Source organism: Streptomyces sp. NPDC088354, from assembly GCF_044753585.1.
Classification (GTDB): Bacteria; Actinomycetota; Actinomycetes; order Streptomycetales; family Streptomycetaceae; genus Actinacidiphila.
The window spans coordinates 1-111975 of the sequence record NZ_JBIVNJ010000026.1; the positions used below are offsets into that span (position 1 = coordinate 1).

At 69.8% G+C, this 111975-nt stretch carries 92 protein-coding genes and 9 pseudogenes; 64 read left to right on the plus strand and 37 right to left on the minus strand.

Going from position 1 to position 111975, the window contains the following annotated elements:
- Window positions 1-245 precede the first annotated feature (245 nt).
- Both ACIP98_RS29270 and ACIP98_RS29275 read right to left on the minus strand, forming a co-directional pair.
- On the minus strand, window positions 246-428 hold the full coding sequence (locus ACIP98_RS29270) for a hypothetical protein (protein ID WP_401978816.1): 183 nt from the start codon (window positions 426-428) through the stop codon (window positions 246-248).
- A gap of 524 nt (window positions 429-952) precedes the next feature.
- On the minus strand, window positions 953-1684 hold the full coding sequence (locus tag ACIP98_RS29275) for an alpha/beta fold hydrolase (protein ID WP_401978818.1): 732 nt from the start codon (window positions 1682-1684) through the stop codon (window positions 953-955).
- Window positions 1685-1844: 160 nt separating this feature from the next.
- On the opposite strand from ACIP98_RS29275, the gene ACIP98_RS29280 reads away from it, so the two are divergent.
- Window positions 1845-2240, plus strand: coding sequence for a winged helix-turn-helix transcriptional regulator (locus ACIP98_RS29280; protein ID WP_401978819.1), 396 nt, complete (start codon window positions 1845-1847; stop codon window positions 2238-2240).
- Window positions 2241-2358: 118 nt separating this feature from the next.
- Here ACIP98_RS29280 and ACIP98_RS29285 read toward each other — a convergent pair whose 3' ends face one another.
- Window positions 2359-3000, minus strand: a complete 642-nt coding sequence (locus tag ACIP98_RS29285) for a TetR/AcrR family transcriptional regulator (protein WP_401978821.1) — start codon at window positions 2998-3000, stop codon at window positions 2359-2361.
- A 162-nt stretch (window positions 3001-3162) separates the two neighbouring features.
- On the opposite strand from ACIP98_RS29285, the gene ACIP98_RS29290 reads away from it, so the two are divergent.
- Window positions 3163-4125 carry a zinc-dependent alcohol dehydrogenase family protein gene (locus ACIP98_RS29290; protein WP_401978822.1) on the plus strand — a complete coding sequence of 321 codons (963 nt, stop codon included), beginning with the start codon at window positions 3163-3165 and terminating at the stop codon, window positions 4123-4125.
- 157 nt (window positions 4126-4282) lie between these two features.
- Here ACIP98_RS29290 and ACIP98_RS29295 read toward each other — a convergent pair whose 3' ends face one another.
- Window positions 4283-4843: a helix-turn-helix domain-containing protein gene (locus ACIP98_RS29295; protein ID WP_319660946.1), complete on the minus strand. Its 561-nt coding sequence runs from the start codon at window positions 4841-4843 to the stop codon at window positions 4283-4285.
- A 99-nt stretch (window positions 4844-4942) separates the two neighbouring features.
- Between ACIP98_RS29295 and ACIP98_RS29300 the strand changes: the two genes are divergently transcribed.
- On the plus strand, window positions 4943-5851 hold the full coding sequence (locus tag ACIP98_RS29300; RefSeq protein ID WP_319660945.1) for an NmrA/HSCARG family protein: 909 nt from the start codon (window positions 4943-4945) through the stop codon (window positions 5849-5851).
- A 683-nt stretch (window positions 5852-6534) separates the two neighbouring features.
- Here the strand turns inward: ACIP98_RS29300 and tatA are convergent.
- On the minus strand, window positions 6535-6759 hold the full coding sequence (gene tatA / locus ACIP98_RS29305) for a Sec-independent protein translocase subunit TatA (protein WP_401978908.1): 225 nt from the start codon (window positions 6757-6759) through the stop codon (window positions 6535-6537).
- A 106-nt stretch (window positions 6760-6865) separates the two neighbouring features.
- Here tatA and ACIP98_RS29310 point away from each other — a divergent pair.
- A pseudogene (locus tag ACIP98_RS29310) lies at window positions 6866-7074 on the plus strand (hypothetical protein); the annotation flags it as partial.
- A 194-nt stretch (window positions 7075-7268) separates the two neighbouring features.
- On the opposite strand, the gene ACIP98_RS29315 reads toward ACIP98_RS29310, so the two are convergent.
- Both ACIP98_RS29315 and ACIP98_RS29320 read right to left on the minus strand, forming a co-directional pair.
- On the minus strand, window positions 7269-7928 hold the full coding sequence (locus ACIP98_RS29315; protein ID WP_401978823.1) for a response regulator: 660 nt from the start codon (window positions 7926-7928) through the stop codon (window positions 7269-7271).
- 2 nt (window positions 7929-7930) lie between these two features.
- Window positions 7931-8885 (minus strand): annotated as a pseudogene (locus ACIP98_RS29320) (sensor histidine kinase).
- Between the two features lie 272 nt (window positions 8886-9157).
- Here ACIP98_RS29320 and ACIP98_RS29325 point away from each other — a divergent pair.
- On the plus strand, window positions 9158-9442 hold the full coding sequence (locus tag ACIP98_RS29325) for a DUF3040 domain-containing protein (RefSeq protein ID WP_401978825.1): 285 nt from the start codon (window positions 9158-9160) through the stop codon (window positions 9440-9442).
- A 156-nt stretch (window positions 9443-9598) separates the two neighbouring features.
- On the opposite strand, the gene ACIP98_RS29330 is transcribed toward ACIP98_RS29325, so the two are convergent.
- Complete coding sequence (locus ACIP98_RS29330; protein WP_401978827.1) at window positions 9599-10207, minus strand: DUF308 domain-containing protein; 609 nt, start codon at window positions 10205-10207, stop codon at window positions 9599-9601.
- A 209-nt stretch (window positions 10208-10416) separates the two neighbouring features.
- On the opposite strand from ACIP98_RS29330, the gene ACIP98_RS29335 reads away from it, so the two are divergent.
- The gene (locus ACIP98_RS29335; RefSeq protein WP_401978828.1) at window positions 10417-11601 is read left to right on the plus strand and encodes a sensor histidine kinase; all 1185 of its coding nucleotides are present in this window, start codon (window positions 10417-10419) and stop codon (window positions 11599-11601) included.
- A complete protein-coding gene (locus tag ACIP98_RS29340) occupies window positions 11598-12257 on the plus strand; it encodes a response regulator transcription factor (protein ID WP_319660939.1) in 660 nt (219 codons plus the stop codon). Before ACIP98_RS29335 ends, ACIP98_RS29340 begins: the two co-directional genes overlap by 4 nt.
- A gap of 266 nt (window positions 12258-12523) precedes the next feature.
- On the opposite strand, the gene ACIP98_RS29345 is transcribed toward ACIP98_RS29340, so the two are convergent.
- Both ACIP98_RS29345 and ACIP98_RS29350 read right to left on the minus strand, forming a co-directional pair.
- Window positions 12524-14023 carry an MFS transporter gene (locus ACIP98_RS29345; RefSeq protein WP_401978830.1) on the minus strand — a complete coding sequence of 500 codons (1500 nt, stop codon included), beginning with the start codon at window positions 14021-14023 and terminating at the stop codon, window positions 12524-12526.
- Between the two features lie 164 nt (window positions 14024-14187).
- Window positions 14188-14700, minus strand: a complete 513-nt coding sequence (locus ACIP98_RS29350) for a hemerythrin domain-containing protein (protein WP_319660937.1) — start codon at window positions 14698-14700, stop codon at window positions 14188-14190.
- A 179-nt stretch (window positions 14701-14879) separates the two neighbouring features.
- Here ACIP98_RS29350 and ACIP98_RS29355 point away from each other — a divergent pair, with 179 nt between their 5' ends.
- The gene (locus ACIP98_RS29355; RefSeq protein ID WP_319660936.1) at window positions 14880-15350 is read left to right on the plus strand and encodes a MarR family winged helix-turn-helix transcriptional regulator; all 471 of its coding nucleotides are present in this window, start codon (window positions 14880-14882) and stop codon (window positions 15348-15350) included.
- 544 nt (window positions 15351-15894) lie between these two features.
- On the opposite strand, the gene ACIP98_RS29360 is transcribed toward ACIP98_RS29355, so the two are convergent.
- Window positions 15895-16476: a TetR/AcrR family transcriptional regulator gene (locus ACIP98_RS29360; protein WP_401978832.1), complete on the minus strand. Its 582-nt coding sequence runs from the start codon at window positions 16474-16476 to the stop codon at window positions 15895-15897.
- Window positions 16477-16667: 191 nt separating this feature from the next.
- Between ACIP98_RS29360 and ACIP98_RS29365 the strand changes: the two genes are divergently transcribed.
- The 7 genes from ACIP98_RS29365 to ACIP98_RS29395 all read left to right on the plus strand — a co-directional run bounded on the left by ACIP98_RS29365 (window position 16668) and on the right by ACIP98_RS29395 (window position 27891).
- Window positions 16668-17282: a nuclear transport factor 2 family protein gene (locus ACIP98_RS29365; RefSeq protein ID WP_401978833.1), complete on the plus strand. Its 615-nt coding sequence runs from the start codon at window positions 16668-16670 to the stop codon at window positions 17280-17282.
- Between the two features lie 79 nt (window positions 17283-17361).
- Complete coding sequence (locus ACIP98_RS29370; protein ID WP_319660933.1) at window positions 17362-18465, plus strand: Gfo/Idh/MocA family oxidoreductase; 1104 nt, start codon at window positions 17362-17364, stop codon at window positions 18463-18465.
- A gap of 97 nt (window positions 18466-18562) precedes the next feature.
- On the plus strand, window positions 18563-19507 hold the full coding sequence (locus ACIP98_RS29375) for an NADP-dependent oxidoreductase (RefSeq protein WP_401978834.1): 945 nt from the start codon (window positions 18563-18565) through the stop codon (window positions 19505-19507).
- Between the two features lie 647 nt (window positions 19508-20154).
- Entirely contained in the window at window positions 20155-22224 is a 2070-nt protein-coding gene (locus ACIP98_RS29380) for a SpoIIE family protein phosphatase (RefSeq protein WP_401978836.1), read from the plus strand.
- Between the two features lie 503 nt (window positions 22225-22727).
- On the plus strand, window positions 22728-23498 hold the full coding sequence (locus ACIP98_RS29385; RefSeq protein WP_319660930.1) for an IclR family transcriptional regulator C-terminal domain-containing protein: 771 nt from the start codon (window positions 22728-22730) through the stop codon (window positions 23496-23498).
- A 584-nt stretch (window positions 23499-24082) separates the two neighbouring features.
- Window positions 24083-26869 carry an ATP-binding protein gene (locus tag ACIP98_RS29390; protein ID WP_401978837.1) on the plus strand — a complete coding sequence of 929 codons (2787 nt, stop codon included), beginning with the start codon at window positions 24083-24085 and terminating at the stop codon, window positions 26867-26869.
- A 362-nt stretch (window positions 26870-27231) separates the two neighbouring features.
- Window positions 27232-27891 (plus strand): hemerythrin domain-containing protein, encoded by a 660-nt coding sequence (locus ACIP98_RS29395; protein WP_401978838.1) that lies wholly within the window; start codon window positions 27232-27234, stop codon window positions 27889-27891.
- Between the two features lie 206 nt (window positions 27892-28097).
- On the opposite strand, the gene ACIP98_RS29400 is transcribed toward ACIP98_RS29395, so the two are convergent.
- Window positions 28098-28250 (minus strand): winged helix-turn-helix domain-containing protein, encoded by a 153-nt coding sequence (locus ACIP98_RS29400; protein ID WP_401978839.1) that lies wholly within the window; start codon window positions 28248-28250, stop codon window positions 28098-28100.
- 471 nt (window positions 28251-28721) lie between these two features.
- Here ACIP98_RS29400 and ACIP98_RS29405 point away from each other — a divergent pair.
- Window positions 28722-29144, plus strand: a pseudogene (locus tag ACIP98_RS29405) (LysR substrate-binding domain-containing protein); the annotation flags it as partial.
- 95 nt (window positions 29145-29239) lie between these two features.
- Here the strand turns inward: ACIP98_RS29405 and ACIP98_RS29410 are convergent.
- Entirely contained in the window at window positions 29240-30808 is a 1569-nt protein-coding gene (locus ACIP98_RS29410) for a PLP-dependent aminotransferase family protein (RefSeq protein ID WP_401978841.1), read from the minus strand.
- A gap of 21 nt (window positions 30809-30829) precedes the next feature.
- On the opposite strand from ACIP98_RS29410, the gene ACIP98_RS29415 reads away from it, so the two are divergent.
- From ACIP98_RS29415 to ACIP98_RS29435, 5 genes are all read left to right on the plus strand, one after another.
- On the plus strand, window positions 30830-31756 hold the full coding sequence (locus ACIP98_RS29415; protein WP_319660925.1) for an EamA family transporter: 927 nt from the start codon (window positions 30830-30832) through the stop codon (window positions 31754-31756).
- A gap of 82 nt (window positions 31757-31838) precedes the next feature.
- Complete coding sequence (locus tag ACIP98_RS29420) at window positions 31839-32081, plus strand: hypothetical protein (protein ID WP_401978843.1); 243 nt, start codon at window positions 31839-31841, stop codon at window positions 32079-32081.
- A 105-nt stretch (window positions 32082-32186) separates the two neighbouring features.
- Window positions 32187-32507: an alpha/beta fold hydrolase gene (locus ACIP98_RS29425; protein WP_401978844.1), complete on the plus strand. Its 321-nt coding sequence runs from the start codon at window positions 32187-32189 to the stop codon at window positions 32505-32507.
- Complete coding sequence (locus ACIP98_RS29430; RefSeq protein WP_401978846.1) at window positions 32507-32791, plus strand: hypothetical protein; 285 nt, start codon at window positions 32507-32509, stop codon at window positions 32789-32791. The genes ACIP98_RS29425 and ACIP98_RS29430 overlap by 1 nt, the downstream gene beginning before the upstream one ends.
- A 232-nt stretch (window positions 32792-33023) precedes the next feature.
- Window positions 33024-34019 carry a hypothetical protein gene (locus ACIP98_RS29435; RefSeq protein WP_401978847.1) on the plus strand — a complete coding sequence of 332 codons (996 nt, stop codon included), beginning with the start codon at window positions 33024-33026 and terminating at the stop codon, window positions 34017-34019.
- Between the two features lie 302 nt (window positions 34020-34321).
- Here ACIP98_RS29435 and ACIP98_RS29440 read toward each other — a convergent pair whose 3' ends face one another.
- A complete protein-coding gene (locus tag ACIP98_RS29440) occupies window positions 34322-34942 on the minus strand; it encodes a TetR/AcrR family transcriptional regulator (RefSeq protein ID WP_401978849.1) in 621 nt (206 codons plus the stop codon).
- 100 nt (window positions 34943-35042) lie between these two features.
- Between ACIP98_RS29440 and ACIP98_RS29445 the strand changes: the two genes are divergently transcribed.
- The gene (locus ACIP98_RS29445; protein ID WP_319660921.1) at window positions 35043-36212 is read left to right on the plus strand and encodes an alpha/beta fold hydrolase; all 1170 of its coding nucleotides are present in this window, start codon (window positions 35043-35045) and stop codon (window positions 36210-36212) included.
- A 270-nt stretch (window positions 36213-36482) separates the two neighbouring features.
- On the opposite strand, the gene ACIP98_RS29450 is transcribed toward ACIP98_RS29445, so the two are convergent.
- Window positions 36483-37211, minus strand: coding sequence for an SDR family oxidoreductase (locus ACIP98_RS29450; protein ID WP_401978851.1), 729 nt, complete (start codon window positions 37209-37211; stop codon window positions 36483-36485).
- A 76-nt stretch (window positions 37212-37287) separates the two neighbouring features.
- Here ACIP98_RS29450 and ACIP98_RS29455 point away from each other — a divergent pair, with 76 nt between their 5' ends.
- On the plus strand, window positions 37288-37665 hold the full coding sequence (locus tag ACIP98_RS29455) for a MerR family transcriptional regulator (protein ID WP_401978853.1): 378 nt from the start codon (window positions 37288-37290) through the stop codon (window positions 37663-37665).
- Between the two features lie 193 nt (window positions 37666-37858).
- On the opposite strand, the gene ACIP98_RS29460 is transcribed toward ACIP98_RS29455, so the two are convergent.
- Window positions 37859-39652: a PucR family transcriptional regulator gene (locus tag ACIP98_RS29460; RefSeq protein ID WP_401978855.1), complete on the minus strand. Its 1794-nt coding sequence runs from the start codon at window positions 39650-39652 to the stop codon at window positions 37859-37861.
- Window positions 39653-40101: 449 nt separating this feature from the next.
- Between ACIP98_RS29460 and dnaK the strand changes: the two genes are divergently transcribed.
- From dnaK to ACIP98_RS29520, 12 genes are all read left to right on the plus strand, one after another.
- Window positions 40102-41994 (plus strand): molecular chaperone DnaK, encoded by a 1893-nt coding sequence (dnaK, locus tag ACIP98_RS29465; RefSeq protein ID WP_401978857.1) that lies wholly within the window; start codon window positions 40102-40104, stop codon window positions 41992-41994.
- Window positions 41995-42002: 8 nt separating this feature from the next.
- Window positions 42003-42614: a nucleotide exchange factor GrpE gene (locus ACIP98_RS29470; protein WP_401978859.1), complete on the plus strand. Its 612-nt coding sequence runs from the start codon at window positions 42003-42005 to the stop codon at window positions 42612-42614.
- Window positions 42615-42620: 6 nt separating this feature from the next.
- On the plus strand, window positions 42621-43574 hold the full coding sequence (locus ACIP98_RS29475; protein ID WP_319660915.1) for a J domain-containing protein: 954 nt from the start codon (window positions 42621-42623) through the stop codon (window positions 43572-43574).
- Complete coding sequence (locus tag ACIP98_RS29480; RefSeq protein ID WP_319660914.1) at window positions 43571-43978, plus strand: chaperone modulator CbpM; 408 nt, start codon at window positions 43571-43573, stop codon at window positions 43976-43978. The genes ACIP98_RS29475 and ACIP98_RS29480 overlap by 4 nt, the downstream gene beginning before the upstream one ends.
- The gene (gene clpB, locus ACIP98_RS29485; protein ID WP_319660913.1) at window positions 43969-46608 is read left to right on the plus strand and encodes an ATP-dependent chaperone ClpB; all 2640 of its coding nucleotides are present in this window, start codon (window positions 43969-43971) and stop codon (window positions 46606-46608) included. Before ACIP98_RS29480 ends, clpB begins: the two co-directional genes overlap by 10 nt.
- A complete protein-coding gene (gene trxA / locus ACIP98_RS29490; RefSeq protein ID WP_401978860.1) occupies window positions 46605-47054 on the plus strand; it encodes a thioredoxin in 450 nt (149 codons plus the stop codon). The genes clpB and trxA overlap by 4 nt, the downstream gene beginning before the upstream one ends.
- A gap of 281 nt (window positions 47055-47335) precedes the next feature.
- Complete coding sequence (locus ACIP98_RS29495; protein ID WP_389255999.1) at window positions 47336-47785, plus strand: DUF1931 family protein; 450 nt, start codon at window positions 47336-47338, stop codon at window positions 47783-47785.
- A 298-nt stretch (window positions 47786-48083) separates the two neighbouring features.
- Entirely contained in the window at window positions 48084-48347 is a 264-nt protein-coding gene (locus ACIP98_RS29500; protein ID WP_319660910.1) for a UBP-type zinc finger domain-containing protein, read from the plus strand.
- Window positions 48347-50092 (plus strand): FAD-dependent oxidoreductase, encoded by a 1746-nt coding sequence (locus ACIP98_RS29505; RefSeq protein WP_401978862.1) that lies wholly within the window; start codon window positions 48347-48349, stop codon window positions 50090-50092. The genes ACIP98_RS29500 and ACIP98_RS29505 overlap by 1 nt, the downstream gene beginning before the upstream one ends.
- A 256-nt stretch (window positions 50093-50348) precedes the next feature.
- Window positions 50349-51470 carry a hypothetical protein gene (locus tag ACIP98_RS29510; RefSeq protein WP_319660908.1) on the plus strand — a complete coding sequence of 374 codons (1122 nt, stop codon included), beginning with the start codon at window positions 50349-50351 and terminating at the stop codon, window positions 51468-51470.
- Window positions 51471-51783: 313 nt separating this feature from the next.
- The gene (locus tag ACIP98_RS29515; protein WP_401978863.1) at window positions 51784-52959 is read left to right on the plus strand and encodes a glutathione-independent formaldehyde dehydrogenase; all 1176 of its coding nucleotides are present in this window, start codon (window positions 51784-51786) and stop codon (window positions 52957-52959) included.
- A 309-nt stretch (window positions 52960-53268) separates the two neighbouring features.
- The gene (locus ACIP98_RS29520) at window positions 53269-55446 is read left to right on the plus strand and encodes an FUSC family protein (RefSeq protein ID WP_401978864.1); all 2178 of its coding nucleotides are present in this window, start codon (window positions 53269-53271) and stop codon (window positions 55444-55446) included.
- Here ACIP98_RS29520 and ACIP98_RS29525 read toward each other — a convergent pair.
- Window positions 55420-55959: a phosphate-starvation-inducible PsiE family protein gene (locus tag ACIP98_RS29525; RefSeq protein ID WP_319660905.1), complete on the minus strand. Its 540-nt coding sequence runs from the start codon at window positions 55957-55959 to the stop codon at window positions 55420-55422. The genes ACIP98_RS29520 and ACIP98_RS29525 overlap by 27 nt on opposite strands.
- Window positions 55960-56224: 265 nt before the next feature.
- Window positions 56225-56659 carry an STAS domain-containing protein gene (locus ACIP98_RS29530; RefSeq protein ID WP_319660903.1) on the minus strand — a complete coding sequence of 145 codons (435 nt, stop codon included), beginning with the start codon at window positions 56657-56659 and terminating at the stop codon, window positions 56225-56227.
- 116 nt (window positions 56660-56775) lie between these two features.
- Here ACIP98_RS29530 and ACIP98_RS29535 point away from each other — a divergent pair, with 116 nt between their 5' ends.
- Window positions 56776-57087, plus strand: coding sequence for a MarR family transcriptional regulator (locus ACIP98_RS29535; RefSeq protein WP_319660902.1), 312 nt, complete (start codon window positions 56776-56778; stop codon window positions 57085-57087).
- Window positions 57088-57199: 112 nt separating this feature from the next.
- On the opposite strand, the pseudogene ACIP98_RS29540 reads toward ACIP98_RS29535, so the two are convergent.
- A pseudogene (locus tag ACIP98_RS29540) lies at window positions 57200-57529 on the minus strand (transcriptional regulator); the annotation flags it as partial.
- 13 nt (window positions 57530-57542) lie between these two features.
- On the opposite strand from ACIP98_RS29540, the pseudogene ACIP98_RS29545 reads away from it, so the two are divergent.
- From ACIP98_RS29545 to ACIP98_RS29580, 8 genes and pseudogenes are all read left to right on the plus strand, one after another.
- Window positions 57543-57797 (plus strand): annotated as a pseudogene (locus ACIP98_RS29545) (IS30 family transposase); the annotation flags it as partial.
- A 7-nt stretch (window positions 57798-57804) separates the two neighbouring features.
- Window positions 57805-58110: pseudogene (locus ACIP98_RS29550) on the plus strand (integrase core domain-containing protein); the annotation flags it as partial.
- A 1128-nt stretch (window positions 58111-59238) separates the two neighbouring features.
- Window positions 59239-60231, plus strand: a complete 993-nt coding sequence (locus ACIP98_RS29555; RefSeq protein WP_401978866.1) for a ribosome-inactivating family protein — start codon at window positions 59239-59241, stop codon at window positions 60229-60231.
- A 195-nt stretch (window positions 60232-60426) separates the two neighbouring features.
- Window positions 60427-60915 (plus strand): annotated as a pseudogene (locus tag ACIP98_RS29560) (transposase); the annotation flags it as partial.
- Window positions 60916-61273: 358 nt separating this feature from the next.
- Entirely contained in the window at window positions 61274-63586 is a 2313-nt protein-coding gene (locus tag ACIP98_RS29565) for a xanthine dehydrogenase family protein molybdopterin-binding subunit (RefSeq protein ID WP_319660900.1), read from the plus strand.
- A complete protein-coding gene (locus tag ACIP98_RS29570) occupies window positions 63583-64515 on the plus strand; it encodes an FAD binding domain-containing protein (protein ID WP_401978868.1) in 933 nt (310 codons plus the stop codon). The genes ACIP98_RS29565 and ACIP98_RS29570 overlap by 4 nt, the downstream gene beginning before the upstream one ends.
- Window positions 64512-64994, plus strand: coding sequence for a (2Fe-2S)-binding protein (locus ACIP98_RS29575; RefSeq protein WP_401978870.1), 483 nt, complete (start codon window positions 64512-64514; stop codon window positions 64992-64994). The genes ACIP98_RS29570 and ACIP98_RS29575 overlap by 4 nt, the downstream gene beginning before the upstream one ends.
- Before the next feature lie 37 nt (window positions 64995-65031).
- Window positions 65032-66021, plus strand: coding sequence for an amidohydrolase family protein (locus ACIP98_RS29580; protein WP_401978871.1), 990 nt, complete (start codon window positions 65032-65034; stop codon window positions 66019-66021).
- A gap of 410 nt (window positions 66022-66431) precedes the next feature.
- Here the strand turns inward: ACIP98_RS29580 and ACIP98_RS29585 are convergent, their stop codons facing one another.
- On the minus strand, window positions 66432-66617 hold the full coding sequence (locus ACIP98_RS29585) for a CsbD family protein (RefSeq protein WP_319660896.1): 186 nt from the start codon (window positions 66615-66617) through the stop codon (window positions 66432-66434).
- Between the two features lie 172 nt (window positions 66618-66789).
- On the opposite strand from ACIP98_RS29585, the gene ACIP98_RS29590 reads away from it, so the two are divergent.
- Together ACIP98_RS29590 and ACIP98_RS29595 are read left to right on the plus strand one after the other, a co-directional pair.
- Complete coding sequence (locus tag ACIP98_RS29590; RefSeq protein ID WP_401978909.1) at window positions 66790-66981, plus strand: DUF5670 family protein; 192 nt, start codon at window positions 66790-66792, stop codon at window positions 66979-66981.
- A gap of 362 nt (window positions 66982-67343) precedes the next feature.
- Window positions 67344-67817, plus strand: a complete 474-nt coding sequence (locus tag ACIP98_RS29595; protein ID WP_319660895.1) for a hemerythrin domain-containing protein — start codon at window positions 67344-67346, stop codon at window positions 67815-67817.
- 403 nt (window positions 67818-68220) lie between these two features.
- Here ACIP98_RS29595 and ACIP98_RS29600 read toward each other — a convergent pair whose 3' ends face one another.
- Window positions 68221-69393 carry a PP2C family protein-serine/threonine phosphatase gene (locus tag ACIP98_RS29600; protein WP_401978873.1) on the minus strand — a complete coding sequence of 391 codons (1173 nt, stop codon included), beginning with the start codon at window positions 69391-69393 and terminating at the stop codon, window positions 68221-68223.
- Window positions 69394-69463: 70 nt separating this feature from the next.
- Here ACIP98_RS29600 and ACIP98_RS29605 point away from each other — a divergent pair.
- The 6 genes and pseudogenes from ACIP98_RS29605 to ACIP98_RS29630 all read left to right on the plus strand — a co-directional run bounded on the left by ACIP98_RS29605 (window position 69464) and on the right by ACIP98_RS29630 (window position 75840).
- Window positions 69464-69983 (plus strand): annotated as a pseudogene (locus tag ACIP98_RS29605) (hemerythrin domain-containing protein).
- Between the two features lie 954 nt (window positions 69984-70937).
- Window positions 70938-71876 (plus strand): SRPBCC family protein, encoded by a 939-nt coding sequence (locus ACIP98_RS29610; RefSeq protein WP_319660892.1) that lies wholly within the window; start codon window positions 70938-70940, stop codon window positions 71874-71876.
- A complete protein-coding gene (locus ACIP98_RS29615; RefSeq protein WP_401978875.1) occupies window positions 71873-73048 on the plus strand; it encodes a zinc-dependent alcohol dehydrogenase in 1176 nt (391 codons plus the stop codon). The genes ACIP98_RS29610 and ACIP98_RS29615 overlap by 4 nt, the downstream gene beginning before the upstream one ends.
- Before the next feature lie 518 nt (window positions 73049-73566).
- Window positions 73567-73824, plus strand: coding sequence for a DUF6479 family protein (locus ACIP98_RS29620; protein WP_319660890.1), 258 nt, complete (start codon window positions 73567-73569; stop codon window positions 73822-73824).
- 64 nt (window positions 73825-73888) lie between these two features.
- Window positions 73889-74290, plus strand: coding sequence for a catalase-related domain-containing protein (locus ACIP98_RS29625; protein ID WP_401978877.1), 402 nt, complete (start codon window positions 73889-73891; stop codon window positions 74288-74290).
- Window positions 74185-75840, plus strand: a complete 1656-nt coding sequence (locus ACIP98_RS29630; protein ID WP_401978878.1) for an ISL3 family transposase — start codon at window positions 74185-74187, stop codon at window positions 75838-75840. The genes ACIP98_RS29625 and ACIP98_RS29630 overlap by 106 nt, the downstream gene beginning before the upstream one ends.
- Window positions 75841-75899: 59 nt before the next feature.
- On the opposite strand, the gene ACIP98_RS29635 is transcribed toward ACIP98_RS29630, so the two are convergent.
- Complete coding sequence (locus ACIP98_RS29635) at window positions 75900-76466, minus strand: hypothetical protein (RefSeq protein ID WP_401978879.1); 567 nt, start codon at window positions 76464-76466, stop codon at window positions 75900-75902.
- Between the two features lie 250 nt (window positions 76467-76716).
- Here ACIP98_RS29635 and ACIP98_RS29640 point away from each other — a divergent pair, with 250 nt between their 5' ends.
- Window positions 76717-77238, plus strand: a complete 522-nt coding sequence (locus ACIP98_RS29640; protein ID WP_319660889.1) for a hypothetical protein — start codon at window positions 76717-76719, stop codon at window positions 77236-77238.
- A gap of 69 nt (window positions 77239-77307) precedes the next feature.
- Here ACIP98_RS29640 and ACIP98_RS29645 read toward each other — a convergent pair whose 3' ends face one another.
- The 5 genes from ACIP98_RS29645 to ACIP98_RS29665 form a co-directional block, all read right to left on the minus strand.
- Window positions 77308-77532: an ATP-binding protein gene (locus ACIP98_RS29645; RefSeq protein WP_319660888.1), complete on the minus strand. Its 225-nt coding sequence runs from the start codon at window positions 77530-77532 to the stop codon at window positions 77308-77310.
- An 842-nt stretch (window positions 77533-78374) separates the two neighbouring features.
- Window positions 78375-79340, minus strand: coding sequence for an LLM class F420-dependent oxidoreductase (locus ACIP98_RS29650; RefSeq protein WP_401978910.1), 966 nt, complete (start codon window positions 79338-79340; stop codon window positions 78375-78377).
- Between the two features lie 324 nt (window positions 79341-79664).
- Complete coding sequence (locus tag ACIP98_RS29655) at window positions 79665-80042, minus strand: DUF2267 domain-containing protein (protein ID WP_401978881.1); 378 nt, start codon at window positions 80040-80042, stop codon at window positions 79665-79667.
- A gap of 84 nt (window positions 80043-80126) precedes the next feature.
- Window positions 80127-80516 carry a DUF2267 domain-containing protein gene (locus ACIP98_RS29660; protein WP_401978882.1) on the minus strand — a complete coding sequence of 130 codons (390 nt, stop codon included), beginning with the start codon at window positions 80514-80516 and terminating at the stop codon, window positions 80127-80129.
- Between the two features lie 114 nt (window positions 80517-80630).
- Window positions 80631-81065 carry an Hsp20/alpha crystallin family protein gene (locus ACIP98_RS29665; RefSeq protein WP_401978884.1) on the minus strand — a complete coding sequence of 145 codons (435 nt, stop codon included), beginning with the start codon at window positions 81063-81065 and terminating at the stop codon, window positions 80631-80633.
- 127 nt (window positions 81066-81192) lie between these two features.
- On the opposite strand from ACIP98_RS29665, the gene ACIP98_RS29670 reads away from it, so the two are divergent.
- Window positions 81193-81873: an HSP18 transcriptional regulator gene (locus tag ACIP98_RS29670; RefSeq protein WP_401978885.1), complete on the plus strand. Its 681-nt coding sequence runs from the start codon at window positions 81193-81195 to the stop codon at window positions 81871-81873.
- Between the two features lie 109 nt (window positions 81874-81982).
- Here the strand turns inward: ACIP98_RS29670 and ACIP98_RS29675 are convergent, their stop codons facing one another.
- Window positions 81983-82474 (minus strand): SPW repeat protein, encoded by a 492-nt coding sequence (locus ACIP98_RS29675; RefSeq protein WP_319660882.1) that lies wholly within the window; start codon window positions 82472-82474, stop codon window positions 81983-81985.
- A gap of 1217 nt (window positions 82475-83691) precedes the next feature.
- On the opposite strand from ACIP98_RS29675, the gene ACIP98_RS29680 reads away from it, so the two are divergent.
- The 3 genes from ACIP98_RS29680 to ACIP98_RS29690 all read left to right on the plus strand — a co-directional run bounded on the left by ACIP98_RS29680 (window position 83692) and on the right by ACIP98_RS29690 (window position 86501).
- Window positions 83692-84123, plus strand: a complete 432-nt coding sequence (locus ACIP98_RS29680; protein ID WP_319660880.1) for a response regulator — start codon at window positions 83692-83694, stop codon at window positions 84121-84123.
- A 219-nt stretch (window positions 84124-84342) separates the two neighbouring features.
- Window positions 84343-85188, plus strand: a complete 846-nt coding sequence (locus ACIP98_RS29685) for an RNA polymerase sigma factor SigF (protein ID WP_401978887.1) — start codon at window positions 84343-84345, stop codon at window positions 85186-85188.
- Window positions 85189-85286: 98 nt separating this feature from the next.
- Complete coding sequence (locus ACIP98_RS29690; RefSeq protein WP_401978889.1) at window positions 85287-86501, plus strand: phosphatidylserine/phosphatidylglycerophosphate/cardiolipin synthase family protein; 1215 nt, start codon at window positions 85287-85289, stop codon at window positions 86499-86501.
- Between the two features lie 605 nt (window positions 86502-87106).
- Here the strand turns inward: ACIP98_RS29690 and ACIP98_RS29695 are convergent.
- The 6 genes from ACIP98_RS29695 to ACIP98_RS29720 all read right to left on the minus strand — a co-directional run bounded on the left by ACIP98_RS29695 (window position 87107) and on the right by ACIP98_RS29720 (window position 92391).
- On the minus strand, window positions 87107-87274 hold the full coding sequence (locus tag ACIP98_RS29695) for a hydrophobic protein (RefSeq protein ID WP_319660878.1): 168 nt from the start codon (window positions 87272-87274) through the stop codon (window positions 87107-87109).
- 113 nt (window positions 87275-87387) lie between these two features.
- Entirely contained in the window at window positions 87388-88002 is a 615-nt protein-coding gene (locus tag ACIP98_RS29700; RefSeq protein WP_401978891.1) for a hypothetical protein, read from the minus strand.
- A 502-nt stretch (window positions 88003-88504) separates the two neighbouring features.
- Window positions 88505-89371 carry an alpha/beta fold hydrolase gene (locus ACIP98_RS29705; protein ID WP_401978893.1) on the minus strand — a complete coding sequence of 289 codons (867 nt, stop codon included), beginning with the start codon at window positions 89369-89371 and terminating at the stop codon, window positions 88505-88507.
- A 567-nt stretch (window positions 89372-89938) separates the two neighbouring features.
- A complete protein-coding gene (locus tag ACIP98_RS29710; protein WP_401978895.1) occupies window positions 89939-90847 on the minus strand; it encodes a LysR family transcriptional regulator in 909 nt (302 codons plus the stop codon).
- Window positions 90848-91064: 217 nt separating this feature from the next.
- Complete coding sequence (locus tag ACIP98_RS29715; RefSeq protein ID WP_401978897.1) at window positions 91065-91571, minus strand: nuclear transport factor 2 family protein; 507 nt, start codon at window positions 91569-91571, stop codon at window positions 91065-91067.
- An 82-nt stretch (window positions 91572-91653) separates the two neighbouring features.
- Entirely contained in the window at window positions 91654-92391 is a 738-nt protein-coding gene (locus ACIP98_RS29720; RefSeq protein WP_319660872.1) for an SDR family oxidoreductase, read from the minus strand.
- A 1328-nt stretch (window positions 92392-93719) separates the two neighbouring features.
- Between ACIP98_RS29720 and ACIP98_RS29725 the strand changes: the two genes are divergently transcribed.
- The 4 genes from ACIP98_RS29725 (at window position 93720) to ACIP98_RS29740 (ending at window position 97971) form a co-directional block, all read left to right on the plus strand.
- A complete protein-coding gene (locus ACIP98_RS29725) occupies window positions 93720-94649 on the plus strand; it encodes an SDR family NAD(P)-dependent oxidoreductase (protein ID WP_401978898.1) in 930 nt (309 codons plus the stop codon).
- 296 nt (window positions 94650-94945) lie between these two features.
- A complete protein-coding gene (locus ACIP98_RS29730; protein WP_319660870.1) occupies window positions 94946-95815 on the plus strand; it encodes an NAD(P)-dependent oxidoreductase in 870 nt (289 codons plus the stop codon).
- Window positions 95816-96309: 494 nt separating this feature from the next.
- Complete coding sequence (locus tag ACIP98_RS29735; protein WP_401978900.1) at window positions 96310-97143, plus strand: helix-turn-helix transcriptional regulator; 834 nt, start codon at window positions 96310-96312, stop codon at window positions 97141-97143.
- A 231-nt stretch (window positions 97144-97374) separates the two neighbouring features.
- Window positions 97375-97971, plus strand: coding sequence for a cation transporter (locus ACIP98_RS29740; protein WP_401978901.1), 597 nt, complete (start codon window positions 97375-97377; stop codon window positions 97969-97971).
- 1478 nt (window positions 97972-99449) lie between these two features.
- Here the strand turns inward: ACIP98_RS29740 and ACIP98_RS29745 are convergent.
- Together ACIP98_RS29745 and ACIP98_RS29750 are read right to left on the minus strand one after the other, a co-directional pair.
- The gene (locus ACIP98_RS29745) at window positions 99450-100913 is read right to left on the minus strand and encodes an amidase family protein (protein WP_401978903.1); all 1464 of its coding nucleotides are present in this window, start codon (window positions 100911-100913) and stop codon (window positions 99450-99452) included.
- Window positions 100914-101123: 210 nt separating this feature from the next.
- Window positions 101124-101285 (minus strand): hypothetical protein, encoded by a 162-nt coding sequence (locus ACIP98_RS29750; RefSeq protein ID WP_401978911.1) that lies wholly within the window; start codon window positions 101283-101285, stop codon window positions 101124-101126.
- On the opposite strand from ACIP98_RS29750, the pseudogene ACIP98_RS29755 reads away from it, so the two are divergent.
- Window positions 101286-101461 (plus strand): annotated as a pseudogene (locus ACIP98_RS29755) (cardiolipin synthase B); the annotation flags it as partial.
- 1835 nt (window positions 101462-103296) lie between these two features.
- Here the strand turns inward: ACIP98_RS29755 and ACIP98_RS29760 are convergent.
- The gene (locus ACIP98_RS29760) at window positions 103297-106890 is read right to left on the minus strand and encodes a S8 family serine peptidase (RefSeq protein WP_401978905.1); all 3594 of its coding nucleotides are present in this window, start codon (window positions 106888-106890) and stop codon (window positions 103297-103299) included.
- Between the two features lie 1454 nt (window positions 106891-108344).
- Here ACIP98_RS29760 and ACIP98_RS29765 point away from each other — a divergent pair.
- Both ACIP98_RS29765 and ACIP98_RS29770 read left to right on the plus strand, forming a co-directional pair.
- Window positions 108345-109886: an alkaline phosphatase D family protein gene (locus ACIP98_RS29765; RefSeq protein WP_401978906.1), complete on the plus strand. Its 1542-nt coding sequence runs from the start codon at window positions 108345-108347 to the stop codon at window positions 109884-109886.
- The gene (locus ACIP98_RS29770) at window positions 109879-111141 is read left to right on the plus strand and encodes a hypothetical protein (RefSeq protein WP_401978907.1); all 1263 of its coding nucleotides are present in this window, start codon (window positions 109879-109881) and stop codon (window positions 111139-111141) included. Before ACIP98_RS29765 ends, ACIP98_RS29770 begins: the two co-directional genes overlap by 8 nt.
- Window positions 111142-111975: the final 834 nt, after the last annotated feature.

A 111975-nucleotide genomic window follows, 5' to 3' on the forward strand; every position in this document is an offset into this window, starting at 1 on the left:
CCACCTCGGTCACCGTCTACCTGCACGGCTGGTACGCGCAGCCCGCCTACCTGGCCGACGACGTGAGCCTGCTGGGGGCACCCGGTTCGGGCACGGCCCCCCCCCCCCCCCCCCCCCCCCCCCCCCCCCCCCCCCCCCCCCCCCCCCGCCCGCGGCCCCCCCCCCCCCCCCGCGGGGCCCCCCCCCCCCCGCCCCCCGTCCCGGTGGGTCGTCGCCCTTCGTTTGCTGCGCTGCAGTCGGCTACCTCACAGGGTGCAGCCGGGTCCGGTGAGGGGACGGGGACAGAGGTTGAGGCCGGGGCCGCCGTTGCTGGTGTTGGTGCCGGGGCCTCCGTCCAGGACGTCGAATCCGTCGCCGCCGAAGAGGGCGTCGTTGCCGTTGCCGCCGAGTCCGAGGACCACGTCGTCACCGGGAGTGCCGATGAGCACGGTGGCGCGGTCGTTTCCGGTGATGGTCGCGGTGGGGTTGCCGGTGCCGCCGGTCGTCCGCAGGGGGAGAGCAGGGGGTGTTCTGGGTGGCGTCGGGCAGCGGGCCGGTCGTGGTGAAGGTCAGGTCCGGGAGCTGGTGACTGATCGTCACTTGGCCGTCCACGTCGGAAGTGCCCACGGGCGAGGAGCTGAACGGGGTGCCGGCGCCGGTCGGGGAGGCAGAGCTGCTTCCGCCGCCGCCACCGCCCTGCCCCTCCGGTGTGCACGTGATCCGGCGCCGCACGAGAGCACGTCCGTTGGAGCGGTTCAACTGGTGGTGACTGGGCGGGATCGGCCCCGACGGCGCGGGGAGGGGTGCGGTTCGACCGGGAGTGCTGTCGCGCCGTCACGTGTGAATCCCGGCCCGCAGATGAAAACAACGATCCACGGCTGTCGCCGCTTTCGGTGTGTGTCCCGCTCGTCCCGCGCAAGATGTCGTCAGCGACCCCTTACTCGGGCTCGCGGGGGCCATCACGGTCCGGGTGCTACCAAAGGGCGCATTCAAGCAGCAGTTCGCTCAGGGCCGCGGGCATGGTGATCATGCAGTCGTGTCCCGTCGGCAGTTCCCGTATTCGCGCCGGGGAGCCGTTGGGCTGCGTCGCGGGGACGGGCCGCCGCACGATGCCCTCCGGTTCCGCGCCGACGCAGTGGATGTGCGTGCGCGGAACCGAGTCCGCGGCGGGGTTGTCGAGCCGGACCGGTTGCTGCAGGCAGCGCACCGGCTGGTCGGAGAGCGTCGCACGCAGCCAGGCGACGTCCGCCGGGTCGGTGACCCCGAACAGACCGAGAGGCGCAGGCATCTCGGGCAACGGCGGGATGCGCCAGCCGGTGTCGGACCGGGCGGCCAGATCGATCAGGTTCTGGGTCATGGGCTGCACGTCGACGGCGTTCTCGCCGTGTTCCGGGACCATGGCGTCCAGGTACACCAGGTGGGCGATCCGTTCCGGGACCTCGTTGGCCACGGACGAGACGACCAGCCCCGCGTAGCTGTGGCCCACGAGCACCACCTCGGTCAGCTCCTCCTCGTGGATGAGCTTCAGGATGTCCTCGACGTGCGTGTCGAGACCGACATCGGGCGCGAGCAGGTGTGCCTTGTCGCCGTAGCCGGTCAGCGAGGGCGCGAACACCCGGTGTCCGGCGGACTCCAGGAGCGGGGCCACCCGCTCCCAGCACCGGCCGCTGTGCCAGGCACCGTGAACCAGCAGAAAAGTTGACATGGAGGGGGACGTTCTTCCTCTTCGGGGGGTGGAGAGCGCGGGAACATCACGGTTCCTGTCCGTGCCTCGGTACTCTTCAGGAACCGGCATCATCGTGCTGCACCTGCCGCGCCCCGATCAATACGGCACATTGAGGTGCCCCGGTTCTGTGGAGGTAACCATGAGCGGCCCAGCAGGCGGCGAGTCGCAGCCGGCACGGCCGGCGGACCCGTGCCAGGCGCGTGAAGTGCTCGGCATCGTCGGCGACAAGTGGTCGCTGCTGATCGTGCGCAACCTCAGCCAGGGGCCGCGCCGTTTCACCGAACTCAAGCGGGCCGTCGACGGGATCAGTCAGCGCATGCTCACCGTCACTCTGCGCGGCCTGGAACGCGACGGGATCCTCACCCGGACCGTCCGCAACGTCATGCCGCCGCACGTCAGTTACGAACTCACTCCGATGGGCAGGACCCTGCGCGAAGCCACCGCACCCCTGCTGGAGTGGAGCATCACGCACCTGACGCACATCGATGCCGCCCGCGCCGTGTACGACGCCCGCCACGACACCCCGTCCACCTGACCCGCGCTCGGGCTGCACTCACCGGCCGGCAGGTACGGCGCACTGGGCACGGCCGGCCCTTGGGATCCCGAGGTCGGCGAGGAGCCGGCCGGCGCGGAGGCACCGGGGGTTGCCGGGTTCACGTCGTGCTGGGTGAGTGCGCGTGCCGCAGACGTGGTGCCGGCGGCAGGGCGTGGGCGCTCCCGTCCTCGGGGGCGCGGAACGCCTCGATCACGTAGGCGGCGAAGCGGCGGGAGGCGATGAGCCGGGCCGGAAGGGGCGCGTGCTGGAGGCCCCGGTGGGCAGTCAGCATGAGGATCAGGTCGTCGACGACGAAGCCGGCGCGGAGCCGGCCGGTCTCATGGGCACGGCGGGCCAGTTCGGCGACCGCGCGCACGGTTCGCTCGCGGTCGGCGGTGAAGTCCATGGTCTCGGGGAAGGCCGTCATGAAGGCGTCGGCGAATCCGCGGCTGTGTGCGTGGAGTTCGCAGATCCGCTGGATCATGCTCTGGAATCCGTGCCACGCGTCCGCGTCCGTGAGCGCGTCGCGGACGGCGGCGTGACAGGCTCGGCGCTGCTCGGTGAAGGTCTGCGCGATCAGTGCCTGCTTGGTCGGGAAGTGCCGGTACAGCGTGGCGGGGGCGAGGCCCGCGTGCCGGGCGATGTCGCGCATGGGTGCGCTCAGGCCCTCCTCGCCGAAGACCGCGCGGGCGGCGTCCAGGATGCGGGACCGGTTGTCGCGGGCGTCGGAGCGCACGGTCTGAGGCACATGGCTGGTCATCGTCTCTCACTTCGGCCAGGCGGACGGGGGCGTCCGTTACGTTCCGATGGCGGTGTCGCCGCCCCGGCCCGGCAATCCGGCGGTGGCCCCGGCGGCGGGACCGCTTCGATACCCACGGTCGCAGCAGTCATGTGCGTCCGTCCACCGACCCGAGGAGCAGAGATGAAAGCCGTCGTCATCAGGACGTTCGGAAACCCTGATGGCCTGGAGGTCATCGACATGCCCGTACCGGTTCCTGCTCCGGGGCAGGTGCGGATCGCCACCGAGGCGATCGGAGTGGGCGGCGTGGACGCGGTGATCCGCCGGGGAACGCTCGCCGCCCACGGCTTCCGGGCGGGCCATCTCCTCGGCAGCGAGGTCGCGGGAGGCGTCACCGCGGTGGGAGAGGGCGTGGACGCGTCGTGGATCGGGCGGCGAGTATGGGCGTTCACCGGCCTGTCCGGTGGGTACGCCGAGCAAGCGGTCGCCTCGGTCGATGATGTGCTGCCGCTGCCCCAAGGCCTGACCGGCGCCGATGCGGTCGCTCTCGGCGGCTCCGGCGTGGTCGCCCACTTCGCCCTGGAGCGGGCCCGGTTCGCGCCCGGGGAGGCGGTGCTCGTGCGCGGTGCGGCGGGCAGCATCGGGATCACGGCGGTCCAGCTCGCAGCCAGGGACGGCGCCGGCTCGGTGGCGGTCACCACCTCATCGGCCGAGCGCGGTGCCCGACTGAGGGAACTGGGCGCCACGCACGTCCTGAACCGCTCCGGCGAGGGCGGCCAGGACACGCCGGCGGGCTTCGACGTGGTGATCGATGTCGTGGGCGGTCCCCAGCTTCCCCTCTTCCTGGACAGGTTGAACGCCAACGGACGGTACGTGGCCGTCGGTGTGGTCGGTGGGCAGCCGCCCGCGGACTTCGGCATGCGGCTGATGGATGCCTTCCGCAGATCACTGTCGTTCGCGACCTTCAGCTCCGACACCGTGCCCGGCGCCGACCGGCAGGCCGTACGGGCGTCCCAGTTCGCCGATGCCGCGCTCGGGGACCTGCGCACGTTCGTGCACGAGGTGCTGCCGCTCGACCAGGCGGCGCTGGCCCACCGCACGATGGACGCTGGAGAGGTGTTCGGGAGGATCGTGCTGGTGCCCTGATCGCTTACAGGTGCCTGGCAACGGAACAGGGGAACTCGGGCGTGAAGGGGGTGTTCCGCCGCGTCGTCCGGAGCCGCCCCGCGAGTCTCCGGAGACCGTCCGACGGAGCTGCGGCTCTGCGCCGGGGAATGCCGCCACCGCGGGTTCGCCGGCCTTCTCACCCCTGCGGGCTGATCCCCCGTACCGTCAGGGCGAGCAGCCGGTTCGCCTCGGTGGCGGGGTCCGGATGATGCTCCGTGGCGAGTGCGAGGCCCGTGACCAGTGAGACCAGGTCGGCGGTGGTCACCTCCGGTGCCACCGCTCCGGCCCGTGCGGCACGGCGCAGCAGTGGATCGACCGCGCTGCCCAGGCGTACCGCGCAGGTATTGACGTGGTCCGCGTCGTCCGTCCCGTCCTGGACCAGCGCATCGGCCATGCCGCGCGCGGTGGTTGCGTACGTGGTGAGCGCGCCCAGCCAGTCCAGCAGCGCGGCGCGTGGGTCGTCCGCGTCGGCGAGATCGACGGCACGGGCGCAGAGGGCGTCGATCCGGTGGCTGAACACGGCATCCAGCAGGGCCCGGCGGCTGGGGAAGTGGCGGCGCACGGTGGCCGATCCGACTCCGGCCGTGCGGGCGATCTGCTCCAGGGAGGCGTCGGCGCCGTGCGCCGCGACCTCCTCCTCCGCCACGGCGAGGATCCGTGCGTAATTGCGCCTGGCGTCAGCGCGCTGGACCGTCATGGCGTCTCCGTGCTTGCTAAGTGGCGGGGTCCTCCGTATCGTACGCGAAATAAATGGCGGGCCCCGCCGTTTATTTCGGGACGCGATCCGAGGAGCAGCATGACCACCCACTCCGCCCCTGTTCTGGTCGTCGGTGCCACCGGTCGGCAAGGTGGTGCCACCACCCGGGCCCTGCGCAGGGCGGGGATCCCCGTTCGGGCGCTGGTCCGCGACCCCTCGACCGCCCGGGCCAAGGCCGTCGAGGCGCTCGGCGTCGAACTGGTCACCGGCGACCTCGACGACCGCGGCTCCGTGAGCCGGGCCGCCGCGGGAGCGCGCGCCGTCTTCTCCGTTCAGATGCCCGACATGGACGGCCGCGGTTTCGAAGGCGAGGTCGCGCAGGCCGGCAACCTGATCGACGGCGCGCGGGCAGCCGGGGTCCCGCAGTTCGTGCACACCTCCGTCTCCGGTGCGGGGCAGCACGTCAGCTGGGTCAAGGGTCGTTGGGCCTGGATGGAGCCGTACTACACCGCCAAGGCCGGGATCCAGGACCGGGTCCGCGAGGCCGGCTTCGCACACTGGACGCTCATCAAGCCGGGCTTCTTCATGGAGAACTTCCTCCCCAGCGCGCAGATCATGTTCCCCCGCGGCGTCGACGGCGGCCTGGTGAGCCTGCTGAAGCCCGCGACCCGGCTGTCCCTGATCGCAGTCGACGACATCGGCACGGCAGCCGCCGCGGCCATCGCCGCGCCGGAGCGATTCGACAGGGTGGAGCTCGAACTGGCCGGCGACTTCCTGACCATGACGGACATCGCCGGGATCCTCTCCCGGACGCTGGGCACCGAGCTGACCGCACCCGACATGACGGCAGACGAGGCGACCGCCGCCGGGATGCCCGGGATGGGCTTCGCACAGGCCCACATCAACGAGGAATCCCAGCCCGCCCGGCCCGAGTTCGCGCAGGACCTGGGTCTGCCCCTCACCACCTTCGAGACCTGGGCACGAGACCACCTCGGGGACACCGGGTGACGCCGATCCGCGCTGCGAGCCTGCCGGGTCAGGCCGAGGGCGTCGGCTCCCTGTTGCCAGGCCGACCCGAAGCGCCGATCCTGGCCCGCCGCCGTATGGGCGGCATCCCCGGCGACCCGCTCCCGTACCGTGCAGGCGTTCGACAGCACCGGGCGACCTGGATCGGCGGCCGCACCGTCCGGCCCCCGTCCTGACTTCCGCGGTCCAGCGCCGCGTGACCCGCGCCCGCCGTCTACCGCCCCGTCATCGACCGCCGTCATGCGCGGGGATGCGCAGCACCGACACTGAGGACCTCCGTGCCGAACGCGCCCGCCGTGTTGTCCTGCCCCGATGCCCGCCCCGCCCGGCTGATACCCGTGTTCGGGTTCGGCGTGATCCGGTGGCGCACCGCTCAGCCGCGGTTACCGTGCGTCAGGGACGGCCGCGAGGGACAAGGCGCTTCGCCGAAGGCTGTGGGTGGCAGTGCCAGATGTGCGTGAAGTACGGGCTGCCGTACGGCCGACGGTTGGGCTGGACTCCGTCGCGTGTCGCGCCTCTGTGCCCGACGGGCGAGGTGAAAGCGCCAGGGTGTGTGCGTGCCTTGGACGCCCCGCTCGGGACCCTGTCAGCAACGCGAGGTGCCGGGCGTCGCCGCTTCCGCGGTGAACGCCGGCCTCACGGACACGTCCGGCGCAGGGGCCAGTTCAGCTTTGGGCAGTGCGGCCCGCAGTCGCGGACGGCGTCGCGGGGTTTGTCGTCCGGGCCCCGACCGTCTCGTCGTCCTTCATCGCCCGGGCCTCGCTCTTGAGGATGCGCATCGACTTGCCCAGGGCACGAGCCGTGTCCGGAAGCTTCTTCGAGCCGAACACCAGGATCGCGACCACCACGACCAGCAAAAGGTGCCAGGGCTCCAGTCCGTTCCTCAACATCGCTGCCACCGCTCTCACGCTCGAGAGGCGGTCCGCCGCCTCGTACAGGATTGCTCGCTTGCGCAAGTATGCGACCAGCATTGCCCGCGGACAACGGCGGCCCGCCGTCCAGGCGGCCTGCGCGGCCCATGCCTTCCGCCTGGACCGCGCATCCCCGCGCTGCCTGCTCTGGCTGCCGCCCAGCAGATCCCCTACCGGCAGCCGATGTACCTCGTGCTGCGGCAGTCCTGGATCACCGCACTCAGCGGCGGCCTCCTGCGCCGCCAGCAACTGCGCCGCACCGGCGCCGTGGAATCGCCCCTGGTCACCGTCTGAGCAGGCACCGCACCCGTCCAGCGTGCGGCCGGGGCAGGTGCCCGGCACCGGTCGGTGTTCGTCGATCGGAGACTGCCCGCCACGTGGATTCACCTGCGGCACGGTCCGCCGCACTCGGTGCCGGGGCCGCTGTTCGATGTCGAGGGCTCCACCGTCCCTGGGCGATGGGGGAGTTCCGCGCCCTTTCACGCGGCCTACGGCTGGATGAGTCCGGCACGGATGGCGTAGCGGGTGAGTTCGAGGCGGTCCTTCAGGCCGAGTTCCTGCAGCAGGTTGTAACGGTGGCGTTCGACGGTCTTGACGCTGATGACGAGCAGGTCGGCGATCTGCTGGGAGGTGTGGCCTTCGGCGATGAGTTTGAGGATTTCCTCCTCGCGGTCGGTGATGGCCCGCTCGGGCGGGGGTTCACCGTGCCGGGCTCGTTCGAGGTGGTTGCGGATGAGGGCGTTGACGGCGCCCGGGTAGAGGAAGGGTTCGCCGCGCATGGTGGCCCGGCAGGCTTCGATGAGGTCGCGGTCGGCGACGGATTTCAGGACGTAGCCGGAGGCGCCGGCCGCAAGGGCTTCGAAGAAGTACTGCTCGTTGTCGTACATCGTCAGCATCAGGAGGCGGATGTCGGGCCGGGTGCGGGAGATTTCGCGGGCGGCCTGGAGGCCCGTCATACGGGGCATCGCGATGTCGAGGATGGCAAGGTCGGGGTCGTGGGCGCGGACGGCTTCGAGGGCTTCGGCGCCGTTGCCGGCTTCGGCGACGACCGTCAGGTCGGGCTCGGCGTCGAGGATGAGGCGTACCCCGCGGCGGACCGGTCGGTGGTCGTCGGCGAGGAGGATGCGGGTCTCGGTGGCCTCGGGCATGGTCAGCTTCCTCCGTGTCGGAGGGGAACGACCAGACGCACCTCGGTGCCCCCGTCGGGACCGGTGCCCAGGGTGAGGTCGCCGCCCACGAGGAGGGCGCGTTCCCGCATGCCGCTGATGCCGGCTCCTTCGGGCTCACCACGGATGCCGTGACCGTTGTCGCGGACACTCAGCTCCGTACCGGCGGGGGTGTGCTTGAGGGTGAGGTCGACGCGGCACGCGCCTGAGTGGCGTGCGGCGTTGGTCAGGCTTTGCTGGGCGACGCGGTAGAGGACGAGTTCGGTGTCCCTGTTCAGGGTCGGCAGGTTGGTGTCGATGTCGTGGCGCACGGCCTGGGCGGGGCCGGTGAACTCGCCGGTGAGGGCCTTGAGCGCGCTGGCCAGTCCGAGTTCCTCGAGGACGCCGGGACGCAGCCGGCGGGCGATGCGGCGGATTTCGTCGAGACCGGCGCGGGTGGTGTCCTGGACCTGGCGGAGTTCGTCGCGCAGGGCCGGTGGTGCCTGGTCGGCGACGCGTTTGAGTTCGAGCAGGACGGCAGTGAGGGTCTGGCCCACCTCGTCGTGGAGTTCCTGGGCGCTCCGCCCGCGTTCGGCCTCCTGAGCGGACAGGGCGCGAGCGGCGCTGGTGGCGCGCTCTGCCTCCAGCCGGTCGAGCATGGCGTTGAAGGCCGTGATCAGCTCGGCCACCTCGCCCTGACCGCCGACCGCCGACCGCCGGGCGTACGCCCGGCCGCAGCAGATCGGTGGTGGTCATGGCCCGCGTGACGCGTTGCAGCGGGGCGAGTCCGACGCGCAGCAGCATGCCATTGGCGATCAGCATCGCGGCCAGTCCGGCGGTGAGGACGGCGGCCTCGGTGAGCAGGACGGGCGTGGAGACGGTCACCGGTCCCAGCAGCAAGGCGGTCGCCGCGGTCAGCACGACGGCGTTGAGCAGGAAGATCCGCCAGAACAGGGGCATGACACCGCCTCTTCTCCCGTCACCGCGCCGGCGGCCGTGTCCGGCCGGGGTTCCCCGGTGGGGGGCGGCTGCCGACGAGGGGGTATTCGGGCTCTCAAGGTCAGCCTGCCGGGTCGGGCGTGGGGATGTCCATCGGTGCCGGCACCCACCCGCCGACCGGATGTGGGTGTCGGGCACCCGCACACATGGGTGTCGGACCCGATGGTGACGTCGCACGGCTGTGTGTGACGGTGGCATGGACCCCCGAGGTGCTGCCCCCGGAAGGAGTGGTCATGACACAGCCCGAGACCGACCCGCTGCACGCCCTCGATGCGCAGACACGGCGAAGCGACCCTCAGTTCGCCCGGGGCCTGCGAACGGGGCGCCCGCGCCGGCCGCGCGAGTACCGGTGCCGCCGCGGCCCCGCCTGGACGCTGTTCGCGCTCTCCGTGGCCATGCTGATCGTCGGCATGACCCTTCCCCAGGGGCTGCTTCTCGCGTCGGGCCTGGTCGGCGCCGGCTTAGCGACGTATCTGGTCACCTCGCCACACGACCCGGACCGCCCCGACCTCCCGTGACACGCCCCAGGGCGCCCCCTCCCGGCAACGATCACGGGTGGTACCGCTGCTGCGGCCACCAGGAGCCCGCCGCCCCGGCGCGGGCGAAGCGGTTGCCGGCGCCGGTCCGACACCTCGATACGCCTCTGGGAGAGGTGGTGGCCGCTTCGGCGGTGGTCAGCGCTTCCCGCGTCGGCTGCGGATGCCGAGGGCGATGACGGAGACAAGGAACCAGAAGGCACCGAAGGCCGAGTATCCGGCGACGGTGGACAGGCTGCTCGTCGCCGAGGCGGACGTGGCAGCGATGGTGGCGCCGGCGAGTACGGACTGTCCACCGCTGATCACCATGGGCCACTGGGCGCCGACGGTGCGCCGGCGGCGGATCGCCACGACGAGCTGGATGGCTCCGGAAAGGAGGGCCCAGACGCCGAACACGAGAAGGGCCGCGCCGATGGTGGAGAACACGGCGATGATCATTACGGCGGTGGTGGCCAGGCCGAGACCCAGGTTGACGGTACTGACGCGGTTCGCGGAGCCGGTGCCGGCCAGACGACGTTCGAGGAGTGTGGCGGCGGCGTCCCACAGGGGATAGACGACGAGCAGCGCGGCCGCGATCCCTGTGGGGCTGTCCGCCGACACGAGCGAGCCGGAGGTCGTGAGGACGAGTACCACCCAGATCAGGGAGAAGACGACCCGGATCAGGTGGAGCGATCGGAGCCCGGAAGGCGTCGTCGCGCCCGTGGCCGAAGTGGTGGAAGCGGTGGAAGTTGCGGTGGTCTGAGTCATCGGGTGTCCCGGGGTGATCGCGACGGTGTGAGGCGGTCGCCTCGATGACGAGTCTCAGCGGCCTCGGCTGGCGCCGCGTACTTCGAACGAAGTAGTTCTGCCGTCCGCTTCGACGGCCTGTGCTCCGCCGTCCCGATCGACCGGAGCAGCCGCGCGGTCTACTTCGTTCGAAGTACACGACCGCCGCACACGTGAACGAGAATCGGCTCATGGGCAAGGCGCAGAACACTCAGGACGGGCTCGCGGCACCGCTGTGGGTCCGCCGCCCCGAGGTGCTGCACCGAGTCGCCTACGCGCTGGCGGCTCTGGTGTTCACCGGTCAGATCGTGGCGGTGATCCTGCGAGGTTCGGACTGGCCGACGGCCCTGTCCGTGCTCCTCGCCGGCATCGGCGTCGCCCTCTCGTGGTGGCGGCCGTGGGCGGGACTGGTCGTGACGAGCGCGGCGTCCTTCGCCGTCACAGCGGTGGGCGACGACCCCCTGTCGGTGTGGATGATGGCAGTGCTCGTGCTGTTCTCGGTCACCCTCAGGGGAAAGCAGCCGCTGGCCGGAACCGCCATCGTGGCGGCGTTCTTCCTCGGGGCGTTCATGACGCTCGGAGGATTCCGCGGCGGCGCGGTCGTGGGAGCCGCCGCCGTCTTCTCGGCTGTGGCAGGAGGTGCGACGGGGGCCGCGCTCCGCATCCATCGCGACCACTGGTGGACCCTGGCGGAACGGGCCGAAAGCGCCATCGCCACCCGCGAGATCGAGGCCACCCGACGCGTGACCGAGGAACGGCTCCGCATCGCCCGGGACCTCCACGACGTCATCGGCCACCAGGTCGCGATGCTGAGCCTGCACCTCGGTGCGGCGGAAATCGGACTGCCCGAAGACGCCGAGTCCTCCCGGCAGGCCCTCGTCTCGGCGAGGTCCAGCGCCCGCACCGTCGTCGTCGAAACGCAGCGCATCCTCGCGCTCCTCCGGCTCGGGGACGACGTCTCCGACGACGAGGCACTCCGGCCGACCCCGGCGCTCAGCGGCCTGGAAGGACTCATCGCCTCTTTCGAGAGCATCGGCCTCGACATCCGGCCCTCCATCGACATCCCCGCCGGCTTCGTGGAGCCCAGCGTCGGCGTGACCGTCTACCGGGTCGTTCAGGAAGCGCTCACGAACGCCTACCGGCACGGAGAGGGGACGGCGTCGGTGGATGTGCGCGAGCACGAGGGCAGGATCTGCGTCACCGTGGAGAACCGCGTCGGTTCCTCACCCCGCGGCTCCGACTCGGGCAGTGGGCTCGGACTCGTGGGGATGCGCGAACGCGTCGAGTCCTCCAGCGGGCGGCTGACGATCGACAGCCACGACGGGCGATTCCGGGTCCACGCGGAGTTCAGCCCCCTGGGAGCCGTCGTCCGATGACGCGGATTCTGATCGTCGACGACCAGGACGACATCAGGGCCGGGATCCGGGCGATGCTCCGGCTCGACCCGGGTCTCGTCGTCGTGGGTGATCTCTCCGACGGGCTCCAGGCCGTCCCCTTCCTCCGGGAGCACCCCGTCGACCTGGTCCTGATGGACATCCGGATGCCCGGCATCGACGGTGTCGAAGCCACCCGCCGGATCCGCGCGGAGCATCCACCCGAAAAGACGCGGGTGATCGTGCTGACCACCTTCGACCAGGACGACATCGTTCTCGCCGCCCTGCGCGCGGGCGCCAACGGATTCCTGAGCAAGACCGTGAGCCCCGCTGAACTCGTCGCCGGAATCACCGAGGTCGTGGGCGGCGGCGGTGCGCTGTCGGCCGCCGCGACGGCCGCGCTCATCGGTCACATGACCGACAGGCCGCCCCCGGTCATCGACCAGGAGCTGCTGCGACGCTTCGGCGCTCTGACACCCAGGGAGCGGGACGTGGTCGTTCTCGTCGCGAGCGGTCTCGGCAACGACGAGATCGCGGCCCAGATGTCCGTGTCGCCGTTCACCGTGAAGACGCACGCGGTGCGGGCCATGACGAAGGTCGGCGCACGTGATCGGGCGCAGCTCGTCTCGTTCGCCTTCCGGGCCGGCCTCTACCCCTGAGCCGGGCGGGTCATCAGCCGGCCGGCCGACGTCCCCGACCGGCGGCCAGCGACGCGGCCGCTCCGTGGGACCAGGTCCGACGGATGAGGGCGGGGACGACGCGGCACGCCCCTGCGGTCCGGGGGCGTGCCTTTGCGGTTCTGCGGTCGCCACTGATGTCCTTCACGTCGATCCGGGGGTCCAGAACTTCTGCTGCTGGGGGCAGGAGTACCAGTCGCCCCGGCGTGATGGCGTGTCCGGTACTGGGACCACGGACGGTGAGGTGGTCAGCCGGCGGCAGACGGGACCCTCTCCCGCGCTACTTCGGCACCGTCTGTGTTTCCGGCTCCGGGCTCCTGGCCGAAGTCGCGCTTGCGCAGGCCGAATGCGGCGATGAGGACGCTGACGGCGAGAATGGCGGCCGCCACGGTGAATCCGCGCTGGAATCCTTCGACCAGGGCGGACGACCGCTCGGCAGCAGTGGGCCGGTCGCCGGCGCCGGAGAGCAGGTGGGTGGTGTGGCTGGTGGCCAGGGTGCTGATGACCGCAAGACCCAGGGCCGCTCCGAGCTGCTGCGAGGTGTTGATGACTCCGGAGGCCAGGCCGCTTTCCTCGGCGGCGACGCCGGTGGTGGCGACAATGAAGACCGGGGTGAACACCAGCCCCGCGCCGATGGCGGTGAGGAGGAGGCCGGGCAGGACGTCGGTGGCGTAGGCGCCGTGGACCGGGAGCCGGAGGTAGGTCAGCAGTCCGGCGGCGACGAACAGGAGGCCGGTCACGAGCAGCAGTCGCGGTCCCGTTCTGCCGATCAGCTTCTGTCCGAGGGTGCCGGCGGCCGCCATGGCGACGGGCCAGGGCAGGAAGGCCAGGCCGATCTTGATGGGGCTGTAGCCGAGGTTCGCGGCGAGGTAGAGCGTCGGGAAGAACATCATCACGAAGAGGCCGCCGGAGAAGGTGAGCATGGTGGCGTTGCCGACGGAGATCGTGCGCTTGGTGAAGATGCCGAGGCGGATCAGCGGGTGGCTGGTGCGCAGCTCGATCACGACGAAGGCGGTGAGCAGTGCGACGGCGACCGCGACCAGCCATATGAATCGGGCCGATCCCCATCCCCAGCTCTGGGCGTTGACGATCGCGTAGACAAGGACGGTCAGGCCGCCGGTCACACTGACGGCACCCGGCAGGTCCATGTGGCGCAGACTTCCCTGTGCGGCCCGTGTGTTGGGGATGGTGCGCAGTGCTCCGACGATGCCGACGAGGCCGATCGGGATGTTGACCAGGAAGATCCACCGCCAGGACGCGTAGTCGGTGAGCACACCGCCGAAGAGCATGCCGGCGGCGGAGCCGCCGGCGGTCACGGCGGTGAAGAGGCCGAGCGCCTTGACTCGTTCTGCGGTGTTCGGGAACGTCACGATGATGATCGACAGGACCGCCGGGGAGACCAGGGCGGCGCCGAATCCCTGGACTCCGCGGCCGGCGACCAGCATGGAGGTGTCGTTGGCGAGGCCGTTGACCAGTGAGGCCCCAGTGAACAGAGCCAGTCCGGACAGGAAGAGGCGCTGTCGTCCGAAGAGGTCTCCGGCGCGGCCGCCAAGGAGCAGGAAGCCGCCAAAGAACAGCACGTATGCGTTGATGACCCATTGCAGGTCGAGTTGGGTCGCGAAGCCCAGGTCCGTCTGGATCGAGGGCAGAGCCACGGTCACGATCGTCGCGTCGAGGGTCACCATGAACTGGGCGATCAAGGTGAGCGCCAGGATGATCCAGCGTTTGCTGTCGTTCGGCCGGGTCACGGCGGGAGCGTCTGCGGTGTGCGCAGTCACGTCATTTCTCCATTGTTGAGGGAACGCGTGCCGAGGGTTCCGGTACGCGAGGACGCCGGGACGGCGTCGACGGCTGGGCGGGCCCGGCTGCCTACGGTGACGAAGCGGTCGCGGTGGGCGCAGGCCGGCTGCCGTCAGGGGTAAGGAATTCCCTGCCACTGGCTCAGCAGCGGGGCGAGCGAGGTCTCCTCGTAGGCGAGGTGCGCCAGCAGGAATTCCGAGAGCCTGTCGAGGGCATCGGCGAGACGGGTGCGTTCCTCGGCCGTCTCGCCTCCGTGCGTCAGCGCGTGGGCGGCCGCCTCCACGGCGTCGGCCAGGCCGGAGACGCTTCGGTGGTCGGCCTCCAGCTTGTCGACGACCGGGTTCATGCCCGGCGCCCGGCTGCGAACCGCCGGGAACAGGCTCGCGCTCTCCAGGGCGTGGTGGCGGTGGACGAAGGTGCAGGCCTGCAGGCAGTTCACCTTCAGCTGGAACAGCGGCCCCCGCGTCCGCAGGTCGTGCACGCGTGCCTGCACCTCCGCGGCCGGGGCGCCCGCGGACACGTCCGCGGCCAGTTCCCTGCACGCGCGCAGGTCACGACGGAGATGCTCGTGGACCCACTTCAGCTCGGAGAGCACGGTGTGCTCGGGGTCTGCGATCCGGGGCATGGACCTCCACCTTTCACCGTCCTGAGAGCACTGCGCTCGACAAAAGATCCCGAGGAGATCTTATGTAAGACAGATCGTCTGTCAAGCAGAAGATATGTCTTGCCGAGGTGAACTACAGTGGTCCCGTGATTTCACTGGGCAGCGGCGGTGCAACGGGGCCGGGAGCCGAGGCTCCCCGCTTGGAGGAGGACTTCGGACTGGCCGTCGGCGTGGTGTTCCGCGCCTACGCGAAGGCGGTCGAGGCCGCCGCGGCCGAAGTCCCCGGGGGCTCGCGCGGGTATCTGGTGCTCATGGCCGCCGTGCGGGGCGAGGCCAACGGCCAGCGGCTGCTGGCCGAACGTCTCGGCGTCGATCGGACCGTCATGACCTATCTCCTGGACGACATGGAACGGGCCGACCTGGTCGAGCGCAGGCCGGACCCCGCCGACCGTAGGAGTCGGCGCATTGTCGCCACCGAGCACGGTGCCCGGCGATGGGAGGAGCTGCGCGGTCGGGTTCGCGGGGTCGAGGATCAGCTTCTCGGCGTCTTGCCGGAGGGGGTGCGCGACCAGTTCCGCGCGATGCTGTGCGCGGTCGCGAGTCATGTGAACGCGGAGGATCCGGTCGCCCACGCCTGCCAGGTGGCCGCGGAGCTCAACATCTCCCAGTAGCCGGTCACCTCGTCGCGACGCGGTCGCCGGCGTGCCACAGCCTGGGTAGGCGGTGACGCCTGCTGTCCGCCACGGCTGCTTGGCCGGCACCTGCAGGATGTCTGGGGCCGGTGAGGCGGCTCCGGACGGCACGCCAAGCGGTCATCAGGACTCCCGACCGGCGGATCCACCTCACGACCGCGCCGAGGGCGGGGTGGGACGCGTCCCGCTGTCATCTCCCACTGTCGTGTGACTGCGTGTCTTGTGAGCGACTCGCCGGGAGACGCGGGACTATGACCGTGGACTTCGGCAGCGCAGTGCGTCGTTGATGCGGCACGGTACCTCCGGAGACGGCCGGGCTGCCTGAAGGAGGGCACCGGCGTACCGCGGGGCTGCGCCGCCATGGCCTGGCACAACTGGCGGGGATTTTCGTGGACTACGGGACCCGGCTGGATGTTCCGTCCGGGAAGGTCGTGGTCGTTGACGCGCGTTCGGTGGGCACCTCGGTGGAGTCCTGCCCGTCGACGGGGTGCAGGACGCGGCGGACGCCGCGTCGGTCACCGTTTCAGTCGAGTGCGGCGAGGGCGGCCTCCGCGGCCGCCATCAGCGAGGCCCGGTCCGGATTGACGGCGCCCATCACCTTCAATCCCTGCATCGTCACCATGAGGAACCTGGCCAGGTCGCGGGGGTCGCGGGCGCTGGGCAGTTGACTGCTTTCCTGTGCCTCCGCGATGACGTCGCGGAGGGCGTCCTCGATGGAGGACGTCGTTGCGCGCACGTGTGCGGCCACCCTGGCGTCGTGGGCGACCCGCTCGGTGGTGGCGCCGACGATCAGACAGGACTGCCGGCTGCCGTCGCGCACGACCCCGTCCACGGTCGCCACCAAGACCTCGCGCAGGAGTTCACGGGCGGGCGCGCCGCCGCGCAACAGGTCGACCAGGGGTACGGCGTAGCACTCGCGGTACCGGTCCATGGCCGCGAGGTAGAGGCCCTCCTTGCTGCCGAAGGCGGCATAGAGCGAGCCCCGGCCCACGCCGGTGGCGTCCACCAGGTCCTGCACCGATGTGCCCTCGTAGCCCTTCCGGCGGAAAGCCCTCATCGCCGCGTCCACGGCCGTCTCGGTGTCGAACTCCCTCACGCGTGCCATGGTCGCGATCATACACCCGACGGGAACGAGCGGTACAGATTTCTTCGCGGGCGCCCCGGGGTGCCGGGAAGAATATTTTGACCTTTCGTTCCACATAGAGTTCACTGCCCTCAGGCGGCACATCGCCTTGCGCCTCACGGCGCACCCCGTCGCGGTCCCCCGTGGGCCGCGGAACCCGCAAGGAGCAGACCATGACCGCACAGACACCGCCCACCCGATCCCCGTGGCGCTCCCGCGTCGCCGGCGCGGCAGCAGTGGCCGCACTGCTGGCAGGCGGCGGCGCGGGAGCCGCGGCCTGGGCCTCCCAGCCCGCGGCCGCGCAGCATCACCCGGCGCCGGGCCCCTCCGCTTCGAACGCGGCCACCGTGCAGCGACTGGCCGACATCGAGGACATCCGCCAGCTGAAGGCGCGCTATTTCCGCTCCATCGACAGCAAGCAGTGGCCGCAGCTGGCCGCGCTCTTCACCCCCCACCCGACAATCGACGTCAGTGTGAAGTACCACAGTGGCAAGGAGCTCGCCGAGAAGACGGCGGCACTGCTCGGGGACGCTCCCACAGCCCATCAGGGCTTTCTGCCGGAGATCACCGTGAACGGCGACCGCGCCACGGGGATCTGGGCGATGGAGGACTACGTGAGCTTCCCGGCCGGCTCGAGCTACAAGAACGGCTTCCACGGTTACGGCGAGTACCACGACACCTACCAGCGGATCCATGGCCACTGGTACATCTCCAGCACTGTGCTGTCCCGCTTCCGGGTGGACACCGTCCCCAACTGGACCCCGGCACCCGAGGCACCGAAGAAGTAGGTGCCCAGGTGCCCGACACCCCACCCGGCGACCCCCGTCGGACCACTCTTCCATCGGCGCGTCCCACAGGAGTGACAACATGAACCACCCCATTGGCGTCGGCATCATCGGCGGCAGTCAGGGAGGCTGGGCCTCCATCAGCCACGTACCCGCCCTCGCGGCACATCCGGACTTCGAACTGCGTGCCGTCAGCACCTCCCGCCGCGCGTCAGCGGAGGCCGCCGCCGAGGAGTTCGGGGTCGAGGCCGCCTTCGACCACCACACGGACCTCCTCGCCCATCCCGGCGTGGACGTCGTCGTGGTCGCCGTGAAGGTCCCGCACCACCGGGAGTTGATCTCGGCGGCCATCGACGCCGGCAAGACCGTCTACGCCGAGTGGCCCCTCGCCATGGATCTGGCCGAGGCCACCGAACTGACCCGGCGTGCCGCGGCCGCGGGCGTGCGCACCGCTATTGGCCTCCAGGGGCGCTACCACCCCGAACTCCGCTACGTCCGCAAGCTGATCGCGGACGGTCGGATCGGCCGGGTCATGGGCACCACTCTTGTCGCCTCCGGCATGGTCTGGGGGCCGGAGACCACCACGGCACGCGCGTACTGGTACGACCGGACGCAGGGCGCCACCCCGCTGACCGGCGCGGCCCTGCACGCCGTGGACGCGCTCAACGTCACGCTCGGCGAGTTCGACCACGTGTCGGCCAACCTCGTCCTGGGCCGGACGTCGGTCACGGTGACCGACGACGACAACAAGGTCGTACCCGTGACGGCCGCGGACCAGATCTCGCTGGTCGGCACGCTCGAAGGCGGAGCCGCGGCCTCGGTCTTCTACCGCGGCGGAACCTCCCGCGGCGACAACTTCCGCTGGGAGATCAACGGCACCGACGGGGACATCGTCCTGACCGCTCCCTGGGGCAACATCCAGGTCGCCGAGCTGGCGCTCCAGGCCGGTTTCGGGACGGACACGACCGTTGCCCCGGTCGAGGTGCCCGCCGAGTACGCCGCCGACATCCCCGCAGGCCTCACCGGCCCGGCACGGAACGTCGCCGCCCTGTACACCAACCTGGCCAGGGACCTGCGTGACGGTACGCACACCGTGCCGGACTTCACTCACGCCCATGCACGTCACCGGCTCCTGCGGGCCATAGAGAGCGCCTCCGCCGAACGGACGGCTCAGACTCTCGGCTGACCGGCGCACGTCCGGACCAGCGCGTCTGACGGGCATCACCCTGCCCAAAATATGTAACGATCGGTCAAAAATGGGAGTGAACATGAAGGTGGTAGGGGTGTCCCGGTTCGGGGGGCCGGAGGCTCTGCGGGTCTTCGACGTGCCCGCACCGCATGCCGGACCTGGTCAGGTGCGCATCCGGGTGCGCGCCGCGTCGGTGAACCCGGGCGACCGGTATCTGCGCAACGGCGCCCTCGGCCCGACATCCCCGGCACCCCCCTACGTGCCGGGCATGGAGGCAGCCGGGGTGATCGACGAAATCGGCCCCGGCACGGTCACCGATCTGCGCGTCGGGGACCGGGTCATGGCGGCGTCGAACCCGACGCTGCCCGGCGGCGGTGCCTACGCGCAGTACCTGGCCCTGCCCGTGCATGCGGTCGCACCCGCTCCCGCCGGGACGACCCACGCCGAAGCGGCGACCCTGCCGATGAACGGCCTGACCGCGCAACTCGCACTCGACCTCGCCGGACTGTCCGCAGGACAGACGCTCGCGGTCACCGGCGCGGCGGGCGTGGTCGGCGGGTTCGTCACCCAGATGGCCCGGGCCGCCGGCTGGGTTGTGGTCGCCGTCGCTGCGCCGGCCGACGAGCAACTGGTGCGTTCACTGGGAGCAGACACCGTGGTGCCCCGGGGAGCCGGCGCCGCCCAGCGGATCCTCAGCACCGTGCCGGGTGGAGTGGATGGAGTGGTGGACGCCGCTGCCATCGGATCCGCGGCAATGGCCCCGGCGGTCCGCGACGGCGGCGTCATCGTCACGCTGCTCGGTGAAGGTTCCCAAGCGATCGGCCCTGATGAGCTGCGCCGCCGTTCCTTGCGGAAGCTTCCGGCCTACGTCCCGGAATACATGGGCGACCGAAGCCGGCTGGACGCTCTGCGCTCCCAGGTCGAGGCGGGCGGTCTCATCCTGCGCGTCGCCGCCGCATTCCCCGCCGATCGTGCTGCTGAAGCACACCGCCTGATGGAGGCGGGCGGCGTCCGGGGCCGGATCGTACTGGAGTTCTGAACCGCCCTGCGCGCAGTGGGCGCGCTGTTGTCCATCTCCGTCGCCCGGCTGATGGTGTTCCTCGACAGCGTGATCACGACACTGCGCCGGCCTGCCTTGCGGCGGTCTGCTCACCTTCGGAAATCGCCTGGGCGAACCTACTGGGCCGCCGCAAACGGGCCTTCACCATCGACCCCGTCGCCTGCGCCCTGTGCTGGGCACTCGGTGGAGCCGCCACATGCGCCGGGGTTCTCGTGACCGCACGCCCCGGGCAGGGCGTTCTCGAAGCGGCACGGCCGCGGCACCGGCACCGGCACCGGCACCGGCACGGCGCCACGTCCGCCCCCCGAGTGCGAGTCCTGGGTCAGTGCTGCGACACGGCCCCCGAACCGCCGACCGCCGACCCCCTCCAGGCTGAGGCGGGCCTCGGTACGACGGACACCCATCGAGTCCGTCCCGAGTGGCCGGGGGAGGGGCGGGAGGCACCCATCCCTGACCGGTGACGGAGCGCCCTGGTGGCGTCGCTCCGGATGTGGAGGCCGGGTCCTGCGAGGCATGGCCCGCGAGGCCGGAGCAGTACCCGGGCGCCGGACCTACGGCGGATACCCAGCCGTAGAAGCTGTGGAAGCATGGAAGGAGCTACGAAACCGACGGGCAGGTGTCGATACATGTCCGCTCATCAGCCCGTGGCCCCGCCGGGTGCGAAAAGGGTCTGCCAACCGGTCGATGTAGTGGCCGTGGTCAATGCCGATCTGACGGTGATCGCGTGGACCGAGGCCGGTCGACGCCTCTGGGGCTACCAGGGAGCAGAGGTGTTGAACCATCCCGCCAGACGACTTCTGGCAGCTCCCGCCGACTCGGACTGCCTCTGTCAGCTGGCATCCGGCCGTCCCTGGTCCGGGACGGTGGAGATCAGGTGCCGCGACGGCCGTACAGCCTTGACGGATTTTCGGGCCGTCCCCCTGAACCTCGCCCACAGCGAAGAAAAGCTGTTCGTGTGGTCGGCGGGTTCAGCCGTGCCCCCGGCACCGACACGTCCTGACCCGTCGGTTCTGACAGCGCTCATGGAGCGTTCGCCGATCGGCATGGTCGTCTGGGACCGGGACCTGCGATGTACCTGGTTCAACGACAGCGGCGAACGGGAGAGCCCGTTCCGGTTCGGGCCGGAAGTCGGACGCCACGTTGCCGAGTTGTTGGCCACGGACAACCCCATGTTTCTCCAGGCTGTCATGCGCAGCGTCCTGGAAAGAGGGGTTCCGGTACTCGATCACGAGTTGTGGAGGCCTGCGACACGGGAGAAAGAGGCACGCGTCTACTCGGTCTCCATATTCCGCCTCGACGACGCGGACGGCGAAGCGGTGGGCATCTGCACCATGGCTGTCAATGTCACGAAGAGCAGAGCGCGCGGGCGACTCAACATGCTGAGCAACGCGGGAACCCGCATTGGAACCACCCTTGACGTAATGAAAACGGCTCAGGAATTGGCAGATGCATCCGTGCCCGGAATCGCCGATTATGTGACCGTCGATCTGGCCGACGTGGTGCCCCTCGGGGAGGAGCCGCTGGAACGCCTCAACTCCACGGACACCAGCATCCCCGTTTTCCGCCGAGCCGGAGCGGCTTCGATCCACCCCGATTTCCCGGAGTCTCTCGCGGAGATCGGGACTCCCGTATTCGTCCCCCCGTCATCACCGTTCACCACTGTCCTCCATTCCCGCAAGCCGTACTTCGAGCCGCGGCTCGACACTTCCCCGGGCACATGGCTCGACGACGACCCGACCCGGGCCCGGGTCATACGGCAGACGCGGATGCACACCTTGATGATCGTTCCGCTCCATGCGCGCGGAACGATGCTGGGGATCGCTGTTTTCGTCCGCACGGAGAACCCTTCCCCCTTCACCAGGGGCGACCTGCTCCTCGCCGAGGGGCTGGCCGACCGGGCCTCGCTGAGCCTGGACAACGCGCGCCGCTACAGCCGGGAACGAGCGGCCGCCCTCACCCTGCAGCGTGAGCTGCTCCCGGATCAGCTGTGGGGCGGTAGCGCCGTCGAGGTCGCCTCGCGCTACCTGCCGGCGGACACCCACGGCGGCGTCGGCGGCGACTGGTTCGACGTGATTCCGCTGACCGGCGCGCGAGTGGCCCTGGTGGTCGGTGATGTCGTCGGCCACGGCCTCAACGCGGCGGCCACGATGGGACGGCTGCGGACGGTCGTCCGGACTCTGGCCGACGGGGCGCTGTCACCTCCTGAGGTACTGGCCGGCCTGGACCGACTCGTCGTAGACATGACCAAGGACCACCCCGACGACACCGGGTTCACGTCACCTGTCATGGGCGCCACCTGCGTCTACGCGGTCTACGATCCGTGCACCCGGCACTGCACCATCGCCAGTGCGGGACATCCGCCGCCCGCGATCGTCTCGCCAGGCGGTGATGTCGCCTTTGCCGATGTCCCCGCCGGTGCGCCGATCGGACTGGGGCTGGGCGCCTACGAATCGCTCGACACGGAACTGGCGGAGGGCAGCCTGATCGCCCTGTACACCGACGGCCTGATCGAGCGCCGCGGCTCCGACATCGACCAAGGACTTGAACGACTGCGCGGCGCTCTCGCCTCTCCGGCCCCGGACCTCGACAGTCTCTGCTCGGCGGTCATCGAAACAGTCGTGGCCAGGACGCCCTCCGACGACGACATCGCCCTGTTGCTGGCACGCACCCTCGTCATCTCCGGTGATCCGGCCTGATGCCGGGCGTGGACGCGAACGCGCGCATACACGGAGCCGTCCGCGATGAGGCCGCGGCACTGGAGTGCGTCCACGTGGCCCGTCATGAGCCTGGACCCCGCCGACGCCGGCCGCTTCCACCGTTCGGCGAAGCGGCAGGGCGACGGCAACCGGCTTCGCCGAGCGGGATGACCGGGGCAGCGCTAAGGAAAAACAGGTCATGTTACTCATGCTCCGCCGCGTGTCGATGCGTACGCTCACCACCATCACGGCGATCACCGGGCTCGGGCTTCGAACAGGACCCGGATCGGAGATTCCGTGTCGGCACATGACCACAGGGGCTCATGGCGATCCGGAAAGGGAGAGGCCTCGCATGCCCGTCGCGGAAAGACGGCGGAATATCTCCATGAGCCGCGCTCCCGTGAGGGCGGCGATCACCTGGATGGAAACAACGTCGGGACACTCTCCGATATGGACTGACTTCAGCCACCGGGCAGGGCGGGTGTGACCCGTAGGAGGCAACTGTGACGGCATTTGAGACACCAGCCGAAAACGTTGCCGCGCAAGTACTCCAGGCATCGTCACGCATATTGGACTGTTTCTCGGTGGAAACGCCGCACCTGCACGTGTCGGACATCGTCCGCCTGGCCGACGTGCCGTCGTCGACCGTGATGGAGTTGTTGCCGGAACTGGCTGACCGGCACTTGCTGCAGCGTGACGGCTCCTTCTACAGCGTCGGGCTGCGCATGATCCAGTGGGGAGCTTCGGCCGACGGGGCCTCGGGCCTCCTGGAAGCGGCCAGGTCCTTGCTGCCGGCCCTGCGGGACCGGACCGGCGAATGCTGCGGTCTGCAGATCCGCCAGGACGGCCACCACGTGACCCTGTTCTGGGCGCATTCACTTCACGCGCTTCCCTGCCCCGGGCACGTAGGCCGCGTGCAGCCTTTGCGTGGTAGTGCCGCGGGCCATGTGTTCATGGCCCACGACCTGAATGCCCTGAGGATCGCCCGGGGCGACGGATTCGCTTCCTTCCCGTCGTCGGGCGTCGAACCAGAAACCCCGGATGGCCACCTGGAGCAGCTTCGCCGGCGCGGCTGGACCTTCGTCGACGAAGGACGAAGTCACGGCATGAGCACCCTGGCCGCTCCTGTATTTGCCGCGGACGGCACCGTCATGGCCGCTGTGACACTCGGAGGAGAGACACGGAGATGGACCACCGACCGGGTTGACGGACTCGCCCGCCGAGTGGTGGATTCGGCCATCGGCATGTCGCGTTATCTGGCGGCGTGCGGATGAACGTGCTGGGAGGCGAGGGGCGCGGATGCCCTCTGCGCACCGCGGACACCCTGCCCGACCGGACGGACCCGCTCGCCCGTGCCGCGGTCGTCGGCACTCTCCCCACACACCGGCCGTGCCGATCGGCCGACGCGTCCAGCCGGTTCTCGGGCTCCTCGGTCGACTGCCCCGGACCCTGACCGGGGGAGCGCGGGAGCCCGCCACCGACCGATCCGGGCCTCATCACGCAAGCAGGCAGGCCGGCCGATCGGGATCGGCGTCGATCTGCTCCTCCATGACTCCCGAGGACGTGTCGCGTGGCGAACAGGCCGGCGACCCCCACACGCGCCGAGCACGGAGAGCCCCGTGAGGAGCCCGGCACCCTGCCCGCGCCCGGCACGAAACCCCGGCAGTGGGCGTTCAGAGGACAGTGGGTGCCTCACCGGGGCCGGCGCGAACCGCGGTCCGGTCCAGGATCCCGCCCTCGGCGGGCTCCACGGGCTTCCGGACCCGTTGCGGCTGCCTCGCAGCGGCGGAACAACTGCACCACCGGGGTGGACCGACGCTGTACACCCTGCATGATCCGAAGCAACTGGGAGACGTTCGTGAGCCGCGATCACCGTTCGCACGACTGCGAACCGGAGAATCTGGTCGGGCGTCGGCAGGACCTCGCACTGATCGACGACCTCCTCGACCGTCCGGCCGACGCCCCGGGGGCGCTGCTGCTGTCGGGCGAGCCCGGGGTGGGCAAGACCGCCATGCTGAACGCGGTCGCCCAACGCGCTTCGGCGGCCGGTGTCCGGATCCTGCGGGCGGTGGGCGCGGAATTCGAGACGGATATGACGTATTCCGGTCTCAACCAGTTGCTGCTTCCCCTCCATGAGGAGATCGAGGCGCTCGACGACCTCTACCGTGAGGCGCTGCGGGTGGCCCTGGGTTTCGGTACAGGTTCGCCACCCCGCGGCCTCGTCGTCGCCAATGCCACACTGGCGTTGCTTCGTCGTGCGGCCGCGCAACAGCCGTTGTTGCTGGTCGTGGACGACCTTCCGTGGATCGACCGGGCCAGTTCGGTGATCCTCGGCCTTGTCACGCGCCGACTCGCCGGCACCCCCGTCACTTTCCTGGCCGCGGCCCGCAGGGGGCGTGGGAGCTTCTTCGACGGTGCGGGCCTGCCCGAACACGAGGTCCTGCCGCTGGACCACCGATCAGCACGCAGACTCGTCGGTTTCCGTCACCCGGATCTTGCCGGGAACGTGGTGGACAGGATCGTCACCGCCGCCCAAGGCAACCCGCTCGCGCTGCTGGAGCTGCCCACCGCTTTGACCGGACCCCAGCGTGCCGCACTGGAACGCCTTCCGGAGGTCCTGCCCTTGGGCCGGCGTCTGGAAGCCCTCTTCCTCGCGCGTGCGGCGGGCCTGCCTCCCGCCTCTCGCCGTCTGCTCCTGATCGCCGCGCTGGACGGGACCGGCGACCTGGCTCTCCTGCAACGCGCGGGACGGCTTCCTTCCGTCGAGGCCACGCTGGTGGATCTGGGCCCCGCCGAACACGACGACCTGGTCCGGATCGATGAGGGCGACCATCACCTCAGCTTCCGCCATCCTTTGATCCGCTCGGCGGTCGTCGGAGCCTCCACCACCGCGGAGCGCCGCGCGGCACACCGCACCATCGCCGACGTGCTGCACGAGCAGCTCGAACGCCGGGCGTGGCATCTGGGCGAGGCGTCCGTGGAACCCGACGAGGAGGTCGCGGCCCTCCTCGAACGCAGCGCTCACCAGGTGGTCACACGTGGTGACGCTTTCGCCGCCGTCCGGGCCCTCACGCGAGCCGGACACCTGAGCCCCGCAGCACCCGACCGCGCCCGCCGACTCGCCCAGGCAGCCTTCATCAGCGCCGACGCGACCGGCGAACTGGTCAACGCCTCCCACCTCCTCGAAGGCGCCCGGCAAGCGGGGACCGACGACCACGCCTCCCTCTACTCAGCGGCCACCGCGGTCCACCTGATGCTCAACGGCACAGGGGACATCGACATGGCCCACCATGTGATGGTCAACGCCATCGAGAAGACGCTCCACCGGCGCGACGCCTACGACCCCGCGCTCGATGAAGCCCTCTACGTGCTGATGCTGCTCTGCCACTTCGGCGGTCGGCAGGAACTGTGGCAGGCGTTCCACGGGATCGTGGAGCGTGTGCCCGATGTGTCCGCGGTGATGACGGTGTCCGCGGCGGCACTCGGCGATCCCGCACGGGTCAGCGCCGCCGCGCTGCGCGGCCTGGACGAACTGCTCGCCGGGCTGTCCCAGGAGAGCGATCCGACGAGGATCGTGCGCGTCGGCACCGCGGGCGTCTACGTGGACAGGCTGCCCGGGGCGCGCGACGCTGCCCGCCGCATCTACAGCCAGGAGCAGGACGCGGGTCTGCCCGTCAAGAAACTCGGCGTTCTTCCGCTCCTGTGCCAGGACGCCTTCAACACCGGCCGGTGGGACGAGACGATCCGCCTGGCCGACGAAGGTCTCCTGCTCAGGGAGCAGGTCGACTACCCGTCCTACACCTGGTACTTCCGGTACGAGAAGGCGCTTGTCGCGGCGGCACGCGGTGACCTGGGTGCCGCCGCGGAGACAGCCGACGCGATGACGTCCTGGGCCGTTTCCCGTGGGGCAGGCCAGATGATGACCGCTGCCGCGCACCTGCGGGTACTGACCGCCCTCGCGGATGGGGACTTCGAGAGCGCCTTCCGGCACGCGGAGGCCATCAGCCCCGCCGGCACGCTGGCGCGCTACGTCCCCCATGCCCTCTGGGTGGTGATGGACCTGGTGGAAGCGGCCGTGCGCACCCACCGCCAGGCAGCGGCAACCGCCCACGTGCGGGCCGTCCAGGAAGCGGGGACCGCGAGCGTCTCACCGCGCCTCGCGCTGCTCGTCGGCGGCGCCGCGGCCCTGGCGGCCACGGCGAACGACGAGGCGACGGCGCTGTTCGAGCGGACTCTGTCGCTTCCCGGCATCGACGACTGGCCCTTTGAACGGGCGCGTGTGACCCTCGCCTACGGCGAACGGCTACGGAAAGCGAAAATGACCAGCGCTGCCAGAAGGGCACTGCTGGCGGCGCTGCACATCTTCGAGGAGCTCGGCGCGCGGCCGTGGGCCGACCGGGCCGGACGTGAACTCAGGGCAGCCGGGTGGTCAGCCCGGCGTGCGTCGGGCTCAGCCGCGCTCACGCCACAGGAATCGGAGGTCGCCCACCTCGCCGCCTCCGGACTCACCAACAAGCAGATCGCCGAGAAGCTCCACCTGTCCCACCGCACCGTGAGCGGCCACCTGTACCAGGTATTCCCCAAGCTCGGAATCACCACCCGCGCGGCTCTGCGCGACGCCCTGGCCGACCTGGACCGGCAATGACCTCGTCGCGGCGGTTCCGTCCGGCCTGAACCCGGCAGCTGCGCCGACCGCGAGAACGGCACAGTCCAGGGGGTGGGTCCTCGACGCCCCTGTCGCCTGAGACCGCTCCGTCATCCCTACCTGGGCCGCGTGGTCAGGTCATCTGGCCGATGCGGTGGGACGCGTCCGATGGGCATGCTCCTCTGGCGGCTGCGGCCCGTTCTGCGTTTCCGGCAGAGCAAGCGGCGTGATCCGCACCGCTTGACCTGCGGTCCGGCCGTGGACGGAGTCGTGCCCGCTCAATGAAGAACGGCCGCACCCCGTGACGGGAGCCGCGGCCGCGATACAAGGAAGAGAAAATGGCTCCACTCGTCAATGAACCCATGGCCGACACACGCGACATGTACATGGCCCACGCGGGGCTGCGCCGGGAATTCCGGCTGCTTCCCGACCTCATCCGGTCCGTCGCACCGGGCGACACCCGGCGCGCGGAGGTTGTCGGCGCCCACGCCGCTCTCGTGTGCGCCGTCCTGCACCAACACCACGGGGGCGAGGACCTGCTGTTGTGGCCCAGACTCGTGGAGCGCGGGGGAGCGGAGGCGGCAACCATCGTGCCGACCATGGAGCAGCAGCACCAGGCCATCGAGGACGGGCACACGGAGGTCACCGGACTGCTCGACCACTGGCGCTCAACCGCGCAGGGCGGCGAAGGGCTCGCTGACGCGTTCGAGAGGCTGACGACGGCCCTCGTGGAGCACATGGCGCTCGAAGAGAAGGAGATCCTGCCGCTGGTCGAGAAGCATCTCACCCAGAAGGAGTGGCACCAGCTCGCGGAGCACGGCACGGCGGTCACCCCGAAGAAGGACATGGCGCTCGTCTTCGGAATGGCCATGTACGAGGGCGACCCCGAGGTCGTCAAGGCCGTCCTCGCGGCGGCCCCACTGCCCGTTCGGCTACTCGCCCCGGCCATGGCACGCCGCCAGTACGCGGCGCACGCCAAGCGGGTCCACGGCACTGCCACACCGCCCCGCATCGGCGCCTGAGCGGCCCGTCGGCCTCGCAGGACGGCGGCGCGTCAGCCCCTCCCGGTAACGGGTGGATGCGCGGCCCTTCTCGGGGCATGGCCACCAGTGAATTGCCTCGTGCGGGTTGAGGCTTGAGGAGGGTGTACCGGCGTTCCGGTGGTGCGCCTGCGTCCCGGCTCCAGCGACGACGTCGCCCCGTTCGGTGCGGCGGTCCAATGCCACCATCAGGAGTTCACCACCGCCGCCTCGTCCCGTTCGATCGCGTGGCGAGCCGGGACTCGGCAGGTCCAGCCCTGCCGCCTGACCAGGGCGGCTACCCCCTCGTCGGATACGTCCTGGGGAACGGGCGATCGCTCAGGGTCCGGCCGTACGTTCACTCCACCTACGACAGCGGCGTGTCCTCGCTCGCGGGCCGTCTGAACCCGGTCAGCGGCGGGGCAGCTACGACAACAGCGGCTCGGTGGCCGGGTTCGGATCCTTCAACCCGAACCAGCCTCTGCCGGACGGGGACCCGTGCCGGCCGAGTACGAGCATGAGCGCGGCGTGCTCTTACGACGGCGCGATCCGGAAGTGCACCCACGATCGCGAACAACCCATCGCACCACCTCGCCCACAGGGGGCGTCGCGTCGAGAGCCGCGGCGCCCCGCTGCTCCGGTTCAGAACGGCGAGGTCAAGACCACCGCGGGCAGCAGTCCCTTCTCGATCTCCCGACGCGGCAGCGACAGCCCGAGACGGTCGCCCACCGCCCCGAACAACCGCCTCCCAACTCCTCCTCAGCCCAGGGGTCGTCGGGGTCCTCAACGCCGGGGAAGGTGTCCCACACCGCCCCGGCCCCGCGCAGGGCCGGAAGGACAGGCTGCTCGTCGCCGTGCGACCCGGCCACCCGCTCACCGAGGGCCTGTTGAGCCTCGAGCGTTACGCGGCCGCCGAGCACCTGACCGTGTCGAGGCGGGGAAGCCTGCGCGATCCGATCGACGACGCCCTGACCGCCCGCGGCCTCGAGCGGCGCGTCGTCGCCGCCGGCCCCACCGCCGCCTTCGCGCTGCGCCTCGTGCTCGGCACCGACCTGGTCGTCACCCTTCCTGACGCGGTCACCCGTACAGCCAGGGACGAACTCGGGCTGGTCACGCTTCCGCAGCCACTCCCGCTGCCCGAGGTCCCCCTGTACCTGCTGTGGCATCAGCGCTACGACGGCGACCGCGCCCACAGCCGGCTGCGCGACCTGGCCACCGAAACCGTCCAGGCACTGTTCACAGCACCAAACGCCTGATCATCGCGGCGAGCGACCCGGTCGACGGCGGTGATCCGCCGGCTCAGCTCGGCGGCACGCACTGCGCGGGTCCCACGACTTGAGTCGGACTGGCGTCAGGGGAGAAGTCCGCGCAGGGCGGCACCGACGGTCGCGATGCCTCGCTCGATGTCGTGCGCCGGGCCCGCCGCGTAGCCGAGTACGAGGCCGGGCGGCCCGGAGCCGATCCGGTGCCAGGACAGCGGATGGACCTTCACGCCCCGGTCGAGGGCCGCCGCGGCGAGGGCGCCGTCGCACAGGCCGGAGTCGTGGGCGCCGTCGGGCCGGTCGCCGAAGGTGACCATGAGGTGCAGGCCGGCGGCTGTCCCGTGCACGCGGGCACCGGGAAGGTGCTCCTCGATGGCCTTGAGCATCACGTCGCGGCGCCTGCGGTGGCGCCCCCGGACATGGCGCAGATGGCGTTCCAGTTCGCCGGAGTCCATCAGCCGGGCGAGGACCAGCTGAGCGAGGACGCCGTTGCCCAGGTCGGCGTACCGCTTGGCCGCCACGACGGCGTCCAGCCGGTCCTGAGGTACGAGGAGCCATCCGATGCGGAGTGCGGGCGCGAGCAGTTTGGAGACGCTGCCCGCGTAGCAGACCCCCTCGGGCATCAACGAGCGCAGCGCGGGCACCGGCGGCCGGTCGTAGCGGTGCTCGGCGTCGTAGTCGTCCTCGATCACCACCCCGCCCTCGGCGGCCCAGCCCAGCAGTTCTCGGCGGCGTTCCCCGTCGAGGACGACACCGGTCGGGAACTGGTGGGCCGGGGTGAGCAGCACCGCCCGGGCGCCACTGGCACGCAGCGCACCGACGTCGAGGCCACCCGCGTCCACACGGATGGGCACGATCGAGTGGCCTCCGTACTCCAACTGCTGGCGCGCTCCGAGGGATCCGGGGTCCTCGACGGCGACACGGCGGATGCCGTCCGCCAGCAGAAGCCGCGCGAGCAGGCTCAGAGCCTGGGCCACGCCCGCGACCACCACGACCTCGTCGGGGTCGGCGCGGATGCCGCGGTTGCGCGCCAGCCAGCCCACGACCGCCCGGCGCAGGGCGGGTGCGCCCCTGGGATCGCCGTAGCCGAAGTCGGCCGGGGTGACGTCCGCGAGGACGGCACGCTCGGCGCGCAACCACCCGGCGCGCGGGAAGGCGGCGAGGTCGGGGACACCCGGTGACAGGTCGATCCGGCAGGGCGTGGCCCGCAGCACGTCGACGACGCCCTCGCGGTCCCCGGAAGTGAAGATCGCGGCCCCGGATCCCGCTCCGGTCCCCGGAATGTCGTGTGCGCGTCCGTACGGAGCGGCGGGAGCCGCCACGACCACGGTCCCGAGCCGGCCCCGACCGGCTATCTGTCCCGACTCGGCGAGCCGCCGGTAGGCCTCGGTGACCACGCCCCTGGTGACGCGCAGCTCCTCCGCCAGGACCCTGCTGGCGGGCAGCCTCGCTCCGACACGCAGCCGGCCGTCGGCGATGGCGGCCCGTAGCTGGTCCGTGAGCCAGGCGGTGCGCCCGCCTGCGGGTACCCGGCCGATCTCCAGCTGCAGGAAGTCCGAGCCCGGTGAAGTAGCGCGGTCCGGCACCTCGTCCGCTGCATCCTCCGTCTGTTTGGACCCCTCCACCGACGCCTTTGTGGACCTGTCCATGAAGTCCATTGTGCAGGCAGCGTGAGCGGTATGCACACACCTTCCGCTTCCCTCGCCCCGCTCGTGCCCGGCATGATCGGGATGGCGCTGGTCGGCAGCAGCGTCACCGTCTCGCACACCCTCGTGGACGCCCCGCTGTTCACCCCGCAGGCGATTCGCTACGCGATCGCCACCGTGATCCTGCTCGTCGTCGCCCGGCTCGCCGGTACACGCCTGGTGTGGCCACGAGGACGGGAGTGGCTGTGGCTCGCCGGGATCGCCGTCACCGGTCTGCTGCTGTTCAACGTGGCCGTGATCCGGGGCGTCGACCACGCCGAGCCCGCGGCGGTTGCCGTCGCGGTCGCGTGCGTACCGGTGGTCCTCGCGGTGGTGGGCCCGGCGCTGGAACGGCGCCGGCCCAGCCGGCGGCTCCTGTTGGCGGCCCCCGTGGTCGTGGCGGGAGCGGTACTGGTGGAGGGCACGGGGCGCACCGACGCCGTCGGGGTGGCTTGGGCGGCGCTGGCCCTGGCCTGCGAGGCCGCCTTCACCCTTCTCGCGGTTCCGGTCCTGCGGCGGCACTCCCCGTGGGGGGTGTCCGTGCACGCGATGTGGATGGCCGCCGCGCTGCTGGCCGTTCTCGCCGCGGCCTGCGAAGGTCCCTCGGCGGCGCGGGAGTTGACCGGTCCCGAGTGGGCCGCCATCGGATATCTGGCGCTGATGGTGACAGCGGTCGCCTTCGTCCTGTGGTACTCGACGGTCCGCGCCGTCGGATCCGGGCGGGCCGGACTGCTCACCGGCATCGCGCCGCTGGCCGCGGCGGCCGTCGGCGGCATCTCCGGCAGCGGCATGCCCAGCCCGTCGGTATGGCTGGGCATCACCGTGCTGATCCTCGGGTTGGTGCTGGGTCTGCGCCCGCACCACGTCCCTGCCGCGGAGGCCGTCCGAGTGGACCCTCCCGCCTCCGCACGCTCCAGGTAGCAGCTGACAACAGCAGCCGAGATCAGAGGGCTGCGTGACGTGGGCGCCGAATCAGGGGCGCGTAGTCGTTCTGATTGAAGGCGTGCGTCAGAAGTTGCTGAACGTGGTGGCGAGCCGTGAGGTGGTCATCTGGGAGGCTGCCATCAGCAGCCCGCCGGAGGACCCGTTCCACTGCCCGCCCAGCGTGGTCTGGGTGCATTTCCTGGACGCGAAGGGTGACGACAGACTGCGCCTGTACCACCCGCGCGACCGCCGGGGCGCCCCGCAAAAAATCTTGAAGGCCGATCGAACCATTCCGAGGGGCCACCGCATCGTGTGGGTATGAACGCTATCCCTCACGAGGCGGAGCACGGCGAGCGTGCCGCCGAGGTGCGCACCGTCATGGTCGACGGGGTGCGCCAGGTCCACCGGGTCACGGGGGACCGGGCCGGTGTGCCTCGTTCACTCGGGAGGCCCCGGCATACACCCTGAGTACCTGCGCATACCCGCTCTGGAAAAGCATCTGACCATGGTCTACCTGGACCCCGTTGGGGCGGGCGACAGCGACCTGCTGCCGGACGGGGACTACTCCATGTCCCGCTACGCGCGCTTCGCCGCGGCCGTACTCGACGGCCTCGGGGCACCGACCGCCTGGTTCCTCGGCCACTCGCACGGCGGTTTCGTCGCGCTGCAGTTCGGCCTCGACCACCCCGAACGCCTCGACGGACTGGTCCTCACTACGACACCGCGCCCGTATACGGACCGGAACTGATGGAGGCGGCCACCAAGGAGATGGCCGTGTTCGTCCGGCGCTGGCCGGACCGGCCTGAGGCCGCCGAGGCGGGCCGGGTGTGGGAGGCCCGGATGTCCGGGACTCTCGAGGTCGTCGACAACACGTCGAAGGAGCGCTACCTCGGCACCCTTCTGCCGGCCTACTTCGCCGACTACCGCGTCACGAGAACACTTCGCCGCCCCGACCGGTCGGGGATCCTCAGAAGGCCCCCCATCGGTGGGCTGACCTGGCGATCGGCCGGGCGTGCGACAGGTCACCGGTGATGTTCACCGTCCCGGTACATTGGGCGGGGAAGACGGCCCGCTCCGGGCATCATTCGCCCTTCGGCGGGCGTGCTGAGCGGGATGCCGCGCCTCTGACCGGGGCGGCGATGCCGGTGGTGAAGCTCCAGTGCGGCGAGCCGCACCGGTGGGGGACTCCAGGGTGTCACAGGGGGGTGCTTTGATGGTGGGCGCTGTCGCTGGAAGGGGCGGCGGTAAACGCTGAGGGGGAGGCATGGCGCGTACGACACCGCCGCGTCCGGTGGACGTGAGCGTGGAGTTTCCGGAGCTGGCGGGGTCGGCCCGCACGGCGGTGCGGCTGCACCCTGTGCCGGGGGCGCCGACCGTGCACGACAGCTCAGTGGGCGGGCCGCTGTTGTGGCCCGCTGACGAGGAGTGGCCGGTATTCGAGTCGCCGGGTCCGCCGTTCATGCCGGTGACGACGCTCGCGGACATACGGGAGCTGCGTACGCTGCTGACCTTGCCCGAACCGACGCCGGCGCAGCGACTCGCCGTGACGCGGTTGATGGACGGCTACGACGCGGAGGACATCACGTCGTCCGGGCCGATGCCGCTGATACCGGTCGCGCAGCTGTACGCGCGCGACGTGCCGGGGCTGCCCTTCCCGGAAGGGACGGACGTACTCCAGGTGCTGTGGCTGCCGCTGCCGGACATCGAAGGCTGCTGGCCCGCGGTGCAGCTGCGGTGGCGGGCGGCGGCCGAGGTGCGGCAAGTGCTGGCCGAGCCGCCGGAGCCGGCATACGTGGAGCTTGACGACCATGTGCCACAGCCGTGCCTCCTGCAGCCGGAGGAGATCCTGGAGTTCCCGCCGCTGCATCTGCTGGGCGAGGAGCTGCAGCAGCGCATCACGGCCTGGTCGAAGCGAGCGTCGCTGGAGTACCAGTGGGAGCTGTCCGTCGCGCCCGGCTGGAAGGCGGGCGGATGGCCGGCGGAGTTCACCTTCCGGGACCCGGCGGAACCCGACGATGAGCTGTGCTGCGGCGAGTGCGGCGGCCCGGTGGAGGCGCTGCTGACGGTCGGCGGCGGCGAGCGCGGTTCGGGTGGCGGAAGCTGGACCGCGGTGGAGCTCCGAGAGCTTGTCGAGGCGGACCCGGGCGCGTATCCGCTCGCTTACGAGCCCACACGGATCCAGATCGGGCGCGGCTACGTCCTCCAGTTCTACTACTGCCTGGCCGACCCGAGGCACCTGCCGCGCACGATCATGCAGTGATCGGGCCCCCACCGTCTCGCGTCGGCTCGCGGTACGGCGCTGGCGCGAGGAGGACCGGGCCCGCCCGCCCGGCCTCGCACCGCTTCGCGCAGTCGCCGCACAGGTTCCGGGAAGCCGGCGCTCGTTGTCGCCGATGGCGTGCGAGGGCCGGTTCCGAGGCTGAACGGGTCCGGTCCCTACCACGTGGAGGGCCGGCATGACGGCGGTGAACCGTGTGCAGACGCTGCGGTGGTGAGCAGACTGCTCACCACCAGCCCCGCACGTGGAGCAGCCCGGCGCCCGTCGCCGGACCGCCCTGACGGTCAGGGACGGCGGACGGCCGCCTTCAGGGCTGCGAGGGTGGCGGCTGTCAGTGTTTCGAGGTAGTCGTCGTCGCTGTGCCCGTCTATGAGCACCATGCGGAAGACGAGGGGCGCGATGAGCAGGTCGGTGGCGAGATCCATGTCCAGCGTGGGCGGGAGTTCGCCGTGGTCGATCGCGTCCTGCAGGATCGCGCGTGCCGCGAGCCGCCGCGGCGCGGCCACTTCCGTGTGCAGCATGGTCGCCAGGGTGCTGTCGCGGCGGGATTCGGCGAGCAGCTCGGCCCCGATCAGGGCGAGCAGCGGATTGGCCAGTTGGCTGCGGTAGGCCGCCAGCAGTTCGCGCAGGTCGGTGTGCAGGGCGCCGGTAGCCGGAGTGCGGGGGAGTGTTTCGGTGACCTTGCTGCGGATCAACTCTGTGATCATTGCCTGCTTCGAGGGCCAGCGTCGGTAGAGCGCGGCCTTGCCCACACCGGCACGCCGGGCCACCGCCACCATCGACAACCGCGCATATCCGGCATCGGCGAGTTCACCGAAGGCCGCTTCGGTGATCGCCTCGGTCACCCGCTCGCGCAGGACCGCCCCGCCGGACACCGGCCGGCCCTTCTTCTGCTGCACTGCCACGCACACGAGCATAACGAACGGAACAGCACCGTTCCCTATGCTACGGTCGGAGCTAGACGGAACGGTGCTGTTCCGTTCCCTCAGTGGAAGGGAGCCGGAGATGAAGTTCCTCTACGACGACGAGTCCTTCTCCTTCGAGGCGCTGCGGGCCGCAGGCTATGCCGCCTACGGCGGCGCCGACCTGGGTGAGGTCCTGGTCACCTGCCGGACGATCCCTGAGGGAGACGAGGAAGCCTGGTCGGCCCGGTGGGGCGCGACGGCGGCGCGTGTCGAGCGCATCGGCCGGGACGCGCTGGCCGCCGGTCACCGGGTCAGCGCCCGCGAAGCCCTGCTGCGCGCGTCCAACTACTACCGGGCCGCCGACTTCTACCGCCGGGAGAACCCCGCCCACGACGCCGAGTCGGCGCGGCTGGCCAAGGCCTCGCAGCAGACGTTCGCCGACGCGGCCGCCCTGCTCGGCACCCCGGCCCGCGCGGTGCGCATCCCCTACGAGGACACCGCGCTGCCCGGCTATCTGTTCTTCGCCGACGACTCGGGGACCCCGCGCCCGACCCTGATCTACCACGGCGGGTACGACTCCACTCTCGAGGAGAACTACCTGGCGCTGGCCGCGGGCGCACTGCGGCGCGGCTACAACGTCCTCACCTTCGACGGCCCCGGCCAGGGCAGCACCGTCCGCGACCAGGGCCTGCACTTCCGGCCCGACTGGGAGGCCGTGGTCACCCCGGCCGTCGACTTCGCGCTCACCGTGCCCGAACTGGACGCCGACAAGCTCGTACTGGTCGGCACGAGCCTCGGCGGCTACCTCGCCGCCCGGGCGGCCGCCTTCGAGCACCGCATCGCCGCGTGCGTGCTGCACGACGGGGTCTACGACTTCCACACCGTCGTCAAGACCTTGGCCGACCGCGCCGCCGAGATGCCCGGCGGCATCGAGGAGATGATGGCCCGGGACACCCAGGTGCGGTGGGTGGTGCGCAACGGCCGGTGGACCTTGGGTGTGTCCGGTTTCGACGAGCTCGTCAAGGCGACCGAGCCGTACACCATGGCCGGCATCGCCGACCGCATCACCTGCCCGACACTCGTCCTCGACGCCGAGAACGACCAGTTCTTCCAGGGCCAGCCCCAGCGCCTGGTCGACGAGATGACGTGCCAGAAGGAACTGATCCTCTTCCGCGAGGACGAAGGCGCAGGCGAGCACTGCCACGAGGGCGCCATCTCCCTGTTCCACCAGCGCGCCTTCGACTGGCTCGACACCCTGCTCGCCCACTGACCCCGGCGTGCGGGCCGCAGATCAGGTCGAGTCCTGCCGGAGCGGCTGCGGATCGCCGCTCCGGCAGGCGTCACCGAGCATCCAGCATCCCGACCGTCCTGCCAGGACTCCTGACCCGGCAGGTTCGGCCCGGAGACCGTCGCGCAACCGTACGTCGGCACGGACGGCCTGCCGGTCCTGCTCCAGAGGAGACATCAACGGTGACGAGATCGTCCTGCCCCCGCCGACCGGCCCCCGGCTGCTCCCTGACGCCACGACCGACGTCGTCCCTCAGCCCGCGATCAGGGCCGCCAGGGCGCGGTCCATTGCGGCGTTGAACTCTTCGGGCGTCAGGGGCAGACGGGACTTGACGTCCCGGCTCCACTGGTCGGCGAGGACCTCGGCGGAGCCCGCCTCGACTCCGTCGAGCGCTGCGTCGGCCAGGTCCGACGGCGCGATCTTGGCCACGGGCCAGCCTTCGGCCATGTCGGTGTCGGCCATGCCGAGGTGGACCGCTGTGACGAGCGTGCCCTGCTCGGCGAGCTCCAGGCGGACGCCGTTGGTCATGGCCCAGGCGGCGGCCTTGCTCACGTGGTAGGCATTGGCGCCCTTGCCCCCGAACCACGACATGGCGGAGAGGACGTTGACGATCGCGCCCCCGCCGTTCCCGGCGAGCGCCGGCGCGAACTCCCTGATCATTCCCAGGTGGCCGAACGTGTTGGTCTCCAGTTCGTGCCGCACCGCGTCCAGCGAACCGGTCACCAGGTCGGTCCCGGTACTGATTCCCGCGTTGTTGATGAGCAGCGAGACGTCCGGGGCGGCCTCGGCGGCGGCCCTCACGGATGCGGGATCGGCGATGTCGAGGGGCAGCACCTCGACCCCGGGCAGGTCCACGGTCTCCGGTCGGCGGGCCGTCGCGTAGACCTTGCGGGCGCCCCGTTCGAGCAGACGCTGGGCGAAGGCGCGGCCCAGGCCGCGGTTGGCTCCGGTGACAAGGGCGACTGAGTTGTTGATGTCCATGTCCGGTACGCTAAAACCTGACGCTGACGTCAGAGGCAAGTCCTGGTCGTCATGGCCAGGGGTGAGAGGAATCACCATGACCGTTACAGCGGCGGCGGCCGAGCGGTTGATCCGCATCGGCGAGGTGGCACGGGGTGCGGGCGTCTCGGTGCGCGCCGTGCGCTACTACGAGCAGCAGGGGCTGCTCATCGCTGAGCGCAGCCCGTCGGGCCAGCGCCTGTACCGGCAGGACGCCATCGTCCTGGTGCGCTTCTTCCAGCAGATGTTCGCCGCCGGCCTGACCAGCCGAAGGATCACCGAACTCCTTCCGTGCTGGGTCTCCGGCCATACCGACGCCGAGCAACGAGCCATGCTGCGCGCCGAGCGTGAGCGCATCCAGGGCAAGATCGACGACCTGCAGGCCGCCCTGGACCGCCTCGACGAGGTCATCGCGATCACGGATACGCACCCGTAGCCGCGGTCGGCCGGACGTCTCACCAGTGATGTGACCGATGAGGGGTCGTTGCGCGGGAGAGCGGGGCGGATGCCGACGCGGACGTCGCTGATGACCCGCCGCTTTCAGTCCAGCTGCTCTCAACGCCGCGAGCGTGGGTTGGACATCGGAGGCAATGGCGTTGCCGACCGCACCGGACAGTGCCGTGTCCGTCTCATCGGCGGCATCGGTCGGGTCCGCCCAGCACGATCTTCCACACTCGGGTCGCCACCTGAAGGTTGAGCCGGTCCTCGACGTTCGTGAGGCTGTTGCCGCTGATGTCGCGGATGCGCTGGAGCCGATAGCGCAACGTGCTGCGGTGGATCGCGAGGGATTCGGCGGTCTCGTCGTAGTTGCCGCCGCAGTCGAAGTACCGGGACAGGGTCTCCACCATGGCTGCGTGGTGCCGGGAGTCGTAGTCGATGAGCCGGCCGAGCCACTCGCGGACGAACGTCTCCAGTTCCAGCAAGTCGTTGCCAGGTCCCAGGATGCGGTAGAGGCCGAGTTCGTCGAAGAACGCCGTTCCGTAGCTCTCGCGGGAGCGGCGGCGTACTTCCAGGGCGCGCCGCGCCTCCTGGTAGCGGTGGGGGATGTCGTCCGGGGAGTTGCACGGGGCGCTCACCCCGATCGTCCCGGACCTTGTCCCGGTCTCCCGGGCGAGCGCCTCGTACAGGGCGCGGGTGTGCGGTCTGTCGTCGGCGACCAGAACCACGTGGTCGGAACGTCCGGTCAACAGCGAGCGCATGCCCACGGCAGAGGCTGCCCGGCTCACCGTCTGCGTGAAGGAATCGTCCGCGGTCCGGTTCGACCACTGCACCACGACGACGTACTGGGTGCGGTGCAGGTCGTGTCCGACTGCCTCGGACCGGGCGTAGGCGCTGGTCTCGTCCGTCCCGGCCAGGAGGTCGTCGACCAGCTCGCGGTGCAGCCTCAGCTCCAATTCGGCCAGACGACGCAGGTGCGCCAGCTCCAGGGTGAGCGACGTTGCGGCGTGTTCCAGCGCGAGCACGGTGTGCGAGTCGGCCTCGTCCTGGGCGTCGACCAGGGCCAGCACGCCCAGGATCTCTCCGTGCAGCCGGACCGGGGCGATCAGCCGGTCCTTGATCCGCACCGGCCCGCCCTCCCGGGCGACGGCGTGCAGCATTTCGTCCCGGCGCGCGGGATCCGGTTCCGGATAGGGGTCGGGGCGGCCGGGGCCGGACCAGGATCTCAGCCGACCGAAGCGGTCCTCGATCAGTGCGGGGAGTCCGGTGAGCTCGTGCAGTGCGCGGGTGATGGCTTCCTCGCCGCCGCCCGAGGCAGCGACGTCGGCCGTGAGCGCGTGGACGGCCTGCTGCCACCCCAGCTCAGCCATGACGGAGATCAGCTGCCGCTGAAGGGCCGTCCGTTCCCCCCTGAGCCGATGAAGCTCCAGGGCGTCCTCGCGGCGGGAGCGGTGTGCGAGGGCGACGGACAGGGCGGCAGCGGTCTGCCGGACTAGTGTGGCGAGCCGGGACCGCTCGGCCTCGGTGGGCCTGGATCGGGACGTCACCACGAGGTAGCCGTGGAGACCTTGGAGTCCGCGCAGCCCCAGGGCCTGGCCCCACGGTCGGTCGGGTACGTTCACAGGCCCGTCCTGCCCGGCCAGCTCCCGCACCTGCTGGTCCACGCCCAGGGCACGCGCCGGCCCGTCCCCGGGGCCGGGGACCAGGTCGCCGTCCACCCTGAGGTATCCGGCCTCGGCGCTGTACGGCCCTGCGGCGGCTATGTGGTTCATGGCCAGGCGCAGGATCTCGCCTTCGTCCCAAGTGTCGAATTGGGCGCGGGAGAGCGCCGCGAGTTCGTGGGGGGCATGGTCGGCCGGGGTCGGAACGAGCGGACGTGGCCCTCTTCGCGCGGCCCTGAGGTGCCGCCCGCAGTTGCACCGCGGAAGGCTGCTCTCCCGGTTGGAGCAGCGGCGGTGGAGATGGTGCGCCTGGCTGCGGGCCATGGGATCACTCCGTTCTCCCGAGTGGGTGGTACACGGTCCGGGCCCAGCAGCCGGCCACGGGTCGTTCCCTTCACCCGGGGCCGCCGAGAGGTCGCGGCGACCCTTTTCGCATGCCCCCTGAGTTCTGACTTATCCGAGATGTCCGGAGTCTTCGTCTGGTGCTCGCGGGGTGACCGGCTCGGCTGTTCTTTGACTTGCGGGGTGCAGGCGTAGAGCCGCCCGGTTCGCGAGTCTGGGGCTGTCGGGGGGTGCCGTACGCCTCGTCAGCCGGGCACGCGGTGGTGGGCGAGGCCCTTCCCCGTGCGGTGATCGGCCGGCTCCGCGGCCCCGGACCGGGCGGACCCGCCTGCGCCCTGCTCGCCGCCCTTTACGGCCTATGTCGGAGCGGTGACCCGTACCGATCAGATCCGCAGTGCCGGCGCATACCGCCGCACCGGGAGGAGTTCCTCATGGCCAAGGCAGTGGGCATCGACCTAGGCACCACGAACTCGGTGATCGCCGTGTGGGAGGGCGGTGAGCCCGCCGTCGTGCCCAACAGCGAGGGCAGCCGTACGACACCGTCCGTGGTCGCCTTCACCGACACCGGGGAACGTCTCGTGGGACAACTGGCCCGGCGCCAGGCGATCCTCAACCCCAAGGGCACCATTTACTCGGCCAAGCGGTTCATAGGCCGGCATTTCAACGAGATCTCCGACGAGGCCAGGGCTGTGGCCTACGACGTCGTCGAGGGTGACGGCGGAGCGGCCCGCTTCAAGGTGCGCGACAAGCTCTATGCGCCGGAGGAGATCAGCGCACAGGTGCTTCGCAAACTCGCCGACGACGCCGGGAAGCAGCTCGGGGAGCGGGTCACGGAGGCGGTCATCACGGTGCCCGCCTACTTCAACGACGCCCAGCGCACCGCCACCAAGGACGCCGGCCGGATCGCTGGCCTGGAGGTGCTGCGGATCATCAACGAGCCGACCGCGGCTGCCCTCGCGTACGGCATGGACAAGAAACAGCACGAGACCATCCTCGTGTTCGACCTGGGCGGCGGCACCTTCGACGTGAGCATCCTCGACGTCGGCGACGGCGTGGTCGAGGTGCGGTCCACCGCGGGCGACAGCCACCTGGGCGGCGACGACTTCGACCGCCGCCTCGTGGACTACCTCGCGGACGACTTCCAGAAGGAGAACGGCATCGACCTGCGCAACGACCCGCAGGCGCTGCAGCGCCTCTTCGAGGCCGCGGAGAAGGCCAAGACCGAGCTCAGTTCGGTGACGCAGACGCAGGTGAGCCTGCCGTTCATCACCGCCGACGCGTCCGGCCCCAAGCACCTCACCGACTCGATCATGCGGTCCACGTTCGAGCAGATCACCGGCGACCTGGTGGAGCGCTGCCTGGGGCCGGTCCAGCAGGCGATGGCCGACGCCAAGGTCGGCGAGAGCGACATCGACGAGGTCATCCTCGTCGGCGGTTCCACGCGTATCCCGGCGGTCCAGCAGCTGGTCCGCCGGCTGACCGGCGGCAAGGAACCCAACATGAGCGTCAACCCCGACGAGGTCGTGGCCCTGGGTGCCGCGATCCAGGCCGGCGTGCTCAAGGGCGAGGTCAAGGACGTCCTGCTGCTGGACGTGACCCCGCTGTCGCTCGGCGTGGAGACCCGCGGTGGCGTGATGACCAAGATCATCGACCGGAACACCACGGTCCCGGTCCGCCGCGCCGAGACGTTCTCGACCGCGGAGGACAACCAGCCGGCGGTGGACGTGGTGGTGCTGCAGGGCGAGCGCGAGTCCGCGGCCGACAACCGCGTGCTCGGCCGCTTCCAGCTCAGGGACATCCGGCCGGCGCCGCGGGGCGAAGCGCAGGTCGAGGTCACCTTCGACGTCGACGCCAACGGCATCCTGAACGTCACCGCCCGCGACAAGGACACCGGCAAGGAACAGGGCATCACCATCAGCGAGAGCTCCAACCTGGATCGCAGTGAGGTCGAACGCATGGTGCAGGAGGCCGAGAGCAACCGGGGCCAGGACCAGGCACTGCGCGAGGCCGTCGACGCCCGCAACGAACTCGACGCGGTCGCGTACCAGGTCGAGAGGACCCTCGCCGAACTGGGCGACGCAGCGCCCGCGCACGAGAAGGCACGCGCCGAGATGCTCGTGGCCGACGCCCGGGCCGCGGTCAAGGAGGAGGCGGGTGTGGAGCGCGTGCGGCCCCTGACCTCCGAACTGCAGCAGGTGCTCGCCGGGCTGGCGGCCCATCAAGGCGCCGCTCCCACGGGCAGTCCCGGCCAGGACGCCGCCGCCGGCGGTCCCGCGAGCGCCGGTGGCGACGATGTCGTCGACGCCGAGTTCGACAGGAGCTGAGGCGCGCCATGCCCAGCCGTCCCCAGGAACCCGAGCGGCCCCCCTCGGATCCGGTCGAACCGGTCCCGGACGACACCGGACGCCCTCCGCGCGGGGATGTGCCGCAACCTGGCCCGCCGCCCCGGCCGGAAGCGGCGAACGGCGAACCGGGGCCCGACGTCGCCGCCCCCGCGCCCGCCGAGGACGCGTACACGACCACGATCCGGGAACTGGAGGACCGCCGGCGGCGCGCGCTCGCCGACCTCGACAACCTTCGCAAGCGTCATGCCAGGGAACTGGAGCGGGAGCGGGCCGTCGAGCGGTCCCGCACGGCCGCCGCCTTCCTGCCCGTCCTCGACAACCTCGAACGCGCCCTGACCCACGCCGGCGCCGACCCGGGCGTGATCGTGGAGGGCGTCCGGGCCGTACGCGACCAGGCGGTGAACGTCCTCGAACTGCTCGGCTACCCGCGGCATGCGGAGACCGGCGTCGCCTTCGACCCGGCCCGGCACGAGGTGGTCGGCGTCGTTCAGGACCCGGAGGCCCCATCGGGCACGGTCGTCGAGGTGCTGCGTCCCGGCTACGGGGACGGCGAGAGGCAGCTCAGGCCCGCCGCGGTGACCGTCGCGAAGCGGGAGTGACCGGTCATGGCACGGGACTACTACGAGGTGCTGGGGGTGTCGCGGAGCGCGACCCAGGACGAGATCCAGCAGGCGTATCGCAAACTCGCCCGCAGGTACCACCCCGACGTCAACAAGGACCCCGGGGCCGAGGAGCGTTTCAAGGACCTCAACGACGCGTACAGCGTCCTGTCCGATCCCGACACCCGGGCCCGCTACGACCGCTTCGGCGAGGACTTCCGAAAGGTCCCCGAGGACTTCGACGAACGGGTCGCGGCTGGAGCGGGAGGCGGCTTCCGCGGTCGGAGGACCGCAGGCGGGGGCGGTCCCCGCGTCCGGTACGCCACTGGTGTCGGCGACGACTTCGGCGCGGAGGGCATCGACATCGAGGACCTGCTCGGCTCCATGTTCGGAGCCGGCGCCGCTTCAGGCGGCGTCCCCGGAGCGGACCAGGAGGCCGAGCTGCCGCTCACCGTCGAGGAGGCCTTCCGAGGCGGCCGCCGCACCGTCACGCTCGCCGGTCCCACCGGGCAGCCGCGGCGGTACGAGGTCGACGTGCCGCCGGGCGTCACCGACGGGCAGCGCATCCGGCTGGTGGGCGAGGGCGGCCGGGGCAGTGGTGACGCCCCCGCGGGCGACCTGTACCTGCGGGTGCGCATCCAGCCCCACCCCCGGTTCCGGCTGGACGGCCGCGACGTGCACATACAAGTCCCCGTCACCCCCTGGGAGGCGGCCCTGGGTGCGACCGTGCCGGTACGCACCCCCGGCGGCGGCACGGCCAAGGTCACGGTGCCCGCGGGCTCGTCCAGCGGCCGGCGGCTGCGGCTGCGCGGCGAGGGCATGCCGAACCCGCGCGGCGCCGACGGCGACCTGTACGCCGAACTCCGCATCATGGTGCCGCCCACCCTCGGCGACCGGGAGCGCGAACTGTTCGAGGAGCTCGCCGCCACCTCCTCCTTCGACCCCAGGAGGACGCGATGAACGACCGACCCGCGGGAGCGGCAGGCATCGGCCGGGCCGCCGCGGGCGCTCGTCCGGTACGAACGGGCGCCGACATCACCGCCTCGACGGCTGTCCGGTACGGGCTCGTGCCCGCCCCCAGGCTCACCCTGGACGCCGTGGCCCGTCGCTCGGGCCTCCATCCCGATCTGATCCGCCGCTTCGTCGCCCTGGGCCTTGTCGACGCCGAACGCGACGCCGTGGGGGACCTGGTGTTCGACCCCACGGCCCCGACGGTTCTCGCCCGCATCCAGCGGCTGCGCACCGGACTCTGCCTCAACTACGCATCCATCGGCCTGGTTCTCGACCTGCTGGACCGCATCAGCCTGCTCGAAGCCGCCTTGCGCGGCCGCGGCACGAGGAGTGAAACACCCCCATGGACATGAACCGTCTCACCCAGAAGTCCCAGGAAGCCCTCCAGGAGGCCCAGACAGCGGCCGTCGGCATGGGGCACACCGAGGTCGACGGGGAACACCTGCTGCTCGCACTTCTCGATCAGGAGGACGGTCTGATCCCGCGGTTGCTGCAGCAGGCCGGGACCGAGCCGAAGGAACTGCGCGCGGCCGTGCGTGAGGAACTCTCCCGCCGCCCGAAGGTCACCGGCCCCGGCGCGGCACCCGGCCAGGTCTTCGTCACCCAGCGCCTCGCCCGCCTGCTCGACGCCGCCGAGCAGGAGGCCAAGCGCCTCAAGGACGAGTACGTGTCCGTGGAACACCTCCTGCTCGCCCTGGCTGAGGAGAGCTCTTCGACCGCCGCCGGGCGACTGCTCAAACAGGCCGGCATCACCAGGGACTCGTTCCTGAGCGCGCTCACCCAGGTCCGCGGCAACCAGCGCGTCACCTCCGCCAACCCCGAAGTGGCCTACGAGGCTCTGGAGAAGTACGGCCGCGACCTGGTCCTCGAAGCCCGGTCCGGGCGGCTGGACCCGGTCATCGGCCGTGACGCGGAGATCCGCCGCGTCACCCAGATCCTCAGCCGCAAGACCAAGAACAACCCCGTCCTCATCGGCGACCCCGGGGTCGGCAAGACCGCCATCGTCGAGGGCCTGGCCCAGCGCATCGTTCGCGGCGACGTCCCCGAGGGCCTGCGCGACAGGACGGTGTTCGCCCTCGACATGGGCTCCCTGGTCGCCGGTGCCAAGTACCGCGGCGAGTTCGAGGAACGCCTCAAGGCGGTGCTGGCCGAGGTGAAGGCCGCCCAGGGGCGCATCTTGCTCTTCGTCGACGAACTCCACACCGTCGTAGGAGCGGGCGCCGCCGAAGGGGCCATGGACGCGGGCAACATGCTCAAGCCGATGCTCGCCCGCGGCGAGCTCCACATGATCGGCGCGACCACGCTCGACGAGTACCGCAAGCACATCGAGAAGGACGCCGCCCTCGAACGCCGCTTCCAGCAGGTCCTGGTCGACGAGCCGAGCGTGGAGGACACCATCTCCATCCTGCGCGGACTGCGCGAACGCCTCGAGGTGTTCCACGGCGTGAAGATCCAGGACACGGCGCTGGTCTCCGCGGCCACCCTCAGCCACCGCTACATCACCGATCGATTCCTGCCCGACAAGGCCATCGACCTCGTCGACGAGGCCTGCGCCCGGCTGCGTACCGAGATCGACTCGATGCCCGCCGAACTCGACGAGATCACCCGCCGGGTCACCCGCCTGGAGATCGAGGAGGCGGCCCTGTCCAAGGAGACCGACCCCGCCAGCAAGGCCCGCCTGGAGGAGCTTCGCAGGGAACTGGCCGACCTGCGCGGCGAGGCCGACGCCAAACACGCCCAGTGGGAGGCCGAACGGCAGGCGATCCGTCGCGTGCAGGAACTGCGCCAGGAACTGGAGCAGGTCCGCCACGACGCAGAGGAGGCCGAACGCGCCTACGACCTCAACCGCGCCGCCGAACTCCGCTACGGTCGCCTCCAGGACCTGGAGCGGCGACTCGCCGCGGAAGAGGAGCAACTGGCCGCCAAACAGGGTCAGGACCGGCTGCTGCGCGAGGTCGTCACCGAGGAGGAGATCGCCGAGATCGTCGCCGCCTGGACCGGCATCCCCGTCGCCCGCCTGCAAGAGGGCGAACGCGAGAAGCTGCTGCGCCTCGACGAGATCCTGCGCGAGCGCGTCATCGGCCAGGACGAGGCCGTCAAGCTCGTCACCGACGCCATCATCCGAGCCCGCTCCGGCATCCGCGACCCTCGCCGCCCCATCGGATCGTTCATCTTCCTCGGCCCCACGGGCGTCGGGAAGACCGAGCTGGCCAAGACCCTCGCCCGTACCCTGTTCGACTCCGAGGAGAACATGGTCCGCCTCGACATGAGCGAGTACCAGGAACGGCACACCGTCAGCCGGCTCATGGGCGCACCGCCCGGATACATCGGCTACGAGGAAGGCGGCCAGCTCACCGAGGCCGTACGGCGCAAGCCGTACTCGGTGGTGCTCTTCGACGAGATCGAGAAGGCGCACACCGATGTCTTCAACACCCTGCTGCAAATCCTCGATGACGGCCGCATCACCGATGCCCAGGGCCGCACCGTCGACTTCCGCAACACCGTGATCATCATGACGTCCAACATCGGCTCCGAGCACCTCCTCGACGGCGCCACCGCCGAGGGTGAGATCAAGCCGAACGCCCGAGCCCTGGTGATGGGCGAACTGCGCGGGCACTTCCGCCCGGAGTTCCTCAACCGCGTCGATGACATCGTGCTGTTCAAGCCGCTCGGTGAGCGGCAGATCGAGCGGATCGTCGAGCTGCAGTTCGACGAACTGCGGCAGCGGCTCGCCGAACGCCGCATCGCCGTCGAACTCACCGATGCGGCCCGGGAAGTGATCGGCCACCAGGGCTACGACCCGGTGTACGGGGCCCGGCCCCTGCGCCGCTACATCTCCCACGAGGTCGAGACGCTGATCGGACGCGCCCTGCTGCGCGGCGACGTCCAGGACGGCGCCACGGTCCGCGTCGACGCCGAACACGGAGAGCTGGTCGTCACCTACGACCAGCCGGCCGCGGCCCGGGAAGCGAGAGCAGCGTGAACACCACCAGGACGACGACTGTGACCTGCCCGAACTGTGGGCGTGACAACCGGATTCCGGTGGCCGGCGAGGGACGCCCCACATGCGGGCACTGCAAGCAGCCACTGCCCTGGATCGTCGACGCGGGCGACGACGACTTCGCCGAAGTCGCGGACAACGCCACCCAGCCCGTCGTCGTCGACCTCTGGGCCACCTGGTGCGGTCCCTGCCGCATGGTCACGCCCGCCCTCGAACAGGTCGGCCGGGACCTCGCCGGACGGATCAAGCTCGTCAAGGTCGACGTCGACAAGGACCCACGAGTCAGCCGGCGATTCGAGGTGCAGGCGGTGCCGACCCTCCTCGTCCTGGACCACGGGGAGACGGTCGCCCGCCAGGCCGGCGCGGCACCCGCGGACGTCCTGCGCTCGTGGGTCGAGCAGGCGATGGCGGGCCGGCAAACCACGTGAGTCGTGCGGCCGTGCCGGGGGCTCTGGGACGCCACGTCGGCGCTCGGCCGCACACGAACGCAAGGCCGCGTCTGCCTGGGCCCGATGCACCCGGCAGCGTGCCGAACAACACGACGCTCGTCCGCCTGCCCGGGGAGTCGGACGCCTGGGCCTGGCAGGGCAAGTCAGGGAGGCCGATTGGTCCCGACATGCGTATGCGTTCACGTGCCCCGTCGGCGAGGCTGGCGGAGAAACCCAGGGGCCGGGAGCCACCCCGGCGCCCGCTGTCGGAGGTTGCCGTTATGACCGTGATGTCCATCGCCAGGTTCGAAAGGTTCTTCCGTGCGGCCGCGGGGCTGGACGTCGACAAGAACGATCTCAAGCGCTACAGCGACTTCGTCGATGCCAAGCTCTACGATCTGCTGACCGTTGCCCAGGCCACTGCCAAGGCCAACGGGCGCGACATCATCCGGACCTGTGACCTGCCGATCACGAAGGGCCTGCAGGAGAGCATCCATCACTTCCAGAAGATCGACCAGGAAGTGGAAATCAAGCCGATTCTCGAACAGCTCGCGACTCACCCCGCGCTGGACCGGACGCCCGACGAGGAGACCGAGGCGGCTTATCCGGACATCATCGGCGGACTCAGCCTGGCCCTCGCCCAGAGCTTCAAGGTCCTCCACCCCGACCTGAAGAACCCCCAGACCCAGCACTGGGACGAGGCCCGAGCAGTCTTCGACCTCCTGCTGTGAGTGCCGATCGCCGCATCCGCGTCCAGGGTGCCGCCAAGAGCGTTCTGCGACCCCCGCCGGAAACGCGGCAGGCCCTGAGGCAGGGCCTGCCGGCTCGCCGCAGGCGGGCGATCCCCGGCCCAAGGGACCGCTGCGCGGGGCTGGGAACAGCGCGCTGGTGCTGTGAAACCTCGCCGACGACGCGGGCAACGAGTGATGGAGGCGTACCGTGCCCGCCCCTTCATCGACCACCCCACCGACACGTTCCAGCCATCACGGGCCGCTGCTGAGCAGTCCCACCCACGGAAGGAGAACCCTGATGGTCACGATGCCCGACCCGCACCTGGCGCTGGTACGCCCGGTGACGCCGCTCACCCCGGAGGGCTGCGAGGAGTGCCTCAAGGTGCATTCCCCGTGGGTGCACCTGCGGCTCTGCCTCACCTGCGGGCACGTCGGCTGCTGCGACTCCTCGCCCCTCAAGCACGCCAGGCAGCACGCGGGCAGCGCCGGTCACCCCATCGTGCGGTCCTTCCAGCCGGGAGAGGACTGGCGCTGGTGCTACGTCCACGAGGCCCTGGTCTGATGAGCGCGGCCGAGCACAAGCAGAGCGCGGTCCACGAGACACCGGACCGGTACGGGGCGTTCCCGCGCCTGACACCGGAGCAGTTCGAGGCACTCACCGCGAACGGTGAGCGCCGGACGACCGCCGAGGGTCAGGTGCTGTACTGCGAGGGCGACCCGTTCCGGGAGTTCCTCGCGATCCTCAGCGGGACCGTCGAGATGGTCCACGACCTCGGCGGGCCCGGCGAGCGCACGGTGGCCGTGCACGGACCCGGTAGATTCCTGGGTGAACTCGGGTTGCTGGAGGGCCAGGCGGCGTTCGACACCGCCGTGGTGCGCGAGGCGGGCGAGGTCCTGGCCGTGCCGGTGGAGCGGCAGCGCTCCTTGGTCGGCCGCGACCCCGTCCTCGGCGACCTGATCCTCCGCGCCTACCTGGGCCGCCGGTATCTGCTCATCGGCCTCGGCGCCGGCTTCCGGATCCTGGGGTCGTGCTATTCACCGGACACGCTGCGGCTGCGTGAGTTCGCCGCCCGCAACCGGCTGCCGCACCGCTGGGTGGATCTGGAGAAGGACAAGGAGGCGGAGGCGCTGCTGCGCCGGTTCTCCATCCGCCCCGAGGAGACTCCGGTGGTCCTCTGGAAGGGCGAGCGGGTGCTGCGCAACCCGAGCAACGCCGAACTCGCCCGGCTCATCGGGATGCCCGCCCCCTCCCCGGAGGCCGGGCGGTGTGACGTGATGGTGGTCGGTGCGGGCCCCGCGGGACTCGCCGCCGCCGTGTACGGTGCCTCCGACGGACTCACCACGGTCACTGTCGATGCCGTGGCCACCGGAGGCCAGGCCGGTACCACGTCTCGCATCGAGAACTACCTTGGCTTCCCGTCGGGCATCTCCGGGGGCGAGCTCATCGAACGCGCGGTGCTCCAGGCCCACAAGTTCGGTGCCCGCCTCACGGTGCCGGCCCAGGTCAGCGGGCTCACCTCGCAGGACGACGAGTACGTCGTCACCTTCACCGACGGGTCCCGGACCCGGGCAGGCGCCGTGGTGCTGGCCTCGGGCGTCTGGTACCGCCGGCTCGAGGTGCCCGGCATCGACCGTCTGGAGGGCACCAGCGTCTACTACGCCGCGACGGTCCACGAGGCAAGTCTCTGCCAGGCGGATCCGGTCGCGGTGGTCGGCGGCGGGAACTCCGCCGGGCAGGCCGCGCTGTTCCTCGCGAACCACGCGTCCAGGGTCCACCTCCTCGTCCGGGGCGACGACCTCAACGCGGACATGTCGCGCTACCTGGTGGACCAGGTGGAACGGCACCCGAAGATCGAGGTGCTGCTCCACACCGAAGTCCGGGGTGCCTTCGGGGAGGAGAAGCTGGAGTCGCTGATGGTGGAGGACAACGCAGGAGGTGAGCGCCGGGAGCTGCGGGTCGGGGCACTGTTCGTGTTCATCGGGGCCCGGCCGCACACGGAATGGCTCCGGGGCGTGCTGGCCCTGGACGAGAAGGGCTTCGTCCTCACCGGCGCCGACGCCCAGGCGGCGGCCGACCCGACCCGGTGGGACTCGCTCGGCCGGGGCCCGTTGCTGCTGGAGACCACCCTTCCCGGGGTCTTCGCCGCCGGCGACGCCAGGAGCGGCTCGGTCAAGCGGGTGGCCTCGGCGGCCGGTGAGGGTGCCATGGCGATCCGCCTCGTGCACGAGCACCGGGGAAAGACGGGAAGTCTGGTCCGCTCTGCCGGCCCCCCCATGGGCGGGACGGACCGGGCGGGGGAGAGGTAGTGACCCGGCATCGGACTGGTGCCCGGCGACTGGGCGCAACGACTCCGGAGTGAGCGGGAACGCCGCGGTGACGGTGACTCGACGAGCACGAACAGCACGGCGTGGAGGCAGGTGATGCCGGTGGGCAAGGTGGAGGAGGGCCGGCCGTACCTCCTGCACCCGCCGGCGGGGGCCAGCGTGTCACGCCGCGTCCGCGTTACCTCGGGGGCATCCTGTGCGCACGGGCGATCGCAGGGGCAGCCGTCGAGAAGGAGTCATGCGGGTGTCGTCTCAGGGCGTGACGGTCGTTGCTCTCCTGGCGGATCCGGACGCGCCGACGGAGATCGCGCAGCGCATGGCCCGGATACTTCCTGCCCGGCTCGCCGACAAGTGGGGCCAGGGGCGGCGTTTCGACGTCGAGGTGGTCAGTGAGCCGTTCACCGCAGGGACAGAGGACCCGCCCACCTTGATGCGCCGGATCATGGACCGCGGAAGAGCGGAGAGTTGGGACATCGTCGTGGCCCTCACCGACCTTCCGCTGCACTCACACGGGCGCAGGCTCGTTGTGGATCTGAGTCACGAACACGGCTTGGCCCTGCTGTCTCTTCCTCCGCTGGGAGGCTTGCGGCTGCAGACCAGGGCCCGGCGGGCCGTGGAAGAAGCCGTCCTCAGCTTGGCGGGCCCCCGGGCCCCCGGGGCTGGGGGCCCTCCGCAGACCGAGCAGCTCCTGGGGCCCTTCGTCAGTCGCTTCGCGCCTGTTCGCCCGGGGCAGGTCGGTGCGGAGGAGACGGCTGATCTTCGATACGTCGTCAGCGGGCCGCGCGGTTACCTGAGGGTGCTCGTCGGTATGGTCCGCGCCAACCGGCCGTGGCGTTTGGTGCCGGGCTTGTCGAAAGCCCTTGCGGCCGCGCTCGCCACGGGAGCGGTCGCCACCGTGAACTCCACCATCTGGATGCTGGCCGAGTCCCTGAGCGCGCCACGCCTTGTGATCGCCACGGTCGGGTCCGTCGCGCTCATGATCGGCTGGCTTATCGTGGACGCGCAGCTGTGGCATCGATCAGCAGAGGTCTCGCGGGAGGCGAGGCAGAGGGCGAGGCTCTACAACGCCTCGACGGTCATGACCGTGGGTATCGGGGTGCTCGTCTGCTACGGCGGTTTGATCGTCATCAACCTGGTGTGGGCTCTGTTCATCGTCAACGGCCACGTGTTCGCCTCCACGACAGGGACCCCGCTTCACGCCGCGGAATACTGGACGTTGTCCTGGTTCGTCGCTTCGGTCGCCACCGTTGGCGGCGCGCTGGGGTCAGGCTTGGAGAGCGACGAGGCGATCCGGGCGGCCGCTTACTCCAAGCGTGAACAGGAACGTCGCCACTTGCTCCAGGACGGCCATGGTGACTAGCCAACTGGTAACGTGGGCCGGAGAAGCGTTGTTTGTCGGTGGTCGTCCGGGTTCGAAGATTCCGCTGGTCGATCGATGCGTGGATATTTCGCGTCGTGGGGCCGACGGGTTCGGACGATACGCCGCCGGAGCGCCGGGGTTCCGCTTGACGGGCCCGGCTGCGGCATCACCGTTCCATCGGAACCGTGGGCACGGCCCACAGAGGCAGGCCGGAGCCACGGACCCCGTCGCATCCACTCCCGGAGTCAGGCGCTTTGCGCCGTCTCCATCCCTGCCGTGCTGCGGTCATGCCGCGGCACCAAAGGAAGCCATCATGAAAGCAGCGGTATATGAAGGCCGGCGAACGGTCACAGTGAAGGACGTACCGGACGCGAAGATCGAACACCCCTGCGACATCATCGTCAAGATCACCACTACCAACATCTGCGGTTCGGACCTGCACATGTACGAGGGCCGCACCTCGTTCGAGTCCGGTCGCACCCTGGGACACGAGAACATGGGCCAGGTCGTGGAGGTCGGCTCGGCTGTCCGCAAGGTCCAGGTCGGCCAGTACGTGGTCCTGCCCTTCAACATCGCCTGCGGGTTCTGCAAGCAGTGCGAGCGGGGTCTGACCAACTACTGCCTGACCATGCAGCCGGAACCGGCCCTGGCCGGAGCCGCCTACGGATTCGCCGACATGGGCCCCTACCAGGGTGGCCAAGCGGAACTGCTGCGGGTGCCCTACGGCGACTTCAACGCGCTGCGTCTGGGCGAGGACGCCGCCGACCGGCAGACCGACTACGTGATGCTCGCGGACATCTTCCCCACCGGCTATCACGCCACCGAGATGGCCCACGTCAAACCGGGCGACCAGACAATCGTCTTCGGGGCCGGTCCCGTCGGGCTGATGGCGGCCTACTCCGCCCTTCTCAAGGGCGCCGGCCGCGTCTGGGTAGCCGATCACCAGCCCGACCGGCTGCGCAAGGCGGAGGAGATCGGGGCCATCCCGATCAACACCGCCGAGCAGAATCCGGCGGAGGTCGTCAAGGAAGCCACCCTCGGTCTGGGCGCCGACAACGGCTGTGAGTGCGTCGGCTACCAGGCACACGACTCCAAGGGGCACGAGGACGCCAGCCTCACGGTCAACGGACTGATCGACTCGGTCAGGTTTACGGGCGACATCGGCGTGGTGGGCGTGTTCCTGCCCCGGGACCCCGGCGGCGCCGAGGCTCAGGGGGAGCTGGAGGCGCAGGGCAAGGTCCCGATCGACTTCGGCATGATGTGGTTCAAGGGCCAGCACATGGGCACCGGGCAGGCACCGGTGAAGAGGTACAACCGGGCGCTGCGCGATCTGATCGCCGGCGGGAAGGCGAAGCCGAGCTTCGTCGTCTCCCACGAACTCAGCCTGGATGAGGCCCCCACCGCCTACGAGCACTTCGACGCCCGTGACGAGGGCTGGACCAAGGTGGTCCTGCATCCGAACGGCCACGGGAACGGCCACAAGCGGTAAGCGTCCCGGGTCCGCCGTCCCACCGGTCCCCCGGACCGGGCCGGGGACGGGCGGCGGTCTGCCCGTCCTCCGGCCGGGGCTCGAACGATCCCCGCGCTCCGGGCGGACCTGGACCAACGGCGACTGCCCGCGCGGCCCGGTAGGCCGGACGGCTGACGCTCAGCAGTGTCCGCACTGGCTGCGCCCCGTCGCAGCCGCCGCGGCCGCCCGTCCGTTCGCGAGGAGGGGGAGGTTTCCTTGCCCGACGGCTGCAACACCTCGATCAGGCCGGACGCGACTCGGCAGGGTGTTCCGGCTGGGCTCGCACCCGTGACGTGGCTGCGGGCCCTCGGGGAGGTCGTGCGATCCGGGCTCACGATCGAGGAGACGCGGCTGGAACCCCTGCTCGCACTGCGTACGGCTGCCGGGGTGGCGATCGTCCTCGGGCCGGTGCTGTGGCTGGTCTCCCCTGCGTACGCCGCGTCCGCCGCCCTCGGTGCCTACTCCGCGGGTGGGGCCACCTTCCAGCGCACCTGGCGTCCACGCAAGGTGATCGCGCTCGGCGCGGGCGCGGGTCTGGCGCTCAGCACCTTCGTGGGCTACCTGGCTGCGGGTCGGCTCGTGACCTTCCTCCCCCTGCTGGCCGTCTGGGCGTTTCTCGCGGGGATGGCGTGGGCCGTCGGATCGACCGCCGGGATCGTCGCCGCGACGACCGTCGGCAGCATGCTGGTGACCATCACCCTGCCCACGAGCGTCGGGCGAGCCTTGGAGCACGCCGGGATCATCGCGCTCGGAGGCGTGGCGCAGGCCGTGCTGATCCTGCTGTTCCCGATCCGCCGTTGGGGGGCGCATCGTGACGCGCTCGCCGACGCCCTGGCCGCCGTGGCGGACTACGCCCGTCGGCTGCGGCACGACCCCACCGCCCCGTTCGACCCGGAGCCGCTGTTGACGGCCCGGGACGCGGCCGCCGTGACGCCATCACAGGCCCGCACCCGTCCCTCCGTGCTCCACGGCCCCAGGGGTCTGGCCGAGCGCATTCGGCCGGTCGTCGCCGCGCTCGCCGACCCGGACGTCGGCGCCCCGGCGGAGGGACCCGGTCGGGACCGCGCGCGGGAGTTGCTCGACGCGGCCGCCGACGTCCTTGACGCGGCTGCCCGCACGATCCGCCGCGGCACTCCCGCCGAGGTGCCGGCCAAGAGCGCGGAGGTCCTGCACGTCGACGACGAGCACGAGGTGCTGGAGGGGCCCGCCCGGCAGGCCGCCGAGCGGCTCGTGGAACTACTCGGCGAGGCGATGGAGATCGCCGGGAGCGGCGGCGCGCGCGAAGAGGCGCCCACGCCACCCGGCCCCGCGGGCGCCCAAATCCTGCTGCGCCCGACCATGTTCCGGCTGCTCCCGGTCGTCGTCCGGGCGGTCCGCCGTGAACTCCGCCGCGACTCCCCGGTGTTCCGGCACGCCATCCGCCTGGCGGCGGTCGCCACGCTCGGCTATCTGATCGCCACCCGGCTACCCCTGGCTCACGGCTACTGGGCGCCCGTCGCCTCGGTGATGGTGATGCGGCCGGACTTCCACCGAACGTACGCGCGTGCGGTGGCCCGTCTCGCCGGGACCCTGGCGGGGGTCGCGCTCGCCACCGCGCTGGTGCAGACCCTGGGCCCGGACCCCCACGTGTCCGGCGCGCTTGCCGTGGTCTCGGCGGGCCTGTCGTACACGCTGATCCGTACCGGCTACGCCTACTCCCAGTGCTTCACTGCCGCATATGTCGTCTTCCTGCTCGGCATGGGCGGCCAGGCCTGGGAGCAGACGGTCCCGGAGCGGGTGGTGCTCACCCTGCTCGGCGGGGCCCTGGCCATGCTGGCGTACGTGGTGTTCCCCGCATGGGAGACGCCCCGGCTGCCGAACCGGCTCGCGGACTGGCTCGCGGCCAACGGCCGCTACGCGGCCGCGGTGCTCCGCAGCCACGCTGAACCGACCCGGGAGCATCGCGCCGCCATGCGCAGGGCACTGCTGGCGAGCAGGGAGGCTCGCGCTGCCTGGCAAAGGGCCTACGACAGGGCGAGGCAGGAACCGGTCCGGCCCAGGGGGCTGACGTCACGGGAGGCGGAGGAGGCGCAGGACGCACTCAAGGGGTTCGGCCGGGCGGCGATGCTCATGGAGAGCCACGTCCCGCAGGCCGACAGCCGTCTCGTCCCCGAGGCGCAGCGGTTCGCCGAGGCCCTGGAGGCGGATACCGCCCAGGCGGCACTCGACGTGCGCGAGCACAGGAATCCGGACTGGGGGCGCGTGGAGAAGGCGCTCCAAGCGTGGGAAAGCGCCGCCGCCGGGGACCGGAGCCCGGTAGTGCGGCGCGGGGCGGAACTCCAGAAGCGGGCCCTGGAGGACCTCACGACGGCCGTCAGCCGCACACCCCTGGAACGGGACGTCGGCTCTGCCCGCGAGGAGCAGCGGATGCGGGCGGCCGCTGCGGCGGAAGACGGCGGATCAGGACCCGCGCACCGGGGTGGGTGACGGCGTCGGCGACGATTGGCGCCGCGCCTCCTGGAGCGGGAAGTAGTCTCCCGGCCGCGTCGAGCGCCGCCACACGTACGCCGCAGTCGCCATCACGAGGATCAGCCCCGCAAGGATGAGCAGTTCGACCCCCTCGACGTTCCACCGGAAGGACTTCTCCGCCTCGGCCGTCACGATGAGCACCTTGCGAACGCCGGCGATCAGGCCGACGACGAGAAACGGCTCCGCGTCCAGGGTCTGGTTCCTGATGGTGAGGCGCACGGTATGGAGCAGCTCGGCCACGATGAACAGCACAAGGCCGTTGTCCAGAGTGGAAAGAACGACCGTCTCCTGCCGGTACGGCCCCTGGACCGACCTGATGACGTCGTGGACCACCCCGACCGTCAGAAGCCCGGCGAGCAGCACGAGGAGCGCCGCGACAACGAGATGGATGCCGTCCTCGATGAACTGCAGGAGGCCCTGTACCCGGCCGCCGCCCTCGGTCTTCGGGAGAGTGAGTCGCACAGGCAGCATGCTAGGTGTGCCCCGGCCCGCAGGCGCGGCGTGCTGCCGAACGGGTGGACAGTATCTCTTCGGTGCCCGAGGTTCATGGATGCAGGTCTTCGGCGGCGTCGGATGCGGTCGGACCGGCCACAACGACCCGTACAAGGCGACGGGGACGCTACGCGCCGTGGACGAACTGCTGCGCGCAAGTGCAGGTGGAGTTCACGACACGGGGCGAGACCACCCCGAACAGCTTTCTTCGACGTCCGCTGCGCACAGTGCCCACCCACTGTCGTCAGAGGCTGCGAGTAAGCAATGTGCGGGTTTCGGTCAGATCGAGGACGCGCGCGACGCGCGGGCTCATGACCTTGATCGTCAGGTTGCCGCCGCCGCGGGCCTCGAAGGTCCTGGCCTTCAGTAGCGCGTTGAGGCCCGCGCAATCGAAGAAGGTGACCCCGGACAGGTCCAGCTCGAGGCCTTCGGGATGGGCGCGCATGGCCGCGACGAGGCAGCGTTCCAGGTCCGCGGCGCATCCAGCGTCCACTTCCCCGGTGATCACCGCCACCACTCCGTCCGTTCCGCGCGTGGCGAGGCTCAGCGTGGCCCGGCCGGCGAAGCTCCGCGTGCCTCCGGGAGGCAGATGGACGGGCAGCGCCCAGGGGTCCAGAGCGGTGTCGTCGTCTTCGTGGGTGTGGTCCGGCCGCGACATCGTGGGCTCCCGCTGCTCCACCAGGGGGACTTCCTGCCACCTGTGATGATGCCCAGACCGGCGACGTACGTCAAATGAATCACGAAATATTTTTCGTGGGTTGATAATCCGGAAACAGCGAGCGCATGATGGGGCGTATGGACGGAGACGCACAGGACCGGGACCAGCCAAGGTGGACGTTCCTCACCAGTCACGCGCGGGTGCTGATCATGATCGCCCGCGACCCCGGCATCAGACTCCGCGACGTGGCCTCCGCATGCGGCCTCACGGAGCGCACGGTGCAGGGCATCGTCTCCGACCTGGAGGAGGGCGGATACCTCGTCAGGTCCCGGGAGGGTCGGCGCAACCGATACGAGATCGTCCCCGGCGCCATGTTCCGTCATCCGGCCGAGTCCGACCACGAGATCGCCGGCCTCCTGGCACTGATCACCGAACCCCCGGCGCCCTGAGGCCGCAGCGTCGCCGCTGCTGCAAGCTGCTACGAATGAGCGGATACGCAGTTGCACCCCGGCCCGCCCGCCCACCTGCACCGGCAACGCAGGCCTGGCACCGCCGACCGGCTCAGATCCCTTCACGCCACCTGGCCGTACCCTCCAGAGACGGTGACAGGGCGGAAGTGCTCGACATGGCTCGTGTGTCGAGCGGGGTGAGCGGGGTGAGGCGTTCGGAGTCCTCGGTGCCGGGGTCGGGGGTGTAGATCATGATGCGCAGGTCGCTGCCGGCCACGGTGAGTACGTCGCAGTCCAGCCGCATCGGTCCCACTTGCGGGTGGTCGATGGTTTTGCGTGCCGCTTCGTGTCGGCCGACCGCGCCGGAGTCCCACAGTTCCGCGAAGCGGTCGCTGTGTGTCCGCAGTTCGCCGATCATGTGCCGTAGCTGCCGGTCGGCCGGGCGGCTGCCCGCCACCGGCATCCCCGTGTTCTTCGCCGATCCGCACAGCCCATGGCAGCGAGGCACGAACGAGAACACCAACGGACTCCTGCGCCAGTACTTCCCGAAGGGCACTGACCTCTCGCGCTGGTCCGCCGAAGAAATCGAAGCCGTCGCTCACACACTGAACACCAGACCCCGCAAGACACTCGGGTGGAGGACCCCGGCCGAGGCATTCAACGAGCAGCTACTGTCGCTCCAACAAGCCGGTGTTGCAACGACCGGTTGAGTCCAGGCAATACACATCGTTCGCGCTGACCGAGCATCTCGACCGAGCAGGCATCGCGGCATCGATCGGCTCCGTCGGCGACGCATACGACAACGCCCTGATGGAGAGCACGATCGGCCTGTTCAAGACCGAGCTCATCAAGCCCGGCCGACCCTGGAAGACACTCGCCCAGGTCGAACTCGCCACCGCCGAGTGGATCGACTGGTACTGCCACCGCCGACTCCACGGTGAGATCGGCCACGTCCCGCCCGTCGAATACGAGGCCGCCTACTACACCGCAGCCACAAAACCACAGGTCACAACCACCATCTGAGATCTCCACCAAACCCAGGGCGATTCATCCTGGACCGACGTGATCACCAACGCCCTGCAACGGCTCACAGCCCTACCAGACCGGGCTGACCAGCAACTTCCCGTCGTCACGATCAGGACCACCCGACCGGAGCCGTGGAAGCCGGCGCCCACCCGACGCGACAGCCGGGCCACCAGCCTGCCCACCTGCACGAATCTCGGCCCCGGAACAAGCCGAAAGGGTCCGTCAGGAAGCTGACGGGCCCTCATGCAAGATCGAGGCTAGAAGCGCGGTGGATCCGGCAGTCGGAAGCAGGAGACGCTGGCGGAAGAGTCCCCGTGTCCGGTGATCCGGACGAGCGGCTTACCCTCACCCGCCTCCGGCCCCACCGAGACCGAAAGCCCGCCCAGACCCGCACGACGCTCCCACCGCGCCCCACAGCGCACCCGCCCCCATGCCAACTCGGCCAGTCCGATGACCGCACCCGGCGGCAACTCGAGGTCTGGGCAGGTGGCAGTTGGTCTGGTGCTGCGGTCATCTCCAGGCCCCTCGAAGTCTGGTCTGCGCGGTGCGGGACCGAACCAAGGGCAAAATACCCGGAGTCCACGAAACGGGGCGGCGCTCGACCGCATGCCCGCAGCGTGCAGCGGGCACATGTCGGCCGCCGCCTTGGCGGTGTGGCTGACGTAACACGCACATCTGGATGATGTCCATCATTCTCATGTTAATGTAGTTGACACGGCAAGCACATCGGCTGCGTTCGAGGGTCGACGTTTGCACCCCTGCAGGATTAAGGAGTGGCGGAATGCCCCTCGGTTCAAGGCCGATGTCTCCGCTGACCCAGCGCATACCAACTGGGCTGGGTCAGCGCCGTGCGGCAAGACGCGACTGAGGGTAGGGAACGCGCGATAAAGGCCATAGGAGACTCATAGAGTCACCAGCGGCATCGGTCGCCGTCCGGAGAACTCGATTCCTGTCACTTTCGTGCTGACGGTCGATCGGTTGAGTCGCCCTATTGATTCCGCTTCCTCTGTCGGCCTCGCCCAAATGCCTGGCTCGCCGAGTAGTATATGCAATAGTGCAGAATTCTCCGAAGAGATGCATGGCACTGTCTAGCCCAGCCCTCTTTCATCTGACGAAAGGAATAACATGCTAAACCAATCGCTGTTCCCAGTGCTGGGTCGCAGCACAATCAACAGATTGTTCGCTTCAATTGTGGCTCTCTTTATGGCCGCAGCAGCTTTGGCCTTTGCGGCAGGGCCGGCCAAAGCGGACACCCCATCTGGTCAGATATCCCACGTGTGGCTGGATATTAGTACAGGTCCCAGCAGTAACGCTGTAATCCAGTACTCAACATTCCTAGCCAGCATTCGGAATGCTGCGGGTCACTCTGTTGGCGGGGTGTACGCCACGCAGAATGCGGCAACCTCGCTCGTTCGAGCAGATATCAACGTGAATGGACAGAGTCTACGGCTTTGGATTTCTCCCCACAATCTGTACCTTCGCGGATTCACTAATCAAGCCGGCGTCACGTTCTGGTTTAGGCCGGATTCCGAGGAGAATTACAACCTGCCAGAGGTCATGGAAAACCTGAGCAGAACGGCAGGCTCGAGTGCTGTTTTGCTCCCCAATTTGGGGACGATGCAGCAACTTCCCTACGGGGCCGACTATAATGACGTGGTGTCGCGCACCGGCAACGTCAACGGAAACCCGTACGACAGGTCGCAATTGGATGCAAGTTTCTACGGCTCCTTCGGCCTGAACAATTCGGTCTATAATCTTCTGTACGTGAATCAGAACGACCAATACAGCTCGACCATGGCTCGTTCGCTACTGTTCCTAATCCAGTTCACTTCCGAAGCGGCCCGATTCAACGATGTGGAAGGCAGCTTCAGAGGCGTGATGTCTGGTACTCAAAGGGTGGGGATCCCGGCAGCTCAGCAGGAACTTGAAGGCCACTGGCGGGCGATTTCTGATTCCCTGAATCGCGCGTTCGCTAATCAGGGTTTCCCGCCTGTTTACGTCGGCCCCCATGTTGGCACTCTGTACAGTGCCACTGACGCGACACGCTATCTCAGGATGGGCCTGGGGAATGTTCTTTACGTCAATCCCACTGAGGACTGGTGGCACACAGAACTGTAACTCGGTCCCGTGCGCGCCCAGTAGCAGTGGCCCTGGCGTAATTCTGGTTTGACGCTTACGCCTGGCCTCGGTCTTTCTTGATGGTCCGCCGACGGAGTCGGCGGACCATCTTGTTGCGGGTGGCGGAGGCTGGCAGGCTGAGGGCCCGAGTGTCGTCTCGGGGTGGCGCCGGGTTCCAGTTGGATCACCGGCGTCCGCGACCCCAAGCCCGTCTGGCTGTGGTCCTCACGCACCGGCATGACCGGCGCCGACGTCGACCTTCGCTGGCAGGCGTTCCTCCGGCGCTTCGACCTGGAACACACCTTCCGCCTGTTCAAGCAGACCCTCGGCTGGACTGTCCCGAAGGTTCGCGACCTACACACCGCCGACCTGTGGACCTGGCTGATCATCGCCGCCCACACCCAACTCCGCCTCGCCCGACCACTCGCCGAGGACCTCCGCCGCCCCTGGGAACGCCCCGCCGAACCCCGCCGGCTCACCCCCGCTCGCGTCCGCCGGGGGTTCCGGCACCTCCGCGCGAAGACGCCCCGCCCGGTAGCGGTGCCCAAACCCTCCAAGCCCGACCCCGGACGCCCACCGGGATCGAAAAACCGCAGGCCAGCACCACACTACGAGCCCGCCAAGACCGCGAAACGAGCCGCAACCCTCACCGAACACGTCCGCTCGAAACAGCAGCAGGGTTAAAGATCAAGCTCAGGCAATCAGCACCGCCTCGGCAACGTGGTCAGTGCCTTCTCACCTCGAGTCGTAACAGGACTGCGTTGAGGTCCAGTTCAGGCTGGCGCAGGTCGGCCAGGCGCCCGTCGCTGGTGGCTTCCTCACGCCTGCCGGGGCGGTCAGCCACTCCTCGGGTTTGAAGCGATGCGAAGCGGTGGCCCGAACGCTCGACATGCGCGGACTCGGGCGGGGTGCTTAAGCTCCACTACAACCGCTTCAACGCGTGTTTGGTCTGTCGCGATGCGGGACCCCGGGTGTGAGGCCCGACGGGGACCGGGCGGCGTCGTACCCGGAACCTGAGCCAGTACCAGTGAGAGGTGTGGTTGTGCATCATTGGTCACGGCGTGAGGACGAGCGGCTGCTCACGGGTAAAGGTCGCTACGTCGCCGACATCGATGTGCCGGGCTGTCTTGACGCGGTGTTCGTGAGGAGCAAGGTAGGTCACGGTCTGCTGCGCGCGGTCGATTGCAGTGCGGCTCGCGAGGTGCCCGGTGTGGTGGGCGCCTGGTCCGCCGCGGATCTCGCGGACTTGCCCGCGTGCGTGCACACGGCCGCGGACCTGCAGGACCTGCCTCCGGTGCCGCACACCGTGCTCGCCAAGCTGTCCTCGGACGAGGCGGTTGCCGGCCGGGAGTGGCCGGCGTTGGTGAAGCATCGGGTGCGTTACGCGGGCGAGGCAGTCGCGGTCGTTCTCGGTGAGGACCGCTACCGGGCCGAGGACGGGGCGGCCGAGGTGACCTTCCAGGTCGACCCGCTGCCCGCCGTGGTGACGCCGTCCGAGGCCGCCACGGATGCGACGCGGCTCTTCGAGGGCTTGAGCAACATCGCCCTGCGGGGCGAGACCGGCAGTCCCGTCGAGGACGAGGTGTGGCGGGAAGCGGCCGCCGTGGTGGAGGGCCGGTACCGCCAGAACCTCCTGATGCCCACGCCGATGGAGTGCAGGACGATCCTCGTCGTCCCGGAGGGCGACCGTCTGACGATCTGGTCGGGGCACCAGATGCCGCACCGGCTGCGCCGTGAGACGGCGGCACTGCTCGGCTGGTCGCAGGAGCAGATCCGGGTGGTGGTGCCGGACACCGGTGGCGCATTCGGCGGCAAGAGCGCCTCGTTCCCGGAGTTCGTCGTGGCGGTCTTCTTGGCGGTCGAGCTCCAGCGACCGGTCCGGTGGATCGAGGACCGTCTGGAATCGATGACGGCCGCCACGCGCGGCCGCGGGCAGGACCAGCGCGCCCGCCTGGCCGCCGACGCCGAAGGACGGCTTCTCGCCTACGAGCTCCACATCGACGCCGACGTCGGCGCCTATCCTCACCTCGGGGTGGGGCTGCCGATGCAGACGGCCTGGATGGCGACCGGCGCGTACACCACCCCGCGGGTCCACTCGACCGTCCGCTCGGTCCTGACCAACACCATGCTCACCTACCCCTACCGGGGTGCCGGGCGGCCCGAGGCGGTGATGGCGCTGGAACGGTGCATGGACATGATGGCCCGCCGGCTGGGGCTCGACCCCGCGGAGCTGCGGCGCCGGAACTTCATCCCGCCCGAGAGCTTCCCCTACACGACCCCCACCGGGCGGACCTACGACAGCGGCGAGTACGCCCGCGCTCTCGACCTGGCGCTGGAGACCGTCGGGTACGACGCATGGCGGGCCGAGCAGGCCCGGCGCAGGACGGATCCGGCCGCCAAGCCCCTGGGAATCGGCCTGTCCTGCTATGTCGAGCGCTCCGGCGGGGAGCCGGGCGGCCTGCACGAGTTCGGCAGCATCGAGGTTGCCGCGGATGGCACGATCACCGCGCGGTGCGGCGCCGCCTCCAGCGGCCAGAGCCACGAAACGGTGTTCCCCGCGCTGGTCGCCAAGACCCTGGGGGTGGATGAACAGCGCGTCCGGCTGATCGAGGGCGACACCGGCGAACAGCCCCAGGGCCTGGGTTCGTTCGCCAGCCGCACGGCCCAGGTCGCCGGTGCGATGCTGCAGCACGCCGCCGAACTGGTCATCACGGAGGCCAGGCAGCGAGCCGCAGAGCTGTGGAATCTGCCCCTGGAACAGGTCGAGTGGGCCGATGGCGCGGTGCACGCCGCCCACGACGGCGCGGCGGCCATGGACGTCAGCGAGCTGGTCAAGGCCACCGGCCCGATGCGCGTGGAGGACCGCTTCGAGACGGGCATGGCTTTCCCCTTCGGCGCCCACGTGGCGGTCGCCGAGGTCGACCCCGAACTCGGCACCGTGGAACTGCTGAAGGTGGTGACGGTCGACGACTGCGGGGTCCAACTCAACCCCGACATCGTCCGCGCTCAGGCCTTCGGCTCTGCGCTGCAGGGCATCGGCCAGGCCCTGTACGAGGCCATCCCCTACGACGACGCCGGCACCCCGATGCTGGACAACGGGCTCCTGGACTATCTCCTGCCGACCTACACCGAGGTTCCGCCCATCGAGGTCAAGGACACCTGCACGCCCAGCCCCAACTCACCACTGGGCGCCAAGGGCGCCGGCGAGTCCGGCTGCATCGGCCTGCCGGCCGCGATCGTCAACGCCGTAGTCGACGCACTGCGTCCGGCCGATCCCGACCTGCTGCAGATGCCGCTCACCCCGGACGTGATCTGGCGAGCCGCCAGGGCACCGAAGCAGGAGGAGAACCGGTGAAGCCCGCAGCCTTCGACTACATCGCCCCCCGCACCGTGCCCGAGGCCCTCGACGCCCTCGCAGACGGGGACCGCATGACCCAGGTCCTGGCCGGCGGCCAGAGCCTGCTCCTGGAGATGCACCTGGAGCGCATCCGCCCCGACCTGGTCGTCGACATCAACCGCATCCCGGAACTCGACCACCTGCGCGTCATCGACAACACACTGCAGGTCGGCGCCCTGATCAGGCACCAGGTCTTCGAGTCCGCGCAGGCCGCGCCAGGTCCCCTCGGCTCGCTGTTCGCCCTCGCCGTCGTCAACATCGCCCACCCGCCCATCCGGTCACGCGGGACCATGGTGGGCAGCTTCGGCTGGGGACACCCCGCCTCCGAATGGTGCGCCATCGCCATGGCCCTGGACGCCGACATCCAACTGCAAGGACGCCAGGGCGCCCGAACGGTCGCGGCCCGCGACTACTTCCACGGCCCGCTCACAACGGAACGCCGACCCGGAGAACTGATCACCTCGGTGACGTATCCGCTGCTCACCGAGGACACCGGCGTCGGGTTCATCGAGCACCGGCGCACGCACTTCTGCTTCGCCCAGGTCGCCGCCGCGGCCGTCCTCACCGTGCACGACGGAGTGATCCGCGAAGCACGCATCGGACTGGTCAACTGCGCCGACCGCCCCCTGCGCGCCCACGCCGCCGAGCAAGCCCTCACCGGCGTCGAGATCGGCCCACCCGCGGACGGCTACCAGCTGCCGGAAAGCCACCCCTTCGCCCGCGCGGGCCGCATCGCCGCCGAGCAGGACGCCGACCCGATCGCCGAACCGTACGCGGACCTCGAATACCGGCGGCACGCCATCGCCGTCGTGACCGCCAGGACCCTGTGCCAGGCGGCGAACGACCACCGGTCCCGCAGTGGCAAGTCCCAGGGAGACGGCCAATGAAGATCACCCTCACCGTGAACGGCGCGAACTACCCCCTCGACGTGGAGCCCCGGCGCATCCTGGCCGACGTGCTGAGGGAGGACTGCCGGCTCACCGGCACGCACCTGGGCTGCGAGCACGGCGTGTGCGGGGCCTGCACCGTGCTCGTGGACGGCGAGGCCGTGCGCTCCTGCCTCATGCTCGCCGTGCAGTGCGACGGCAGCGAGGTCCGGACCGTGGAGGGACTCGCCGCACCGGACGGCGAGCCCAGCGCTCTGCAGCGGGCCTTCTCCGCCGAGCACGCCCTGCAGTGCGGCTTCTGCACGCCCGGCTTCCTCATGGTGGCCGCCGGGGCGCTGGAAGCCGACCCGAACCTGGCCGATCACCCCGAGCGCGTGGACCACATCGTCGGATCCAACGTCTGCCGCTGCACCGGCTATGAACCCATCCGCCGAGCGATCACGCGTGCAGCGCGGGAACAGCGGCAGCCCGCGACCTGACCTGCCTCGCGCCAACCCGGCCGGTTGAGGAGGAGACATGTCCGCAACAGGACGCATCCGCGCGGGCATCATCGACGTCCACGCCCACTGGCTGCCCCGGGAACTGCTCTCCCTCCCACCGGGCTTCCCCCTGGGCGGCATGAACGACCGCGACGGAGAGCTGTACCTCGGCGACAGCCCGCTGTTCTTCCCGACCACGGCGATGACCGACATCGAGGCGGTCATCGCCGACACGTTGAAAGCGGGCCTGGGCGCCCGCGTTGTCTCGGCGCCGCCCTTTGCCTTCCCCGTCTTCGCTCCCGGCGACGCGGACGAATACGTCGCGGCCTACAACGACCAACTCGCGGAGGCAGTCGGGTCCTCGGACGGCACCCTGGTCGGGCTCGGACTGGTCCGCGTCGATGACGTGCATGCCGCCCGTCAGGAGATGACGCGCCTGAAAAGCATGGCGGGCATCGCAGGTGTTGCCGTCCCACCTCTGCGCCAGGGGCAATCCTACGGAACGGGCACCATGCGCGAAGTGCTGGCCGTCGCCGCCGAAACAGGTCTGGCCGTCCTCGTCCACCCGATGCAGCTGCCGCGCCCGGAGTGGGAAGACCACTACCTGGTCAACCTGATCGGCAACCCGGTGGAGACCACCACCGCCGTCGCGTCCGTGCTCTTGACGGGAGTCGTCGAAGAACTGCCGGGGCTTCGCATCTGCTTCGTCCACGGCGGAGGCTGTGCCCCAGCACTGCTCGGACGATGGGGACACGGATGGCGTTCACGGGCGGACGTACGGCACGGCAGCGGCCGACCTCCGGCCGACTCCTTCGCCAAGCTGTACTTCGACACCGTCACCCACGATCCCGAAGTACTGAGACTGCTGTCGGCCCACGCCGCACCGGACCGGATCCTGTGCGGGAGCGACTACCCCTTCGACATGGCGCAGCCCGAACCGGTCCGCTACCTGCTGGACCACGGCCTCGACGCCAAAACACTCGAAACCAACGGCCGGGCTTTCCTCGGCATCCCCAACCCGGACTGAACCTCGTGCCCGGCTGACCGAACCCCCGAGAACTCCGGCGAATACCGCATTCGCAACGTCCGTGTCCGCAGGACCGCGCAGGTGCGCGCACTGCTGCCGGCACATGGGTCGATGGCGAGGCGGGGTGTAGGCGCGGGCTGGAGCTTGAGCAACTGGTGAGCAGTGCCCGGGACGACAGGTTCCGCAGGCTGCCGCGCAGCACGCCGCGGCGCAGCTCCGTCGCGTTCTCCCGCACATCCCAGCCGTCTTGCCACGGGCCGCTGCGCGGCATCAACGAGGAGCGCCTGGTCCGTGTCGGGCCGGCGGATGCGAGCACCCGATGCACTCGCAACTCCCGCGAGGGGCCGCCCCCCATGACGCCCATGACGGGAGCGGCCCCGGAGTCTTGCGGACCCGTTGAACGCCGCGGGTCAGGGGCGGGCGATGTCGTGGCCGACGTCCTTTACCTTCTCCTTGGCCTCGCGGGCGTCGCCCTTGGCCTGTTCGGCGCGGCCCTTGGCGGTCAGCCTCTCGTTGCCCACGGCCTCGCCGACGGTCTCCTTGGCCTTGCCGACGGCCTGCTCGGTCTTCGCCTTGGCCTTTTCGCTGGCAGTCATCCCGCTCACCTTCCTTGGCATCGACGACGTGTGCTGTGACTTCGTCTGACCCGTGCGAAGTGCCGCAAACATGCCGAGCGACCCGAGAGGCCGCGGCGTGTTTTCGTGGGCCCTTCGGCCAGTGAAGAGGCATGGTCTTCGCGTGCTTGCGGGTCGAGGTCAGGGGCACGCGGTGTCGAGGAGGTCGATAACGATCGTTCCCCTGCTTCTGGTACTTCTTCTGGCCCTGATCTTGTTCGGTGCGGGCTTCGCGCTGAAGGCGCTGTGGTGGATTGCGGTGATCGTTCTCGTTCTGTGGCTGCTCGGCTTCGTCGCGCGGTCCACCGGGAGCGGTGACCGCAGGGGCCGCTGGTATCGCTGGTAGACGCACAGCGCAGCGACCGTGGCGCCACGCAGCGCCCTCGTGGGCGGGGCCCAGCCAGAAGTGGCTGGACCCCGCCCACGTTCGTACGTGCCGCGGCGTCAGACCCGGTTCTGGCATGTCCGATGAAGTGGCTCCGGAAGCCTGCGTTCCTTTCTGCGCGGCCCGACCGGCTGGGTCGTGAACACGGCTGGGCAGCGCTTCCCTTGCCGGGGTGGCGAGATGGCGATGGATCTGCGCCGGTGCCGGGCGGTCTGTTCGGGTGCTTCCGAGGAGGTACCGGCCCTTGAATGCGCCCTTGGGGGTAGGCGGAGTGAGCGGCACCGGCGAGCGGTGCCCGCCATCTCACAGGACGAGGAGGCTCCGTGGACGGCATCGTGCTGCTTCGGGACGACCACAAGACGGTCGAGAAGCTGTTCAAGCGTTTCGAGAAGACTGACGCCGGCGCCTACGAGGAGAGGCGAGCGATCGTCGATGAGGTGATCGGCGAGCTCACGGTCCATGCCTGGATCGAGGAAAAGATCTTCTACCCCGCTGCGCGGGAGGCGGCGCCGGACACCACCGACCACGTCTTGGAGAGCGTCGAGGAGCACCACGCCGTGGTGTGGATGCTGTCGGAGCTCAAGGACATGGACCCCGAGGACGAACGCTTCAAGGCGAAGATGACCGTCCTGATGGAGAACGTCCGCCACCACGTCGAGGAGGAAGAACAGGACTGGTTCCCGGAGGTACGCAAGGCCATGGGCCGTAACCTGCTGGTTGAGCTGGGCGAGCAGATGCACAAAGCGAAGGCGGACGCACCGCGCGATCCGCTGGCGGTGCCCTCCGCGAAGGAATAGGCGACCACTCCCGCTTCTCGCTGACGCCGTCGATCGCTCATGCAGGGCAGGCAGACGTGGCGTGGTTCCGCTTTACCGGGACGGCAGCGGGGGTGGCGTAAACCTGTGTGTTGCTGCGGCATGGAGGTCCGTCGAGGCTCTAGGGTGTGCTGGTCCGCCCGGCCGGGATGCGCTGGCACAGGTCAGCGCTGGGCCCCCGGCTGGGCGTTCTGTCCACTGGACGGGCCCGCGACCGACTTGTGGGCTACATGTACGCAGGGTATGCGTCGGCTGCGACGGGGACCCCAATGTCGACCCCTGGTCCACCGCTTCCCTTCCGTGGCGAGACCTGGGGAGAGCGCGTATACCCCCGTACGGCGCAGGGCTTCCTCGCAGCAGCATTGCCGCGACGTTGAGCGACTGGTTACCGTCCCTGTGCTTCACGCAGAGGGTGCCATTCGAAGAGGAGTATGGTCGCGTCGTCACTCAGGCGCCCGTTCTGCGAGGCGAGGATGGCGTCGACGAGTCGCCGCAAGACTTCGGGTGCAGGTTCTCCCGCCGCGACGGCGCGGTTGATGTAGTCGATGAAGCGGTCCTCCCCGAAGCTCTTTCCGGTCAGCCGGGCCTCGGTGACGCCATCGGTGTAGACAAGGATTCGGTCGCCGGGCTTCAGCTGGATGTGGTGGACTGCCCGCTCATCTTCGGGGAGCCGAATGCCCAGGGGCAGACACGGTTCCTGGTGGAAGGCTCCGGACACCAAAATGCCCTCGCGCAGCAGGTAGGGCTCAGGATGCCCACAGTTGACCCACCTCAGGTGGCCGGTGGTCATGTGCAGTTGGAGAAGGACTCCGGTGGCGTAGCGGTCGGGGAACAGCTGCTCGAGATGGTCGTCGATGGTGCGCACGATGGCAGGCAGGTCGGCGCCGGAACGGCGGGCGTTGCGGCAGCCGGCCAGGACCACCGAGGACGTCAGGCCAGCGGCCAGATCGTGTCCCATGGCGTCGGTGACGGCCACGTGCAGCACGTCGTCGCTGACGGAGTGGTCGAAGGCGTCACCGCCGACTTCGTAGGCGGGTTCCACGACGGCGCTGGAGGTGATCAGCTCGGTGCCGATAGTGCGGGGAGGCAGGAATGCCCACACCATCTCCGCGGCCACCCCCATCGTTGTGGCACGCTGGCTGCAAGCCAACTCGTCGCTGTAGGCACCCTTGGTCACCAGTGCCATGGCCACCACGGCAGCAAGGGACTGGCAACGCCGGATCGTCGAGGCTGTCAGCGCCAGGGTCTCCACGCGAAGAACGCCCAGCCGTTCAACGCCGTCGATGATCGGCACGAACAGCACCACCCGGTCCTGCTCACCTGGCTGGATGCGCAACGATTCGGACCGGAAAGCCCATCCGGCGAGACTGGCATGCATGGCCAACCGCTGAGGCGGCTGGGTGCTCCGTGCGTCGGTCAGCTCCACCAGCGCTTTCTGCTGCAGGTCGGCCACGAAAATACCCACCCGGCTCAGGCCGGCATCGGCGTAAATCTTCTGGATCACGCGAGCGAGCCGTCCCGGTTCCGTACGATGCAGCGTGTCCAGCAACGCGTCCATGACCGGGTCACTTGTGTCACTGAAGCCCATGGTCCTGCCAATCTGCGACGCACCCCGATTCCCATCACACGTGAGGCTGCGCAGCGCCGCTTCCGCAGGACACGGGCCGGCACGGCCCAGGGGTGATGAGGAACGCCGTCGTCTGATGGATGAGGCGACCAAGGAACTCGTCCGTCACTCGGCGGCCGAGGAGGTGTGCCTGTACTTTGCCGTCCGGAAACCCGTTCCGGAAGGATGCACTCGCGGACCAGGAACTGAAGGATCACGCCGCGATCGAGAAGACTCTCAAGGAACTCGTACAGCGCGACAGTGACGACCCGCAGTTCGATGAGCTGATCCAGAGCCTGATCTCCGAGGTAGGCGAGCACGTCAAGGACGAGGAACAGCGCCTGTTCCCGATGCTTGCCGAGGCTTGCTCCGCAAAGCAGCCCGACGGCCTCGGCGACAAGGTCCGCACCGTCAGGAAGACGGCGCCCACCCGTCCGCACCCCAGCGCCCCCGACACCCCGCCGGCCAACAAGCTGCTCGCACCCGGTGCAGGTCTCGTGGACCGAGTCAGCGACTTCGTCAGCGGCCGCGGCCGGTCCTGACTGCAGGACCGCCACCCTGCACGACCTTCTTGTACTGCCGGGTGGCCTGGTGAGCGGCTCCCGGGCATGACCTGCCTGCCGGCCCGCGAGAGAGCCAGGCAGGCACGCAGCCCTTTGGCGCCGTCGCCCTGTCTGCCCGCCGACCGAATCGCTGTGTGGGACACTTTCCCGCGCCCACGGGTGGCGCTGTACACGGCTGCGGGAATACCCGGAGAACCGGGCCGTGCGGCGACTTCCTGGCGCTCGGCGCCCTGCGAGGGCTTACGGCTCCGCGGTCGCGGACAGCCGGCCGGGTATCCGAGACGGACACCTCGGCGACCACGCCGCGGCGTGAGCGCCGCGCGGGGTTTCAGCGAAGCCACGCAGGTAAGGCGACCCGCGAAGACGACACAGCCAGATCCTGCCCGTGCGGTGGTTCCCCGAAGGGCCTCCGGCCCTCGGTGACAGGGCCTTGCAGATCAGCCGAGTGGACCTGTGGAAACGGTAACTGCTTCACCAGCACAGACGAGCAGGGCCACACCTTCCCGCCGGTCCCCGATGACTGCTCCGGCTCCGGCATCGGCTGAAATCTCTTGATTCCGCCCATCGCGGAGAGGAGTGACATAAGACATCCCCAGCGGCAGGACTCATCGCGCGCCTGCCGCCCCGACCGGGCCGGCCGACGAGCGGCGTCCAACCCCGGCTTCGGCCGAGGCCGGACGCGCCGGCGTCGCCTGTGATCGCGTCCTACCTGAGCAGCGGCGGCCAACCCTGTCCGGCTCGGGAGGACGGAAGGCAGGCCTGATGAAGCCAGTCAAGTCCACACCACGACCCGGCGACTGCGCTGCCGGTTCGGTGACGAGTCGAGGATCGGACGGGCCACGCGGAAACCCCGGCGTTGTCCGCGACGCAGCCTTCACTCCTCACGCAAGTGGCCCTGCCTTCCCGTCACCCCATCGCACGTGAGGAGCACCCATGAAGACAGACACCCGCTCCACCTCCCCCCTCCGACACGATCCGCTCGTACGCGGCCTCGGCTGGGCCAGCGCGCTCCTGGGTGTGCCCCAGGTCGTCGCCCCGGCGGGCTTCGCCCGGGCCTTGGGCATGGACGACGCGTCCCGGCACCGGACGGTCACGACCGTCGTCGGTGTGCGCGAGCTGGTGGCGGCGGCCGGGTTGCTGGGGCGGCCGCATCCCGCCTGGCTCTGGGGCCGTGTCGGCGGCGACCTCATGGATCTGACGATGCTGACCCGGGCCATGAAGAACCACAACGGTCGCGGCTTCGGCCGCACCGTCGCTGCGACCGCCGCGGTCACCGCGATCACGGCCACGGACGTCTACGCGGCCATGACCCGCACCCATAGGAGCACTCCCGTGGAACTGACCGCGACCACCACCGTCACCCCGCCCCCGGACGAGGTCTACGCCCTCTGGAGCGACCTGGAGCGACTGCCGGACTTCATGGGGCACCTGGAGGAGGTGCACGTCACCGGCCCGCGTACCAGTCACTGGCGGGCCAGCGCGCCGTTCGGCAAGGCGGTCGAATGGGACGCCGAGACCACTCAGGACGTCCCCGGCCAGATGATCGCCTGGCGGTCGGTGGACGGCTCCGACATCGACAACTCCGGCGAGGTCCGCTTCGAGCCCGCCCCCGGCGGCGGGGGCACGGAGATCGGGGTGACGCTGCGCTACGACGTACCCGGCGGGGCGCTGGGCAGGGCCGCGGCGCGTTATTTCGGCGAGGAACCGCACCAGCAGCTGGACGACGACCTGCGCCGCTTCAAGCAGGTCGCGGAGACCGGCGAGGTCGTCCGCTCCGAGGGCGCTCCCGGCGGCAAGCGGGCCCGCGGCGAGTTCCCGCAGCACCCGGCCCGACCGCTGACCGACGGCGAACTGAAGGAGGCCCTGGCATGAAGGCGAATTGCTGGATGGGACGCAACTCGGTCGAGGTGCAGGACGTCCCCGAACCGACGGTCCTGAACAGCCGCGACGCCATCGTGAAGATCACCTCGACGGCGATCTGCGGCTCCGACCTCCATCTGCTCGACGGCTACGTCCCCACCATGCAAGAGGGCGACATCATGGGCCACGAGTTCATGGGAGAGGTCGTCGAGGTCGGCCCTGGCGTCAGTAGTGACAAACTGCGCGTCGGTGACCGGGTCGTGGTGCCCTTCCCCATTGCCTGCGGCGTCTGCGCGTCCTGCCGGGCGGAGCTGTACTCGTGCTGCGAGAACACCAACCCCAACGCCGGCATCTCGGAGAAGTTCTTCGGCCACCCCACCGCCGGCATCTACGGCTACTCCCACCTCACCGGTGGTTTCGCCGGAGGTCAGGCCGAGTACGCCCGGGTGGTGTTGGCTGCCGTCAACGCCCTCAGAATCGAGTCGGACCTCAGTGACGAGCAGGTGCTGTTCTTGTCCGACATCCTGCCGACCGGGTACATGGGCGCAGAAATGTGCGACATCCAGGAAGGTGACGTCGTCGCCGTCTGGGGCGCCGGCCCGGTCGGCCAGTTCGCGATGGACAGCGCCCGGGTCCTGGGTGCGCAGAAGGTCATCGCGATCGACAAGGAGACCTACCGGCTCGACATGGCGGCTGCCCAGGGCTACACGACCGTCGACTTCGAGGACACCGACGTACGGTCGGCACTGCTCGAACTCACCGGCGGCCGGGGCCCCGACAAGTGCATCGACGCGGTCGGCCTGGAGGCCACACACGGTGCCTCCCACGTGCGCCTCTACGACCGGGCCAAGCAGGCGGTCCGCTCCGAGACCGACCGGCCCCACGCCCTGCGCCAGGCCATCCTGTCCTGCCGGAGCGGCGGAGTGGTGTCAGTCATCGGCGTCTACGGCGGGCTGATCGACAAGTTCCCGGCGGGTGCCTGGATGAACAGGTCCCTGACCCTGCGAGCGGGGCAGTGCCACGTGCAGAAGTACATGAAGCCGCTCCTGGGCCTGATCGAGCAGGGCGAGATCGACCCCACCAGGGTCATCACCCACCGGCTGCCCCTGACCGAAGCACCGACCGGCTACGACCTTTTCAAGAACAAGAAGGACGGCTGCGAGAAGGTCGTCCTCACGCCGTGAGGGCAGCACCGATGAACCGCGGCACCATGCGTCGTTGACGCCGACGAGCCGTGCCGGCCCGGCCCTCAAGAGTGTGAGTAGACACGCTGAGACGTGGGCGGCCTTGTCCTGCGCTGGCGGCGAGGCCGCCCGGTCCGGATGCTGCGTACAGTACTGCCGTCGGCCTCTCCCCCCGGAATCTCTTCCCTGAGGTGCCGGCTCGCCGTCCCGGATGGGCCGCGGGCTCAGGCACCGCCGTGCGCCCCATTGATGGGCCGTGCGGGGCGAATCCCTGCCGAATATCTCGGACGGGCAACAACTCGCCGCACCGTATCCAGTCTCCGGGAGAGGTACGGATCAGAGCGGCAGGCAGACGGTACGCAAGGCACTGCTTGAGCTGCCGTGTGCGCCGTCGCCGACTTCCGTGCCCTCCTCAAGCGCGCGGCCGAGCTGGACGTCTGCCAGGGGGCCTTGCCCGGAGAGTACGGCGACGGGCAGGCCCCCGGCGTTGAACGCCGCCGAAGGGGTAGCCGACTCACATGCGATCACTGAACGAAATCCAGCTCGCCGTATCGCACGCCATGGTGGTCGGCACCGTGCCGCTGATCGTGGGTGTGGTCCTCGTGGTGATTCTCGTGGGGGCGGTCGTGGTCGGTCGTCGGTATCGGGCGCGGCAACCGGCTCCTGAGCAGGCCGCACAGCCCCGGGCCAAAGCGTGGAGCACGCGCGAGGAGCACGGGATGCCTCCGCAGCCGGACCACGGTCCCGGCCATCAGGACGGCATCCGCCACGGTTGAGCGCAGCGGCGGGAGCCGGCCCGTACACCGAGCACCCCACCCCGATCGCGCGGCCCCCGCGAAGGTGCGCCAGGCGCCAGCATCGTTCGACGACCACTTCAGCCAGCCCCGGCTGTTCTGGCTCAGCATGAACCCCGCCGAGCGAGAGCACATCGTGGCGGCCCTGCACCTTCGAGCTCGGCAAGTCGTCCAAGGCCTGGGTCTGCCCGCCCCCGAGCCTTCCGAGCCGCTCGCGGACGTACAACTCAGTCCCACGCTGTCGCAGGTGGGCCATATCGACGGTCAGCGAATTCGGCTCTGTCGGGGATCTTGTGATGTCGCAGGGCTGAGCTGGGCAGTCTCCGGGTGTGCGGTTCAGGGGTGTTGGGGCGGCTGCTGCCGCATCTGTCCGGTGTTGTCATCGAGTCGATCAAGCGGGCGGCCGGGGTCATCACGCTTCGCGCGGGGTGTCAGTCGACGCCGGTGAGATGCCCGGGGTGCGGGATGCCGTCGTGGCGGGTGCACGGCCGGTACGTTCGCCGGCTCGGGGACGCGCCCGTGGCTGGCAGCCCCGTGGTCATCGAGCTGACCGTGCGCCGGTTCAAGTGTCTGAGCAGCCGGTGCCCGGCGGTGACGTTCGCCGAGCAGATCGAGGGGCTGACCAGGCCGCATGCCAGGCAAACGCAGGTACTGCGGTCGATGCTCGCCTCGATCGCTCTGTGCCTGGCGGGCCGTCCCGGCGCCCGCCTTGCCGCGGCCCTTGGGATCCGCATCGCCAAGGACGCGCTGCTGGACCTGCTCCGCTCGGTTCCGCAGCCACCGGTTGGCGCCGTCAGATTCCTGGGAGTGGACGACTTCGCTCTGCGCAAGGGCGACTCATACGCAACGATTCTGGTCGATCTGGAAGCCCGCCGCCCGGTCGATGTCCTGCCTGGCCGGGACGCCGAGCCGCTGGCCGCATGGCTTCGCCGACACCCGGAAGTGGAGGTGATCTGCCGTGACCGGGCCGGCGCCTACGCGGAAGGGGCCCGAAGCGGTGCCCCGCAGGCGATGCAGGTCGCCGACGCCTGGCATCTGTGGCGGAACGTCGTGGACGCGGTGGAGAAGACGGTTGGCTCTCACCACGGGTGCATCCAGGCCGCGTTCGCGGCAACCCCGGTCATGGCGGAGGTAACCGCGAAGGACCTGGTCACGCCGGAGCCGTCCAGGCCGGTGGCTGTGCCGTTCGTCCCGCCTGACGGCAAGCTCGACGTCATGGGCCAGCCTCGGCGTCTGGTGGCCCGCACCACAGAGAGATACACGGCGGTCCAAGCGCTGCTGGCCGAGGGCAAGTCCCTGGCGGCGATCGGCCGGACACTGCGGCTGGACCACTCCACTGTCCGCCGTTTCGCACGCGCCGCCAGCCTCGACGAGCTCCTGACCAAAGCCACCGGACGACTGTCCGTGCTGGACGAGCACAAGCCCTACCTCCACGCCCGCTGGCTGGAAGGCTGTCACGACATTCCCCAGCTCCACCGCGAACTGCGCGAGCGCGGATTCACCGGGAGCATCCAGTGCCTCCGCCGCTACTTCCGTGCCTTCAGACCTCCCCGCCGACCAGGACGGAAGCAGCAGCTGGTGTCCCAGCCGCAGCCCAGGCCGGCCCCGAAGCCCCGACGCGTAGTCCGCTGGATCATGACGCACCCCCAGCACCTCGCGGCAGTCGACGCTGCGGAACTGAAGGAGATCCGTACCGCCTGCCCTCACCTCGACGCAGCCGCACGGCACGTCCACGATTTCGCCGAAATGCTCCATGACCTCCGCGGAGACCAGCTTCCCGACTGGATGGAGCGACTCCTTGCTGACGACCTACCAGCCCTCCACTCGCTGGTCAGCGGCCTGCGACGCGACTTCGACGCAGTCACCGCAGGACTCTCCACACCGTGGAGCTCCGGCCAGGTCGAGGGCCAGGTCACCCGTGTCAAGCTCATCAAGCGCATGGCCTACGGCCGAGCCAGCCTCGACCTCCTACGCCAACGCGTACTCCTCGGTCCATGACCCCGCGGCATCGCAAGATCCCCGACAGAGCCGAACTACGCGAACGTCCACAACACTCTTCAGATGTGGGAAGTGAGGCCGGTATCAGGGTCGTGGGAGATCAGCGTCGGCATCCCCGGGTCATACCGGACGACCTCGCCGGTCAGCAGGGTCCGTCGTTGACTGGCCGTCGAGACCTCGACCAGGAACCGCAGCACGGCGGCCACCCCCGCCCCGTCAAGGACGTCCTCGGGCCAGACGGAGAACTCGATCTCCTCTTCGTCGCAGGGCAGGGCGAAGAACCAGACGGCGCCGAAGCGGGCCCGGAAGGCAAAACTTGTTCCCAGGCCCTCCGGCTCGTCTGCCCAGACGCGGAAAAGGTCGGCGAAGTCCGGACGTACGGGATCGAGCCGGGGGTAGGGGTGCTCTACCTCGGTCTCGTCGGCTACAACACGCAGGCGTTCGAAGACCGCGATCCACTCGACGCGGGTCACGTCGAGGACCCGAATGTCCCTCAGGCTGCCATCGAGATGGAAGACATCGCACATCCACGGCTCGGGCAGGCACCGCCCGCGGGTACCGTACTCACCGGCGTGGACGTCCTCGTGCGTCAACTCCACCCGTCCCCTCGCGTTCGTCTCTCCCATGGCACCAAGGTAAGAGGTCGCCACGGTACGGAAGGACCTGCCCGGCCGGTTCAGGGGTGGGTGATCTCATATTCCGGGTCCTCCAACATCACAAGATCCCCGACAGAGCCGCGAATTCCCCAGGTCGAACGCCAGATAATTCCCCACCGGCTCGACGCCTCGGGCCGCAGGCGGAAGATGCGCCGCGACAATGCCTGACCGCCCTGATATCCGGTCGATGGGCCGGAGCTCGTTGCCATACTCTCGCGCGGTGACGAACAACGTGGAGACCGGCGAGGACCTCCGTGTTCTGCTGCGGTGCCTCAGCCGGCGCTTCGAGGGCCTCGGCGCCGATGCGCCGCAGATCGACGACATCCTGCTCCGCTGGGCCGGCACCCTGCCTGACGAGGGTCCGGAGCCCGGCTGGCAGGGCCTGGCCGACCAGTTGCTCAGTGCGCTGGACGCGCCGTCGGTCGGGCTCGCCGAGCCCGCGCCCCTTGGAGACGAGCCGCCGGTCTCTTCTCCTGGAGAGCTACGAGTCTTGCTGCTGGCCCTGGCCGCCGACTTTGCCCGGGACCGTGCCTGGACGCAGGACAGGCTGGCCCAGGGACTTTGGGCCGGTGACGGCGGCGGCTGGGCGAGCGGTTCGATGGCCCAGTTCCTGGAGTCGTGGGAGGCCTGGCTCGGGGCCAGGCTAGGCAGGCCACCGGCGTTCCCGGGCGTCCCACCGATCGAACCGGTGACCTGGGCCTCTGTGGCGTGGCAGCTCGGTGCGGCCCGCGTCTACGAGTGAACGCCGCCGGCCGGCCTGATCAGTGTGGCTGGTCAACCTGATCAGACCGGCCAAGCGCGGTGGGAGAAGTCACTTGTCAGTGGGGTTCTTTGGACGCTTGTTCGGCCGGTAGCTGGGGCCGTTCATGATTACTTGGTGGCTGGTGTTGATCAGCCGGTCCAGGAGCGACTCGGCGACGACGGGCTTGGGGAAGAGGGGATACCAGTCGCTGGGAGCCCGGTTGCTGGTGATGATCAGCGAGCGCCCTTGCCGCTCGGAGACCAGTTCGTATTGCCTGTGCTCGGGTTGCTCCACGGACCCAGGAAGCCGTAGTCGATCTGGGCTTACGAGCCCGGCTCGACGTCGTCCCGCAGCACCGTCACCTTCGACCGGACCGACTCGTCCGGGAGGGTCTCGGTCACCCACCGGCGGAACGTCGACAATGACACCGCCAACTTCCCCTCGTCTCTGAGGCGCTGATGGATCGTGGTCACCGTGGTCGTCTCCAGCAGCCCCTTGACCCGGTCGCGGTGCGGCTCGATCTCTGCCCACGTGACCTGGTTCAGTCGGCGCCGGGCCGGCTCGGGAACCAGCTCTTGATCAGCTTGCCCCAGTCCGCCTCGCTCGTGGGCGGCCCACCCGGGGCCATCTCCGAAGCCTCCGCTGGCGCCAGATACTTCCTGATCGTCTTGCGGTCTACCCCCAACGAGGCCGCGATCTGGTTCTTCGACCGGCCCGCGTACCAGTGGACTTAGTCACTCGCGGGTCAAACCACCTGATCCGGGGTATTCACGCTTCCGCCGTGGTCAAGTTCCCCCTGGGGACTCGTGACCACGCCCCTGGCCGATTCCGTGACCACGAAGCCGAGGTCACTTCGCTGCTGGGAGCCCACCGCGAGTGGGAGCGTCCGACGGTGAGGCCGCCCTGCGCGGTTCCCGGCTTCCTCGGAGAGTGCCATCGCCTGAGCGGGGGGCCGGCTTATGTGCTGAGCCCCGCAGACGCTCCGAGCCGCAGGAGCCCCCGACCTCCAGCATGCGCCTTGCCCGGTGACGCCGCGCCCTGCCGGCCCGCGTCGCAGGGGGCGGGCAGGGCCACGCATGGCGGCGGGAATTCCACCGGGGAGGAGGGGTGCTGGCAACCCTCGGCCCAGGAGCGGCTCACAGTTCCCGGAGCGCGGGCAGGAGCGTCTTCTCGGCCCAGTCCAGGAACGGGAGCTGAGCGTCACCTCCAACCTGTACGAGAGCGACCTCGGTGAATCCCGCCTGCACATACGGGCGTACCGCTTCGACGAAGACCTCGGGATTGTTGCCGCAGGGGATGGACCGCGCGACGTCCTCCTCGCGCACGTACGAACTCGCGGAGGCGAAGGCGGGGGGGCCGGGGAGTTCGGCGTTGACCTTCCAGCCGCTCCCGAACCAGCGGAACTGCTCGTGCGCCCGCTGCACGGCCGCACCCCTGTCCGGGTCGTAGCAGACAGGGAGCTGGCCGACGCGGGCCTTACCCATCCCACCGTGCTCTTCGAACGCGGTCACCAGTTCTGCGTCCGGTTCGACTGCGATCATCAGGTCTCCGAGACGGGCCGCCATTTCGCAGGACTGTGCCCCGGACACTGCGATCCCGATCGGCGGAGGGCGGTCGGGCAGATCCCACAGCTTCGCTGACTCTACGTCGAAGTGCTCGCCCCGGTGGTTGACGTAGCCTCCGTCGAAGAGCGCACGAATGATTTCCACTGCCTCGTTCAGCATGTCCTGGCGGACGTCCGCCGAGGGCCATCCACCACCGACCACATGCTCGTTCAAGTTCTCCCCAGACCCAAGCCCCAGCCGGAACCGCCCCCGGGACAGCAGTTGCATCGTCGCTGCCTTCTGCGCGACGACGGCCGGGTGGTAGCGGATGGTCGGACAGGTGACGTAGGTCATCAGGGGGATCCGGGACGTCGCCTGCGCGGCCGCGCCCAGCACACTCCAGGCGTACGGCGCGTGACCCTGCTCCTTCAGCCACGGAAAGTAGTGGTCGGACGTCACGGAGAAGTCGAAGCCGGCCTCCTCGGCGCGAACCACATGGTTCACCAGCTCCTGAGGGCCAGCCTGCTCGGTCATCATCGTGTATCCGAATTGCGTCATACCGGGCGGCTGCCCACGGACGTCCAGGGAAAACGGCGGTGACGCGGGTACGCCGGCGCACCGCGCCGGCGTGTGCCGCCCGTGATCACTGGACGCGCTGCGTGACCCTTTGTGCACGGTCGTCGCTGTCGTGCTCGTCGTCGCGGCCGTCTGCATTCCCGTGCTGCTTGTGTACCTGCTTGCCGGAGGCTGACGCACTCCGTGGGGCGGACCGGAGCCGCGGGCCCCGCGGCTGCCGGTTCGGGGGTCTGGCCGCGGTGTGCGGGGTCAGGCGGAGAGTGTGAGTTCGGCGCGGCCGAACAGCAGCGCGTAGCCGTTGGGCAGTTAGTTCAGGATGCGGGTGATGAGGTCGTCTCCGGCGAGTCGGGCGACGACGGCGAAGACGGTGCCGGCATCCCAGCGTGCGGTGGCCGGGGTGCCGCCGGTGCGTTGGGCCAGGTCGCTGACGAAGCCGAAGCCGGTCCGGGGGGTGGTGGCGGGGATCTGGGCGGTGAGCTCGAGGGCGGCGTCGAGGGGAAGCCGGGCGGCCAGGGCGACGCGCTCTTCGCCGGTGAGCTGCCGGCCGAGGGCGGCGAGCACGTGGCGTACAGCCTGCTCGGCCTGTTCGCTCGTCGCGTAGGCGCCCTCGTACCGGACGTGTTCGACCATCTGCTCGAACGACATCGCCGCTGCTGGGCGCGCTGACTGGAGTTGCTGGGCCATCTGCGGGTGCTCTTTCTCTTTTTGGTGCGCTGGATGCGGTGGAAGGGGGGAGGGGAGGAAGGTGTTCGCTCTTGCCGACCGTGGTCAGCCGGGTCCGAGGCTGCCGAACAGCAGGTCGTAGCCGGGGGGCAGTTGCAGCAGGAGCCGTCGCAGAAGGCCCGGTCCGGCCTCCTCGGCGGCCACGCTGAGCACCGCGCCCACGTCCCACCGTGCGGTCTGGTCGGTGGCGCCCTCGATCCAGGCGGCGGTGGCCCGCACGAACCGCTCCGCGTCCAGTGGTTCGGTGGCCTGCATGGGGTTGAGCAGGATGAGCGCGTACGTCTCGGGCAGCCGTGCGGCGAGTTCGGCGCGTTCCTCGCCGACCACGTGTGCGCCCAGAAGGGCGAGGACCACGCGGGCCGCCCGGTCCGCTTCCTGAGGTGTGGAGTACTCGCCGCGTTCCTGAACCCGCGCCAGGAATGCTTCGGATCGCATGACCACGGATCTGCCCCCTTGCTGTCTGGCGCGGAGGACGGGGCCGGCATGACCAAGGAATGGCCGTCCGTCCTCCGCTGCCTGTGTGGTGCGGGGTTCCGTCCGGTTCCGGGATCAGCCGCTGATCTGCTTGCGGTCGCCGGAGGACGTGATGGAGATCTTGCGGGGCTTGGCCCGTTCCGCGACGGGGATGCGCAGCGTGAGCACGCCGGCGTCGTAGTCGGCCTGGATGTGCTCGGTGTCGAGGGTGTCGGCGAGCACCAGCTGCCGGGAGAAGACACCCAGCGGCCGCTCGGACAGCTCCATCTGCACGTCCTCGGCCTTGGCCGTGGGCCGTCGCTCGGCCTTGACGGTGAGCATGTTCCGTTCCACGTCGATGTCGATCGCCTCGGCCGAGACGCCGGGCAGGTCGAAGAGGATCACATACTGGTCGCCCTCGCGGTAGGCGTCCATGGGCATGGCGGTGGGCCTGGACCAGGTGCCGGTCGCTCCCACCAGCTGCTGGGCCAGACGGTCCAGTTCACGGAAGGGGTCGGTGCGCATCAACATCGTGAAACACCTCCAAGCGTTCGGGCAGTAACTGCCAATGCGCTTCACCTGCCTTCCGTTGTAGCATGTCATCCAAGCGATGACAAACAAGACGTCGTCGGAAGGATGACAACAGGGGGTGCCTCCATTGGCGACGGACCCGACCGACCCGACCGCCCGAACGGCCGACGACCGAGCCGTTCCGTTCCCCGCCGCCGCGATCGCCCTGGCCTCCATCGAGGAGGCCCTTCGTATCGCCCGTGCCGCGGACGACACCGCGCCGCGACCAGGTCCTGACGAGGGTCCGGCGGAGGCACTGGCCTCACTCATCCTTCTGCGTGAGGTGCGCGAGCAGCTGGCCCGCTGGGAAAGCGGCCTGATCGAGACCGCCCGCGCCGCTGGTGCGAGCTGGGCCGACCTGGCCGACCCGCTCGGCGTCGCGAGCCGGCAGGCGGCCGAGCGCCGCTATCTCCGCCTACGGCCGGGAGCGGCGGGCACCACGGGGGAGCAGCGCGTGAAAGCCACTCGCGACGGCCGGGCCGCCGATCGCTCGGTCAATGTGTGGGCCCGGGACAAAGCCGCCGACTTGCGCCGGCTCGCCGCACAGGTCACCGCTCTGACCGACCTGCCCGAATCGGCACGCCCCGCTGTCGCAGCCGTGGACCGCGCTCTGGCCCACGACGACGCGGCCAGGCTGCTGGCTCCCCTCGCCGCCACACATCCCTTTCTGGAGTCCGGCCACCCCGATCTCGCCGCGGCCGTCGGCAGCCTCACTCGTCACACCGACCGGCTACGCGAGAGCAGCCATCAGCAGCGCCGTAGGGACTAGTGAAGTCGGCTCCCGGATCAACGCCCGAGCCGCAGTCGCCTTCCTTGACGCAGTGATCGGCCGTGGCCATCTGGCCTCATCTGCGGCGACGTTCCGCGGCCAGTTTGTGTCAGCCGCGCCTCATGCCTCCAGGGGTGTCCGACATGGTGTGCCCCGCCGTGCGGGCGCTGCCGGGGCGCGTTGTCGCCGCTGCGAGCGCGACCACCAGGCCGATCACCCCGACGATCACATTGTTGGTGATGGTGCGCCAGTTGCTGACGTCACCCGCGACACACCAGGGCGAGATGATCGTCCACAGGGCGATGACGGCCGCCGCCCAGGCCTTGGAATGAGTGCGCTCGAAGCCTCGTCCCACGCCGCCCATGAGCAGCGCGTACGCGATACCGGCGATGAGATTGTTGACGGCGATCGTCGACAGCGTGCTGAAGCCGAAAATCGCGTTGAAGCCCGCGATCCACGGTGAAGCAGCCAGGTAGGTGCCTATGAGGAGACCCATCGCCTCTACTGCCTGACCGCGATTGGTCGCGGTCGCACGCTCGTAATCGGCGCGGAGCTCCAGCAGATCCGGGTGCTGTTCGATGCCGGGCTGTGTGCGAGACATACTGACCATCTCCTGTCATGTCGGACATTCCACTGGTCCGTCTACCCGCACTCGCGCACCCGAGTCCGGTCACCCTGTGTGCAGGAGCGGGCTTGCCCTTCGCTGCTGACGCCGGCATCAGCGTTACGGAAGTGGCCCACGCGGTGAGTGGGTCCACGGCGCCAGTGATGCCACGGCAAGGCTGACCCCGGCGGAATTGCGGCGCATTCTGGAAGAGCGGTTCCGATCGTCCCGGCCGGGCTTCCGCCTCGGGCGGGGGCCGCGCGACGATCGTCCCGGCGTGGTCCGGGGTCTCCGCACAGGGCTGCGCCGGACGCCGCCACCCGAGGGGCGGCAGTCGACGGGCGCCATCCGGCGAGGCTGGGCAGGGTGGGGAGCGGCAGGCATGCTGGCCCCCTCCGGTCGCCAGCCATGACAGGGCCCCTGTTGCCGGATAGCGGCAGGGGCTCTGTCGCCGTGACCCGTGACCGGCCGCCGGAGGTGGCCGCATCCTGGTGGTGCGGTCCCGCCCGGCGGAACCACAGCCCCTCAGGGCGGGACCGCCCCTCACGCAACCGGCCGCGCCCGGCGTGCACGCCGTCAAGATCGGCACCAGAGTGTGTCGGAGCAGAGGTTTCCGCTCACCCCCAGGCGGACCCTCCACCATGAGTCGACCCCCGCCGCACGACTACGGCGGGGGTCGGGTCTTTGCTCAGCTCACCGTGCCGCGGTGCCCTCCAGGGCGTCGGCCACCGTCACGCTCGCCACCACGCGACTGGCGTGGTGAGGTGCAAGACGTGAAGCGCTTTGGGCGCCGACCTCGACCGCAGCCCCCGGGTGACAACTCTTGTTGTCGTTTTCGGGGGCGCGCGCCTATGGTGTGAACATGCCTGGCATCCACTTCTCCCTGCGGATGAGCGAGGAGGAGATCGCCGCGCTCACCGCCGGCGCGGTCGATGACCTTGTTCGTGACCTGGTCGCTCGTGCCTTTGAGCGCCTGCCGTGGGGTGAGCAGTCGCCCGCCCAGGCGGAGGCGTTGGCACATCTGCACATGCTGGTTCATCTCCGGCAGGCCATCGAACGCCTGGAAGAGAACGCTGCGCACGAGGCGGCCGACGCCGGTGCCGGCTACCCGCAGATCGGCAGGGCCTCCAACATGACCCGGCAGGGCGCGCGCCGCCGATGGCCGGGACTGATCACCCACGACCCCACCCCCCACGACACTCCCCGAGCTCTCGATGATGATCGCCCCCGCCCGCCCCTACGACGTGCTGCTGGTCGAGGACGACGCCGCCGACGCGATGCTCATCGAGGACGCCCTCACCGCGCGCGGCACCCGCAACATCACGCAGGTCGAGGACGGCATGGCGGCCCTGGACTACCTTCGTGATCCGGGCAACCCGCGGCCGCACCTCATCGTGCTGGACCTGAACATGCCGCGCATGAACGGCCGCGAACTGCTGGCCGTCATCAAGACCGACGAGGACCTGCGGACGATCCCGGTGGTGGTCCTCACCACCTCCTCCGCGCCCGCCGACGTCTCCGGCGCCTACCAGCAGCACGCGAACGCCTACGTCACCAAGCCCGTCAACCTGGACGACTTCGAGCGCGCCGTGCAGAGCATCGACGCCTTCTACCTCGACACCGTCACCAAGCTCCCACGGCAGTAGCGTGTCGGCCGCGGGACGGCTCGCGGACCTGCCGGCTGCCCTTTCGAGTGGCCGCCCCAGGCCGCGCCGAGCCGACCCCGGCCAGGCGCCCGGCCCGGCCCGACTCCGGCCACCGCCTCGTTTCGCCGAAGGTTCGAATGCCGGGCGTGATCCGGGGCAGATGGGCGATGCCTTGGAAGTGCAGAACGCACCAGGAAACAGGTTGAGGAGGGCGCTGGGATGCAGGTAGTGGCCGATGACGTGGTCGAGACGGCGCAAGACTTCGGTGCGCCGGAGGAGCTGCCGGAGGTGTCCGGCACGATGACGGCCCCGGAGGTCCGGCAGGTCTCCAAGGTGATGTTCGCGCGGCTGCAGACGCTGGAAGAGGGCACCGCCGACTACCAGTACGTCCGCAACGCGCTGATCGAGATGAACGGGGCGCTGGTGCATTTCGCGGCCCGCCGCTTCTCCCGGCGCGCGGACCAGATGGAGGACATCCTGCAGGTCGGCACGATCGGCCTGATCAAGGCGGTCGACCGGTTCGATCCCGACTACGGGGTGGAGTTCGTGACCTTCGCGCTGCCGACCATCGTGGGGGAGATGAAGCGGTTCTTCCGCGACACCAGCTGGTCGGTCCACGTGCCGCGGCGGCTGCAGGAGCTGCGCCTGGACCTGGCCAAGGCGACCGACCTCCTGGCGGTCGAGCTGGACCGGGCGCCCACGGTCGCCGAGCTCGCGGCCCGGATGGAGATCGGCGAGGACGAGGTCGTGGAGGCGATGACGGCCGCCAACGCCTATTCCGCCGCCTCCCTGGACGCACCGCCCACCGAGGAGAGCGACAGCGGGACCGGCTGGGCCGACCGGCTGGGCTACGACGACAACGCTTTCGGCAAGGTGGAGGAGATCGAGGCGGTCAAGCCGCTGATCCGGCAGCTGCCGGAGCGGGACCGGCTGATCCTGTCCCTGAGGTACGGCCACGACATGACGCAGGCACAGATCGGCGAGCGCCTCGGCATCTCCCAGATGCAGGTCTCCCGTCTCCTGACCCGGATCCTCACCCGGCTGCGCACCCAAGCTCTCCAGTAGTCCGGACCAGCGCCCCCGGGACTGCGGTGTGGGGCCAGCGGCAAGGTGGCCGGCCCCACCCACCTTTTCGACTTCTGTTTTTCCAGGAGAAGCACCGCATGAGTATCGAGAAGACCCTTGTCACACCCCAGCCGGGTGACCACGGCCTGGTGCAGGCGGAGGAGCGCAAGCAGCGTCTGCGCCGGCGTCTGGAAAGGCTGATCGGGGTTGCCGCGACCGAAGGCAACGAGCTTGTTCCGCTGCGCAACGGGGACGAGATCTTCCCCGCGATGCTGGCGGCGGTCCGCGAGGCCGTTCACGTCATCGACATGATGACGTTTGTGTACTGGCGCGGCCAGATAGCCCGCGACTTCGCCGCTGCTCTGGCCGACCGAGCCCGCGCCGGTGTGCGGGTGCGGCTGCTGCTGGACGGCTTCGGGGCCAAGGAGATCGAACAGGACCTCCTCGACGACATGGACGCCGCCGGAGTGCAGGTCGCCTGGTTCCGCAAACCTGTGTGGACCTCCCCGCTCAAGCAGAACCACCGGTGCCATCGCAAGGCTCTCATCGTGGATGAGCACACCGCGTTCACCGGCGGGGTCGGCATCGCCGAGGAATGGTGCGGCAACGCCCGCACCCCCGAGGAGTGGCGTGACACCCACGTCAAGGTCCGTGGCCCCGCGGTTGACGGGATCGCGGCCGCGTTCGCCCAGAACTGGGCCGAGTGCCACGACGAACTGTTCGACGAGCGCGACCGCTTCAGCGAACACACCCAGCCGGGCTCCTCGACCGTGCAGGTGGTGCGCGGCTCGGCCAGCTTCGGCTGGCAGGACCTGCAGACCCTCATCCGCGTCATGCTCACCTCCGCACAGGAACGCTTTCGCCTCTCAACCGCCTACTTCGCCCCCGACCCGTACTTCATCGACCTGCTGTGCGCCACCGCCCGACGTGGCGTCCAGGTCCAGATCCTGCTCCCCGGCCCGCACACCGACCAGCGCGCCTGCCAACTCGCGGGCCAGCACCACTACGCGGCGCTGCTCGCAGCCGGTGTCGACATCCGCCAGTACCAGCCGACGATGCTCCACACGAAGATCATGACGGTGGACCGGGTCGCCGCGCTGATCGGCTCCACCAACTTCAACCGCCGCTCGATGGATCATGACGAGGAAGTCATGCTCGCCGTCCTCGACGAGACCTTCACCGGCATCCTGGACGACGACTTCGATCACGACCTGACACGCAGCGAGGCGATCGAGGCGGACCGGTGGAAGCGCCGGTCCCTGCCGCAGCGACTGAAGGAAGCAGCCGTCATCCCCGTGCGGCGCTTTCTGTGACCTGGGGACGGGTCACGGGGGGCCGGACCCTTGGCCATTGAAGGTTGTCTCTTTCCGGTGCAGAGGGCCGCCGCGAATTGAGAGCCTCCGGGGGATCGAGCGTCACTCGCTGTGAGAAGTTCACGGACGCACAGTCCCTGGACAACGCGCATCAGGAGGTCCGTTGCGCAGAATGCCGGTGCATCAGTTCCGGGTTCGGAGAGTCCGACAGTCCCGGCCGCGTCGAACCGTCGTGAACAAGGGGCCCCGCGTCGCCGGCGGGGCCCCGGGCCCTGTCCGCGAAGGACAGACAACGATGGAAGCCTAGCGGCGCCTCTGCCATGAACGACGGCCTCCCAGGCCGACGCGCGGAGTCCGACCGGAAATGTGACCGCATCGTCGGTCCGACCCCGAGCGCGGGGCCCGCCGTCCCTGGCCTCTGGAAATGCAGCACGCATGGAACAGGGCGGCCTCGGGGAACAGGGTTGGCGGAGCGCGCCGCCGCGCGTTGACGGCGAGCCGCCTTGGTTGCGTCCACCCCCCGGAGCGGGTGGGAAGTACGAAGGGTGGGGTTCGCGGCCACGTCGGCGGCACGAGCCCCACCCTTGGAGTTGGATGGTGTCAGCTCACCATCGGTACCAGCGGCGGCGTCCGCCGCCTTCGGCGGCCCGGAAGACGAAGCCGAGGGCCCACACCACCAGCACGATGATGGCGATCCACCACAGGGCCTTGAGGGCGAACCCGGCGCCGAACAGCACCAGGGCGAGTAGCAGGACAAGCAGCAAAGGAACCATGTCGTCAACCTCCTGACGTTGCGTCTGCCCCGGGGACCGGCCACTACGCGTGCGCAGGCCGGAGTCGCCTCGGGGTGCGGTCCGCGGGTTCGCAGGTGTCGCGGTCGCGCGCGTCAGTACGCCAGATGCCAGCTGGTGGTGGGCACGTGAGGGGGCAGTGAGGGGGTGTGCTGGGCGAGGGAGCGGGCGCGCTGCCACATGCCGTGTACCTGCTCGGTGGGACGCTGCTGCTCTCCGTGCAGGGCGTTGACGATCACCAGACCACCGGTCAGCGCCGGCACCAGCCATTGCAGGCATGCCAGATGACGCTGCGCGGTGGTCAGGTCGACGGGGTGCTCCGTGGCCTTCTGCGCGTCCTCCGGCCGGTCGGAGGACGCGAGCCTGATCTTCCTTCCGAGCAGGCCGCTGTATGCGGTGGCGGCCAGAGCGGCCCCGGTGAGCACGGTCTTGACCAGCGTGGAGGTCGCCACGCCCTGCTGGACGGCGACGCGGGGTGCGTTCACCGCGAGCAGGCCGCCGGCGCCGATCAGGTGGCAGCCGATCGCCGCGGCGTTGACCGGTGCCCACTTCTCCCAGCCCGAAGCGGCGATCCGGGCGTTTCCACGCTCGTTGCCACCTTCGGCCCGGGCAGCGCCGTTCAGGCCGACCGCGCCCATCAGGGAGCCGCCGTGCCATGCGGCCAGTCCCACATCGTGCAAGCTCCGCAGGACGGTATGGCGTTCGGACATGCTCGCGCTCCTTGGGGTAGCGATCTCAGACGACGGTGGCCCTCGGCTTTCCCTCACCGTGACCCACCGCGGCTGTCGCCGCCAGCGCAGCTGGTACGAACGAGCCCGCGGATCCCACGCCCGCCGGGTCCTGAGCTCGGTCCTGATGCTGCCGGGGCCCGCCCGGCGTGCAGCCCGCGTGGCCGGGGGGCGCCGACCAGAGGCCGGGCGTCGCGGACGTAGATCTGGCGACAGTCCTTCCACGCTGCCCTGACCAGGTGCACGTCGGGCCGTGGATCGCGCGGGCAAAGGCCGCGGCCCACCGGGTTCGAAAGGGATCCGCGGGGAGGCCGCGGGCACCGTGGAAGCACCGCGGGCACGGAGTACGGGTCGCCGTAGAGCGGTGTGTCGACGTCGAGGACTTGCTCGCCGTCCGCCGGCAACCTACTCCGAGCCTCTGGGGACGATGCCGGCCTCCGAGCCCCGCGCCGCCATGTGAGGCGGGGACCTGCCTCGGTCGCGCTCAGCTGAGGACGCGGCCGAGGAATCCGTGGATGTAGCCGCTGATGGCGGTCAGGTGGGTTTCCAGGGCGAAGTGCCCGGCCGGCAGCAGGTGGACTTCCGCGTCCGGCAGATCGCGCGTGAACGCCCGCGCACCGTCAGGCCCGAAGATCTCGTCGCCTTCGCCCCAGACCGCAAGCAGCGGCACCTGGCTGGTGCGGAAGTACTCCTGCAGCTGGGGGTAGCCGTCGATGTTGGTCGGGTAGTTCCGGAAAAGCGCCAGCTGGACCTCATCATTGCCGGGCCGGTCCAGCAGAGTCTGGTCGTGCAGCCAGTTGTCCGGGCTGACCAGGCTTTTGTCCAGAGCGCCGTTCTCGTACTGCCAACGGGTCGTCTCAGCCGTGAACTTGGCTCGTGCGCCTGGCTCGGTGTCCGCTCCGGGGGTCGTGGCGTAGGCGAAGAGGTCGTCCCAGAAGGGCTTGGCAAACCCTTCCATATAGGCATTACCGCTCTGCGAGATGATCGCGGTCACCTCGTACGCGGGATCGAGCGCCAGCCGCCACCCTATAGGGGCACCGTAGTCGTGGACATACACGGAGAAACGGCTGATGCCCAGACTGTCGAGCAGTCCGGCGGTGACCTTCGTGAGGTTGTCGAAGGTGTACTCGAACTCGTCGACCCTGGGCATGGAGGACTGTCCGTAGCCGATGTGATCCGGCGCGAGCACGTGGTAGTCGTCGGCAAGCGCAGGGATGAGGTGACGGAACATGTGGGAACTGCTCGGGAATCCATGCAGGAGGAGGACGACCGGCGCACCGGCAGGACCGGCCTCGCGGTAGAAGACCCGCTGCCCCTCGATGGCCGCCGTGCGGTGATGGGTGGGGAGCATGCTGCCCTCCAGAAGTATCCGAGCATGGAACGCAATCAAGCCGGGAATCGACGTGGCCGGACATCGGCACCATCGACGCGAGTTCGTCCCCTTTGACGGTGGCACAACGCTCTGACGCTTCGTTCTCCGTCAAACGCTAGACCCGTCTTCGAGGCGGGGCCACTGGAAACGGGGGCGGGCCCCAGCGCAGCGTCGGGGTGAAGTGGCCCCGTTACCGTAGGTGCAAATGACGGGAGCGCCGGCCTTTCCGGACATTCCGGCTCGCTGCCGCGGGGGATCTTCACGGGTGTGGGGGGGCGGGCGCTCCGGCCTCGGGGCTCCGGCAGGCGGCGGCGTCACCGACGCGCCGACAACTCCCGCTCACGTCTGGCAATCTGCCGTCGCAGCGCTGATCGGCCGTTTGATCCACGTGAGCTACTCGGCGGAGGGAAGCATCACGGACCCCGGTCGCCCCGGCGAGCATTTCGCCGAGGCTCCGGCTTCGCCGCGTTCGTGCCGACTGCGAGTCGGCAGCCGCACTGCGCCCGCGTCCCCGCGCGGTCGGTGACGCTGAGCTGACCGAGCGGATCACCCCGGGCCACACGCGATCGGAGACGCCAGCGCCGCGACGAGTGCGGCGAGTTCGCGCTGCCGGGAGTCGGCTCGCCAGACGGCCCAGGTGTGGCGGACGACCGGGTGGCCGATCAGGGGGTGCCAGACCAGCCCTCCGGGCAGGGGGTGGACCCAGGCCGGTGAGGCGAGGGCGAAGGCGCGACCCGTTCCCACTGCCGCGAGTTTCACTTCGCGCGGGACAGGGCGATCATCGTCTCCTGCGCTGTCGATGTCCGTGATGCCGTGGCTGTGAAGGGTGGCAACGACCTGGTCGTGCCATGCCGGCGCGTCGGATCGGGCGAAGCCGACCCAGGACAGGCCGCTCAGGCGGTGCAGCCGTACGCCGCCGGCGTCGGCCAGTTCATCCGCGCGCGAGACGGTGAGGACGACACCCATGGACTCCTCCACTGCCAGAACGCTGTCGAGAACGGCGTCTGTCGGGCGGTCGCGCACGAGGGCGATCTCGATCTCCCCGGCTCGCAGAGCCGCGAGCTGTGCGGTGCTGGGCGCGTGCTGGAGGTCCACGGGCACATTGGGATATGTGGCGCTGACCTCCGCGATCGCCATGGGCAGCAGGTCCGTGGGAAGTTCCAGTGGGACCCCCACGCGCAGTCGTCCCACTGGGGCAGCGGGGCGAGTGAGGGTGGCCATGAGTTCGTCGTGCTCCTCGACGAGAGCCCGCGCCCGGGCGAGCAGTGTCACGCCGAGTTCTGTCGGGCGCGCTCCACTGTGGTCGCGCACGAGCAGCCGCCCACCTACTTGGCGTTCGAGTGAGCGGACCGTCTGCGACAGGGCGGACTGGCTGACGTGCATCGCGCGTGCTGCCGCCGACAGGCCGCCTTCGTCCACGACGGCCACGAAGGCCCGCATCTCTCGGATCTCCATCGCGTCAAGGCCCCTTCCTGGCAGAGATGATCCAGCGAGCAACGGCCCGGGATGATGCCCCCCGGGAGGACGGGCGTCACCGGCGGTGCTCCGGGCCGCCCCTGGGTGAGGCACACCCGCACTGGAGGCCCGTGGTTGTGGCCCGACCTCGGCGTGGCGGCGATCGCGTACGCACAGACCGGGCCCCCGGCGATGGGACCGTGCCGGCCGGGCCGGATCAGGTTGGGGAGCCCAGGACCGCCGGGTCGCCCTGGAACCAGGCGAGCTCGCCCAGGAGGTGCTTGATGCGCCACGTCCCGCTGTGGCGGACCAGCGCGGCGGTGTACCGGTTCATCAGGAGGGCGTGCCGGGTCCGTGCCGGGTCGGGGCCTTCGCCCGGCGGGAAGTGCATGACCTGCGCATTGCAGCGCACGGTGGCGGTGTCGGCGGTGACATCGATGCGGAGGTTGCTGAGGCTGTGGCTGGTGTCGAGCGGGCCGACGCCTGCCATGAGCGCGCCGACCACCATCTCCCGTGGACCGAGGACGGGGAACTCCAGGCCGATCTTGTCGGTCGCCGGGGTGACGTCGACCACGGCGTCCTCGGTCAGAGAGGAGGTGAGCAGGTCAGCGTCCGCGAGGTCGAGACCCGCGGCGAAGCGGTGCATGGCATCGGCGATGGCCGCCCGGTCTTGGAGAAGACCGATTGCGGCGGCGGTGGTGGTGGTCGTGTCGGCACTGGTCATGACAGTTCTCACGTTCCTTGCGGGGGTCCATGGTGCGGCGGGCGATCCGGATACGGCCGCTGGCCACCCGCTGGACGGGCGGTCAGATGGCCGTCGCCCCACCGTCGACGGCGAGGTTGGCGCCGGTGAAGAAGCTGGAGCGGGACGAGGCGAGGAAGAGGATGGCCTCGGCGATCTCGGAGGGTCCGGCGGTACGGCGCAGCGGGATGCCCTGGCCGAGCGCGGCCACACCGTCGCCCCATTCGGCGACAACACCGTCGGTGATGGTCGGGCCGGGTGCCACCGAGTTGACGCGGACACCGCTGGGACTGAACTCGGCCGCCCAACTGCGGGTGAACGAGGCCAGGGCAGCCTTGGTGGCGCTGTAGGCGGAGGCCCCGGGCACACCCATCACGGCCGCCATGGTGGAGACGTTGATGATGTTTCCCGCACCCTTGGCGATCATGGCCGGTACGAGCGCGGCAGTGAGGAAGAACGTGCCGCGGACGTTGGTGTCGAATATCTTCTGAAACGACTCAACATCCTGCTCCACGGTCGCCGCGACGGGGAACAGAGAGGCGTTGTTGACGAGGATGTCCACCGGGCCGGCGTCCTTGGCGAGCCTGGCGACGGCTTCGAGGTCGCCCAGATCCGCCGCGACGAACCGCGCTGTGCCAGGACCGCCCGCCAGCTCGGCGGCAGCCTCGGCACCCCGCTCGGGGTTTCTTCCCGCGATGACGACGGTGGCGCCCTCGCGGACGAACAGCCGCGCGGTCTCCAGGCCGATGCCGGCGGTGCCACCGGTGATGAGTGCGGTCTGGTCCTTCAGTTCTTGGTCCATGGTGATTCCTTCTTGTGTATGGCAATAGCGCCAAAGCTTGTCGAACGTCGGTGTCGGCCGGTGGCCGGACTCGGCCGTGGTCGGGGTCTGCTTCTGCCGCGACCGGTACAGCGCCGGGTTCGGGACCTGTGGGCGATCTCCATGCCCCGCTCCGGTGCCCGCCCGTGCTCGACGACCTGGCTGACGGCGCCCACAGCAGGCCGGGCCGGGTAAGGCCGGAACGCCGTCCTGGACGCGAGGGAACCCAGGATTGCGTACTTCCGAGAATATGCGGGAAAGGGCATGATAATTACTTCCGAAAGTACCGAATGCTACGGGGCGGACCCGCGGGGAGTGAATGTCCGCCGGCTTGAAGTGGTAAAGGGTGAGAGGGAAGTAGCCGGCAGGCGGTCCCGCCAGTTCCATCTGACCACAAAGGGAACCGGATCACCCACTCGGCGGCCACGTGTTTTCTTATACCCTCTCGTGGCTCCCCTTCTGGAAGGAGTGAGGGTCCGGTGCCCGGCCCTACTGACCATCGGGAGCGGCGCCGGCACCATCCTCGGATGCACAGGTCTGTCCGCCCGGTTCCGGCAGGCCGCCCAAACCCGCCACATCAGGGGCGAAGATCTGGACAACCCGCCACCGCTGTGTGTCGGCACGGTTCGGGGGAGAGCGGCGGGCGCATGGGGGCGCGCCTGGGTGGTGTGACGGCCTGGCGGGCCCCCGCGGCACGCACAGGTAGCGACCATGACGCTGCTACGCGCCAGGCCACTCAAGCCGACCGTGGGCAAGAGCGCGGCGCGGCGTCGCGGGACCAGCGCATGCGGTATCCGCAGGGTGGTGTACTGACGCCTGAACGTCGCGCCCCTGCTCCAAGCCCAGCCGGTAGTCCGTGCTGATGCCGGCGAGCATCGCGAGCTCCTCCCGACCCAGGCCCGGGACTCGCCTGCGCCCTCCGGTGCCGATCCCCGCGTCCTCCGGCCTGATCAGTCCGCGACGGGCACGCGGAAAGCTGCCGAGGGCATTCTGAGAAGGCATACCGGGAGGCCAGGCGCTGTACGCCGCACATGGCCGGCCCTGCGCCCACCAGGCTCCGCGGGACCCGTCCGAGAGGTTCCGGCGAATCGGCACGAGGCCGGGCATAGCCCTGCCAGTCCCAGGGTTCGCAGGGTTCTGGCTCTGCATCGAGCCCTCGCCCAGTATTGCTGTGTCGGCCTGAGCGGTAATGCCCCGGACTGTTCTCGTCAATGCGCTCGCCCGGGATTGCGCGACAGGTCGGGACCGGAAATCCGTAATGGCGTTCCATTCGCCGCCAGGAACCTCACGACAGGCAGGGCTTCAACACCATGACTCGCATCACCACTTCCTTCGGATTTTCTTCCACGGCAGCGGAAGTCGCGGAAGGCATCGACCTGACCGGCCGCCGCGCGGTCGTCACCGGCGCGTCCTCGGGTATCGGCGTCGAGACGGCGCGTGTCCTCGCCTCCATCGGCGCCGAGGTCACCCTGGCCGTACGCAACACCGACACGGGCGAGAAGATCGCTGCCGAGATCACCGCATCGACCGGCAACAAGAACGTGCACGTCAGCCGCCTCGACGTGTCCGACCAGGAGTCGGTCACGGCCTTCGTCAGGTCCTGGAGCGGCCCGCTGCACCTGCTGGTCAACAACGCCGGCGTCATGGCCATCCCGGAACTGCAGCGCACGCCCGAGGGCTGGGAGATGCAGTTCGCCACCAACCACCTCGGCCACTTCGCGCTGACCAACGGCCTGCACGGCGCGCTGGCCGCCGACGGCGAAGCCCGCGTGGTCGTCGTCAGCTCCCAGGGACACCTCATCTCCCCAGTGGTCTTCGACGACATCAACTACCGCTACCGCGCCTACGACGCCATCGGCGCCTACGGCCAGTCCAAGACCGCGACCGTGCTGTTCGCCGTCGCGGCGAACCAGCGCTGGGCCGCCGACGGCATCACCGCCAACGCCCTGATGCCCGGCGCCATCGCCACCAACCTGCAGAAGCACACCGGCGGCCTGCGGACCCCCGTGGAGCTGCGCAAGACCGTCGAGCAGGGCGCGGCCACCACCCTCCTGGTCGCCACGTCTCCGCAGCTCGCCGGTGTCGGCGGCCACTACTTCGAGGACTGCAACGAGGCCATCCAGGTGCCCGACGGCAACGGCTGGACCAGCGGCGTCGCCCCCTACGCCCTCGACCCCGACAACGCCGACCGCATCTGGGAGATCTCCCACCGCTTCCTGCGCGAGGCGGGCCGCGGCTGACGCCACCACCCCCCGCGCCAACGCGGGCATGACCTCCACTTCGCCGGTGGAAGTCCCCCGCAGGCGGACGACGCCACGAACGCCGCACCTGCCCGCCGGACGCGAACGAGTTACGCACACACGAAGAACGGGCCGCGGCCGTCAGCCACCACGCGGTGGCTGAGGCCGGACCCACCCCGGGCTCCATCCGCTCCACCCGAGCGGAACCCGGAGCCGGCCCTCCCACACGCCCGTGCACGGACACCCTGTCACCGGCACCGCCGAGCCCGAGCACCATCACCCCAGGAGAGAGCTACGTGACGAACAACCACGCGCTGCAGAACATCGGATGGATCGGCCTGGGCGACCAGGGCGCACCCATGGCCCGCGCAATCGCCGACTCCGGCTACCCGCTCCAGGTATGGGCCCGTCGCAGCAGCTCGCTCGACGCGCTCGACGGCCTGCCCTACACCGTCCACACCACCGTTGCCGAGCTCGGTGCAGCCGGCGACATCGTCGGACTGTGCCTGCGTGAGGACTCCGACATCCGGGAGGTCCTCACCGACGGCGGGCTGCTCGCCGGCATGAAGCCCGGCTCCGTCATCGTCAATCACGGCACCGGCCTTCCCCAGTTCGCCAACGAGATGACCGACATGGCGGCAGCCAGGGGCATTCACGTCCTGGACGCGCCGGTCAGCGGCGGCAACGCCGGAGCGGTCGCCCGCCGGCTGACCACCATGGTCGGCGGCGACGCGCGGATCGTCGAACGGTGCCGTCCGGTCTTCGAGACCTTCTCGAAGAAGGTCACCCATATGGGCCCGACAGGAGCCGGCCAGCTGGGCAAGCTCATGAACAACACCCTGCTGATGATGAACCAGCGCAACGTCCAGGAGATCCTCCAACTGGCCCAGGACCTCGGCCTGGACATCGCCGCCCTGGTCGACCTCCTGCGCTCCGGCACCGGCTCGAGCTTTGCCCTGCAGGCCCTCGGCGGCGCCGTCACCACCGGCAACGCCGAGCACCTGACGACGCTGCAGCTCATCGACATGGACATCTTCGACGACGCCGTCCGGGCCCTGGGACACAGCGTCCCCGACATCACCGCCCGGGCGGTGGAGGGAGCACGCGGCCTGCCCGGAGCGGCCCGCATCACCGCCGGCGTACCCGGCCCGGCGCCGGCCGCCTGAACTCCGGCCGCCGTCTGCGCACCAGGCGGCACAGCGGCCGGCATGGGCAAGGCGACCGCCGTGAGAACGACGCCACCTGGCACGCGCCACGTCCGCGTCATGGCCCACCAGGCCATGACGCGGACGGCCATCCACCCAACGGTGCTGTGGAGGGCCGACACGTCGCCCAGTACCGCCACCCTCGCCTCCGTGGTCGAACACGCCGAGTTCCCGCCGGTGACGGCAACGTCACCGGCCCCCATTCCCCAACGAGGAGCAGCGCTCCGTAGGGTGGGCCCCAGACCGCATCCGTGTTCCCGCGCTCCCTGCGACTCCCGCCGCAGCGCGACCGAAGGTCACCGGGAGTAATCTGCCAAGACCGGCATCACATCCTCCTTGTCGGACTCTTGACCTGCTGGTGAGGCGCGGACAACGCGCCGCTCCATCATTGGCCAGTCCACTCACAGGGCCCTTCGGTTCCTCCCGTACGCACACGACGACGTACCGTGGAAACCATGGGTGGCAAGCAACTGGGGGACTACCTGCGGGCCCGCCGTGAAATCGTCCGGCCCGAAGACGTCGGTCTCCCTCCGGGCGGCCGCCGCCGGGTGCCGGGCCTGCGCCGAGAGGAACTCGCACTGCTCGCAGGCATCAGTACCGACTACTACCTGCGACTGGAACAGGGCCGGGACCAGAACCCCTCACCGCAGGTCCTCGACGCCCTGGCGCGCGTCCTGCAGCTGGACGGACCCGCCACCGCCCATCTCCACGCACTGGCCGGTCCGCCGCGGCGAAACCACGAGCTCCCTGAACCGGACCACGTCAGCCCGGGGATGCGACAACTGATCTCGACGTGGTGGTCGCAAACACCCGTGATCGTCCTCAACCGGTCCATGGATGTCCTCGCCTCCAACGCGCTGGCCACCGCCATGTCCCCGATCTTCCTCCCGGGTGTGAACGTCATCCGTGCCGCGTTCCTCGACACAGACCTGCGCAGCCTGTACCTCAACTGGGACGAGATGAGCATCCGTGCCGTGGCCGGCCTCCGCGCCCTGGTAGGGACAGAACTGGAAGACGGACGAGTGGTGGAACTCGTCGGCGAACTGACGGCCGCCAGCCCGGAGTTCCAGCGCCTGTGGGTCCGCCACGACGTCAGCCCGCGCGGCGCCGGCGTAGCGCGGCTGAACCACCCGGGCGTCGGCGAGATGACCCTGCAGTACGAGCGGCTCACCGTGGCGGGGACCCACGGTCAGCTCATCGTCGTCTTCCATGCCGAACCCGGCAGCCCGTCCGCGGAGAAGCTGGCCCAACTCCAGGCCGAGACGGCCAGTGCCAGGCTTCCCCGATGAGCGACCCGCGCGGTCTGCCGTGGCCGGGCCATCCATTGGCGACCTGGACCCCGCGTCCTATGGGGTTGCAGCGGACAGGCTCCCGCAGCCGCCGTTCGGTTGGCCTTTCAAGGGGAGCAAGAAGACCTCGTGGTCGTCGTCGGGCACTGTGAACGGGAACGTCACCGCCGTTGACTGGCTACGCTCCGTGCCCGGTTGGAGGCTGCCTCAGGTGGCTGAGAGACTCGGGCGGTGACTGCGAACGACACCATCCGCCCGGCTCTGCTGCGCCGGGGCTTCATCCTGGAGTACGCGACCCTCGCCTGGAATGTGATCGGCATCGTTGTCCTAGCGATCGCCGCCTGGTCGGCGCGGTCGGTGGCCCTGGCCGGGTTCGGCTTGGACTCCCTGATCGAGATCGGCGCCTCGACGACGGTGGTCTGGGAGCTGTCGGGCACCGGTGAGGCCCGCCAACGCCGCGCGCTGAAGCTGATAGGCGTCGGGTTCGCCTTGCTCGCTGTCTACCTCCTGGTGCAGTCCACCTGGGTGCTGGTGGCCGGCTACCACCCGCACCACTCGCCGCTGGGCATCATCTGGACGGCGATCACCGCCGCCGTGATGTTCGCCCTCGCCGCAGGCAAGGCGCGCACCGGCGCCGTGCTGGACAACCCCGTGTTGCAGACCGAGGGCCGGGTCACCCTGATCGACGGCCTGCTGGCCGCCGCGGTCCTGCTCGGCCTGGTCCTCAACAGTGCCGTCGGCTGGTGGTGGGCCGACCCGGCCGCCGGCTACGTGCTCGTCTACTACGCCATCCGCGAGGTCAGGGAGATCTTCGCCGGCCACCACTGACAGGGAGGACGAAGGCAGAGACGACCCGTAACTGGCCGCTGGCGGGGACCGCCATCTGGCCGTCCCCGGGGAATTGACACTGGCCGCTGACACGCGGGAGTGGATACCTGCTTCTGAGCTCAGCTCTGAGGTGCGTCTGGTGATGGCTTGATCACGAGGTGGTAGGTGGGCCGAGTCCCTACGCTGAGCGCCTTCACGTCTCGGGAGGTTCGGTTGATACGGGGGAGCACACTCGGGCAGGACTTCCGATGGTTGTGGGGTGTCTATGCGGTCAGCGCAGCAGGCAGTGCCGTCGGCATGGGGCGTTGCCGCTGATTGCCCTCCTCGTGTTGGATCCCTCCGCATTCCAGGTCTCTTTGCTGGCTGCGTCGTCCGCAGTGGTCAGTGGGGTGATCGCTTTGCCGCGCGGTGTGCGTATCGAGCACCAGTACAGCGGCCGGTCATAATCACTGCCGATCTGGCCCGCTGGGTGCTGCTGGTGAGCGTTCCGGTCGCCATGCTTTCGACGGGATCACCTTCGCCCCGTTGTATGCGTCGGAGTTCTCCAGACGGCGGCATCTGTCGCGTTCGACGCGGCGAGTGGGGCGCACCTGAAGGCACTTGTCTGCCCGAGCACCGTCCTCGTGCCAACAGTCTGTTCGAGACGACCAACTGGATCAGCACCAGCGCCGGCCCACCCGTCGGCGGGCTTCTGATCGGAGCGCTGGCGCGGCCGCCACCACGGCCATGGCCGTCCAGGCCCCCTTCGGAGCTGCCGTCCCCGAGCCGGCACCCGCCACCGGGCCACGCCGAACCGGGACGTCATCCCTGGCTTGCCCACCACCCGAGCCCGGCCAGGTGGCCAGCGCCTCGAATACGCGGCGAATCACCTGCGAGGATGTGGACGACGGTGACAGCAGGTGAACAGGGGGGCCAGTGAGAGATCCGTTCGAAGATGGCGGCATCGTGGACAAGGTTATGCCGTGGCTCTTGCTCGGGACTGCATTGATGAAGCTCTGCGGCGATATATCCACCCACGGGGGCTCGTTGGGCTGGCCGGCAGCGGCTGCCGTGGGCGTCGCACTTTTCAGCCTGTACCGCATCTACCGCCAGCTGCGAGGGCGCCGACGTGCCTCGGAACCTGACAACCATGGCTGACGACAACAGCGGCGGACGACAGCAGATCTGGGCACCTGTGGGCGGAATCGGCCCTGCCTGCCCGGCACGGACCGGACCCGGCTACCGCGCAGCTGCACGGCGCAATGCGGGTCCTGCTGCCGCCGGGGCTGTACCGACGCGTGCACGACAGTGGCCGCGACTCGGCTGAGCGCGGCGACTGCCGTTCCTGGACTCCCCCGGGAATCACGCGCCGGCTGCTCGTGGGCGAGGAACTCCGCGAGACCACCGCCGAATAGCGCGGGGCCTGATGGAGGACGCCGGGGAGGGCTGAGCACGGGACCGCCACTGGGTGCAGGGGCGGTCCCGCGAGCGGCCGCCCGTCAGTGCTCCGCCTCCGCCGTCCTCGGCGCCGGCAGGACCGGGGGACGGCGGCGCAGCAGGGTGGGGTTGACGGCGGACGGCGGTCTGCGCAGCCGCGTCGTTTGCTCGTAGTCGTACGCGTAGCCGAGCAGCAGCGGCTCGCTCCAAGCCCGCCCGAGGAAGGTGATGTTGAACGGCCTGCGGTTGGCCGCCAGGTAGCCCGCGGGGACGGTGACCGAGGGGTAGCCGGCCTTGGCGCCGATGGACGAGCTGCCGCTGTTCACGAACAGCAGGGCGGTGACGTCGTGTTCGGCCATGAGGGCGTCAATGCGGTCCTTGCTCTCCTCCACGTCCCGGGCGCGGGCGGCCTTGTACTCGACGGTGTCCGCGCTGTCCGGTCCGAGGTCCCTGGCCTGGGCGGCCAGGGCGAGCGTCTGCCCGAACTTCAGGGCCAGGTCCGCGTGGGCCTCGTTGCGGGCGATCACGTCGGCGAGGGTGCGCACCGGTGCCCCCTCGGGCAGTCGCGCGAGGTAGGCGTTGAGGTCGCGCTTGAACTCGTGGCTCAGCACCGGGGAGGCGACGTCGTACCGGCGGCGCGCCTCGATGCCGACGTCGACGAGCTCGGCGCCGCGTCGCGCCAGTGCGTCCAGGGCCGCGTCCCACAGAGCCCGTTCGTCCGTGCCGTCCTCGGGCGTCTGTTCCGCGACGACGCCGATGCGCGCGCCGCGCAGGGCGTCGGGTGACAGGTCGGCGGTGAAGTCGTGCCCTTCGAGCGGGTTGCCGGCGGTGGCCGGGTCCTCGGGATCGCTGCCGGTCAGGACGGTGAGCAGGGCGGCGGCGTCCGCGACGGTGCGGGTCATCGGGCCCGCGGTGTCCTGGCTGGAGGCGATGGGCACGATGCCGGTGCGGCTGACCAGGCCCAGGGTGGGCTTCACCCCGACCCCCGACGTGGCCGACGCCGGGCTGAGGATGGAGCCGTCGGTCTCGGTGCCGATGGTGACGGCGGCCAGTCCGGCCGCGGCGGCGACCCCCGAACCGGCGCTGGAGCCGCTCGGCGTCTCGCTCAGGTCGTACGGGTTGAGCACCTGGCCGGCCAGCGAGCTGTAGCCGCTGGGCATGCCGACGGTGAGGTAGTTGGCGAACTCGGTGAGGTTCGCCTTCCCCAGGATCACCGCCCCCGCCTCCCGCAGCCGGGTCACCAGTGGCGCGTTCTGTGCTGGATGGGAACCGGCGAGCACCACCGAACAGGCGGTGGTCGGCATGCCGAGGACGTCGATGTTGTCCTTCACGAGCACCGGTATGCCCAGCAGCGGCCCGCCGGGGTCGCCGCCGGCCCTGCGCGCGTCGGCCACCGCGGCCTCCTGCAGGGCGGCGGGGTTGACGCAGCGCACCGCGTTCAGGGCCGGTCCTCCGACGTCCAGGTCCTCGATGCGCCGCAGGTAGGCGCGGGTGAGGGAGACGCTCGTCGTGCGGCCCGAAGCCATCAGGGCCGACAGCTCCGCGACCGCCGCGACCTCCAGGTCGGCGGGGAACGGTTCGTGCGCCGCCGCGACGGCGGCGTCGGTCCGGCTGCCTGTCGATGCCGGTTCGGGGTTGGTGTTGACGTCGATGTCGCCCTCCAGGGTGAGCGGTGCGCTGACGCGCCCGGTGTCCGTACGCCCCGGCGGCCGTCTCGTGGGGCGACACCATGATGCTCACACGAAGCGGCGGATGGGCGCGGTCGCCACCTCCTGGACCCGCTCCAGTGCCGGCCGGTCGTGCCGGCGGGTGCCGTCGACGGGGGCGCTGCGCAGCAGGTCCTTGTCGAAGTGGGCGTCGAGGATGGACGTGAAGGACTGGTCGAGCACCGCCAGCATGACCTCCTCGTCGTGGTCGAGGGAGCGGCGGTTGAAGTCGAGATCCTGCTGCCGGGGCCGTACACCGACAAACGCGTCTGCCAGATGGGCGGGCAGAGGTACTAACGCGGTTCCTGGACTGCGGTGTGCGGATCTGGCACTACCTGCCGACGATGATGCACGCCAAGGTCATCACACCTTTACACCGCGCGCCGCCGCGTGGCAGAGCAGGCCGACGAAGTGGGGGTCGGGCGCGAAGTACGCGGTCGCGAGCCGGGTGCGCTGCTCCGCGGAGGCGATCACCACGAACGAGGAGCAGGGTGCGCATGTCCTGACAGCCGACGCTCGCCGAGCCGCGTACGACCTGGGCGATCGCGCCTCCGCTCTGCTCGTGCTCGCCGAAGCGGTCGCGGTCGTCGAAGAGCCCGTTGCGCCGACAGTCGGCCCAGTTCTGGGCGGAGGCCGCGGCCAGCCCGTCCACCGCGGGGCCGGTGACCCTGACGTGGGTGTCCCGCCACCGAGCGCCGCGCCGTTGCCCGCCCGCGTGTTCGAGGAACCGTTCGTTGGTGCGGCAGTATCCGGCGGTGTAGACGGCACAGAAGCTGCGGACCCTGCGGGGAGCAGCCATTCCACGAAAATCCGATCACCCACGGTTCGCCATGCACTTCTTCTCACTCGCTCCTGTCACGAAACTCCCGACCGGCCACGGAGCGAGGAAGAGGGTGTCAGGACGGTCAACTGCGGTCATCCGCCGCCCCTGCTGCGCCACCACAGCCAGGTGACCCCGTTGAGTATGGTCCTCGCCGCGCCACAACACGGACGTGACAGGTGGGACTCCCCCCGGTCGGCGTCTGCAGCACGTAGAGTTGGTACGCCGGCTCGAACGCCCCAGGCTGGTCGCCGACCCGCCGCCGTACCGGCCCAGCCCCGTTCTTCGGGGCCCGCTCCATCTGGACATCGAGCAGTGTGACCGTTGATACGGCAGCCGCGGGCAGATGAAAGTAGCCAGTCTGATCACGGGTCGGGGCGGACTGTCCAGGGTGGCCGAAGCTCGGCGCGCCGCAGGAGCACCTGTCATCGGAGCACGGCGAGGCCCCTGCCGCCCAACGCCAGTCCTACGCCTACAACCTCCATGAATCACGCGCCCTGGTCGCCGTCACCGCGCGCTCCAACCGGTCCAAGTCGGGTCAGGACGTCGCCGAATGGCTGCCGCCGTACGCGGCCGCGCGCTGCGAGTACCTGGCCGACTGGGTGACGAGGCGCGGTGCAGTCCGTCAACCATGAGGAGGCCCAACCGTAGCCACCACGGCGGTGGCCAGAATCACCAGGAAGAGAACAATCCCTACGGCGCATCCACGAACCCCACCACGACAATGGGGTCGCTGCCGCCCCAATCGCTGCAGTCGTCCCGCCGAGGCAAGGCACTGGCGACCATCCCCCGGGTGTAATAGCGGCGTCGGCGTCAGGACCCTCGGCCGCTGTCGCGGACGAAAGAGCGTCATCGCCGACTACTGGGGGGTGATCACCCGCATGCGATCGGCTCCCCGTCGCATCCCTGAGGAACGGGCCGTTCGGCTCCTTCGTGTGCACGAAGGGGTGCGCGTCCCGGCCGCCCTGCGGCGACGGCAGCCCGGGCATCGAGGTCGCGCTGCCGGTCATCTGCTCCCGGAATCACATGTACTGACCGGGTGTCGCACCGGGAGGGGCGCCCACTGACGCCAGCTGGATACTGAGTGTAGATACCGGTCATCCGCTACCGCGCCGTGCGTGCCGGCGTCATGGACCCGGCAACGATCGAGGCCGACGTTCGCGCCCTCGGGCAGCCTGGAGTGCCGGCGGGAGCAACCGGGCTCCTCGTCTCACTCTCGTGATGCCAGGGCTGCGCCCATCGGCAACCCCGGTGGGGCACGTCGGACACGAGGCGGGGATCCAGGGCTTGCGGTGGCCCTGTCGGCCTGAGGCGGGACCGCTGGATGCGGTCCCGCCCATGGGGCGGCCGGCCCGGGCCGGCCCGGGCCGGCCCGGTGGGTCCCTACTTCAGGCCGAAGGCCCGGCTGATCTTCTGTGTGACGGTGTTGCCCTGGTTGTCGGCGGCGCTGGTGCGCAGGGTCACGAACTTCGCCTTGGAGGGGGCCTTCAGACTGGTGCTCCAGCCGGCTGCGGTACGGGTCAGGGCCGCGTGCTGCCACGTGGCGCCGTCGTCGTAGGAGATGTCGAGGCCGACCGTTCCGATGGTGTCGGAGGCGGGAGCTCCGGCGAGGTGCGAGGGAGTGACGGTGATCGCCGCATGGCGGCCGGTCTTGCCTTCCGCGTTGATGCCCTCGACCGTGTAGTCGAGCTGGATCAGCGGCAGAACGGCGTAGGTGCCGGGCGCGGGCTGCGCGGAGGTGAAGCCCCACTCGGTCCTGGTCGTGACCGAGTAGTCGTTCTCCCAGAAGTCCCGGGCGTTCTCCGAGACCAGGCGGTACGGCCGCTTGTCGGGACTGTCCAGCGTGAGGGGGTACCGAGGGCTGCCGATGGTGTCGGTGGTGGACTCCCTGAGCAGGAGCGGATCGCCCTCAGGCAGTACCTCGTACATCTTCACGCTGTTGCGGACACCGGTGTTGAACAGGGTCCTGCCGACGTGCCCCGGCTCGGAGTCGGCCCACCCCGGGATGACCGCCAGCACTTGGTCGCCCACCCGCACCGGGACGAAGGTGCTGTTCAACCGGGGACGCTGGATCGGCCCGAAGTAGGCCAGGTGCGAGGTCGTGCCGCTCGGGTACCGCTTCACGAAGTCGCTGCTGATCTGCAATTGCTGGTTGACATCGGCCTGCTCCACCCAGTCCGTGTCGCGTGACACCCAGTCGGTGCGCTCGGCCTGGGCCGGAGTGGGCAGCGGGTTCGACCCGTAGAAGGTCTGCCACACCGCGGAACGCAGCTCCAGGGCCCGCGCCGGCCGGTTGTTGCGGAAGGAGACATCCACCCGATTGAGGTCGCCGCTCTCCGGCCGGTAGGTCGGGTCCGAGGGGATGGCGTCCCAGTGCTTGCTGATGTCGTACAGGTAGTCCGTGGTGGGCTGGTAGGTCACCTCGAGCGGAATGTTCCGGCCCGGCTTGATCTGGGCGATCAGCTCGTCGCCCTCGTCCGCGGTGAGCGAGGCCACCGTCAGGGGAGGCGGGTTCCCCTCCTGGGCGTACGGGTTGTCGAGGTCGGTGCCCCACGGGTCCAGGCGGCCGTCACTGTCGTTGACGACCAGCAGCAGTTTCGCGCCGGCCTGGGCAGCCTGCTGCGCCTGCTCGGCCGGCCCGACGGAATCGCTGCGCCGGACCACGACGGCCTTGCCCGAGGCGTTGAGGCCCGCGTACGCGTCGCTGCCGCCCTCACCGGCGAAGACGGCCTTGAGCCGGCGCGTACCGTCCTTGAGCGGTGTCTGTCCGCGGGCGACGATCATGTCGTCGAAGGTGCGCGTGTCGGAGGCGACCGTCAGGGCCGGCTCCGTCAGGCGCCAGTCGCCGCCGAACCCGAACGTGCCCGTGGTGACCGGCTTGGTGGGCAGGGCCCACACGCTGTCGTACTCGGTGGAGGGCCACCGCTGCATCATCAGGGAGTTCCCGCTGTCGAACCCGCGGTAGAGGTCGATGCGCGTGTCCGCGGGGGTGCTTTCCTGCGGGGTCCGGACGGAGACCTGCTTCGCGCCGGACGCGTCCAGGTTCACCGTGGTGTCCTTCTCGACGACGACCTCGGGGGCGGTCAGGATCGCCCTGCCCTTGGAGTGCGGTCCGTGAGCGCCCTGTACGTCGCCCTCGAGGGTCACCAGGTACGTCCCGGCCGGCACGTTCACCGTGCCGGTGCCCGATGCGTCCAGTTGCAGCGGCCCCATGGTGGTCTTCTCGCTGATCAGGTACACCTCGCCGGTCATCGGGCGGCCGCTGCGGTCCTTGCCGTTGAGCGTGAGGGTGAAGCGCGGAGCCTGGAGGTAGGCGCCGATCACGGTGTGGGCCAGCAGGGCACCGGACGGGCCGGTGGCGAGGATCTGTCCCGAGGTCGTGGTGTCGCCCTTGATCAGGCCGAAATCGGTGGTGAGGGTGGCCTTGCTGCTGCCGTGCGCGGGGACGGTCACCTGGCGGGCGGACAGCGAGAACGCGCCCGCGGGAGCCGCGGGCACCTGGATCGCCAGGTCGAGAGTGACCGGGGCGTTCCCGGTGTTGGTGTAGGTCACCTCCTTCTCGGTCTTCTGGCCGGTGGGAGCCGAGGCGTCGCGGTAGCCGCCGAACACGCTGCCGGTGGCGAACACGGTGCCCTTGACCGCGGCGGAGGCGTCGAGGCGGCCGCTGCCGCCCTCGTACGGGCTGTACTGGGGAGTTGCGTGGGTGGTACTGACCAGGCCGTCCTTGAGCTGCTGACCGGTCCAGTCCGGGTGGGCGGCGGCGAGCAGCGCGGCGGCGCCGGCGACGTGCGGGGTGGCCATGGAGGTCCCGCTCAGCGTCTGGTAATAGCCGGTGCCGTCTTCGGCGTACTGCGAGCGGGCCGCCAGCACATCGACGCCGGGTGCGGTCAGCTCCGGCTTCAGGCCGGCGTCGCCCTGACGCGGGCCGGTGCTGGAGAACTCGGCCAGGGTGTCCGAGGTGTCCACCGCGCCGACGGACAGCGCGGCGTCGGCGACACTGGGCGTCGAGACGGTGTAGGGGCCGTCGTTGCCGGCCGCGATGGTGAACAGCGCACCGGTTTCGGCGCTGAGCTGGTTCACGGCCTCGCTCAGCGGGTCGTGGCCGTCGGTGGGTCCGGCGCCCAGGCTCATGCTGATGACCTTGGCGTGCTGGTCGCGGGCGGCCCACTCCATACCCGCCAGAAGCCAGGAGTCCTGGCCGCTGCCTTCGTTGTCCAGCACCTTGCCGATGTGCAGGCGCGCGCCGGGAGCGACACCCTTCTCCTTGCCGTCGGAGGCGGCGCCCGTGCCGGCGATGGTCGAGGCCACGTGGGTGCCGTGGCCGTTGCGGTCCTCGACATCCTGGTCGGGCACGAAACTTTCGCTCGCGGCCACCTGACCGACCAGGTCGGGGTGCTGCGTGTCCACACCGGTGTCCAGCACGGCCACGTCCACACCCTGACCGGTGTCACCGCCCGCCCACACCTGCGGCGCGCCGATCTGCGCGGTGGTGTCGGCCAGCGCGGCCTTGACCTTCCCGTCCAGCCAGACCTTCGCGATCCCGCCGTGCAGTTGGCGACCGGCATCGGCATCGGCACCGCGGCCGCTCGCCGTCGCGGTGCCGCCGGTGAGCGACTGCCAGAAGTCACCGGCCTTGGACCGCGACTCGGACAGCGCCGCCCCCTGGATGCTGCTCAGGGTGCGGGTCCTGGCGGCGCCGGACGGCACGCCCTGGGTCCGCGCGCGGACGGCGGCGTCGGTATAGGTGACGATCAGGGGCAGGCTGCTGCGCTGCTCGTCGTCGTAACCGTCCGCCAGCAGCTTCGTGACGTTGAAGAGCTCACGGTCCAGCTTCCCTGCCGCGACGTAACCAACGGCCGCGTCGGGGTACATGTAGACGTCCTTGCCGACCTTGTAGGTCGTGACGCCGGTGAGCCGGCCGTCCACACCCTGCACGGAACGGGTGACCCTGCCCAGGGCGTCGGTGGTTACCGTCACTTTGTCACCGGTGATCAGCGTGACGGTGCGCGCGGCCGGACGAGATGCCGCCGCCCCGATCGACGCCCGCTCCGACGCACCACCCCCGGAAACAGCCGAGGCGGGCAGGAGCGGCTGGACCACCAAGGCGGCCAGCGCCACAGCGGCCGCAGTCGCCACGCGTCTGCCGGCAGGTACAGATGAATTTCTGATTCTTCGCATGGATAAGAGTGATTCTTTCCGAGATGAGCATGGTCGGCCGCCAGCGCGGCACAAAGTTCCTGCCGGTCTGTCGGACCTTGTTTCGCGTGACAGTACCGGCAGATTCGACATCACGTAAGACATGATCAGACCCAATGTGAGAGAAATGGCCTCCCGAAAGACGCCGGCATGGCTCAACGTGGCTGGATTGCAGGCGAGTTGAGGTCGAGGACTCGTCGAAGAATGCGAATACCCGAGCCGGCTGGACTCCGGACCGGGGGCGGCCGGCATTCGTTTCAATGGAGACGAAACAAATGGCGCGCATATCCAAGAAAGATGGCGCCCGGATTCATGCAAATGAGGTCTGCGAAACAATACGGGCGGCGGGGATGGTCCGTCGCAATCCACTGGCGACTTCGGTCACGTCCGCTGGGGTGCTGTATCCACGGTCACTTGGTGGTCCATTTTTGTCTTGTGCGGTGGGTTGGGTTGAGAGTCTTGGTTCGTCGGTTCCTGACTCGATGGGGTGGAGGCGGGCCTTGGCGAGCAGGTCGCGGCCCGTGGAGCGGCGGGCTTCGGTCCATTCGTCGTTCCGCTCGGCCGGGACTGCGCCGACCAGGAGGATCATGGCGGTGCGGTCGGGAAAGCCCCCGACCATTCGGCCAAGGTGTCCGGGTGGGACTACCGGCCAGTCTCCGGCGCGGTCCGGCCCGCGGCCCGTGCCTACGCGTTCGACGAGTCCGGCCTCCTCGGTACACGGCCGACCGGCGGGTCCTGTTGGGCCCAAGGGCTGTCCCGTAAACGATCTGCACGCCGTCTTGTGCAGGGTGGGCCTTCACCTGCTCCGGAGGGTTACCCGCCGAGGGTCAGGTTGTGCAGTCGCCGGACACCGAGCATGGCGGCTGCGTTCTCGCCGGCCGCTGCGAGCACCCGGCCGGCGTGATGCCTTGGCGCGTTCCGGGAGACATCGGTGGTATCCACTGGGCTCCCCAGCGTGCGAGGTGAGGGCCCGTCAGGATGTGCTGCTCGTCGGTCGAGGCATGTCGGCAGATGAAGGACGGGTTGCGTGTCAGGGCCGTCATTGGACGGGCGGTGAACGGAGGCCGAGGATGTGAACAGTGCGGCTGAACCGCAACGGCTGATCAGCGGCGCAATCCCAGCTCAAACACCCGCGACATCCATACAAAACCCACCAACTGGCGGCTTTGTCATGTCACTTGACCGCCCTCATCGCGGGGCGGGAAGTTCACCTGCGACCGCGAGCATCTGCGGCCATGAGCAACCTCAGTCGCCGCATCTTCATCCTAGGCGGGCTCACCACCGCGAGCGTCGCAGCGCTCCAACTCGGGGCGATGGCCCAGCCGTCGGCCGCCGCCTCCACTCCCTTCCCCTTCACTCTCGGTGTCGCGTCCGGCGAACCGGACGACAGCAGCGTGGTTCTCTGGACGCGTCTGGCTCCCGCACCGACCAACGCGGACGGTCAGGGCGGCATGCCCAACGCCGACGTCGCCGTCGACTGGCAGGTGTCGACCAACCAGAACTTCACCACCCTCGTCAGCTCCGGTACGTCCACCGCGCGCTACGCACAGGCCCACGCGGTGCACGTGCTGGCCGGCGGACTCGCCCCGGACTCGGAGTACTACTACCGGTTCCGGGCCCAGGGATTCATCTCCCCGGTGGGCCGGACCCGCACCGCGCCGGCTCCGAACACGGTCGGGCGAGACTTCACCATGGCCTTCGCCTCGTGCGCCCACTACGAGCAGGGCTACTACACCGCTTACCGACGCATGGCCGACGACCGCCCCGACCTGATCCTGCACTTGGGCGACTACATCTACGAGGGCGGCGCCACCGCCGGCGCCGTGCGCCAGCACCTCGGCAGCGAGATCGTGTCGCTGGCCGACTACCGGCGCCGCTACGCGCTCTACCGCAGCGACCCCGACCTGCAGGCCGCGCACGCGATCGCGCCGTGGCTGGTCGTGCCGGACGACCACGAGGTGGAGAACAACTACGCCGACATGGTCCGCGCCGACAGCAGCCCCGTGTTGACGACGGCCCAGTGGACCGCACGTCGTACCGCCGCGTACCAGGCCTACTTCGAGAACATGCCGCTGCGGGCCGCCGCGACCCCCTCCGGCAACAGCATCCAGCTCTACCGCCGGGTCCGCTGGGGCACCCTCGCCACGTTTCACATGCTCGACACCCGCCAGTTCCGCGACGACCAGGCCTGCGGCGACGGGACGAAGGTCTGCGCCGACGCCGATCTGCCGGCCCGTTCGATCACCGGCGCGGCTCAGGAGGCATGGCTGCTCGACGGACTCGGCCAGCACCTGAGCACCTGGGACCTCATCGGCCAGCAGGTCTTCTTCGCCCGCAACGTGAACTCGGCCGGCGCGATGAACATGGATGCCTGGGACGGGTACCGGGGCAGCCGGGCACGGATCCAGCAGGGCATCATCGACCGCGGCGTACGCAACCCGGTCGTCCTCACCGGTGACGTGCACGCGTCGTGGGGCAACGACCTCAAGGCCGACTACGCCAATCCGTCGTCGGCGACGATCGGCTCCGAACTCGTCTGCACCTCCATCACCAGCACCGGCAACGGAAGCGCCACCACGGCGATCCCCAACGGATCGCTCAACCCGCATCTGCGCTTCTACTCCGAACGGCGCGGCTACGTCCGCACGCACATCACGCCGTCGCAGCTCACAGCCGACTTCCGGTCGGTGGCGACGGTGACGGAACACGGTGCGCCGGCGACCACTGCCCGGACCTTTGTCATCCACGACGGAAAGCCGGGGTTGGCCGATGCGTAAGCTCTCCGTACTCGGCGCAGCCATCGCCGGCCTGGTCACCGTCCTCGCCGTCGTCGCCCCGGCCTCGGCGGCGGGTCCCTCGTCCTGGGCGACCGCCAACAGCGACTCCGCGGGTGACCAGGACACCGCCTCGACCGCGGCCAACCGCCTCGGCGACGTCGCGGTGGTGTGGGAGGACGACCGCGACTCGACCAACCCGGGCGACGGCGCGCACAGCGACGTGTGGGTGCGGATGTACCGCAACGGCGTCTCGGCGTACGAGAAGAAGCTCTCGGCCGGCGGGACCGCGGGCGCGGCCTGGCGGCATCTCCAACCCGACGTGGGACTCGACGACCGGGGCAACGCCGTCGTCGTGTGGGCGGAGGACCCGGACGGCAACGGGTACGACAACATCACCTACCGTGTGCTCTCCCCGGCCGGCGCGCTCCTCGGCTCCGGCCAGGCCAATGCGAGCGCCGACGGCCAGCAGATCCATCCGCGCGTCGCGGTCGATCCGGACGGCGCGCCCAACAGCACCACGGCGGTCGCGTTCTCCGTGGTGTGGGAGGACATCCAGGGCACAGCGGCGGCGACGGTGAGGGCAGCCGGCTTCACCGGGACCACGACCAAGGCCTACGAGGTGACGGTCAACGCGGCCGGCGGCGCGCACCACAACCCCGACGTCGCGACCTCCGCCTCGGGCGACGCCGTCGTCGTCTGGGACGAGGACACCGACAACAACGGCGTCTACCAGATCGGTCTGGTGAAGCTGGCCAAGGCGAACGGGGCTGTCGCACTCAGCCGCCGCAGTGCCAACAGCCTCGGCGGCGGGCAGCAGCAGCGCCCAGCCGTGGCCGCCGACTTCAACGGCGACTTCGCCGTGGCGTGGGAGTCCGATCACACCGGGACCCGTGGCGTCTGGGCCCGATCGTTCACCGCGACCGGCACCGCCGGCTCCGCCGAGGTCGAGCTCTCCAGCGGAGCCGGAGCCGGCAACCCCACTGTCGGCATCGACGACCAGCGCGACACCGTGGTCGGCTGGAGCGTCGCCGGCACCGATCCAGCGGTCTGGGCCCGGGGCCTCAACCCCGACGGCACGTTCGCCGGCCGGTTGCCGGCCCAGTCCGTCAGCCAGGTCACGACCGGTCGGCAGGAGCAGCTCTCGCTGGCTTCCTCCCCGTTCGGCACGCTCTCCATGGCGTACACCGATGACAACGACGGCAATTCCTTCGACCAGGTCCTGCTGAGTCTGGGGGCGACCAACTCGGACTGGTGACGTCCTCTCGATCCGCGGACGAGCACCGGGCCACCCCGCGTGGGGAGATCCGGCAGCCGGTTCCGGAACCGCGCGAGAACGCGGTCCTCCAGCACCGCTGCCGGCTCACCGGCCACTTGGTTCGAGGACCTGGCACGGCGTGCGTCGCGTACCGCCCCCATGGCCGCCGCCGATGCGCCTGGCTCGAGGACGTCTGCCTCGCCTGACGGGCGTCTGGCGAGGCCCAGCGGCTCGGATCCCCCAACCGTGGGGATGCGGGCCGCTGGGCTGCGTGAAGGCTGAGATCACCCGGTGGGCTACTGAATGTGCACTGGTCAGTACGCAGGGCGATTCTTGCTGTGGGCTCGCTGCTGCCTCCGAAGCTCTTCTCTTCTGGTGAGCGGCGCTGCCGCGCGTTGCGGGCCGCTTTGCTGGAGGTGGCGTGTTGTCTCGAATAGACGTGCCTCAGGCGCCTCAACGGCGGCGCCGAGTATGTGTGCGGATGTGGACGGTGGCCGCGAGCGTGGCCCTGACGTCCAGTGCTCTGACGGGTGCCGCGTATGCGGAAAGCGCCGAGGGTGGCATGGCTGATGCCGCAAAACCCAGCGCCGTCGCCGGTCTCGCGGACCCGTGCTTGCTGTTCCCGGACTTCCCCGGGTACTGCCCCGGCCGCCCCGGGCATCACGGGCACCCGGGGCGCCCCGGGATTCCCGGCCCGCCAGGGCCTCCCGGGCCTCCCGGACCTCCCGGACCTGCTGGTCCTGTTGGTCCTGCCGGTCCTCAGGGCGAGACCGGCCCGCAGGGGCCACCTGGTGTCGCCCCGGCTCACGGCCTGATGGACTACGACGAGCCCGG

Bases quoted from the DNA above. Each gene is read 5' to 3' on its own strand.
- ACIP98_RS29335 (WP_401978828.1), top strand. From the start codon at position 10,417: ATGGGCAAGGCGCAGAACACTCAGGACGGGCTCGCGGCACCGCTGTGG.
- ACIP98_RS29750 (WP_401978911.1), bottom strand. From the start codon at position 101,285: ATGCTGGCGGTGCTCGACCAGTCCTTCACGTCCATCCTCGACGCCCAC.
- ACIP98_RS29585 (WP_319660896.1), bottom strand. From the start codon at position 66,617: ATGACTGCCAGCGAAAAGGCCAAGGCGAAGACCGAGCAGGCCGTCGGC.
- ACIP98_RS29650 (WP_401978910.1), bottom strand. From the start codon at position 79,340: ATGACGCAATTCGGATACACGATGATGACCGAGCAGGCTGGCCCTCAG.
- ACIP98_RS29475 (WP_319660915.1), top strand. From the start codon at position 42,621: ATGGCACGGGACTACTACGAGGTGCTGGGGGTGTCGCGGAGCGCGACC.
- ACIP98_RS29330 (WP_401978827.1), bottom strand. From the start codon at position 10,207: ATGACTCAGACCACCGCAACTTCCACCGCTTCCACCACTTCGGCCACG.
- ACIP98_RS29705 (WP_401978893.1), bottom strand. From the start codon at position 89,371: ATGCTCCCCACCCATCACCGCACGGCGGCCATCGAGGGGCAGCGGGTC.
- ACIP98_RS29600 (WP_401978873.1), bottom strand. From the start codon at position 69,393: ATGGACGCGTTGCTGGACACGCTGCATCGTACGGAACCGGGACGGCTC.
- ACIP98_RS29295 (WP_319660946.1), bottom strand. From the start codon at position 4,843: ATGACGGTCCAGCGCGCTGACGCCAGGCGCAATTACGCACGGATCCTC.
- ACIP98_RS29660 (WP_401978882.1), bottom strand. From the start codon at position 80,516: ATGCGATCCGAAGCATTCCTGGCGCGGGTTCAGGAACGCGGCGAGTAC.
- ACIP98_RS29365 (WP_401978833.1), top strand. From the start codon at position 16,668: ATGACCGCACAGACACCGCCCACCCGATCCCCGTGGCGCTCCCGCGTC.
- ACIP98_RS29525 (WP_319660905.1), bottom strand. From the start codon at position 55,959: ATGCTGCCTGTGCGACTCACTCTCCCGAAGACCGAGGGCGGCGGCCGG.
- ACIP98_RS29410 (WP_401978841.1), bottom strand. From the start codon at position 30,808: ATGGACTTCATGGACAGGTCCACAAAGGCGTCGGTGGAGGGGTCCAAA.
- ACIP98_RS29535 (WP_319660902.1), top strand. From the start codon at position 56,776: ATGGACGGAGACGCACAGGACCGGGACCAGCCAAGGTGGACGTTCCTC.
- ACIP98_RS29280 (WP_401978819.1), top strand. From the start codon at position 1,845: ATGAGCGGCCCAGCAGGCGGCGAGTCGCAGCCGGCACGGCCGGCGGAC.
- ACIP98_RS29720 (WP_319660872.1), bottom strand. From the start codon at position 92,391: ATGGACCAAGAACTGAAGGACCAGACCGCACTCATCACCGGTGGCACC.
- ACIP98_RS29300 (WP_319660945.1), top strand. From the start codon at position 4,943: ATGACCACCCACTCCGCCCCTGTTCTGGTCGTCGGTGCCACCGGTCGG.
- clpB (WP_319660913.1), top strand. From the start codon at position 43,969: ATGGACATGAACCGTCTCACCCAGAAGTCCCAGGAAGCCCTCCAGGAG.
- ACIP98_RS29725 (WP_401978898.1), top strand. From the start codon at position 93,720: ATGACTCGCATCACCACTTCCTTCGGATTTTCTTCCACGGCAGCGGAA.
- ACIP98_RS29765 (WP_401978906.1), top strand. From the start codon at position 108,345: ATGAGCAACCTCAGTCGCCGCATCTTCATCCTAGGCGGGCTCACCACC.
- dnaK (WP_401978857.1), top strand. From the start codon at position 40,102: ATGGCCAAGGCAGTGGGCATCGACCTAGGCACCACGAACTCGGTGATC.
- ACIP98_RS29675 (WP_319660882.1), bottom strand. From the start codon at position 82,474: ATGTCTCGCACACAGCCCGGCATCGAACAGCACCCGGATCTGCTGGAG.
- ACIP98_RS29460 (WP_401978855.1), bottom strand. From the start codon at position 39,652: ATGGCCCGCAGCCAGGCGCACCATCTCCACCGCCGCTGCTCCAACCGG.
- ACIP98_RS29710 (WP_401978895.1), bottom strand. From the start codon at position 90,847: ATGGAGATCCGAGAGATGCGGGCCTTCGTGGCCGTCGTGGACGAAGGC.
- ACIP98_RS29735 (WP_401978900.1), top strand. From the start codon at position 96,310: ATGGGTGGCAAGCAACTGGGGGACTACCTGCGGGCCCGCCGTGAAATC.
- ACIP98_RS29575 (WP_401978870.1), top strand. From the start codon at position 64,512: ATGAAGATCACCCTCACCGTGAACGGCGCGAACTACCCCCTCGACGTG.
- ACIP98_RS29360 (WP_401978832.1), bottom strand. From the start codon at position 16,476: ATGGCACGCGTGAGGGAGTTCGACACCGAGACGGCCGTGGACGCGGCG.
- ACIP98_RS29745 (WP_401978903.1), bottom strand. From the start codon at position 100,913: ATGGCTTCGGGCCGCACGACGAGCGTCTCCCTCACCCGCGCCTACCTG.
- ACIP98_RS29415 (WP_319660925.1), top strand. From the start codon at position 30,830: ATGCACACACCTTCCGCTTCCCTCGCCCCGCTCGTGCCCGGCATGATC.
- ACIP98_RS29495 (WP_389255999.1), top strand. From the start codon at position 47,336: ATGACCGTGATGTCCATCGCCAGGTTCGAAAGGTTCTTCCGTGCGGCC.
- ACIP98_RS29470 (WP_401978859.1), top strand. From the start codon at position 42,003: ATGCCCAGCCGTCCCCAGGAACCCGAGCGGCCCCCCTCGGATCCGGTC.
- ACIP98_RS29370 (WP_319660933.1), top strand. From the start codon at position 17,362: ATGAACCACCCCATTGGCGTCGGCATCATCGGCGGCAGTCAGGGAGGC.
- ACIP98_RS29380 (WP_401978836.1), top strand. From the start codon at position 20,155: ATGTCCGCTCATCAGCCCGTGGCCCCGCCGGGTGCGAAAAGGGTCTGC.
- ACIP98_RS29500 (WP_319660910.1), top strand. From the start codon at position 48,084: ATGGTCACGATGCCCGACCCGCACCTGGCGCTGGTACGCCCGGTGACG.
- ACIP98_RS29510 (WP_319660908.1), top strand. From the start codon at position 50,349: ATGCGGGTGTCGTCTCAGGGCGTGACGGTCGTTGCTCTCCTGGCGGAT.
- ACIP98_RS29700 (WP_401978891.1), bottom strand. From the start codon at position 88,002: ATGTCCGAACGCCATACCGTCCTGCGGAGCTTGCACGATGTGGGACTG.
- ACIP98_RS29620 (WP_319660890.1), top strand. From the start codon at position 73,567: ATGCGATCACTGAACGAAATCCAGCTCGCCGTATCGCACGCCATGGTG.
- ACIP98_RS29685 (WP_401978887.1), top strand. From the start codon at position 84,343: ATGCAGGTAGTGGCCGATGACGTGGTCGAGACGGCGCAAGACTTCGGT.
- ACIP98_RS29580 (WP_401978871.1), top strand. From the start codon at position 65,032: ATGTCCGCAACAGGACGCATCCGCGCGGGCATCATCGACGTCCACGCC.
- ACIP98_RS29285 (WP_401978821.1), bottom strand. From the start codon at position 3,000: ATGACCAGCCATGTGCCTCAGACCGTGCGCTCCGACGCCCGCGACAAC.
- ACIP98_RS29555 (WP_401978866.1), top strand. From the start codon at position 59,239: ATGCTAAACCAATCGCTGTTCCCAGTGCTGGGTCGCAGCACAATCAAC.
- ACIP98_RS29325 (WP_401978825.1), top strand. From the start codon at position 9,158: ATGACACAGCCCGAGACCGACCCGCTGCACGCCCTCGATGCGCAGACA.
- ACIP98_RS29290 (WP_401978822.1), top strand. From the start codon at position 3,163: ATGAAAGCCGTCGTCATCAGGACGTTCGGAAACCCTGATGGCCTGGAG.
- ACIP98_RS29695 (WP_319660878.1), bottom strand. From the start codon at position 87,274: ATGGTTCCTTTGCTGCTTGTCCTGCTACTCGCCCTGGTGCTGTTCGGC.
- tatA (WP_401978908.1), bottom strand. From the start codon at position 6,759: ATGTTGAGGAACGGACTGGAGCCCTGGCACCTTTTGCTGGTCGTGGTG.
- ACIP98_RS29275 (WP_401978818.1), bottom strand. From the start codon at position 1,684: ATGTCAACTTTTCTGCTGGTTCACGGTGCCTGGCACAGCGGCCGGTGC.
- ACIP98_RS29615 (WP_401978875.1), top strand. From the start codon at position 71,873: ATGAAGGCGAATTGCTGGATGGGACGCAACTCGGTCGAGGTGCAGGAC.
- ACIP98_RS29450 (WP_401978851.1), bottom strand. From the start codon at position 37,211: ATGGACATCAACAACTCAGTCGCCCTTGTCACCGGAGCCAACCGCGGC.
- ACIP98_RS29505 (WP_401978862.1), top strand. From the start codon at position 48,347: ATGAGCGCGGCCGAGCACAAGCAGAGCGCGGTCCACGAGACACCGGAC.
- ACIP98_RS29690 (WP_401978889.1), top strand. From the start codon at position 85,287: ATGAGTATCGAGAAGACCCTTGTCACACCCCAGCCGGGTGACCACGGC.
- ACIP98_RS29350 (WP_319660937.1), bottom strand. From the start codon at position 14,700: ATGCCCCGGATCGCAGACCCCGAGCACACCGTGCTCTCCGAGCTGAAG.
- ACIP98_RS29315 (WP_401978823.1), bottom strand. From the start codon at position 7,928: ATGCCCGAGGCCACCGAGACCCGCATCCTCCTCGCCGACGACCACCGA.
- ACIP98_RS29635 (WP_401978879.1), bottom strand. From the start codon at position 76,466: ATGGGAGAGACGAACGCGAGGGGACGGGTGGAGTTGACGCACGAGGAC.
- ACIP98_RS29395 (WP_401978838.1), top strand. From the start codon at position 27,232: ATGGCCGACACACGCGACATGTACATGGCCCACGCGGGGCTGCGCCGG.
- ACIP98_RS29340 (WP_319660939.1), top strand. From the start codon at position 11,598: ATGACGCGGATTCTGATCGTCGACGACCAGGACGACATCAGGGCCGGG.
- ACIP98_RS29445 (WP_319660921.1), top strand. From the start codon at position 35,043: ATGAAGTTCCTCTACGACGACGAGTCCTTCTCCTTCGAGGCGCTGCGG.
- ACIP98_RS29655 (WP_401978881.1), bottom strand. From the start codon at position 80,042: ATGGCCCAGCAACTCCAGTCAGCGCGCCCAGCAGCGGCGATGTCGTTC.
- ACIP98_RS29455 (WP_401978853.1), top strand. From the start codon at position 37,288: ATGACCGTTACAGCGGCGGCGGCCGAGCGGTTGATCCGCATCGGCGAG.
- ACIP98_RS29770 (WP_401978907.1), top strand. From the start codon at position 109,879: ATGCGTAAGCTCTCCGTACTCGGCGCAGCCATCGCCGGCCTGGTCACC.
- ACIP98_RS29435 (WP_401978847.1), top strand. From the start codon at position 33,024: ATGGCGCGTACGACACCGCCGCGTCCGGTGGACGTGAGCGTGGAGTTT.
- ACIP98_RS29680 (WP_319660880.1), top strand. From the start codon at position 83,692: ATGATGATCGCCCCCGCCCGCCCCTACGACGTGCTGCTGGTCGAGGAC.
- ACIP98_RS29715 (WP_401978897.1), bottom strand. From the start codon at position 91,571: ATGACCAGTGCCGACACGACCACCACCACCGCCGCCGCAATCGGTCTT.
- ACIP98_RS29515 (WP_401978863.1), top strand. From the start codon at position 51,784: ATGAAAGCAGCGGTATATGAAGGCCGGCGAACGGTCACAGTGAAGGAC.
- ACIP98_RS29665 (WP_401978884.1), bottom strand. From the start codon at position 81,065: ATGTTGATGCGCACCGACCCCTTCCGTGAACTGGACCGTCTGGCCCAG.
- ACIP98_RS29480 (WP_319660914.1), top strand. From the start codon at position 43,571: ATGAACGACCGACCCGCGGGAGCGGCAGGCATCGGCCGGGCCGCCGCG.
- ACIP98_RS29430 (WP_401978846.1), top strand. From the start codon at position 32,507: ATGGAGGCGGCCACCAAGGAGATGGCCGTGTTCGTCCGGCGCTGGCCG.
- ACIP98_RS29610 (WP_319660892.1), top strand. From the start codon at position 70,938: ATGAAGACAGACACCCGCTCCACCTCCCCCCTCCGACACGATCCGCTC.